96 protein-coding genes (1 of these 96 cut by a window edge) are annotated in these 115,343 nt (G+C 64.5%); 59 read left to right on the top strand and 37 right to left on the bottom strand.

Annotated elements, in window-relative coordinates; genetic code table 11:
• The 4 genes from ACVIYL_RS40285 to ACVIYL_RS40270 form a co-directional block, all read left to right on the top strand.
• Positions 1-185 carry the 3' portion of an ABC transporter ATP-binding protein gene (locus ACVIYL_RS40285; RefSeq protein ID WP_038386390.1) on the top strand. 544 nt of this gene lie to the left of the window's left edge, so only the last 185 of its 729 coding nucleotides appear in the window; its start codon lies beyond the left edge, outside the window; its stop codon occupies positions 183-185.
• Complete coding sequence (locus ACVIYL_RS40280) at positions 175-894, top strand: ABC transporter ATP-binding protein (protein ID WP_057015727.1); 720 nt, start codon at positions 175-177, stop codon at positions 892-894. Before ACVIYL_RS40285 ends, ACVIYL_RS40280 begins: the two co-directional genes overlap by 11 nt.
• Before the next feature lie 92 nt (positions 895-986).
• Positions 987-2,336, top strand: a complete 1,350-nt coding sequence (locus ACVIYL_RS40275; protein WP_456781190.1) for an amidase — start codon at positions 987-989, stop codon at positions 2,334-2,336.
• Entirely contained in the window at positions 2,329-3,015 is a 687-nt protein-coding gene (locus ACVIYL_RS40270) for a DUF2848 domain-containing protein (protein WP_028331749.1), read from the top strand. Before ACVIYL_RS40275 ends, ACVIYL_RS40270 begins: the two co-directional genes overlap by 8 nt.
• A 344-nt stretch (positions 3,016-3,359) precedes the next feature.
• On the opposite strand, the gene ACVIYL_RS40265 is transcribed toward ACVIYL_RS40270, so the two are convergent.
• On the bottom strand, positions 3,360-4,445 hold the full coding sequence (locus tag ACVIYL_RS40265) for an IS4 family transposase (RefSeq protein ID WP_253604643.1): 1,086 nt from the start codon (positions 4,443-4,445) through the stop codon (positions 3,360-3,362).
• 174 nt (positions 4,446-4,619) lie between these two features.
• Between ACVIYL_RS40265 and ACVIYL_RS40260 the strand changes: the two genes are divergently transcribed.
• Genes ACVIYL_RS40260 through ACVIYL_RS40250 form a run of 3 tightly spaced genes read left to right on the top strand, consistent with a single transcriptional unit; the run spans position 4,620 to position 7,271 of the window.
• A complete protein-coding gene (locus tag ACVIYL_RS40260; protein ID WP_092083312.1) occupies positions 4,620-5,363 on the top strand; it encodes a 2OG-Fe(II) oxygenase in 744 nt (247 codons plus the stop codon).
• 13 nt (positions 5,364-5,376) lie between these two features.
• Positions 5,377-6,030: a DNA oxidative demethylase AlkB gene (gene alkB / locus ACVIYL_RS40255; protein WP_057015725.1), complete on the top strand. Its 654-nt coding sequence runs from the start codon at positions 5,377-5,379 to the stop codon at positions 6,028-6,030.
• 26 nt (positions 6,031-6,056) lie between these two features.
• Positions 6,057-7,271, top strand: coding sequence for an MFS transporter (locus ACVIYL_RS40250; RefSeq protein ID WP_456781189.1), 1,215 nt, complete (start codon positions 6,057-6,059; stop codon positions 7,269-7,271).
• A 90-nt stretch (positions 7,272-7,361) separates the two neighbouring features.
• Here ACVIYL_RS40250 and ACVIYL_RS40245 read toward each other — a convergent pair whose 3' ends face one another.
• The 6 genes from ACVIYL_RS40245 to hpaH form a co-directional block, all read right to left on the bottom strand.
• On the bottom strand, positions 7,362-8,990 hold the full coding sequence (locus ACVIYL_RS40245; protein ID WP_456781188.1) for a thiamine pyrophosphate-dependent enzyme: 1,629 nt from the start codon (positions 8,988-8,990) through the stop codon (positions 7,362-7,364).
• Positions 8,991-9,015: 25 nt separating this feature from the next.
• Positions 9,016-9,888, bottom strand: a complete 873-nt coding sequence (locus tag ACVIYL_RS40240; protein WP_310882592.1) for a fumarylacetoacetate hydrolase family protein — start codon at positions 9,886-9,888, stop codon at positions 9,016-9,018.
• Positions 9,889-9,952: 64 nt separating this feature from the next.
• Complete coding sequence (gene hpaD / locus ACVIYL_RS40235) at positions 9,953-10,936, bottom strand: 3,4-dihydroxyphenylacetate 2,3-dioxygenase (RefSeq protein WP_253609604.1); 984 nt, start codon at positions 10,934-10,936, stop codon at positions 9,953-9,955.
• Between the two features lie 107 nt (positions 10,937-11,043).
• The gene (gene hpaE / locus ACVIYL_RS40230) at positions 11,044-12,588 is read right to left on the bottom strand and encodes a 5-carboxymethyl-2-hydroxymuconate semialdehyde dehydrogenase (protein ID WP_456781187.1); all 1,545 of its coding nucleotides are present in this window, start codon (positions 12,586-12,588) and stop codon (positions 11,044-11,046) included.
• Positions 12,581-12,979 carry a 5-carboxymethyl-2-hydroxymuconate Delta-isomerase gene (locus ACVIYL_RS40225; protein ID WP_076832987.1) on the bottom strand — a complete coding sequence of 133 codons (399 nt, stop codon included), beginning with the start codon at positions 12,977-12,979 and terminating at the stop codon, positions 12,581-12,583. The genes hpaE and ACVIYL_RS40225 overlap by 8 nt, the downstream gene beginning before the upstream one ends.
• Before the next feature lie 21 nt (positions 12,980-13,000).
• Positions 13,001-13,807, bottom strand: coding sequence for a 2-oxo-hept-4-ene-1,7-dioate hydratase (hpaH, locus tag ACVIYL_RS40220; protein ID WP_141339477.1), 807 nt, complete (start codon positions 13,805-13,807; stop codon positions 13,001-13,003).
• A 110-nt stretch (positions 13,808-13,917) separates the two neighbouring features.
• Between hpaH and hpaR the strand changes: the two genes are divergently transcribed.
• Positions 13,918-14,445, top strand: coding sequence for a homoprotocatechuate degradation operon regulator HpaR (gene hpaR, locus ACVIYL_RS40215; protein ID WP_456781186.1), 528 nt, complete (start codon positions 13,918-13,920; stop codon positions 14,443-14,445).
• 25 nt (positions 14,446-14,470) lie between these two features.
• On the opposite strand, the gene ACVIYL_RS40210 is transcribed toward hpaR, so the two are convergent.
• A complete protein-coding gene (locus ACVIYL_RS40210) occupies positions 14,471-15,466 on the bottom strand; it encodes a GntR family transcriptional regulator (protein WP_092083321.1) in 996 nt (331 codons plus the stop codon).
• A gap of 289 nt (positions 15,467-15,755) precedes the next feature.
• Between ACVIYL_RS40210 and ACVIYL_RS40205 the strand changes: the two genes are divergently transcribed.
• The 12 genes from ACVIYL_RS40205 (at position 15,756) to ACVIYL_RS40150 (ending at position 33,194) form a co-directional block, all read left to right on the top strand.
• The gene (locus tag ACVIYL_RS40205) at positions 15,756-16,901 is read left to right on the top strand and encodes an ABC transporter substrate-binding protein (protein WP_092083322.1); all 1,146 of its coding nucleotides are present in this window, start codon (positions 15,756-15,758) and stop codon (positions 16,899-16,901) included.
• A 75-nt stretch (positions 16,902-16,976) separates the two neighbouring features.
• Positions 16,977-17,852, top strand: coding sequence for a branched-chain amino acid ABC transporter permease (locus ACVIYL_RS40200; RefSeq protein ID WP_016841141.1), 876 nt, complete (start codon positions 16,977-16,979; stop codon positions 17,850-17,852).
• Entirely contained in the window at positions 17,849-19,621 is a 1,773-nt protein-coding gene (locus tag ACVIYL_RS40195; protein ID WP_253609601.1) for a branched-chain amino acid ABC transporter ATP-binding protein/permease, read from the top strand. Before ACVIYL_RS40200 ends, ACVIYL_RS40195 begins: the two co-directional genes overlap by 4 nt.
• Positions 19,621-20,349: an ABC transporter ATP-binding protein gene (locus tag ACVIYL_RS40190; RefSeq protein ID WP_057015754.1), complete on the top strand. Its 729-nt coding sequence runs from the start codon at positions 19,621-19,623 to the stop codon at positions 20,347-20,349. Before ACVIYL_RS40195 ends, ACVIYL_RS40190 begins: the two co-directional genes overlap by 1 nt.
• Before the next feature lie 36 nt (positions 20,350-20,385).
• Complete coding sequence (locus tag ACVIYL_RS40185) at positions 20,386-21,471, top strand: malate/lactate/ureidoglycolate dehydrogenase (protein WP_456781185.1); 1,086 nt, start codon at positions 20,386-20,388, stop codon at positions 21,469-21,471.
• Between the two features lie 41 nt (positions 21,472-21,512).
• Positions 21,513-22,289, top strand: a complete 777-nt coding sequence (locus ACVIYL_RS40180) for an HpcH/HpaI aldolase family protein (RefSeq protein ID WP_018270573.1) — start codon at positions 21,513-21,515, stop codon at positions 22,287-22,289.
• A gap of 231 nt (positions 22,290-22,520) precedes the next feature.
• Entirely contained in the window at positions 22,521-24,044 is a 1,524-nt protein-coding gene (locus ACVIYL_RS40175) for a UxaA family hydrolase (protein WP_456781184.1), read from the top strand.
• A gap of 247 nt (positions 24,045-24,291) precedes the next feature.
• Positions 24,292-25,581 carry an IS4 family transposase gene (locus tag ACVIYL_RS40170; RefSeq protein ID WP_225642830.1) on the top strand — a complete coding sequence of 430 codons (1,290 nt, stop codon included), beginning with the start codon at positions 24,292-24,294 and terminating at the stop codon, positions 25,579-25,581.
• A 186-nt stretch (positions 25,582-25,767) separates the two neighbouring features.
• On the top strand, positions 25,768-26,271 hold the full coding sequence (locus ACVIYL_RS40165) for a GDSL-type esterase/lipase family protein (RefSeq protein ID WP_253609598.1): 504 nt from the start codon (positions 25,768-25,770) through the stop codon (positions 26,269-26,271).
• 226 nt (positions 26,272-26,497) lie between these two features.
• On the top strand, positions 26,498-29,755 hold the full coding sequence (locus ACVIYL_RS40160; RefSeq protein WP_456781183.1) for a transglutaminase family protein: 3,258 nt from the start codon (positions 26,498-26,500) through the stop codon (positions 29,753-29,755).
• 20 nt (positions 29,756-29,775) lie between these two features.
• On the top strand, positions 29,776-32,319 hold the full coding sequence (locus ACVIYL_RS40155) for a circularly permuted type 2 ATP-grasp protein (RefSeq protein WP_456781182.1): 2,544 nt from the start codon (positions 29,776-29,778) through the stop codon (positions 32,317-32,319).
• A complete protein-coding gene (locus tag ACVIYL_RS40150; protein WP_456781181.1) occupies positions 32,316-33,194 on the top strand; it encodes a transglutaminase family protein in 879 nt (292 codons plus the stop codon). Before ACVIYL_RS40155 ends, ACVIYL_RS40150 begins: the two co-directional genes overlap by 4 nt.
• A gap of 47 nt (positions 33,195-33,241) precedes the next feature.
• On the opposite strand, the gene ACVIYL_RS40145 is transcribed toward ACVIYL_RS40150, so the two are convergent.
• Entirely contained in the window at positions 33,242-34,744 is a 1,503-nt protein-coding gene (locus ACVIYL_RS40145) for a sensor domain-containing diguanylate cyclase (protein ID WP_456781180.1), read from the bottom strand.
• 165 nt (positions 34,745-34,909) lie between these two features.
• The gene (locus ACVIYL_RS40140) at positions 34,910-36,616 is read right to left on the bottom strand and encodes a methyl-accepting chemotaxis protein (RefSeq protein WP_253609593.1); all 1,707 of its coding nucleotides are present in this window, start codon (positions 36,614-36,616) and stop codon (positions 34,910-34,912) included.
• 336 nt (positions 36,617-36,952) lie between these two features.
• Between ACVIYL_RS40140 and ACVIYL_RS40135 the strand changes: the two genes are divergently transcribed.
• The 4 genes from ACVIYL_RS40135 to ACVIYL_RS40120 all read left to right on the top strand — a co-directional run bounded on the left by ACVIYL_RS40135 (position 36,953) and on the right by ACVIYL_RS40120 (position 43,432).
• A complete protein-coding gene (locus ACVIYL_RS40135; RefSeq protein ID WP_456781179.1) occupies positions 36,953-38,335 on the top strand; it encodes an ethanolamine ammonia-lyase subunit EutB in 1,383 nt (460 codons plus the stop codon).
• A gap of 129 nt (positions 38,336-38,464) precedes the next feature.
• A complete protein-coding gene (locus ACVIYL_RS40130) occupies positions 38,465-40,051 on the top strand; it encodes a B12-binding domain-containing radical SAM protein (RefSeq protein WP_456781178.1) in 1,587 nt (528 codons plus the stop codon).
• A gap of 4 nt (positions 40,052-40,055) precedes the next feature.
• Positions 40,056-40,850, top strand: a complete 795-nt coding sequence (gene eutC, locus ACVIYL_RS40125) for an ethanolamine ammonia-lyase subunit EutC (protein WP_456781177.1) — start codon at positions 40,056-40,058, stop codon at positions 40,848-40,850.
• 197 nt (positions 40,851-41,047) lie between these two features.
• Positions 41,048-43,432 carry an efflux RND transporter permease subunit gene (locus ACVIYL_RS40120; protein ID WP_225641687.1) on the top strand — a complete coding sequence of 795 codons (2,385 nt, stop codon included), beginning with the start codon at positions 41,048-41,050 and terminating at the stop codon, positions 43,430-43,432.
• Positions 43,433-43,527: 95 nt separating this feature from the next.
• Here ACVIYL_RS40120 and ACVIYL_RS40115 read toward each other — a convergent pair whose 3' ends face one another.
• Complete coding sequence (locus ACVIYL_RS40115) at positions 43,528-44,031, bottom strand: hypothetical protein (RefSeq protein ID WP_028331723.1); 504 nt, start codon at positions 44,029-44,031, stop codon at positions 43,528-43,530.
• Between the two features lie 405 nt (positions 44,032-44,436).
• Between ACVIYL_RS40115 and ACVIYL_RS40110 the strand changes: the two genes are divergently transcribed.
• From ACVIYL_RS40110 to ACVIYL_RS40065, 10 genes are all read left to right on the top strand, one after another.
• Entirely contained in the window at positions 44,437-44,673 is a 237-nt protein-coding gene (locus ACVIYL_RS40110) for a hypothetical protein (protein WP_092083335.1), read from the top strand.
• A 194-nt stretch (positions 44,674-44,867) separates the two neighbouring features.
• Positions 44,868-45,746 (top strand): squalene synthase HpnC, encoded by an 879-nt coding sequence (gene hpnC, locus ACVIYL_RS40105; protein WP_456781176.1) that lies wholly within the window; start codon positions 44,868-44,870, stop codon positions 45,744-45,746.
• Positions 45,743-46,579: a presqualene diphosphate synthase HpnD gene (gene hpnD, locus ACVIYL_RS40100; protein ID WP_076833035.1), complete on the top strand. Its 837-nt coding sequence runs from the start codon at positions 45,743-45,745 to the stop codon at positions 46,577-46,579. The genes hpnC and hpnD overlap by 4 nt, the downstream gene beginning before the upstream one ends.
• Positions 46,579-47,829: a hydroxysqualene dehydroxylase HpnE gene (gene hpnE / locus ACVIYL_RS40095; protein WP_456781175.1), complete on the top strand. Its 1,251-nt coding sequence runs from the start codon at positions 46,579-46,581 to the stop codon at positions 47,827-47,829. The genes hpnD and hpnE overlap by 1 nt, the downstream gene beginning before the upstream one ends.
• A 164-nt stretch (positions 47,830-47,993) precedes the next feature.
• Entirely contained in the window at positions 47,994-49,955 is a 1,962-nt protein-coding gene (shc, locus tag ACVIYL_RS40090; RefSeq protein WP_456781174.1) for a squalene--hopene cyclase, read from the top strand.
• Positions 49,952-50,710 carry a phosphorylase gene (locus ACVIYL_RS40085; RefSeq protein ID WP_376708411.1) on the top strand — a complete coding sequence of 253 codons (759 nt, stop codon included), beginning with the start codon at positions 49,952-49,954 and terminating at the stop codon, positions 50,708-50,710. The genes shc and ACVIYL_RS40085 overlap by 4 nt, the downstream gene beginning before the upstream one ends.
• Before the next feature lie 349 nt (positions 50,711-51,059).
• Positions 51,060-51,704, top strand: coding sequence for a TetR/AcrR family transcriptional regulator (locus ACVIYL_RS40080; RefSeq protein ID WP_456781173.1), 645 nt, complete (start codon positions 51,060-51,062; stop codon positions 51,702-51,704).
• Entirely contained in the window at positions 51,701-53,401 is a 1,701-nt protein-coding gene (locus ACVIYL_RS40075; RefSeq protein ID WP_456781172.1) for an acyl-CoA dehydrogenase family protein, read from the top strand. The genes ACVIYL_RS40080 and ACVIYL_RS40075 overlap by 4 nt, the downstream gene beginning before the upstream one ends.
• 1 nt (position 53,402) lies before the next feature.
• Complete coding sequence (locus ACVIYL_RS40070; RefSeq protein ID WP_456781171.1) at positions 53,403-54,245, top strand: class II aldolase/adducin family protein; 843 nt, start codon at positions 53,403-53,405, stop codon at positions 54,243-54,245.
• Positions 54,242-55,144: a Rossmann-like and DUF2520 domain-containing protein gene (locus ACVIYL_RS40065; protein ID WP_456781170.1), complete on the top strand. Its 903-nt coding sequence runs from the start codon at positions 54,242-54,244 to the stop codon at positions 55,142-55,144. The genes ACVIYL_RS40070 and ACVIYL_RS40065 overlap by 4 nt, the downstream gene beginning before the upstream one ends.
• 706 nt (positions 55,145-55,850) lie before the next feature.
• On the opposite strand, the gene hpnH is transcribed toward ACVIYL_RS40065, so the two are convergent.
• Together hpnH and ispH are read right to left on the bottom strand one after the other, a co-directional pair.
• Complete coding sequence (hpnH, locus tag ACVIYL_RS40060) at positions 55,851-57,011, bottom strand: adenosyl-hopene transferase HpnH (RefSeq protein WP_456781169.1); 1,161 nt, start codon at positions 57,009-57,011, stop codon at positions 55,851-55,853.
• Between the two features lie 44 nt (positions 57,012-57,055).
• Positions 57,056-57,982, bottom strand: coding sequence for a 4-hydroxy-3-methylbut-2-enyl diphosphate reductase (gene ispH, locus ACVIYL_RS40055; protein WP_076833051.1), 927 nt, complete (start codon positions 57,980-57,982; stop codon positions 57,056-57,058).
• A 449-nt stretch (positions 57,983-58,431) separates the two neighbouring features.
• Between ispH and hpnN the strand changes: the two genes are divergently transcribed.
• Positions 58,432-61,044 (top strand): hopanoid transporter HpnN, encoded by a 2,613-nt coding sequence (gene hpnN, locus ACVIYL_RS40050; RefSeq protein WP_057015691.1) that lies wholly within the window; start codon positions 58,432-58,434, stop codon positions 61,042-61,044.
• 86 nt (positions 61,045-61,130) lie between these two features.
• Here the strand turns inward: hpnN and ACVIYL_RS40045 are convergent, their stop codons facing one another.
• Positions 61,131-61,760, bottom strand: coding sequence for a DUF2147 domain-containing protein (locus tag ACVIYL_RS40045; protein ID WP_456781168.1), 630 nt, complete (start codon positions 61,758-61,760; stop codon positions 61,131-61,133).
• 101 nt (positions 61,761-61,861) lie between these two features.
• On the opposite strand from ACVIYL_RS40045, the gene hpnO reads away from it, so the two are divergent.
• Positions 61,862-63,253 (top strand): aminobacteriohopanetriol synthase HpnO, encoded by a 1,392-nt coding sequence (gene hpnO, locus ACVIYL_RS40040; protein WP_050387129.1) that lies wholly within the window; start codon positions 61,862-61,864, stop codon positions 63,251-63,253.
• Positions 63,254-63,355: 102 nt separating this feature from the next.
• Here hpnO and ACVIYL_RS40035 read toward each other — a convergent pair whose 3' ends face one another.
• From ACVIYL_RS40035 to ACVIYL_RS40020, 4 genes are all read right to left on the bottom strand, one after another.
• Complete coding sequence (locus tag ACVIYL_RS40035) at positions 63,356-64,126, bottom strand: anti-sigma factor family protein (RefSeq protein WP_253609580.1); 771 nt, start codon at positions 64,124-64,126, stop codon at positions 63,356-63,358.
• Complete coding sequence (locus ACVIYL_RS40030; RefSeq protein WP_018270594.1) at positions 64,123-64,680, bottom strand: sigma-70 family RNA polymerase sigma factor; 558 nt, start codon at positions 64,678-64,680, stop codon at positions 64,123-64,125. The genes ACVIYL_RS40035 and ACVIYL_RS40030 overlap by 4 nt, the downstream gene beginning before the upstream one ends.
• A gap of 94 nt (positions 64,681-64,774) precedes the next feature.
• Positions 64,775-65,098, bottom strand: a complete 324-nt coding sequence (locus tag ACVIYL_RS40025; protein ID WP_028338682.1) for a cupredoxin domain-containing protein — start codon at positions 65,096-65,098, stop codon at positions 64,775-64,777.
• 12 nt (positions 65,099-65,110) lie between these two features.
• Positions 65,111-66,064 carry a metallophosphoesterase family protein gene (locus ACVIYL_RS40020; RefSeq protein ID WP_456781167.1) on the bottom strand — a complete coding sequence of 318 codons (954 nt, stop codon included), beginning with the start codon at positions 66,062-66,064 and terminating at the stop codon, positions 65,111-65,113.
• A gap of 249 nt (positions 66,065-66,313) precedes the next feature.
• Between ACVIYL_RS40020 and ACVIYL_RS40015 the strand changes: the two genes are divergently transcribed.
• Positions 66,314-66,721 carry a GFA family protein gene (locus tag ACVIYL_RS40015; protein ID WP_253609577.1) on the top strand — a complete coding sequence of 136 codons (408 nt, stop codon included), beginning with the start codon at positions 66,314-66,316 and terminating at the stop codon, positions 66,719-66,721.
• 98 nt (positions 66,722-66,819) lie between these two features.
• Here ACVIYL_RS40015 and ACVIYL_RS40010 read toward each other — a convergent pair whose 3' ends face one another.
• On the bottom strand, positions 66,820-67,374 hold the full coding sequence (locus tag ACVIYL_RS40010) for a Spy/CpxP family protein refolding chaperone (protein ID WP_233475477.1): 555 nt from the start codon (positions 67,372-67,374) through the stop codon (positions 66,820-66,822).
• Positions 67,375-67,555: 181 nt separating this feature from the next.
• Here ACVIYL_RS40010 and cax point away from each other — a divergent pair, with 181 nt between their 5' ends.
• A complete protein-coding gene (gene cax / locus ACVIYL_RS40005) occupies positions 67,556-68,659 on the top strand; it encodes a calcium/proton exchanger (RefSeq protein ID WP_456781166.1) in 1,104 nt (367 codons plus the stop codon).
• 77 nt (positions 68,660-68,736) lie between these two features.
• On the opposite strand, the gene ACVIYL_RS40000 is transcribed toward cax, so the two are convergent.
• Together ACVIYL_RS40000 and ACVIYL_RS39995 are read right to left on the bottom strand one after the other, a co-directional pair.
• Entirely contained in the window at positions 68,737-68,970 is a 234-nt protein-coding gene (locus tag ACVIYL_RS40000) for a hypothetical protein (RefSeq protein WP_018270599.1), read from the bottom strand.
• 166 nt (positions 68,971-69,136) lie between these two features.
• Complete coding sequence (locus ACVIYL_RS39995) at positions 69,137-69,583, bottom strand: hypothetical protein (protein WP_076833062.1); 447 nt, start codon at positions 69,581-69,583, stop codon at positions 69,137-69,139.
• 14 nt (positions 69,584-69,597) lie between these two features.
• On the opposite strand from ACVIYL_RS39995, the gene ACVIYL_RS39990 reads away from it, so the two are divergent.
• Positions 69,598-70,089 carry a hypothetical protein gene (locus ACVIYL_RS39990; protein ID WP_456781165.1) on the top strand — a complete coding sequence of 164 codons (492 nt, stop codon included), beginning with the start codon at positions 69,598-69,600 and terminating at the stop codon, positions 70,087-70,089.
• A 254-nt stretch (positions 70,090-70,343) separates the two neighbouring features.
• Here the strand turns inward: ACVIYL_RS39990 and ACVIYL_RS39985 are convergent, their stop codons facing one another.
• Both ACVIYL_RS39985 and ACVIYL_RS39980 read right to left on the bottom strand, forming a co-directional pair.
• A complete protein-coding gene (locus ACVIYL_RS39985; RefSeq protein WP_456781942.1) occupies positions 70,344-71,210 on the bottom strand; it encodes a hypothetical protein in 867 nt (288 codons plus the stop codon).
• A gap of 62 nt (positions 71,211-71,272) precedes the next feature.
• A complete protein-coding gene (locus ACVIYL_RS39980) occupies positions 71,273-72,325 on the bottom strand; it encodes a helix-turn-helix domain-containing protein (RefSeq protein ID WP_456781164.1) in 1,053 nt (350 codons plus the stop codon).
• Between the two features lie 205 nt (positions 72,326-72,530).
• Between ACVIYL_RS39980 and ACVIYL_RS39975 the strand changes: the two genes are divergently transcribed.
• The 6 genes from ACVIYL_RS39975 (at position 72,531) to ACVIYL_RS39950 (ending at position 77,522) form a co-directional block, all read left to right on the top strand.
• On the top strand, positions 72,531-72,917 hold the full coding sequence (locus ACVIYL_RS39975; RefSeq protein ID WP_456781163.1) for a helix-turn-helix domain-containing protein: 387 nt from the start codon (positions 72,531-72,533) through the stop codon (positions 72,915-72,917).
• Positions 72,918-73,023: 106 nt separating this feature from the next.
• A complete protein-coding gene (locus ACVIYL_RS39970) occupies positions 73,024-73,692 on the top strand; it encodes a hypothetical protein (RefSeq protein WP_225163358.1) in 669 nt (222 codons plus the stop codon).
• Between the two features lie 106 nt (positions 73,693-73,798).
• Positions 73,799-74,140 (top strand): HdeA/HdeB family chaperone, encoded by a 342-nt coding sequence (locus ACVIYL_RS39965; protein WP_057015680.1) that lies wholly within the window; start codon positions 73,799-73,801, stop codon positions 74,138-74,140.
• Positions 74,141-74,231: 91 nt separating this feature from the next.
• Positions 74,232-75,665, top strand: a complete 1,434-nt coding sequence (locus ACVIYL_RS39960; RefSeq protein ID WP_225163357.1) for a DUF1254 domain-containing protein — start codon at positions 74,232-74,234, stop codon at positions 75,663-75,665.
• 212 nt (positions 75,666-75,877) lie between these two features.
• Positions 75,878-76,879 carry a SphA family protein gene (locus ACVIYL_RS39955; RefSeq protein ID WP_456781162.1) on the top strand — a complete coding sequence of 334 codons (1,002 nt, stop codon included), beginning with the start codon at positions 75,878-75,880 and terminating at the stop codon, positions 76,877-76,879.
• Between the two features lie 133 nt (positions 76,880-77,012).
• Positions 77,013-77,522: a DUF2721 domain-containing protein gene (locus tag ACVIYL_RS39950; RefSeq protein WP_456781161.1), complete on the top strand. Its 510-nt coding sequence runs from the start codon at positions 77,013-77,015 to the stop codon at positions 77,520-77,522.
• A gap of 26 nt (positions 77,523-77,548) precedes the next feature.
• On the opposite strand, the gene ACVIYL_RS39945 is transcribed toward ACVIYL_RS39950, so the two are convergent.
• From ACVIYL_RS39945 to ACVIYL_RS39935, 3 genes are all read right to left on the bottom strand, one after another.
• Positions 77,549-78,451, bottom strand: a complete 903-nt coding sequence (locus tag ACVIYL_RS39945) for an alpha/beta fold hydrolase (protein WP_456781160.1) — start codon at positions 78,449-78,451, stop codon at positions 77,549-77,551.
• A gap of 7 nt (positions 78,452-78,458) precedes the next feature.
• Positions 78,459-80,078, bottom strand: coding sequence for a GMC family oxidoreductase (locus tag ACVIYL_RS39940; RefSeq protein WP_456781159.1), 1,620 nt, complete (start codon positions 80,076-80,078; stop codon positions 78,459-78,461).
• 99 nt (positions 80,079-80,177) lie between these two features.
• Positions 80,178-81,485 (bottom strand): MFS transporter, encoded by a 1,308-nt coding sequence (locus tag ACVIYL_RS39935; protein ID WP_456781158.1) that lies wholly within the window; start codon positions 81,483-81,485, stop codon positions 80,178-80,180.
• A 291-nt stretch (positions 81,486-81,776) separates the two neighbouring features.
• Here ACVIYL_RS39935 and ACVIYL_RS39930 point away from each other — a divergent pair, with 291 nt between their 5' ends.
• A complete protein-coding gene (locus ACVIYL_RS39930; protein WP_057015126.1) occupies positions 81,777-82,940 on the top strand; it encodes an IS4 family transposase in 1,164 nt (387 codons plus the stop codon).
• 72 nt (positions 82,941-83,012) lie between these two features.
• Here ACVIYL_RS39930 and ACVIYL_RS39925 read toward each other — a convergent pair whose 3' ends face one another.
• Together ACVIYL_RS39925 and ACVIYL_RS39920 are read right to left on the bottom strand one after the other, a co-directional pair.
• The gene (locus ACVIYL_RS39925) at positions 83,013-83,465 is read right to left on the bottom strand and encodes a MaoC family dehydratase (protein ID WP_456781157.1); all 453 of its coding nucleotides are present in this window, start codon (positions 83,463-83,465) and stop codon (positions 83,013-83,015) included.
• An 11-nt stretch (positions 83,466-83,476) separates the two neighbouring features.
• Positions 83,477-83,968 (bottom strand): MaoC family dehydratase, encoded by a 492-nt coding sequence (locus ACVIYL_RS39920; RefSeq protein ID WP_028331684.1) that lies wholly within the window; start codon positions 83,966-83,968, stop codon positions 83,477-83,479.
• Between the two features lie 170 nt (positions 83,969-84,138).
• On the opposite strand from ACVIYL_RS39920, the gene ACVIYL_RS39915 reads away from it, so the two are divergent.
• Both ACVIYL_RS39915 and ACVIYL_RS39910 read left to right on the top strand, forming a co-directional pair.
• A complete protein-coding gene (locus ACVIYL_RS39915; RefSeq protein WP_456781156.1) occupies positions 84,139-84,909 on the top strand; it encodes an IclR family transcriptional regulator domain-containing protein in 771 nt (256 codons plus the stop codon).
• A 212-nt stretch (positions 84,910-85,121) separates the two neighbouring features.
• Positions 85,122-85,700, top strand: coding sequence for a pyridoxamine 5'-phosphate oxidase family protein (locus ACVIYL_RS39910; RefSeq protein ID WP_456781155.1), 579 nt, complete (start codon positions 85,122-85,124; stop codon positions 85,698-85,700).
• A gap of 43 nt (positions 85,701-85,743) precedes the next feature.
• Here ACVIYL_RS39910 and ACVIYL_RS39905 read toward each other — a convergent pair whose 3' ends face one another.
• Positions 85,744-86,169 carry a hypothetical protein gene (locus ACVIYL_RS39905; RefSeq protein WP_057015672.1) on the bottom strand — a complete coding sequence of 142 codons (426 nt, stop codon included), beginning with the start codon at positions 86,167-86,169 and terminating at the stop codon, positions 85,744-85,746.
• A gap of 262 nt (positions 86,170-86,431) precedes the next feature.
• On the opposite strand from ACVIYL_RS39905, the gene ACVIYL_RS39900 reads away from it, so the two are divergent.
• Entirely contained in the window at positions 86,432-87,604 is a 1,173-nt protein-coding gene (locus tag ACVIYL_RS39900) for a M20 aminoacylase family protein (RefSeq protein WP_028331680.1), read from the top strand.
• Between the two features lie 147 nt (positions 87,605-87,751).
• On the opposite strand, the gene ACVIYL_RS39895 is transcribed toward ACVIYL_RS39900, so the two are convergent.
• Positions 87,752-88,933, bottom strand: coding sequence for a cytochrome P450 (locus ACVIYL_RS39895; RefSeq protein WP_456781154.1), 1,182 nt, complete (start codon positions 88,931-88,933; stop codon positions 87,752-87,754).
• Between the two features lie 137 nt (positions 88,934-89,070).
• On the opposite strand from ACVIYL_RS39895, the gene ACVIYL_RS39890 reads away from it, so the two are divergent.
• Positions 89,071-89,979 carry a LysR family transcriptional regulator gene (locus tag ACVIYL_RS39890; protein WP_456781153.1) on the top strand — a complete coding sequence of 303 codons (909 nt, stop codon included), beginning with the start codon at positions 89,071-89,073 and terminating at the stop codon, positions 89,977-89,979.
• A gap of 91 nt (positions 89,980-90,070) precedes the next feature.
• Here the strand turns inward: ACVIYL_RS39890 and ACVIYL_RS39885 are convergent, their stop codons facing one another.
• Both ACVIYL_RS39885 and ACVIYL_RS39880 read right to left on the bottom strand, forming a co-directional pair.
• Positions 90,071-91,693: an inorganic phosphate transporter gene (locus tag ACVIYL_RS39885; RefSeq protein ID WP_057015669.1), complete on the bottom strand. Its 1,623-nt coding sequence runs from the start codon at positions 91,691-91,693 to the stop codon at positions 90,071-90,073.
• Between the two features lie 539 nt (positions 91,694-92,232).
• Positions 92,233-93,681 (bottom strand): UdgX family uracil-DNA binding protein, encoded by a 1,449-nt coding sequence (locus tag ACVIYL_RS39880; RefSeq protein WP_456781152.1) that lies wholly within the window; start codon positions 93,679-93,681, stop codon positions 92,233-92,235.
• Between the two features lie 383 nt (positions 93,682-94,064).
• On the opposite strand from ACVIYL_RS39880, the gene ACVIYL_RS39875 reads away from it, so the two are divergent.
• Genes ACVIYL_RS39875 through ACVIYL_RS39865 form a run of 3 tightly spaced genes read left to right on the top strand, consistent with a single transcriptional unit; the run spans position 94,065 to position 99,818 of the window.
• A complete protein-coding gene (locus ACVIYL_RS39875) occupies positions 94,065-94,844 on the top strand; it encodes an ImuA family protein (protein WP_456781151.1) in 780 nt (259 codons plus the stop codon).
• Positions 94,735-96,384, top strand: a complete 1,650-nt coding sequence (locus ACVIYL_RS39870; RefSeq protein WP_456781150.1) for a Y-family DNA polymerase — start codon at positions 94,735-94,737, stop codon at positions 96,382-96,384. The genes ACVIYL_RS39875 and ACVIYL_RS39870 overlap by 110 nt, the downstream gene beginning before the upstream one ends.
• Entirely contained in the window at positions 96,381-99,818 is a 3,438-nt protein-coding gene (locus ACVIYL_RS39865; protein ID WP_456781149.1) for an error-prone DNA polymerase, read from the top strand. Before ACVIYL_RS39870 ends, ACVIYL_RS39865 begins: the two co-directional genes overlap by 4 nt.
• A 1,053-nt stretch (positions 99,819-100,871) precedes the next feature.
• On the opposite strand, the gene ACVIYL_RS39860 is transcribed toward ACVIYL_RS39865, so the two are convergent.
• The gene (locus tag ACVIYL_RS39860; RefSeq protein WP_018270628.1) at positions 100,872-101,159 is read right to left on the bottom strand and encodes a hypothetical protein; all 288 of its coding nucleotides are present in this window, start codon (positions 101,157-101,159) and stop codon (positions 100,872-100,874) included.
• Positions 101,160-101,281: 122 nt separating this feature from the next.
• On the opposite strand from ACVIYL_RS39860, the gene ACVIYL_RS39855 reads away from it, so the two are divergent.
• The 3 genes from ACVIYL_RS39855 (at position 101,282) to ACVIYL_RS39845 (ending at position 107,337) form a co-directional block, all read left to right on the top strand.
• The gene (locus tag ACVIYL_RS39855) at positions 101,282-102,688 is read left to right on the top strand and encodes a CoA transferase (RefSeq protein WP_456781148.1); all 1,407 of its coding nucleotides are present in this window, start codon (positions 101,282-101,284) and stop codon (positions 102,686-102,688) included.
• A 151-nt stretch (positions 102,689-102,839) separates the two neighbouring features.
• The gene (locus ACVIYL_RS39850; protein ID WP_456781147.1) at positions 102,840-104,087 is read left to right on the top strand and encodes an efflux RND transporter periplasmic adaptor subunit; all 1,248 of its coding nucleotides are present in this window, start codon (positions 102,840-102,842) and stop codon (positions 104,085-104,087) included.
• Positions 104,088-104,202: 115 nt separating this feature from the next.
• Entirely contained in the window at positions 104,203-107,337 is a 3,135-nt protein-coding gene (locus ACVIYL_RS39845) for an efflux RND transporter permease subunit (RefSeq protein ID WP_225641774.1), read from the top strand.
• Here ACVIYL_RS39845 and ACVIYL_RS39840 read toward each other — a convergent pair.
• Together ACVIYL_RS39840 and ACVIYL_RS39835 are read right to left on the bottom strand one after the other, a co-directional pair.
• Positions 107,330-108,298, bottom strand: a complete 969-nt coding sequence (locus ACVIYL_RS39840; protein ID WP_456781146.1) for an amidohydrolase family protein — start codon at positions 108,296-108,298, stop codon at positions 107,330-107,332. The genes ACVIYL_RS39845 and ACVIYL_RS39840 overlap by 8 nt on opposite strands.
• 138 nt (positions 108,299-108,436) lie before the next feature.
• Positions 108,437-109,855 carry a TolC family outer membrane protein gene (locus tag ACVIYL_RS39835; protein ID WP_456781145.1) on the bottom strand — a complete coding sequence of 473 codons (1,419 nt, stop codon included), beginning with the start codon at positions 109,853-109,855 and terminating at the stop codon, positions 108,437-108,439.
• Positions 109,856-110,097: 242 nt separating this feature from the next.
• On the opposite strand from ACVIYL_RS39835, the gene ACVIYL_RS39830 reads away from it, so the two are divergent.
• Positions 110,098-111,969: an acetyl-CoA hydrolase/transferase C-terminal domain-containing protein gene (locus ACVIYL_RS39830; protein ID WP_456781144.1), complete on the top strand. Its 1,872-nt coding sequence runs from the start codon at positions 110,098-110,100 to the stop codon at positions 111,967-111,969.
• A 75-nt stretch (positions 111,970-112,044) separates the two neighbouring features.
• Here the strand turns inward: ACVIYL_RS39830 and ACVIYL_RS39825 are convergent, their stop codons facing one another.
• Positions 112,045-112,824: an enoyl-CoA hydratase gene (locus ACVIYL_RS39825; RefSeq protein WP_076833105.1), complete on the bottom strand. Its 780-nt coding sequence runs from the start codon at positions 112,822-112,824 to the stop codon at positions 112,045-112,047.
• 124 nt (positions 112,825-112,948) lie between these two features.
• A complete protein-coding gene (locus ACVIYL_RS39820) occupies positions 112,949-113,632 on the bottom strand; it encodes a hypothetical protein (protein ID WP_456781143.1) in 684 nt (227 codons plus the stop codon).
• Between the two features lie 325 nt (positions 113,633-113,957).
• Here ACVIYL_RS39820 and ACVIYL_RS39815 point away from each other — a divergent pair, with 325 nt between their 5' ends.
• Positions 113,958-114,503 carry a sigma-70 family RNA polymerase sigma factor gene (locus ACVIYL_RS39815; RefSeq protein WP_076833573.1) on the top strand — a complete coding sequence of 182 codons (546 nt, stop codon included), beginning with the start codon at positions 113,958-113,960 and terminating at the stop codon, positions 114,501-114,503.
• A 2-nt stretch (positions 114,504-114,505) separates the two neighbouring features.
• Positions 114,506-115,144, top strand: coding sequence for an NrsF family protein (locus ACVIYL_RS39810; RefSeq protein WP_028331662.1), 639 nt, complete (start codon positions 114,506-114,508; stop codon positions 115,142-115,144).
• Positions 115,145-115,343: the final 199 nt, after the last annotated feature.

The raw sequence follows: 115,343 nt of genomic DNA, 5'->3' as shown, positions 1-115,343 counted from the left end.
AGGCCTTGGCCGCGACCGGCATGGCGATCATCGTGGTCGAGCATCTGATGGGCTTCATCGAACAGATCACCGACCGCGTCATCGTGCTCAATGCGGGCAAGGAGATCTTCGAGGGCACGCTGGCGACCGCGGTACGCGAGCCGCAGGTGATCGAGGTATTTTTGGGAGGCGAGCATGCCCACTGATGCGGTGTCGCTTCTGGACACGAGGGGCGTCGATGCCGGCTACGGCACCATGCAGGTGCTGTGGGGCGTCGATCTCGACGTCCGCCCCGGCGAGACCGTGCTGCTGCTCGGCGCCAACGGCGCGGGCAAGACCACGTTCCTGAAGTCGCTGGTCGGCCTGATCGAGGCCCGCAGCGGCCACATCAAGCTCGGCGGTGAGGACATCACCAGGATGCGCTCGTCGGACCGCATGAAGCGCGGCATGACCTACATGTCGGAGCTTGCGGTGTTTCCCGACCTGTCGATCGAGGAAAATATCCGCGTCGGCGCGCAGGCGCTGGGCCATGCCAATCCGGGGGCGCGGGTCGACGAACTGTACGGCCTGTTCCCGGTGCTGCGCGACAAGCGCCGCGATCCCGCGTCCAGCCTGTCCGGCGGTCAGCGAAAGATGCTCGGCATCGCCAAGGCGCTGTCGGCCGAGCCGAAGCTGCTGGTGATGGACGAGCCCTCGGCCGGGCTGTCGCCGCTGTTCGTCAAGGAGGTGCTGCGCGCCTTGTCGAGCCTGCAGGGCCGCGGACTGGCACTCTTGATCGCGGAGCAAAATATCGGTTTTCTCGAGATTGCCACCCGCGTATTCGTGCTGGAAGGCGGGCGGATCCGCTTCTCCGGCACGGTTGCCGAGATGAGCGGCAATGAAGAGCTGCACCGCGCCTATTTCGGGCTGAAGTGATGCGAGGTGAGGCGCCGGCGGGCTGGAAATCGGCCTCGGTTCGCGCGACAATCAACTGCAAGCCATGAAGTGCAAGCCGTGAAGTGAAAGCCATGCCCAAGAATCCGACACTCGCCTCCCTGGCCGCCGATCTCGCCGGCGGCGCGACCTCTGCCCGCAAGCTCGTCGAGCAGTGCATCGCCAAAATCGCTGATCCCTCAGGCGAGGGCCAACGCACCTTCATCCGTGTCGACCGCGACGCCGCGCTCGAGGCCGCCGACGCCATGGACCGGCTGCGCAAGGCCAATGCCGCGCCGTCGCCATTTGCCGGGATTCCGGTTTCGATCAAGGATCTGTTCGACATCAAGGGGCAGGTGACGCGGGCGGGCTCGCGCGCGCTGGAGGATTCCGCGCCGGCGGATGCCGATGCACCTGTCGTGGCGCGGCTCAAGCGCGCCGGCTTCATCGTGATCGGCCGCACCAACATGACCGAGTTCGCCTATTCCGGCATCGGCATCAATCCGCATTACGGCACGCCGAAGAGCGCCTGGAACCGGAGCGCCGGCCACGTGCCGGGTGGCTCGTCCTCGGGGGCGGCGGTCTCGATCGCCGATGGCATGGCGTTCGGCGCGCTCGGCACCGACACCGGCGGCTCCTGCCGAATCCCCGCCGCCTTCAACGGCATCGTCGGCTACAAGCCGACGCAGCGCCGGATTCCGCTCGATGGTGGCGTGCCGCTGTCGTTCACGCTCGACAGCTACGGCCCGCTGGCCAATTCGGTGGCCTGCTGCGCCGCGCTCGACGCGGTGCTCGCCGACCAGCCGGTCATGCCGGTCGCGCAGCGCCCGGTGAAGGGCATGCGGCTCGCGGTGCCGACCACGGTCGTTCTCGACGACCTCGACGAGGCCGTCGCGAAAACCTTCGAGCGCGCGCTCGCGGCGTTGTCGCGCGCAGGCGCCTTGATCGAGCGGATCGAGGTGCCCGAATTGCTCGATGTCGGCGTCATGAACGCCAAGGGCGGCTTTGCCGCCGCCGAAAGCTATGCTTGGCATCGCTTCCTGCTGGCCAGCAAGGGCGACATCTACGATCCGCGCGTCGCCGTGCGCATCCAGCGCGGCGAGGGCTTTCCGGCCGCCGACTATATCGATCTGCTCAACGCACGCCGCTCCTTCATCGCCCGTACCGAGAAGCGGATCGCGCCCTATGATGCGATGGTGCTGCCGACCACGGCGAACCTGCCGCCTACGATCGCCAGCCTCGCCGACGACAAGGCGTTCGCCACCGAGAATTTGCGCGCGCTGCGCAATTGCACGCTGATCAATGTGCTCGACGGCTGCGCGATCTCGCTGCCCGCGCATCACGAGGGCGAGGCGCCGGTCGGCCTGATGCTCGCCGCCGCGGGCGGTTCGGATCGGCGCATTTTCGAGCTCGCTGCCGGAATGGAGACCGTGATCCGTGTTTGATCTCACCTTCAATGTCGACGACAAAGGCGTCGCCACTCCGCTCACACTGGAAATCAGGCAGGCCGTGATCGCCGGCTGGACCGGCCGCGATCCGGTGGCGCGCGACAAGCACATCGCCGAGCTCGAGGCGCTCGGCATCGCGCGGCCCGCGACCACGCCGATCTACTACCGCTGCTCGGCGCGCCGGCTCACCTTCGCCGATGCCATCGAAGTCTGCGGCGAGGACTCGAGCGGCGAGGTCGAGTTCGTGCTGATCGGCTGGCAGGGCCGCATCTTCGTCGGCTGCGGCTCCGACCACACCGACCGCAAGGTCGAGAGCTACAGCGTCACGGTGTCGAAGCAGATGTGCGACAAGCCGATGGCATCGGAGCTGTGGGAACTCGAGGACGTGATCGGCCACTGGGACCAGCTGGTGCTGCGTTCCTGGGCCGTGATCGGCGGCCAGCGCGTGCTCTACCAGGAAGGCACGCTCGATCACATGCTGCCGGTGAAGGACCTGATCGCGCGCGGCTTCGACCAAGGTGCGCTGCCCGACGGCTGCGCCATGTTCGGCGGCACCTTCGCGGCCAAGGGCGGCATCCGCCCCGCCAGCCGCTTCGAGTTCGAGCTGGAGGATCCGGTGCTGAAGCGGAAGATCAGCCACGGCTACGACGTGGTGACGCTGCCGGTGAGGGGCTGATTGCTCGCCGCGTTGTTGTTGTGAGGGAGATGACCGACGCTTTCTCCACGTGCGTCGTCCCGGCGAAAGCCGGGACCCATAACCACAGAGTGTTGTGGTTGGCACGTTGTGGCCCCAGCGATCTCAACAATTACGACGGTGGCTATGGGTCCCGGCTTTCGCCCATAGGCGCTAAGATAGTTTGATCATAGTCTGATAGTGGCGCTTATGTCTGGGTGGCTCGCGTAGATGTCGCCGGAGAGCGTGACTGGCTCTGCAGAGTAGAGCGATTGCGGGCTGTGGAATGATCGCTTGCCGTAGCGAAGCTACGAGCTGGCGCAGCAGACGCCACGTCACTGGGTGGGTCAGGCGGCGTCGGCCAAGCGGGGAGAGTCTTCGAGTTCGTCGACGAGCGGCTCGAGCAATAGAATGATCAGCAGATGAGCGAGGATATGGGGTCTGGCGGACCGCTCGTCGGTTCCGGGAGGTCCCTTCAGGCCAATCAGGCTTTTCAGCCGCTTGAAGCCGAGCTCAATGCGCCATCGCAGCCGATAGAGGGCGAGGATATCTGCAGTCGTGAAGTCCTCTGGCCTGAGTGAGGTCACCAGGATCACCCAATCTGCGGCGTCAAGTGTTTGCCTGGAGAGCTGATGACCTCCCTTTTGTGCAGTCCGGCGCGCCTTGCGTCGCGCAGCCGCAGCAGCTTGCGCCGGCTTCTTCGCGGCAACCAGACGCACTGCGAGCGGCGGCGCACCTGACTTGCGCTTTATCCAAATCGGCCGATCGATCAGGCCACGCGCCGAGGCGTTGCGCAGTTCGGCAGTGAGGTCAACAAGATTACCTTCGGCATCGAGCCAGCGCGCGCTCTTCCAGCCGGCCCGGATCACGAAGTCCGCATCGGCATCGACGAGATGCGCCATGCGCTCCGGTTGCAGATAGGCGCGATCGGCAAGACGGATCTCACCGGCAACCGCCGGTATCCGATCCAGCGTCTCGCCCGCTCGCTGATCGGTCAGTTCGAAGTGACCAAAGCGCTCCTGCGGAAGATCGAACGCGCTATGGATACGCCACACTGCGTTCTTGTTCCTGCCGCTCGTCCCAGCCTTGGGGACCGTCGTGGCGTCAACAATACGGATCAGACGACCGCGGCTCGCCTTCGGCGCCGCGGCGGCAAGCGCCTGCTCGACCAAGATTGCCAGCCAATCTCCGCACTGACGTAAGCGATACAACAGAGCCACGTTGGAGATATCGACAAGCCCAACCGACGTGGCCCATGCCGCCGTCAACCGCAGCCCTTTCTCACCAAGGCAATAAGCCAAGATCAGGCGCAGCAAGTCGACCGCATTGCTGATCTCCCGCGGACGGACAAACGCCTTCGTCTTGCGCGCGCTAATGTTCAGAGCCTCGGCTCCGCCAAGTCGGGCGACAACGCGCGCCCAATCTTTGTTCACAAGCGATTCGTGTGCCATTCCATCTTGGAATCACAAGCGAATCCAAGGCGCAAATCCTATTTTAGCGCCTATGGGCTTTCGCCGGGACGACAGCGGGATTGGGGCGCTGTTCCCCGACATTTCCTGCCGGAAATCGGGTGGCGCGGGCCGCAATCAGGGGCCAGATTCCGTCCCATGACAGCAACAGCCAAAACCATTACCCGCCCATCCACCGGCATCCCGGCCCGCGTCGACGGGCTCGACTGGGACCAGATCAAGACCGACCTCGACGATCAGGGATGCGCCGTCCTCAACGGCCTGCTGACGCCTGAGGAATGCGATGCCATCGCCGCGCTGTATCCCGACGACAGCCAGTTCCGCAGCCGGATCGTGATGGGCCGTCACGGCTTCGGCCGCGGCGAGTACAAGTATTTCTCCTATCCGCTGCCGGACCTGATCGCGGAGCTGCGGCCGGCGCTCTATACGCGGCTGACCGCGACAGCCAATCGTTGGAACGAGACGATGGGGATCGATATCCGATATCCTGCGTCGCATGCGGCGTTCCTGAAGCGCTGCCATGACGCCGAACAGACGCGGCCGACGCCGCTGCTGCTGCAATATGGCGAGGGCGACTACAACTGCCTGCACCAGGATCTCTATGGCGAGCATGTGTTCCCGATCCAGGTCGCGATCCTGCTGTCGCAGCCCGGGCGCGATTTTACGGGTGGCGAATTCGTGCTGACCGAGCAGCGGCCGCGGATGCAGTCGCGGCCCGAGGTGGTGCCGCTCACCAAGGGCGATGCGGTGGCCTTTGCCGTGCATCATCGCCCGGTGCAGGGGACGCGCGGACCGTATCGTGTCAATCTGCGCCACGGCGTCAGCAGGATTCGCTCCGGCCATCGCCACACCGTTGGTGTGATCTTCCACGACGCGAAGTGAGTGCGAGAGAGGCGTGGCCACCGATCTGTTCGAGACCATTGGCGATGCCCGGCCATCGCGCGAGACGATCGCGGATGGCGCGGTGCTGTTGCGCGGCTTCGTCCGGCCGTTCGAGGCCGAGCTGATCCCGGCCTTGCGTGCCATCGTCAAGCAGGCGCCGTTCCGGCATCTGATCACGCCGGGCGGCCACCGCATGTCGGTCGCGATGACCAATTGCGGCAGCGTCGGCTGGGTCTCCGATCCCAGCGGCTATCGCTATGATCCGATCGATCCCGTCTCGGGACAACCCTGGCCTGAAATGCCGGAGGTGTTGCGCAGGCTCGCCGCCGACGCCGCTGATGAAGCCGGCTTCAACGGCTTCGCGCCTGAGGCCTGCCTGATCAATCGCTACGTCCCCGGCGCAAAACTGTCGCTGCATCAGGACAAGGACGAGCTCGACTACCGCGCACCGATCGTGTCGATCTCGCTCGGGCTGCCGGCGATCTTCCTGTTCGGCGGCCTGCAGCGCAGCGACACGCCGCGCCGCTATCGACTCGAACATGGCGACGTTGCGGTGTGGGGCGGCTCGTCACGGCTATTTTATCACGGCGTGGCACCGCTCGCAGATGGCGAGCACAGCGTGCTCGGCCGCCAGCGCATCAATTTGACCTTCCGCAAGGTGCGCTGAACCGCCGGGTGGTCTAGACTTGGCGGATGACCACCAAGGCCGACCGCGCCGTCAACCGCACCGGCGTCTATCTCGCCGTGCTGCAGCTCGTGTTCACGCTGGGCTGGACCACCTATCTGATCTATCTGCCGAAGCTATGCGCCGATGTCGGCATCGCACCGTCGACCGTGATCCTGATCCTGATGATGGATCAGGGCATCTTCACCGTCACCGACACGGCGATGGGCATGGCCGCCGACAGGATTTCGAGTCTGGTCGGCCGCCTTGGCTTGTTTGTCGGTATCCTTGCCGCGATCTCCTGCGCCGCCTTCGTCGCATTGCCTTACGTCGCCGGCACCGGGCCGGGCGCGAGGGTCTGGCTGATCGTGCTGATCGTGATCTGGGCCGTGACGTCGTCGGCCTTGCGGGCGCCGCCGCTGACGCTGCTCGGCAAGTATCGCGCGCAACCCTCGGTGCCGTTCCTCGCGGCGCTGGCGATGCTGGGTTATGGCATCGCGGGCGCGGTCTCGCCCTATCTTGGCGTCGTGCTGCGCAACCAGGATGCACGGCTGCCGTTCGTGCTGTCAGGCGCGGTGCTGCTGCTGACCGCGCTCGCCTTCTCAGGCGTCGAGCGCCGCATCGCGGCGGAGGCGCAGCCGGCGCGGCCGGCGCCCCCGGCGAAGCGGCTCGGGGCGGTGCCGATGTTCCTGATCGGATCGATGGTGCTGCTGTCGCTCGGCTACCAGCTGCACTTCAACATCAACAGCGCGCCGTTCTATTTGCGCTTTGCCAAGGCGGACGAGCTGCAATGGCTGATGCCGGTATTCTGGATCGGCTTCAACATCGCGATGTTTCCGGCAAGCATCGTCGTCAAGCATCGCGGCGGCCTGATCGTGATGGGCGCGGCGGGACTGCTCGGTGCCTTTGCGATCATCGCCGCCGAGATCGCCGGCAGTCTCAACGTCCTGATCGTGGCGCAATTCATGGCGGGGGCCGCTTGGGGCTGCATGCTGATGAGCGCGGTGTCCGCGGCGCTCGCGATCGGGGAGACCGGCGCGGAAGGCAAGGTCACCGGCCTCGTGTTCTCGGCGCTGGCGCTTGCGACCTTTGCGCGGATGGCGGCCGTCGCGGGTGGCCTGCAGAAGATGCCGGACTATGCGCCGCTGGTGCAATGGGCGCCGGTCGCCTGCTGGTCGGTCGCCGGCGCCGGCCTGCTCGTGATCGCCGCGTCACGGCTGCAACGCGGGGTGAAGAGCGCTTAGCGTCGTCATTCCCGTGGCGCGAAACGAACCCGGAATCTCGAGAGTCCGGGTTCGATGCTGCGCATCGCCCCGGAATGACGAGCGTTTGGCTTAGTTATTCCGCGCCGGATGGATGAATGCCCAGGGCGAGACTTCCGAATCCGTCGGCACTTCCACCGAGATCACGTAAGGCCCGCCGTCGGCCAGCGCCTTCTCCAGCACGGGGCGGAAGTGATCCGGCGAGGTGACCCGCGCGGCGCCGACACCGAAGGATTCTGCAAGCTTCACGAAATCCGGATTCACCAGGTCGGAGGCGACGACGCGGCCGTCGAAGCGCTCGCGCTGGTCGCGGCGGACATTGCCATAGGCGTTGTTGTTGAACACCAGCGTCACCACGCCGATCTTGAACTGCACGGCGGTGGCAAGCTCCTGCACGCCGAACATGAAGCCGCCGTCGCCAGTGATCGCGACCACCGGCTTGTCCGGATTGGCGACCTTGGCGCCGAGCGCGGTCGGGAAACCCGAGCCGAGCGTGCCCTGATAGCCCGAGGTGACGAAGGTCCGCGGCTCGTAGATCGGAAAGCCGTACCAGGAGGCGAAACCGACCTGCGACAGCTCGTCGGTGACGATGGCGCTCGCCGGCAGCACCTCGCGCAGGATCTTCAGATAGGCCATCTGCGGCTGGATGCGCTGGATCTCCTGCTCGGTCGCGGCCGTCGCCTCGCGGATCGCGGCGCGGCGGCCGGAGGTCCTGCGGTAGCCCACCTTGCGCACAGCGGCGGCGAGATCGGCGGTGCCGGCCTTGGCGTCCGCGATCACGCCGGCATCGGCCGGCCAGCGCCGCAGCTCGACCGGATCGATGTCGATGCGCACGCATTTCAGTCCGGCGGGCTGGTAGGGCCAGCGCGACATCGTCGGCAGCTCGAGGCGCGTGCCGATGCCGATCATCAGGTCGGTCTTCGGCCAGAGCTTGTAGGCCGAAGCCATGGTGAGCCCGAGTTCATGCGCGTTGGAGACGATGCCGCGGCCGCTGCGGAAGGCGACGACAGGCGCGTCGATCATCTCGGCCAATTCGAGGATCTCCTCGCGCGCCTCGATGGCGCCGCTGCCGACGAAGATCATCGGCGCCTTGCTGCCGGCGATCAGGTCGGCGGCGGCCTTGATGCGGTCCGCATCGGGCTGCGGCGCCGGCAACGGATCGAACGGCTTGACGGCTGCGACCTGGGTGCGCTGGGTGAACACGTCCCACGGCATCTCCAGCGAGGCCGGGCCGCGCCGGCCCGACAGCATCTCCTGGAACGCGCGCGACACCAGCGCGGGGGCGTTATCAGGGTATTCGATCCGGTCGGCCCATTTCACGAAGGTGCGCAGCGTCGCGAGCTGGTCCGGCATCTCGTGCAGATGGCCGCGGCCCTTGCCGAGGAACTGCGTCGGCACCTGACCGGTCAGGCACAGCACCGGCTCGTTGCAGCCGAATGCGGTGAGCAGCCCCGCCGAGGCGTTGAGCACGCCCGGGCCGGGCACCACGCTGAACACGCCGGGCTTGCCGCTGGAGCGCGCATAGCCGAACGCCATGTAGCCGCAGGCCTGCTCATGCCGGGCGCCGATCACCTTGAGCTGGGCCTGGTGGAAGGCATCGAACAGGCCATAGATCTGCGCGCCGGGCAGGCCGAACACGGTGTCGACGCCGTGGGCGACGAGGCCGTTGACGATCGCTTCGCCGCCGGATGTTGAGGTCATGGCACTGTCCACTTTGCTGGTGAGGTTAGGTGGCTTCGTCGACGACGCTGTTGCGCAGGATGCCGACGCCTTCGGCCTCGACCTCGACGACATCGCCGGGCTTCAGATAGCGCGGCGGATCGAACCGCGCACCTGCACCGGTCGGGGTGCCCGTGACGATGATGTCGCCGGGAACCAGCGTCGTGAAGGTCGAGATGTAGTTGATGAGGTAGCGGAAGCCGAAGATCAAGCGCGAGGTGCGGTCGTCCTGGCGGGTCTCGCCGTTCACCCGCGTGGTCAGGCGGATATCGGCGATCTGCTCTTCACCGGTGTAGGGCACGATCCACGGGCCGAGGCTGCCGGTGGAATCGAAGTTCTTGCCCTGGGTGACGTTGAACTTGGCGTGCCGCACCCAGTCGCGGATGGTGCCTTCGTTGCAGAGCGTGATCGCGGCGATGTGATCGAGCGCGGCGCTCTCCGCAATGTGCCGGCCGGCCTTGCCGATCACCAGCACCAGCTCGCCCTCATAGTCGAGCTGCGGCGAGATGCGCGGCCGCACCACCGGCGTGTTGTGGCCGACGAAGGAGCGCGGCACCCGCAGGAACATGCTCGGGTATTTCGGCGCGTCCGAGCCGTCCTTGTATTCGGCATTGCGGTCCGGGTAGTTGACGCCGATGCAGATGATCTTTTCCGGCGCCGGGATCGGCGGTTGCCACGCGACTGCGTCGAGCGCATGGTCGGGCGCGCGCCTGGCGGCATCCTCCACGAGCCTGCTCAGCGCGCCGGCGGCGATCGCCTCGCGCAGCGTCGGATAGTCCTTGGCGAAGCGCGACGAGAGGTCGACGATGCCGGTGTCGGTGACGACGCCATAGCTGGTGGCGCCGTTGAAGGAATAGGTGGCGAGGCGAGGAGAGGGCATTAGTAGTCCCATAATTGGTGTCGTCCCTGCGAAAGCAGGGACGACGTGAGGAGGAAGGCGCGCACTAGTCCGCGACCAGCACGTCGGCGACGAAGCGCGGCTCGCGCACCGCCTGGCCGGCGAAGGTCGAGCCTTCCTCGAACCAGGAGCGCGGCGCCGGCGCGCCCCACAGCGTCTGGCGGCGCGGATCGCGCAGCGACCAGCGCAGCGGCTCATGGTCGTGATCGCCGGTGAAATAATCGCTGGTGTAGAGCTCGATGCGGTGGCCGTCGGGATCGCGGATGTACAGGAAGAAGGCGTTGGAGATGCCGTGCCGGCCAGGGCCGCGCTCGATGTTCTTGAGGTAGCCGGAGGAGGCCATCACGTCGCAGAGATGCACGATGTTCATCGCGGTCGGTACCCAATAAGCGATGTGGTGCAGGCGCGGGCCGCGGCCGTTGGTGATCGCGAAGTCGTGGACGTTGCCCTTGCGGTGCATCCAGGCGGCTGCGATGCGGCCGTTGTCGCCGTCCTCCTCGGCATATTCGGTGAGGCGGAAGCCGAGCCGGGCGTAGAAATCGACGGTGTCCTGCACTTCGGCGGCGAACACGTTGAAATGGTCGAGCCGCTGCGGATGGCAGCCCTTGTAGAGATCGTAGCGCCGCAAGAGATGCGGGCGCTTCTCCATCGTGGCGTAAAGCTCGATCTGGAAGCCGAACGGATCGGTGAATTGCAGGGTGCGGCCCTGGAACGGCTGGTCGACGAAAGCGTAGGCGATGCCGTTCTCGGAGAAGAAGGCGGCCGCCTTGTCGAGGTCGCCGTCGTTGCCGACCTTGAAGCCAAGCCGGTTGCAGGCCGCCTTCGGCGCCTTGCGCAGCACCACCGAGTGATGCTGGTGCTCCTCGCTGGCGCGCAGATACACCGACTTGTCGTCGCGGTTCTCGATGTGGAGGCCGACCGTCTTCTCGTAGAAGGCGGCGCTCTTGTCGAGATCCGTGACGTCGAGCACGGCATGGCTGCAGCGGATGATGTTGAACGGCGGATCGAAAACGTGTGTCGGAACGGGCATCGGTGTTTCCCCTCAATTTTATTGTCATTCCGGGGCTCGCGAAGCGAGAACCCGGAATCTCGAGGCTCCGGGTTCGATGCTGCGCATCGCCCCGGAACGACGGCTGGCTAAATTCCCAGTTTCTGAATCTTGTGCGTCCCGCGCGCGAGCGAGACGTGCTTGGTTTCCATGTAGAAGTCGAACGAGTAGTCGCCGCCGTCGCGGCCGATGCCTGACGACTTCATGCCGCCGAACGGGGTCGGCAGATGGCGGACGTTCTCCGAATTGAGCCAGATCATGCCGGCTTCCAGCGCATCCGCCACGCGCAGCGCGCGGCCCATGTCTCCGGTCCAGACATAGCCGGTCAGGCCGTACTCCACGCCGTTGGCGATCTCGATCGCCTCTCGCTCGTCCTTGAACGGGATCACGGTCAGGAACGGGCCGAACACCTCCTCCTGCGCGACCCGCATCTTGGCGTTCGCGCCGGTTACCAGCGTCGGCTGCACATAGTGGCCGCCGCCGGGACCGTCATGCGGCTTGCCGCCGACCGCGATCGTGGCGCCGTCGTTCTTGGCGACGTCGAAATAGCTGCACACCTTGGCGAGATGCCGCTCATGGATCAGCGGCCCGATCTCGGTGGCGGGATCGAGGGGGTGGCCAACCTTGAGCGCCTTTACGCGTTGGGTCAGCTTCTCGATGAACTTGCCGGCGACGCTCTCCTGAACCAGCAGCCGGCTCGACGACGTGCAGCGCTCGCCATTGAGCGAGTAGATCATGAACACGACGGCATCGAGCGCGCGATCGAGATCGGCGTCGTCGAATACGATCACCGGGTTCTTGCCGCCGAGCTCGAAATGCACCCGCTTCAAGGTCGGCGCCCCCTGCGCCATGATCGCTGAGCCCGTCGCGCTCTCGCCGACGAAGCCGATCGCCTTGATGGCGGGGTGCTCGGTCAGCGCCTTGCCGGCCTCTTCGCCGAAACCATGCACGGTGTTGAGCACGCCGTCGGGGATGCCGGCCTGTTTTGCGAGTTTGACCAGCAGATCGGCGGTGACGGGCGACCATTCCGCCGGCTTGTGCACCACGGTGCAGCCGGCCGCGAGCGCCGGCGCGATCTTCCAGGTCGAGAGCATGAACGGCGTATTCCACGGCGTGATCACGCCGACCGGGCCGATCGGCACGCGGGTCGAGATGTTCCAGTGCTCGTCCGAAGGCGTGTTGAGACCGTCGCGGGCCTCGCCGCATTTGTCGGCGAAGAAGCGGAAATTCTCCGCGGCGCGGATCGCGGCCTTGGCCATGAAGCGGTGCGCCTGGCCGGTGTCGATGCATTCGAGCACGGCGATGTCGTCGGCGCGCGCCTCGATCGCATCGGCGACGCGATGCAGCAGCTTGCGGCGCTGCGCCGCCGGCATGTCGCGCCAGGCCTTGAAGGCCTTGGACGCCGCGGTTGCGGCACGGTCGATATCCTCGGCATTGCCGCGTGCGACCGTCGCCAGGACCGTGCCGTCAATCGGCGATCTCGTCTCGAAGGTCTGGCCGGAGGCCGCCGGCACGATCTTGCCGTCGATCACATGGCCGATGCCTTCGGCTTTCAAGCTTGCAAGCAGCGGGCCGGCGCGATCGCGGTTGGCCTGGAACACGTCGGCTGGCGATTTCGCTGTCGCTTTATCCATTGACCGTCTCCACCTTCAGTGCGTCGTGGATGTTGTTGCGTTTCCAGCTGGTTTCCTTGTCGTTGATCTGCATGTCGAACGACAACGCGAATTTGCTGTTGGCGAAGACCGGATCGAGATGAGCCGATAGCGCCTTGAAGATGTACTCGCCGGCCTTCTTGCGGGTGGCGAGATCGCGGCCTTCGCCGAGCCGCAGCACCATGTCGAGGAAACCGTAATTCTTGCGGCCGTCGGCGATCGCGTAGTGCTCGCATCTGACGGCACGGACGCGGATGCCGCCGAGCGGGAAGATGCCGGTCTCGACCGCGGCCTTGCGGACCAGTTCGACCGTCGCGCCCATGTCGACCAGATCGTCGAGATTGGCGGAGTATTCAAGCGTGAAATGCGGCATGCAGCGCTCCTGCTGAAGGCGTCAGGCGAAGTAGCAGCTTACGGAACCATACGGTCCGTAGTCGGCCTGGATGGTGTCGCCCTTGCGGGTCTCGATCGGACGGATGAAGGAGCCCGCCAGCACGACCTGGCCGGCTTCCAACGCCAGCCCGTTCGGCGCGATCTTGTTGGCGAGCCACGCCACCGCGGTCGCCGGATGATTCAACACGCCGGCGGCCAGACCGGTTTCCTCGAGCTGGCCATTTCGGAAGCACAGCGCGCCGATCCAGCGCAGGTCGGCGTCCAGCGGGCGGATCGGCCGGCCGCCGAGCACGATGCCGGCATTGGCGGCGTTGTCGGCGATGGTGTCGAAGATCTTGCGGGTCGCCTTGGTCTCGGGATCGACGCGCTCGACCCTGGTATCCAGGATCTCCAGCGCCGGTACCACGAAATCGGTCGCGTTCAGCACATCGAACAGTGTGCAGTTCGGCCCGGTCAGGCGATGCTTCATCACGAAGGCAAGCTCGGCCTCGACGCGGGTGGCGATGAAGCGGTCGGTCGGGACCAGGCCGCCATCGGCGAAGAACATGTCGTCGAGCAGGATTCCGGAATCGGGCTCGTCGATATTGAGCGCGCTCTGCATCGCTTTCGAGGTCAGGCCGATCTTGTGGCCCTTGACGACGCGGCCCTGCGCCACCTTCATCTCGACCCAGGCCTTCTGAATCGCGTAGGCGTCTTCGAGGGTGATGCGGGGGTATTCCAGCGAGAGCTGGCGGATTTGCTTGCGGGTCTTTTCCGCGCCGTCGAGCCGTTCGGCGGCAGCGCGGATATCGTCCTTGGAGAGGGCCATGCGTGCTACACAAAAGTGGATGTCGGGAGATGATTAACATGTTAAGTGAATTCCCGCAAACTGAATCAAGGCATGTTGCACCGCAAAATTTCGTTGCGCAGGATTAGGTAATGGCGCGCAAAAATTCGAACGACATTGGGCAGGGCGAGGACGTGGCGGCGCGACGGACCCCGATGCGCGAGTTCTCGCGCTCGCTGCCGATGTCGCTGCTTCGCGCCCGCGAGGCGGTGATGCGGCAATTCCGTCCGTCGCTGCGCAATCACGGGCTGACCGAGCAGCAATGGCGGATCCTGCGCGCGCTCACCGCGGTCGACGAGATCGAGGTCACCGAACTCGCCCGCATGGCGTTTCTGCTCGGCCCGAGTCTGTCGCGAATCCTTCGCGATCTCGAGGGCCGCGCGTTGATCGAGCGCAAGGCAGCGGAGAACGACGCGCGGCGCGCGGTGGTTTCGATCTCCGCCAAGGGGTTGAAGCTGATCGAGGCGGTGGCGCCGACGTCGGAGACGATCTATGCCGAGATCACCCGGCGCTTCGGGGCGCGCAAGCTTGCCGAATTGCAGGAGATGCTGGGCGCGCTCGAAGCGAGCCTGGCCGGAATGGGCTCGTCCGATGACGCCGAGGTCGAGGCTGACGAGTAGCTTCGATCATGCGCGGCATTCGCGCTCAGGCCATGTAGGGCACGCGCGAAATCACGTTGATGGCGCGGAATTCGGCAATCCAGCCCGCGACCTTCGAGTGGGACCATTCGATATGGCGGCGCAAGATGGCTGCCGCCGCGTCGCCGTCACGCGTGCGCAAGGCCTCGATGATCACCAGATGCTCGTCCATGAAGGAATCGATCTGCGGCGCGGTCAGGGCGACCTGAATGTGCTTGCCGATCACGAAAGCGCAGTGGGTGCGCTTGAGGGCTTCGATCATCTCGCGATTGGCGCCGTAACCCAGGCAGCGGATATGGAGGTCGCCTTCGATCTCATCGAGTTCGCCGACGCCGACGCGGTCGCGGTGCTGGATCCCCTCGCGCAGCCGCTCCGCCATGCGGTCGAGCAGGGCGGCAGGAATTGTCGCCGTCGCGGATTTGAGGAGCAGCGGCTCGAGCGTTGCGCGCACCTCGAAGATGTCGCGGAGGCGGTCCTCGTCCAACGGCACCACGTACCAGTGCGCCTTGGCGCCCTTCTCGAGGATGCCGATCGCCTGCGCGCGCAGCAGCAGGTTGCGCGCCACCGTGCGCCCCACCCGGAAATGCCGCGCCAATGCGAGCTCGCTGACGCGGAAGCGTCCGAACAGCGACCGGTAAATGATCTCACGTTCGAGCTTGTAGTAGAGCGTATCCCAGGCGTCGCTGCGCACGGCATCGACGGGGCCGTCGGTCAGCCCAAACATTTCCGGTGTGATCGGGACGCGCCGAGGGTCGACCTTGCGCTTGCCGGCGATGACGCCGCGACCGTCGAACCGCCGCACCAGGCCGATATGCTCGAGCTGTTCGAAAGCCTGCCGCACCGGAGAGCGGCTGGAGCCGAACAAGGTCGCGATCGCCGATTCGGAAAGAACCGTGCCAGGTGGCACGTCACCAGCGCGAATGTGCTTTGCCAATGCGCTCTTGATCAGCGCGTAGGCCGGCTGTTTTCGTCTGGTTTGCGATTTCGCTCGTGGAATCGACATGGAATGGCTGCCCGCTGGCCACACTATCACGTGATCGCGTCATGGTCGCTCGTAGCAGGCATTTACGCACCTCTGCCAGCGAACTTTTGACTATTGCGTGCAATGTGCAATCATGTTTAGCTGGGTCAAACGCCAGATTGATGGTCGCCGTTGCACGGCTTGCGCGCTGCAGCGGTGCTCACGTTTGCTCGTCGCGCCGTTTGATGGCTGCGGACGGGCCAACAGATCGACGCGTCAGCTCGTCTCAACGCAGCCGACAGCAAGTTCGGCGCATCACAGGGAGGATGGAATGAAACTGACGAGACGTGAGTTTTCCGCCAGCTTGGCGGCAGGTCTCGCTGCACCCGCGCTGATGCGCAGCGCTTGGGCGCAGGGTGCGACGATCAAGATCGGCATGTGCGTGCCGGTGACCGGACCCGCGGCGGAGCAGGGGCTGTGGGCCCAGAACGGCGCCAAGCTGGCGCTGGCCGCGGTCAACAAGGCCGGCGGCGTGCTCGGCAAGCAGGTCGAACTCGTCATCGAGGACGATCAGACCACCAATCCGGGCATCGTGCTGGCATTCTCCAAGCTCGCCGCGCAATCCGACATCGTCGCCTTCCTCGGCTCGATCCGCTCGACCCAGGTGCAGGCGATGGCGCCCGACGTGATCAAGGTCGGCAAGCCGGTGATGATCGGCGGCACCAATCCCGACCTCACCCATTCCGGCAATCCCTGGCTGTTCCGCTTCCGTCCGAACGACAATTATTCCGGCCGCGTGATCGCCGACTTCGGCGTCAATACGCTCGGCAAGAAGAAATGGGCGATCGTGCATTCGACCGACGCCTTCGGCACCGCGGGCGGCAAGGCGCTCTCGGAAGCGCTGACCAAGCTCGGCGCGCCGCCGGTGCTCGACCAGGGCTATGCCAATCAGAGTCAGGACTTCACCCCGGTCGTACTGGCCGTGAAGCAGTCCGGCGCTGACGTGCTCGGCACCTACTTCACCTTCGAGAACGATCTCGGCATCTTTGCCCGGCAGCTGCGCCAGCTCGGCGTCAACATTCCCTGGGTCGGCTCGCCCTCGGTGGTGGCGGTCTCCTCGACCAAGCTCGCCGGCCCCGCGCTGTTCAACACCTACGGCGTCGCCGACTTCGCCGAGGATTCAAGCGATGCGGCGAAGGCGTTCGGCAAGGCCTATCGCGATGCCTACAAGACCGCGCCCGACAACCAGAGCGCTTGGCCCTATGATGCGATCACCATCCTGTCGGCGGCAATCAACAAGGCCGGCTCGACCGATCCGAACAAGATCCGCGACGCCATCCTCGCGACGCAGAAGTTCGCCGGCGCCGAGGGCGAGTACAATTTCGACAAGAACGGCGACGGTCTGCACGGCTACAATGTCGTGAAGAACGACAAGGGCAAGATCGTCTACGACAAGCATATCGACTTCAACGATTGATAGCGGTTCGGCCTCTCCGGGCCACCTCGGAGAGGCCGTTCGCCCGCGACACAATTCTCAGATCGAGCGCTCGTCATGGATCTCGTCCTCCAACTGCTCTTTACCGGCATCGGCATCGGCGCGGTCTACGCGCTGGTCGCGCTCGGTTTCGTGCTGATCTTCCGTGCCACCAACGTGGTGAACTTCGCGCAAGGCGAGTTCTCGATGGTCGCCGCCTATCTGATGGTGGTGTTCTCGGTCGATCTCGGCTGGCCTTACTGGCTGTCGTTCCTGATCGCGCTCGCCGGCATGGCGTTGTTCGGCGTCATCTTCAATCTCGGCGTCTATTATCCGCTGCGCAATCGCACCTATCTGCCCGTGATCATCGCCACCATCGGCGCCTCGATCCTGCTGTCGAACTCGGTGCTTGCGATCTACGGCCCGCAGCCGCAGGTGCTGCAGGGCTGGTTCGATACGCCCGGCATTCAGCTCGGCCCGGTCTATCTCGACAGCCAGTATCTTCTGATCATCGGCGTCACGATCCTCCTGGTGCTGTTCAATTTTTGGTTCTTCGAGAAGACGCTGCTCGGCAAGAAGTTGCAGGCGACCTCGCAGGATAAGGAAATGGCCTCGCTGCTCGGCATTTCCGTTTCCACCATGATCATGATCACCTTCATCTATTCGGCCGTGCTCGGCGGTCTCGCCGGCATCCTGGTGGCGCCGGTGCTGTTCGTCTCGATCCAGATGGGCTCGACGATTGCGCTGAAGGCGTTTGCCGCGACCATCATCGGCGGCTTCGGTGACGTTGCCGGCGCCATCGTCGGTGGCCTCGCGCTCGGTGTCATCGAGACGTTCGGCGCCGCCTATATTTCGGTGCCGTACAAGGACGGCTTTGCCTTCCTGGTGCTGATCGCTTTCCTGGTGTTCCGGCCGCAGGGCATCTTCGGCGAACGTGTCGCGGAGAAAGCATGAGCGTCAGCGACAACATGATCCCCGCGCCGGCCGTGCGCTCGAAGCCGCTGATCATCCGTCATCTGCCGTATTTCATCGGCGCCGCGGTGCTGGTGGCGCTCGCCGCCGGCATGCGGTTCGACGGGTACATCCTCAACATCCTGCTGCAGGCCACGACCTTCTCGATCGCGGTGTTCGGGCTGTCGGTCGTGCTCGGCCTGTGCGGCCAGATCAACCTGGCGCAGGCCGCGTTCTTCGGCTTCGGCGCCTATGTGGTCGGGCTCGGCACCGCGGACCTGCACCTGAACTTCTGGCTCTGCCTGGTTGGCGCCTGCGCGATCACGCTGATCGCCGGCGCGTTCCTCGGCATGTCGACGCTCAGATTGGGGGGGCACTACCTTGCGATGGTGACGATCTCGTTCCAGCAGATCGTGACGCTGGTGATGATCAATGCCATCGGCGTGACCCACGGGCCGGACGGCGTCGCCAACATTCGCCGGCCGGAGCTGTTCCAGTCCTCGCAGAGCTATCTGGCCTTCTGCGTCGCGATGCTCGCGATCGTCGGTTACCTGGTCTGGCATCTACCGGACACCAAGCTTGGCCGCGCCATGCGCGCGGTGCGCGACAACGAGCTTGCGGCAGGCGTCAACGGCATCGACGTATTCCGCACCAAGATCTACGCGTTCGGCCTCTGCGCGTTGCTCGGCGGTCTGGCCGGTGGCCTGTTCGCCGGCGGCTTCGCCTATGTCAGCCCGGACCAGTTCTCGTTCGCGGAATCGATCGTGTTCCTGACCATGTCGCTGCTCGGCGGCGTGGCCTCGCCGATCGGCTCGGTGATCGGCACGGGCCTCTTGATCCTGATCCCGGAATGGCTGCGCTTCCTGAAGAGCGTGCCGGGACTTTATCTGGCGATCTACGGCCTGTTCGTGATCCTGATCATCCGCTTCATGCCCGACGGTATCTGGGGTTTTGTGTCGGACGCGTTCACGCGTTGGCGTGCGCACACCAAGGCGCCGCCGGCCGCGGCGGCCTTGCAGCTCAAGCCGGCGACGTCAGGCGGCGACATCGTGCTCGAAGTGACCGGGCTCTCGAAGCATTTCGGCGGCCTCAAGGCGGTCGACGGCGTCGATATCGCGGTGAAGCGCGGCAGCGTGCATGCGCTGATCGGGCCCAACGGCTCCGGCAAGACTACGACGCTGAACGTGCTGTCCGGTCTCTACAAGGCGACCGCGGGCAGGATCGTGCTCGACGGCACCGACATCACCAATATGGCGCCGCATCAGCGCACGGCGGCCGGCCTCGGACGCACCTTCCAGAACATCCGCCTGTTCCGTTCGATGACCGCGCTGGAGAATGTCGAGATCGGCGCCGAGCGTCCCGGCAACACCATGATCGGGAAGGGCGAGGACGCGCTGACCGAGCGCGCGATGGAGGCGCTGACCTTCGTCGGCCTCGGCAACCGCGCCAACGAATTGATCTCGAGCTTCTCCTACGGCCACCAGCGCCTGATCGAGATCGCGCGGGCGCTGGCGTCGAACCCGACGCTGCTGCTGCTCGACGAGCCGGCGGCCGGTCTCAACTCGACCGAGAAGCTGGAGCTGCACGAGCTGCTCAAGCGCATCGCAGCCCAGGGCCTCACCATCTTGATCATCGATCACGACATGACGCTGGTGTCGGAAGCCGCCCAGCACATCACCGTGCTGAACTTCGGACGCCGCATCGCGGACGGCGAGTCCATGGCGGTGCTGCGCCATCCCGACGTCGTCTCCGCCTATCTCGGGAGCGAATGATGCCGCTGCTCGAAATCCGCAATCTCGTGGTCCGCTACGGCGAGATCGAGGCGCTGCGCGGCGTCACCATCGCCGTGGAGCAGGGCCAGGTGGTCACGCTGCTCGGCGCCAACGGCGCCGGCAAGTCGACCACGCTGCGCGCTATCTCAGGCCTCGCCAAGCCCGCCTCCGGCGATATCATGTTCGACGGCCACTCGATCGCGGGCCTCGGGCCCGAAGCGATCGTCCGGCTCGGCATCTCGCACGTGCCGGAAGGCCGCCGCGTGTTTCCGGGCCTCACCGTGAAAGAGAACATCATGCTCGGCGCGTCGAACCGGAAGGTGCCGGCGTCGCAGATCTCGCGCGAGGCCGACGCGATGTTCGACCTGTTCCCGGACATCCGCGCCTTCTCCAACGCGCTCGGCTGGACGCTGTCCGGCGGCCAGCTGCAGATGGTCGCTGTGGCGCGCGGCCTGATGGCCAAGCCTCGGCTGCTGCTGCTCGACGAACCGTCGCTCGGGCTGGCGCCGGTCATCGTGCAGGCGGTGTTCCGCATCATTTCGCAGATCAGGAAGGACACCACGGTCTTGCTCGTCGAGCAAAATGCGCGCATGGGACTCTCGGTCGCCGATCACGGCTTCGTCCTGGAAACGGGGCGGATCGTGCTGGGCGGCAAGCCCGACGAATTGTGGGGCAATGAAGCCATCGCCGCGGCCTATCTCGGCGGCCACGCCAAGACCCACGCCTGACAACGTCCCCTGCTTTACTGAGCGAGCTGGTTTTTCATGGTCACCATCAAGGTCGATAACCTCATCAACTTCGTCTCCGAGGTGTTTTCCCATTCGGAGTCCTCTCCGGAAGAGGCGAAGCGCATCGCGACCTATCTGACGACAGCGAACCTCACCGGGCATGACAGCCACGGGGTGATCCGTGTGCCCGTCTATGTCAGGTGGAAGAAGATGGGCTCGATCGTGCCGAACCAGACTCCCGAGGTGGTGGTCGACACGCCGTCGCTCGCGGTGGTCGACGGCAAGTTCGGCTATGGCCAGACCGTCACGCCGGTTGCGGTCAAGCTCGGTATCGAGAAGTGCAAGAAGGCGGGGCTCGCCGCGGTCGCGCTGCGCAACTCCGGTCATCTCGGCCGCGTCGGCGACTGGGCCGAGATGGCCGCAGCCGAAGGCCTTGTTTCAATTCATTTCGTGACCGCGGCCGGCTCGCTGCTGGTTGCGCCTTACGGCGGCGTCGAGAAGCGCCTGTCCACGGCGCCGTATTGCGTCGGCATTCCGCGTCAGGGCCAGGATCCGATCGTGCTCGATTTTGCGACCTCGGTTGTCGCCGAGGGCAAGTGCCTGGTGGCAAGCCGCGGCGGCAAGAAGCTGCCGATCGGCGCGCTCGTCGATGCCGACGGCACGCTGAGCGAGGATCCGCATGTGCTGTATGGTCCGTACACGCCGGACGGACCGCGCGACCACACCAAGGGAACTGGCGCGATCCGCGCCTTCGGCGATCACAAGGGCTCGGGTCTCGCCTTCATCTGCGAACTGCTCGGCGGCGCGCTGACCGGCACCGGCGCGACGTCGTCGGACCGGCGCTTCGCCAACGGCATGATGGCGTTCTACATCGACCCCAAGGTGATCGACACCAGCAATTTCTTCGACGACGAAATCACCCGCTACACCGATTTCATCCGCGCCACCAAGCCGATCGCGGGCACGGAGTCCGTGCTGATTCCGGGCGATCCCGAGCGGAAAACCCGTGCCGATCGCACCAGGAACGGCATCCCCTTGCCTGACGACACCTGGGCGGCGATAGTGAATACCGCGCGCGAAGTCGGCGTCAGCGAAGTTTCTATCCAGCGGGCGACCAGCTGAAAGCTCGTCCCCCCAATAAACCGCAAAGGGAAACGCGATCAATGGCAAACAAGGTCAAGCAAGTCTGGGCATCGGGCAAGGCGGTGGTGAACGCGTGGCTCGCGATCCCCTCGGGATTCTCCGCCGAAGTGATCGCGCAATGCGGCTTCGACAGCGTCACCGTCGACATGCAGCACGGTGTGCAGGATTATCAATCGATGGTGCAGTGCTTCCAGTCGATGCATGCCCATCCGGTGACGCCGATGGTCCGCGTGCCCTGGAATGAGCCCGGCATCATCGGCAAGGTGCTGGACGGCGGCGCCTACGGCGTGATCTGCCCGATGGTCAACACACCGCAGGAAGCCAAGAACCTCGTCTCCTACGCCAAATATCCGCCGAAGGGCGTGCGCTCCAACGGCCCGATCCGCGCCGGCATGTACGGCTCGGCCGGCACCTATCAGCAGACCGCCAACGACGAGATCGTGCTGCTGCCGATGATGGAGACCAAGACCGCGGTCGAGAACATGGAAGCGATCCTCGATGTCGAAGGCATCGACGGCGTCTATATCGGCCCGTCCGATCTCGGCTTCTCCTACGGTCTGGTGCCGAAGCTCGATCGCGATGAGCCGGAGATCCTCAAGATCTACGAGAAGATCATCAAGGAATGCGGCAAGCGCGGCCTCAATCCGGGCATCCACTGCTCGGGCGCCGAGGGCGCGGTGCGCGCGATCAACATGGGCTTCAAGCTCGTGACGCTGTCGAACGAGGTCGGCCTGATGCAGGTCTACGCCAAGATGCAGGTCAACGCGACCCGCGAGAAGTCCGGCGGCAAGGCGTAAGTTCTGTCCGCGATTTTAGCTCTGCTCCCTCGCCCCGCTCTCTTGTCCGCCGAAGCCCGGCTTCGGGCGAAGGCGGATGCGGGGAGAGGGTTGGGGTGAGGGGCCTCTATCCGGCGAGCACCATCGTTGTAAGTGACATCGTGCCTCGCCCCTCACCCGGATCGCTGACGCGATCCGACCTCTCCCCGTAAAGGACGGGGAGAGGTGAAGAAGACACCAAGGAGAACTCCCATGGCCTCGGCACAAGTGATCCGCCTGCACGCCGACGACAGCGTCCTGATCGCGCGCGCGAGCCTGCCGCCGGGGCTTGAGGTGACCGAGGGCGTCACCACGGTCGATCGCATTCCAGCGGGCCACAAGGTCGCGATCAAGCCGATCGCGCCAGGCGAGCCGATCCGGCGCTACGGCCAGATCATTGGCTTTGCGACCCAGGCGATCGCGCCCGGCCAGCATGTGCATACGCAGAACTGCGGCATGGGCGATTTCGCCAAGGATTATGCCTATGGCGCCGACGTCAAGCCGGTGCCGAACTTCGATCTGCCGGCGACATTCGAAGGCATCCGCCGCGCCGACGGCCGCGTCGCGACCCGCAACTATATCGGCATCCTCACCTCGGTGAATTGCAGCGCCCATGTCGCCGGCATCGTGGCCGACATGTTCAAGAAGAATCCGTTCACCGGCGACAATCCGCTCGCCGATTACCCGAATGTCGACGGCGTCGTCGCGCTGACCCACAAGACCGGCTGCGGCATGACCCAGGACGAGCCCTTGGCGCTGCTCCGCCGCACGCTCGGCGGCTATGCGCGCCACGTCAATTTCTCCAACGTCATTGTGCTCGGCCTCGGCTGCGAGGTGAACCAGATCGGCGGCCTGATGCAGGAGCAGAAGCTCGCCGGTCGCCTGCGCGCGATGGACATCCAGGAGGTCGGCGGCACCCGCAAGACAGTGGAAGCCGGCGTTGCCTTCGTCAAGGAGGCGCTCGCCGATGCCAACAAGGTCAAGCGCGAGGCGGTGCCGGCGAGCGAGCTCACCGTGGCGCTGCAATGCGGCGGCTCGGATGGTTACTCCGGCGTATCCGCCAATCCGGCGCTCGGCGCGGCGAGCGATCTGCTGGTCCGTCACGGCGGCACCGTGATCCTCTCGGAGACGCCCGAGACCTATGGCGCGGAGCATCTGCTGACTCGCCGCGCCGTCAGCCGCGAGGTCGGCGAGAAGCTGGTCGGCCTGATGCGCTGGTGGGAGGAGTACACCCAGCGTGAGGGCGCCGAAATGAACGCCAATCCGAGCCCGGGCAACAAGGCCGGCGGTCTCACCACCATCCTCGAGAAGTCGCTGGGCGCGATGGCCAAGGCCGGCAGCACCAACCTCGTCGACGTCCTCAACTACGCCGAGCCCGTCACCAAGAAGGGCTTTGTGTTCATGGACACGCCCGGCTACGACCCGGTCGCCGCGACCGGGCAGGTCGCGGGCGGCGCCAACCTCGTCTGCTTCACCACCGGCCGCGGCAGCGTGTTCGGCTGCAAGCCGGCGCCGTCGATCAAGCTCGCCACCAACACGCCGATGTACAAGCGGATGGAAGACGACATGGACGTCAATTGCGGCACCATCCTCGACGGCGAGGAGAGCGTGCAGGAATGCGGCCAGCGCATCTTCGACCTCATCCTCAAGACCGCCTCGGGCCAGCCGACCAAGAGCGAGAGCTTTGACTTCGGCGGCGCTGAATTCGCGCCGTGGGTGCTGGGCGCGACGATGTAGTTTAGAGCCACGATCTAGCCTTTCACTCCGCCGTCGTCCCTGCGAAAGCTCTAGGGGATGCACACATCTGGTGCGACGGATTGACTCGGGTCAGAGATTGGGGATTCCAGAATCGGGGGTCTCGGTGACTTCTATTACGGCACTTCGGCTTGGGCGGAGGTGCCAGCATGTTGTCGCGGATTGACTGGACGTTGGGCCGGTTCGAGGATGGTCGTCTCGATAAAGGGGGGCGGCGCTCATCGGACGCATGGTCGCGGGCAAGGATGTATGCCTTCGGCGGCTTTCCAAGGGAGACCGCGCGCTGGAGGTGCGGTTCAACCGCTTTCTCGGTAACTCCAAGGTGACGAAGGAGCGCATCATCGAAAGCTGGAGCGAAAGCACGGCTGCGGCGGTTACAGGCCGCCATGTTTTGGCGATCCAGGACACCAGCGAGATCCACTTCAACACCACGCCGCAACGCCGGCGCGGGCTCGGGGAGATCGGCAAGGGCAATCACCACGGCGTGCTGCTGCACCCGATGCTGGCGGTGGATGCGGACAATGGCACCTGCCTGGGACTTTTGAGCGGCGAGGTGTGGACGCGTGAAGGCCCTCGGAGCGTCTCGCATGACAGCCGCGACCTGTCGGACAAGGAATCGCAGCGCTGGATTGCCACCGCCCTTGCGGCCAAGCCGCTGCTTACCGGTGCTGCAATGGTGACCCTGCTTGGTGACCGCGAGAGCGACATCTTTGCTCTTTATGCCAGCGCAGCCGAGCAAGACTACCGCGTGATCGCCCGCAGCATGCATGATCGCAAGCTGGCCGACACGACGGGTTTGTATGCGGCGATCGACGCCATGACGGCGGTAGAGCGTCGCATCATCGAGTTGCCTGCGCGTGCGGGGCGGCCTGCACGTCCGATGGACCTCGAACTTCGCTTCGGCGCAATCGAGCTGGCCCGGCCGCAAAGCAAGTTCCTGCGCCATTTGCCGAAAAGCCTGCATCTGGCCATCGTTGACGTCCGCGAGATCAATGCCGATCCCAACGTCGAGCCGTTGCACTGGCGTCTTCTCACCTCTCACGAGGTCACCAGTTCAGACGATGCCTGGCGCATCGTCGCCTGGTACAAGCAGCGCTGGATCATCGAGCAGTTCTTCCGCGTCCTCAAGACGCAGGGCTTCAAGCTCGAGGATAGCCAGATCGGCACCGCCGGCCGGCTTCTCAAATTGGTTGCCATCGCTGCCAAGGCCGCGATCATCACCATCCAGCTCCTGCAAGCGCGCAACGGGAGCCAGCAGTCGCTTCACGTTGCCTTCAATCCCAGCGAGATCGATGCGTTGACCGCCCTCAATCAGCAGCTTGAAGCCAGGAACAGACGACTGAAGAACCCGCATCCGTCCGATCGTCTTGCCTGGGCGGCCTGGATTATCGGCCGCATTGGAGGATGGGACGGCTATCCGTCCTCCAAGCCACCAGGCCCCATCACCTTCAAAAACGGTCTCGATTACTTCCGCGCCGTCGCTCTCGGATGGAGCCTCAGAAATGTGTGCATGCCCTAGTGCGAAAGCTGGGACCCATAACCACCGGCCGTAGTGATGTGCGAGGCGTCTGCCATCGTCTTTCATCATTAGGACCACGCGGTCTGGGTCCCTGCTTTCGCAGGGACGACAAGGAAGTACGTTGGCGAATGAAGCTTCCCGGACTACGCTGCGCTCCATCCGGGCTACGGATGGGACGGAGGAAGCATGCGCGCGCGTTGGTTGGGAATTGTTGGATGCATCACATTTCTCGCCGCTTTGAGCCTCGGCGCCGGTTCGGCTGACGCCGCAACCATAGTCGCGCTTGGCGCGAGCAATACCTACGGCAAGGGCGTGGCGCGCAACCAGGCCTATCCCGCGCAGCTCGAAGCGATCTTGCGGGCGAAGGGATTGAGCGTCCGCATCGTGAACGCCGGCATCAACGGCGACACCACGGAAGGGATGCTGCAACGCCTGGACCGCGCCGTCCCGAACGGGACCCGTGCGGTTATTTTGCAGCCAGGCGGCAATGACCGGCGCAAGGGCAGGCCTGACCGGACCGCGGATATCCAAAGTCGTCTCAGCGCCCGTGGCATCGCGGTGATCATGCTCCCTAACGGGATGCTGGGTGGACTCCCCCATCAGCCCGATGGTGTGCATTTGACCCCCGAGGGCTATCATATGCTCGCCGAGCAGCTTGCTTCGCAGGTATCCGGCGCAATCGGCCGCTAGCAATCGCGTAGCCCGGATGAAGCCAACGGGTCGCGCGAATGCGCGCCCGATGACAGGCTCCGCGCAATCCGGGACTCTTCCTGCGGATGAAGGCCCCGGATTTCGCTTTCGCTCCATCAGGGCTACGGATCGCGCCCTTACCTTGGGCACCCCGTGCCCGTTGTTAGTGCTTGATGTCGACCGGCAGCAGTGTTCTGCTCAAAAAAGCTGCTGGAGCCTTCGGTCCGTGTCGATATCAGTCGCACTGCATCACGTCACGCACTACAAATACGACCGGCCGATCGATCTCGGGCCTCAGACCATTCGGCTTCGGCCCGCGCCGCATACGCGCATGCCGATCACGAGCTATTCGCTCAAGGTCACGCCCGCCAATCACTTCGTGAACTGGCAGCAAGACCCGCAGGGCAACTGGCTGGCGCGCTACGTCTTTCCAGAGAAGACCACCGAGCTCAAGGTCGAGGTCGATTTCACCGCTGACATGACGGTGGTCAATCCGTTCGACTTCTTCGTCGAGCCCTTTGCCAACAGCTTTCCGTTCGAATATCCCGGCGATCTCAAGACCGAGCTCGCGCCCTATCTCGAGACCGATGAGGCCGAGCCGCTGCTCGCGGCTTACCTGAAGGAGATTCCGCGCCAGGCTGACAGCACCGTCAACTTCCTGGTCGAGCTGAACGCGCAGCTGCAGAAGAAGATCAGCTACGTCATCCGCATGGAGGCCGGCATCCAGACGCCGGAGGAGACGCTTGCCGCGGGCTCCGGCTCCTGCCGTGACTCGGCGTGGCTCTTGATCCAGACGCTGCGCCACCTTGGGCTCGCCGCGCGTTTCGTCTCCGGATATCTCATTCAGCTGCGGCCGGACATCGATCCGCTCGAGGGGCCGCGCGAGGTCGAGAGCGATTTCACCGATCTGCACGCCTGGGCCGAGGTCTATCTGCCGGGGGCGGGCTGGATCGGTTTCGACGTCACCTCCGGCATGCTGACGGGCGAGGGCCACATCCCGGTCTGCGCCACGCCACATTATCGTTCGGCCGCGCCGGTGACCGGCACCGCGGGCGTTGCCAATGTCGAGTTCGGCTTCGAGATGAGCGTCGAGCGCATCGGCGAGGCGCCGCGCATCACCAAACCATTCTCCGATGAATCCTGGGCGCGGCTCGACCGGCTCGGCGAGCAGGTCGATGCCGACCTGAGGAAAGACGATGTGCGCCTGACCATGGGCGGCGAGCCGACCTTCGTTTCGGTCGACGATCTGGAATCGCCGGAGTGGAACGTCGCCGCGGTCGGTCCGACCAAGCGGACGCTTGCCGATGAACTGATCCGCAAGCTGCGCACGCGGTTCGCCCCCGGCGGCCTGCTGCATTACGGCCAGGGCAAATGGTATCCCGGCGAGAGCCTGCCGCGCTGGGCGTTCGGTCTCTACTGGCGCAAGGACGGCAAGCCGATCTGGAAGAATGCCGAGCTGATCGCCGGCATCGAGAATTCGCGCAGGGCCGAGATCGCGGAGGCCCAGCGTTTCGTCGAAGTGGCAGCAACCAAGCTTGGTCTCGGCGCCGACTATGCCATGCCGGCTTATGAAGACCCCGCCTTCTGGCTGCAGCGTGAAGCCGGCCTGCCGGCCAATGTCAGCCCAGCGAATTCCAAGCTGACCGATCCGGAAGAGCGCGCCCGGATGGCGCGGGTGTTCGATGAGGGGCTGACCACGCCGAAAGGTTACGTGCTGCCGATCCAGCGCTGGAGCCCGCTCGGCGATCGCGTGCCGGCACGCTGGCGCAGCGAGCGCTGGAAGATCCGACGCAGCCATCTGTTCCTGTCGCCCGGCGACTCGCCGCTGGGCTTGCGGCTTCCGATCGCCTCGCTCGAATATGTCCCGCCGGACGATTATCCCTACGTCGTCGAACGCGATCCGATGGCGCCGCGCGATGCGCTTTCCGACGAGCTGCAGCAAGCCTTGAAGGAGATTCCCGAGCCGCTGCCGGTGCGCACCGCGATGTCGATCGAGGTTCGCGACGGCGTGCTGTGCGCCTTCATGCCGCCGGTCGAGAAGGTCGAGGATTATCTCGACCTGATCGCGGCGATCGAAGCCGCCGCCGAGGAGCTGCAGCTGCAGGTGCACGTCGAGGGTTACCCGCCGCCTTTCGATCCGCGCATCGAGGTGATCAAGGTGACGCCGGATCCCGGCGTGATCGAGATCAACGTGCAGCCGGCGCAAAGCTGGCGCGAAGCCGTCGACATCACGCTCGGCCTCTATGAGGACTCCGCCAAGACGCGGTTAGGGGCCAACCGTTTCCTGATCGACGGCCGCCACACGGGCACCGGCGGCGGCAACCACATCGTGGTCGGCGGCAGCAGGCCGGAGGATTCACCGTTCCTGCGCCGGCCCGATCTGTTGAAGAGCCTCGTGCTGTACTGGCAGCGGCATCCGTCGCTGTCCTATCTGTTTTCCGGCATGTTCATCGGCCCGACCAGCCAGGCGCCGCGCATCGACGAGGCGCGGCATGACGGGCTCTATGAGCTGGAGATTGCGCTGTCGCACGTGCCGCCGCCGGGCATGGATGGGCCGCTGTGGCTGGTCGATCGCCTGTTTCGGCATATCCTGGTCGACATCACCGGCAACACCCATCGCGCCGAGATCTGCATTGACAAGCTCTATTCGCCCGACGGCCCGACCGGCCGGCTTGGCCTCGTCGAATTCCGCGCGCTCGAAATGCCGCCCGACCCGCGGATGTCGCTGGCGCAGCAACTGTTGATCCGCGCGCTGATCGCAAAGCTGTGGCGTGAGCCGCAGCAGGGCCGGTTCGTGCGCTGGGGCACCGCGCTGCATGACCGCTTCATGCTGCCGCATTTCCTCTGGGAGGATTTCCTCGGCGTGCTCGCCGAGCTCAAGCAATCCGGCTACGACGTCGAGCCGGAATGGTACCAGGCGCAACTTGAATTCCGTTTCCCCGCCTTCGGGCGCGTTCATCATGGTGGCGTGGGTCTCGAACTGCGGCAGGCGCTCGAGCCCTGGCACGTGCTGGGCGAGGAGGGCACCTCCGGCGGCACCGTGCGCTATGTCGATTCGTCGGTCGAGCGGCTGCAGGTAAAGGCGACCGGATTCGTCGAGGGACGCCATGTCATCACCTGCAACGGCAGACGGATGCCGATGACCGAGACCGGCCGTGCCGGCGAGGCGGTCGCCGGTGTTCGTTTCAAGGCCTGGCAGCCGGCCTCCGGCCTGCATCCGACCATTCCCGTGCATGCGCCGCTGACGTTTGACCTGATCGACACCTGGAACGGCCGCTCGCTCGGCGGCTGCGTCTATCATGTCGCCCATCCCGGCGGCCGCAACTACGAGACCAAGCCGGTCAATTCCTACGAGGCCGAGGCGCGGCGGCTGGCGCGCTTCCAGGAGCACGGCCACACCCCCGGCAAGATCGAGATGCCGCCCGAGGAACGCACAATTGAGTTTCCCTTGACCCTCGACTTGCGGACGCCGCTCCTGCACTAATTGTGTCAAGGGGAAGTGGAATGTCCGCATCGGGTGGCCAAGGCAATAGTCAAGGCAGCAGTCAGGAGAGCAGGGCCCGTCCCGGTCAGCGCCGGATGGCGCAGTGGACCCGCGACTATGTCCGGCTGCCCGGCATTCCCGACGAGTATATTGCAGACAACGGCGCGTCGCGGCCGGTCTGGGCTCGCTTCTTCGACGCCTTTGCCGCGCTGTCGCCGGCCGATATCGAGCGTCGCTTCGCCTCCGCCGACCGCCATCTGCATGAGGCCGGCGTCACCTATCGCGCGCCGGGCGACACTTCCGACCGGATCTGGCCACTCAGCCATCTGCCGCTGATCATCGACGCGGCGGACTGGCGCCAACTCGCCGCCGGTGTCGCGCAACGCGCGCAGCTTTTGGAGATGGTGCTGGCCGACCTCTACGGCGAAGGCCGCCTCGTCGCCGACGGCGCCATCCCCGCGGCGGCGATTGCCGGCAGCAGCGAGTATCTGCGCGCGGTCAGCGGCATCAAGCCGCCGGGGGGCCGCTATCTGCATCTCTATGCCGCCGACATCGGCCGCGGGCCCGACGGCCGCTGGTGGGTGCTCGGCGATCGCACGCAGGCACCGTCGGGCGCGGGCTACGCGCTGGAAAACCGCCTGGTGCTGTCGCGCGCCTTTTCCAATCTCTACAAGTCGATGAATGTCGAGCGCGTCGCGCCGTTCTTCGAGGCGTTCCGCGATTCGCTGCGCGCCAGCGCCGATCGCGACGAGCCGCGGATCGGCCTGCTGACGCCCGGCGCGTTCAGTGAGACCTACTTCGAGCACGCCACGCTGGCGCGCTATCTCGGTTTCCTGCTGGTCGAGGGCGACGATCTCGCGGTCTCCGGCGACCGCGTCCACATCCGCACCGTCGCCGGGCTGAAGCGGCTCGACGTGCTGCTGCGCCGGGTCGATTCCAACATGCTCGATCCGCTCGAGCTCGACGCGTCCTCCTATCTCGGCGTGCCCGGGCTTGTCGAGGTTCTGCGCAAGGGCGGCGTCGTGGTCACCAACATGCCGGGCTCCGGCGTGATGGAGGCGAGGGCGCTGCTCGGTTTCCTGCCCAATCTGTGCCGGCGCCTGCTCTCTGAAGACCTGATGATGCCGCACATCGCGACCTGGTGGTGCGGCCAGAAATCCGCCCGCGAAGAGGTGCTGTCGCGGCTCGACGAGTTCGCGATCGAAGGCGCCTATGGCCGCGGCGTTGCGGATTTTCCCGGCAACGGACCGGTGCTGCCGGGCGAATTGTCGGCAGCGGACCGCGACCGCCTGAAGGATGCCATCAGCCATCGCGGCATCGATTATGTCGGTCAGGAGCTCGTGCGGCTGTCGACCACGCCGGTATGGGAGAACGGTCGCATCGCGCCGCGTCCGTTCGTGTTGCGGGTGTTCGCGGCGGCGACGCCGAGCGGCTGGACTGTGCTGCCCGGCGGCTTCTGCCGGATTGCCGATCGGGCCGATGCGCGCGCGGTGTCGATGGGCGATGGCGCGGTGTCCGCCGATGTCTGGGTGGTTTCCGACAAGGCGGTTGAGACCTCGACCCTGCTGCCAGCAGTCGACACCGTCCGCATCCGCCGCATCGCCGGCGTGCTGCCGAGCCGCGCCGCCGACAATCTGTTCTGGCTCGGCCGCTATCTGGAGCGCGCCGAGGCCACCATCCGCCTGATCCGCGCGCTGTGCACGCCGCTGCGCGATCCCGCGCGCGCGAATTCAAACGGCTCGGCGCCGGCGATGCATTCGGCCGAGCGCATCCAGCGCATGCTGGTCGCCTGGGGCGCGGCCTCGCAGACCGCGCGCGCCAATCTCGCCAAGGTCGCGCTCGAAGCGCTGCAGAGCGAGGAGAAATTCGGCTCGGCGCTGTCGCTGGTGCGATCCGCGCAGCGCACGGCGACCTCGCTCCGCGAGCGGCTGTCGCCGGACGCTTGGCAGGTCATCACCGAGATGGCTGATCGGCTGGCCATCGAGGTTCATGACGATGACGGCGTCGTCAGCGCCGCCGAATTGACCTTGCAGGAGCTCGCAAGCTTCGCCGGCCTCGCGCAGGAAAACATGAACCGCGCCGCCGGCTGGCGTTTCCTCGAGATGGGCCGCCGCGCCGAGCGCGCCGTCAACACCACGCGCTTTGCCCGTCAGTTCGCCTATGACGAAGCCGGTGACGAGGACCTCGACGTTCTGCTCACGCTGGTCGACTGCCAGATCACTTATCGCTCGCGCTATCTGGTGCAGCCGCTGCTCGCACCGGTGCGCGATCTGGCGGTGCTCGACCCCTACAATCCGCGCTCGGTCGCATTCCAGGTCGCGGCGCTGAACGAGCATATTGCCGCGCTGCCGAGCCTGAAGGAGCATGGCCTGATCGAGCGGCCGCAGCGTCTTGCCGTCGCGGTCGAGGCAATGCTCACAACGGCTGAAGCCTCGAGCCTCGACGTCAAGACGCTGTTCGCGCTGGAGCAGGATCTGCTCAACCTCGCCGACGCGATCGGGCTGCATTATTTCCCGCACGGACCGAATGCCAGCCGGCCGGAGAAGCTCACGGGGCTGGCGTGATCTACGACATCCGTCACGTCACGACCTACAGCTACGAGACCCAGGTCAGCTTCGCGCGCTGCTCGCTGCGGCTGGAGCCGGTCACTGGCGACGGGCAGCAGTTGATCTCGCATTCGGTCGAGATCCGTCCGAGGCCCGCGGAACGCACCGCAAGGCGCGACTTCTTCGGCACGCTCACTGAAAGCGTCCTGATCGAGACCGCGCATCGCAGTCTGCGCATCGATGCCCGCTCGCGGGTCTCGGTGGCGCGACAGCCGCCGGCGCGCGACGCCGCCAGTCCGCCCTGGGAGGACGTGCGTGACAACGCGTTCGAGGCGTTGAGCCTCGATGCGGCCTCGCCGGTCGGCTACGTCTTTGCCAGCGCACTGGTGCCGGTGCTACGGCCCGTGACGGCCTACGCTTCCGCGAGCTTTTTGCCCGGCGGCGGCATCCTCACCGGGGCGGCCGACCTGATGCGCCGCATCCGCAACGACTTCAAATACGATCCCAAGGCGACCGTGATCTCGACACCGCTTCGCGACGTGTTCGAGAAGCGCCACGGCGTGTGCCAGGACTTTGCCCATGTGATGATCGCGGGGCTGCGCGGCCTCGGCCTGCCCGCGGCCTATGTCAGCGGCTATTTGCGCACCATTCCGCCGCCGGGCCAGCCGCGGCTGCAGGGCGCCGACGCCACCCATGCCTGGGTCTCGGTCTGGTGCGGCAGCGCGCTCGGCTGGGTCGGGTTCGACCCGACCAACGATCTGATGGTCGGGAGCGACCACATCATTCTCGCCATTGGCCGCGACTTTGCCGACGTCTCGCCGGTCGATGGCGTCATCGTCGGCGCGCGCAAGCAGAAGCTCGCCGTTGCGGTCGACGTGCTGCCGGTGGGGTGAGCCGGGATGGGCGCGCGGCGCGCTCGACCGCGCCAATGCGGTCGCGATCAGGCGACGTGCCGCTTGCCCGATTTGTCCCACCCGATCGTGCTGACGATGACGCGGTCGCGGCCTTCACGCTTGGCTTGATAGAGCGCGAGGTCCGCGGCCTTGAGCAGATCGCGCGACGTGCGCTCGTGGTCCGGGACGAGGCAGGACAATCCGATGCTGACGGTCGGCAATTCAAGCTCGGATTCCCGCGCAGCCGCCAGCTTGGTGCGAATCCGTTCGGCAATTTCCAGGGCGCCCGTCTTGCCGATGCCCGGCAGCAACACCGAAAACTCCTCGCCGCCATAGCGGGCACCGAGATCAGTTGCACGCTTGGCGCTGCCTGCGATGCACCGTCCCACGGTGGTGAGCACGGCGTCGCCGGCCTGATGCCCGTACGTGTCGTTGTAGATTTTGAAATGATCGACGTCGATCATCAGAAGCGAGACCGGCGCCTTTGCGCGCATGCCACGGCGCCATTCGACGTCAAGGGTATCGTCAAGGCGGCGGCGGTTGGCGAGGCCTGTCAGTGCATCCGTGTTCGCGAGGTGCGCGAGCCGGTCTTCCGCGGCGGCCCGCCGTTTGAGAGCGGCCACCAGGTAGAACATCAGCACGATCGAGAAGCCGCAGAGCGCTGCCACCACGCTGCCGATCAGCCAGAGCTGCTGCCACCAGTCGGCATAGATGCCGTCGAGCGCAAGACCCTCGGCGATGAGCAGGCGATTGTGTCCGACCGCCTGGAAAACATAGAGCCGGCTGACATGATCGACGATCGATTTCGTGATGTAGGAGCCGGATTGTCGTGCCGGAAATTGCTTGAAGACCAGAGAGTCCTTGATGCTTTGCCCGATCTTGCTGATGTCGAACGGGGCGCGCATCAGTATGACGCCATCGCTGTTGAACAGCGCCATGCTGTCGCCGAAGCCGAAATTCAGCTTGCGAAACAGATTGTGGAAATAGCTGAGCCGCATGCTGCCCGCGACCACGCCGGCAAAGGAACCGTCGTCATTGTTGATGCGGCGGCTGAGGCTGATCAGATATTCGCCGTCAGAGGTAATCCACGGAGCGCTGATGAACAGCCCGCCGTCCGCTCGCGTCTGATGTGCCCGGAAGAAGTCTCGATCGGCGAAATTTGCGGCCCGCGGCGTCAACGTCCTGGAATCGAGCGTGACGTCCCCCGCCGCATTCAGCACAAGGATCGAGCCGAGATCCTTGGCCGTGGCGGCGCGGTCGAACAGCACGACCTGGCGAAGCTCCGGGCTGATCTTGCCGAGCTCCTGCAGCTTGACGCCGTCGGCGACCGCCTGGAGCGAGAGGTCGTAGAGGTCGATGTTGCGGTCGATCTCGCTGGCGATGGAGGCGACGAGGTTGGTCGCACCTTGCTTCGCATGCTGATAGTCCTTGCCCGCCATCTCCCAGAGGATGGATGCGCAGATCGCCGAAAAGCAGAGAACGAGGCCGATCCCGAGCGCAAGGAGCCGTTTGGTCGGCACTGCCTTCGGCTTTGGCAAAAGCCCGTTCATTGCTCGGTTCCACTTCCCCGCGCCCTCGCGCAGCGACGCTTTTCTATGGAGGCATCAAATTGAGAAATGCGACCCGAAGCGGAGGCAATTTGTGTCCGTGCGTTGGGAGAGTCTTAACCATCCGGATTGCCGGGGCCCTGTCGCAGGGCCCCGCCAGATCGCCGCTCAGGTTCCGGTCCGCTGCAGGCCGTCGGCCGCGTCGCTGCGCAGGTTGCGGAAGAACTGCTCGACCTCGCGCGACAGCGTCTCGGCAGTTGTGGTCAGATCGTTCGAGGCCGCGAGCACCGATTCCGCCGCCTTGCTGGTTTGGTCCATGTCATCGCGGAGCGAGCCGACATTAGTGACCAGGGTCTCGTTGCCCTGGGCGGCCATCTGGGCATTGGCGGAGATTTCGCGCGTCGCCGCGTCCTGCTGGCCGACCGCGCTCGCGATGTTCGCGGTGACGTTGCTGATCTCGCGCACCGCCTGACCGATCTCGCGCACGGCGGCCACCGAGTTGCGGGTCGAGGCCTGGATCAGGCCCACATTCTCGCTGATCTCGGCGGTTGCCTTCGCGGTCTGGCCGGCCAGCGCCTTGACCTCATGCGCGACGACGGCGAAGCCACGGCCGGCATCGCCGGCGCGGGCGGCTTCGATGGTGGCGTTGAGGGCGAGCAGGTTAGTCTGCTCGGCGATCGCCTGGATCAGGCTCAGCACCCCGTCGATGCGCTGGGTGGTGGCGGCAAGGCCCTCGATCTCGGTGATCGAGCGGTCGGTGCGCGCACCGGCCTGATCGACTGCGCCGGACGACTGCTTGACCTGGCGGCCGATCTCCTCGACCGAGGCGGAGAGTTCTTCGGCTGCGCCCGCCACCGCGGAGACGTTGCTCGAGGCCTGTTCGGTGGCGCCTGCCGCCGCCACCGCGCGGCCGCTGGCGTCCGACGCGACGGTTGCGATGGTCTGCGCGGTTTGACGCATCGTCGCGGCGTTGTCGTGCACCGCGCGGAGCACCTCGCCGATCGTGCCACGGAACGCTTCGACGAAGGTCTCGATATGCCGGCCGCGCGCGTCGCGCGCCTCGGAATCCTGTACGACCTGCGCGTTGAGGCTGCGATTGCGGTCCATCGCCTCCTGGAAGACCTTGATGGCGCGTGCCAGTGCGCCGATCTCGTCGCTGCGCCCGACATGCGGTACTTCGACATGGTCGGTGCCCTCGGCGACGCGCTTGATCGTCATGGTGATCTGCGACAGCGGCCGGGCCACCGAGCGGGCGATGATCAGCACGCCGAGTACCACCACAATCAAGGCCAGGGCGCCGAGGCCGGTCAGCACCAGCGCCATCGTGCGGTTGGTGTCGGTCTCGCGCGCCAGCTTCTTGCTGCGCTCGGCATAGACCTTGGAGAGCGCCTCGAGATCCTTGTTCAGCGCGGTGCGCACGTCGCGGTTGGCGTCGTTGTCGCCCCACTCCCGCCCGGCTGCGGCGCCGATCTCGATGCCGCGGCGTACCAACTCCTTGCGGAAATCGATGAACTGCTCGATGCGCTTCTTAAACACCGCGAACTGGGCGGCGTCGTCGGCCTGCACCAGGGTTTCCCAGTTCTTGACCACGCCGAGAATACGTTCGTTGAACGCCAGCAGTCCGGCGCCGTATTTCTTCACCGCTGCCGGATCGGTCGACATGTAGATGCCGCGGGATTCCATCACCACGGCGTAGACCAGTGAATTGACCCGCTCGACATTGAGTGCGGCACGGCTTGCGAGGTCGACGGCCTCGGTCAGCTCGGCATTACGCCGCGCATTGTATTCGGACAGGAAGGTGATGGCCGCGGTCAGCGCCGCAATCAGCGCAAACGTCGAGTACAGCCTGGCAGCAAGCGAGAATCGGGATGCCATTGGAGGCCGGGACATGGAGATGGAGAATGTGACGGGGGCGGGCATTGCGGGGCACTCCAAGAGGCCGGGGAGTACCTTCGGCCGATTAAAGCTTATGCAAAATTTTCATGGACAATTTCTTAACGGGCGAGTTTTGTGTCGCCGCAACCGTTAAAATCCGTAAATAATCTCAATACTTTATGGGCTGCATTGAGTCTGGCGGGTGCTCGTGGCTCGCTTCCGTGCCGGTGATGCGCCGCGATCACCGCCAACGGCGCCGGCACGCGGGGCGAAGCCGATGGCACGCCTTTCGCAAAGAGGTGCTAGATTGCGCTGCCCAGCCCGCGACGAACCCCCATGCTCTATCGTCACACCATCGACGCCACCAATTACGCATTCGACGATCTGCGCATCCTGCTTGCCAAGGCCTCGCCGCCGCGTTCAGGCGACCGCTTGGCCGGCATCGCCGCCGACAGCGCGGAGGAGATGATCGCAGCGCGGCTTGCGCTGGCCAATGTTCCGCTCAAGCAATTCCTCGATGAGCCTGTCATCCCCTATGAGGCTGACGAAGTCACCCGCCTGATCCTCGACAGCCACGACGTTGCCGGCTTTCTGCCGGTGTCGTCGCTCACCGTCGGCGGATTCCGCGACTGGCTGCTGTCGGATGCCGCCAGCGGGGAAGCGATCAAGAAGATCTCGCGCGGCATTACGCCAGAGATGGTTGCGGCGGTGTCGAAGCTGATGCGCAACCAGGATCTGATCCTGGTCGCGAAGAAATGCGAGGTCACGACCCGCTTCCGCAACACCATCGGTTTGCGCGGGCGAATGAGCACGCGGCTGCAGCCGAACCATCCTTTCGACGACCCCAAGGGCATCACCGCCTCGATTCTCGACGGGCTGCTGCTGGGAGCGGGCGATGCCTGCATCGGCATCAATCCGGCGAGCGACGACCCGAACGTCATCGGCACCCTGCTGCGGCTCCTGGACGACATCATCACGCGATTCGAGATTCCGACGCAGGGCTGCGTGCTGACCCATGTCACGACCACGCTCGGACTGATCGGGCAGGGGCTGCCGGTCGATCTCGTGTTCCAGTCGATCGCCGGCACCGAGGCGGCCAATCGCAGTTTCGGCGTCGACCTCTCGCTGCTGCGGGAAGCCCGGGAAGCGGGGCTGTCGCTGCGCCGCGGCACGGTCGGTGACAATGTGATGTATTTCGAGACCGGGCAGGGCTCGGCGCTGTCCGCCAATGCCCATCACCAGGTCGACCAGCAGACGTGCGAGGCGCGGGCCTATGCGGTGGCGCGCGCGTTCGATCCACTGCTCGTCAACAGCGTGGTCGGCTTCATCGGTCCTGAGTACCTCTATGACGGCAAGGAAATCATCCGCGCCGGGCTCGAGGACCACTTCTGCGGCAAGCTGCTCGGCCTGCCGCTCGGGATCGACGTCTGCTACACCAACCACGCCGAGGCGGATCAGGACGACATGGACAATCTCCTGACGCTGCTCGCGGCCGCCGGCGTGAACTTCATCATGGGCGTGCCGGGCGCGGATGACGTCATGCTGAACTATCAGTCGACATCGTTTCACGATGCGCTCTATGTCCGCGACCTTTTCGGCCTGAGGCGGGCCCCCGAATTCGACGACTGGCTCGCGCGCGTCGGCCTTGCCGGGCAGGACTTCCGCCTCGTGGCCGATGCGGAGCGGCTGCCCGACCTCGCTGCCAGGCTCTTGACCTGAGGAGGATAGCGAAATTCTGCAGAGCAACTATCTCGTCGTTATGACGTTAAGTAGTGCCACAATGTTGAAGAATTTCTGGCCCAGCGTTCCGCGCCGTGGTTAGATTTGCCGGTGCTTCGGGGTCGCTTGATGAGAGCTGAGGGCATAGAGACAGTACGACGTATCCTCTGCGTTTTTCCGCGCTATACGTCGTCGTTTGGGACCTTCGAGCACGCCTACCCCCTCACTGACGGCGTCAAGGCGTTCATGCCGCCGCAGGGCCTGCTGCTGATCGCCGCATACCTTCCCGAGAACTGGCCGGTCCGTTTCGTCGACGAGAATCTGCGTCCGGCGACGGCGGAGGATTTCGAGTGGGCGGATGCCGTGTTCGTCAGCGGTATGCATATCCAGCGCCAGCAGATGAACGACATCTGCCATCGCGCGCATGACCATGACCTGGTGGTCGCGATCGGCGGCCCGTCGGTCAGTGCTTGCCCGGACTACTATCCCTCATTCGACTACCTCCACGTCGGCGAGCTCGGCGATGCGACCAATGAGCTGATCAAGCGTCTGGCTGATGATACCAGCCGTCCCGACGAGCAGGTGGTGCTTAAAACCATCGACCGGCTGCCGATGACGGAATTCCCGCTGCCGGCCTATGAGCTCGCCGAAACCAAGAAGTATTTCCTCGGCAGCATCCAGTTCTCCTCGGGCTGCCCCTATCAGTGCGAGTTCTGCGACATCCCCGGGCTCTATGGCCGCAATCCGCGCCTGAAGTCGCCGCAGCAGATCATCGCCGAGCTCGACAAGCTGCGCGCCTGCGGTGCCACCGACACCGTGTATTTCGTCGACGACAATTTCATCGGTAACCGTAAGGCCGCGAGCGAGCTGTTGCCGCACCTGATCGAGTGGCAGAAGCGGACCGGATATATCACGCGCCTCGCTTGCGAGGCGACGCTCAACATCGCCAAGCGTCCCGAGATCCTGGAGAAGATGCGCGAAGCCTACTTCGTGACGATCTTCGTCGGCATCGAGACGCCCGATCCCGACGCGCTGAAGGCCATGCACAAGGATCAGAACATGATGGTTCCGATCCTCGAGGGCGTGCGCACCATCAATTCGTTCGGCATGGAGGTCGTCTCCGGCATCATCATGGGGCTCGATACCGACAAGCCCCAGACCGGCGACGCGTTGCTCTCCTTCGTCGAGGAGTCGCGGATTCCGCTGCTCACCATCAACCTGCTGCAGGCGCTGCCGAAGACGCCATTGTGGGATCGGCTCGAAAAAGCCGGGCGGCTGATCGATGACGAGGGCCGCGACTCCAATGTCGAGTTCCTGCTGCCCTATGAGGACGTGGTCAGTTCCTGGCGCAAATGCATGGAAGTTGCCTACGAGCCGAACAAGCTGTTCGCGCGCTATTTGCATCAATGCAACTACACCTATGCCAATCGCATCAAGGTGCCGGTCAGCCCAGAAATGAAGAGTTGGGCCAACATCCGGCGCGGCCTGATCATGCTCCGCAACATCTTCTGGAAGGTCGGCGTGCTCGGCGACTACAAGCGCGTGTTCTGGAGGTTTGCGCTCGGCCGGCTCAAGCGCGGCGACATCGAGGGGTTGATCTCGGCGACGCTGGTTGCGCATCATTTGATCACCTTTGCGCGTGCAGCCTCCAGCGGCCGGCAGAACGCCTCGAACTACTCGATCCGGCTGCGCGAGGCTTCCGTCCCCGCCGAATAACAGCATGACGACACCGCCGGCGCCCATGTCCCCTTCGCTTGCCGATCTGCGCGAGCTCACGCCGGCGCGCGTCGGCCTTGGCCGGTCCGGGGCCAGCCTGCCGACCGATGCGCTGCTGTCATTCACGCTCGACCATGCCCGCGCCCGCGACGCCGTCCACGCCGCCTTCGATGTCAGCGGGATCGCGGCCGGTCTTGCCGGCCTCGGCATCACGCCGCTTGAGGTGTCGAGCCAAGCGCACAGCCGGCGCGACTATCTGCGGCGGCCCGATCTCGGGCGCATGCTGGATTCTGCGTCGCGGCGGTCGCTCGAGACCTGCGGCATCACCGCATGCCCCTGCGCCATCGTGATCGGTGACGGCCTGTCGCCGACGGCGGTCAATGTGCATGCCGTCGAATTGATCCGGCATCTCGTGCCGCGCCTTGCGGCCGACAAGATCGAGGCCGGCGCGGTGATCGCAGCGTCCGGGGCGCGGGTCGCGCTCGGTGACGAGATCGGCGCCATCGTCGGCGCGCGCATGCTGGTGATGCTGATCGGCGAACGGCCGGGCCTGTCCGCTCCCGACAGCCTCGGCGCCTATCTCACCTTCGCGCCGCGAATCGGTCTCACCGACGCCGACCGCAACTGCATCTCCAACATCCACCATGCCGGGCTGAGCTATGCGGAGGCCGCATTCAGGATTTCGTGGCTTGTGCGCGAGGGCCTGGCACGCCAGATCACAGGGGTCGCCTTGAAAGATGAAAGCGGCGGTGGATCGTCGAGGAATGCGCTACCAGGGTGTGACAAATCAGATACTTAATGGCGGGGATCGGCGGTTCCCTGTCGATTTGCCTCGCCCCTCGCGCTTGCGAGCAAAGGGTCGGGCAGGTAAAACCGGCGCCGGTCAATATTCGCGTGTTTTCAAGGACTAGCGCCGATCAGTTGCGCTCACCCGCCTCATTCGCGCCCCTAGACCCAAGCTAGACAGATTGAGCCGTTTTCAGAACTGGACAGGGCATGCTCGAAAAGAATTCCGAAAGTCAGGTCCACGTCGAGAAGATCGAAGAGCCGCGGTCGGGCCTCAGCATCGCGTTCGGGATCGAGCGTCTCGGCCTGATCCCGATGCGGGCGCCGATCCTGTCCTGCATCGTCCTCGTTCTGTTGCTGATCGGCGCCGTGTTCGGCGTGCAACGGATCAAGATCGACGACTCGCTGTCGCAGCTGTTCCGCTCCGACTCCAAGGACTACAAGCAGTATGAGGCGGTGACCAAGCGCTTCCCGGCGACCGAGTTCGACGTGCTCGTCGTGGTCGAAGGCAAGACGCTGCTCGAGCGCGACAATCTCGGCAAGCTGCGTGACATGGTCACGGATCTGCAACTCGTCGAGGGCGTGCGCGGCCTGGTGTCGCTGTTCTCTGCGCGCCAGGCGCCGGAGCGAGGCAAGCTGCCGGCGGCGTTGTTCCCGAACGAGCTGCCCGAGGGCGCGGCCTACGACAAATTCGTCGAGACCGTCAAAAGCAACGAGATCATCCGCGGCAAGCTGCTGTCGGAGGACGGAACGCTCGCGCTGATCGTGCTATCGCTCGAGCCCGAGGTGGTCGGCAGCAACAAGCTCAGCAAGGTGGTCGGCGACATCAGGAAGATTATGGCCGACGACCTCGGCGGCAGCGGGCTCAATGCGCAATTGTCCGGCGTGCCGGTCATGCAGCTCGAGATCCGCAACGCGGTCGAGCGCGACGGCCTGACCTACAACATCCTCGGCATCCTCGCCGGCTGCATCATCGCCATCATCTTCTTCCGCAAGATATCCTTCATGGTGGCGGCGGCGTTCCCGCCGATGATCGCGATCCTGCTCGCGCTCGGCGGCCTCGGCTGGGCCAATTTCAACCTTAACATGTTCCTCAACGTGATGACGCCGCTCATCATGGTGATCAGCTTCTCCGACTCGATGCAGCTGACATTCGCGGCGCGCGACCGGCTGATCGCGGGGCAGGACAAGTTCACCGCGTTCAAGAATGCGGTGCTGGTGGTCGGACCGGCCTGCGTGCTGACGCACGGCACGGCCGGAATTTCCTTCATCGCGCTGCAGTTCTCGGATTCCGACCTGATCCGCAAGTTCGGCGAGGCCGGGCTGGCGGCGACCATCATCGCGCTGATCGCGGTGCTGTCGCTGGTGCCGGTGTTCGGCGTCCTGTTCGTGCGCAACGAGAAGATCTTTGCGGTCAAGTTCCAGAGCGCGGATGCCGGCGTACAGGCGCTGCGCAATTTCTGCTACTGGATCGCGGTGCGCATGGTCGGCCGTCCCGGGCTGTTCAGCCTGCTTGCGCTGATCGTGGTCGGCGGCCTCGGCATCATCTACGCCAATCTCGAGCCGCGCTACCGGCTCGCCGATCAGGTGCCGGACAAGCGGCAGGCGGTGGCGGCGTCGAGCCGGCTCGACGCCAAGCTGACCGGCGCCAATCCGGTCGATGTGCTGATCGAATTCCCCAAGGGGCAATCGCTGTACTCGCCGGAGACCTTGAAGACGATTGCCGATGTCCATGCAATGGTCGAGGACTCTGCCGGCGTCGGCAACGTCTGGTCGCTGGAGACCTTGCGGCGCTGGCTCGCCGAAAAGGCCGGCAGCAATGATGTCGCGACGCTGAAGGAATATGTCGACCTGATCCCCGAACACCTGGTGCGCCGGTTCATCGACAAGAATCAGGATGCTGTCGTGGTGTCGGGCCGCGTCCCGGATGTGGACTCGAGCCAGTTGCTTCCGGTGGTGAACAAACTCGATCATTCGCTGGACAAGGTGCGCGCCGAGCATCCCGGCTACGAGATCGCGGTCACGGGTCTGTCGGTGATTGCCGCACGCAACAGCGCCAGCATGATCGAAAAGCTCAACCACGGCCTCACCATCGAATTCCTGCTGGTCGCGATCTTCATCGGGCTCGCATTCCGCTCGATCGTGGTGATGTTCTCCTGCATCCTTCCGGGCATCTTCCCGGTGGTGCTGTCGGGCACGGTGCTGTGGCTGCTCGGGGAGGGGCTGCAATTCGCCAGCGTCGTGGCACTTACCGTCTCGTTCGGCCTCGGCCTCAGCGCCACCATCCACTTCCTCAATCGCCTGCGGCTCGAGACCAAGCCGGGTGTCACGCCGGAACTTGCGGTGGAGCGCGCCACCGTCCTGGTCGGTCCTGCGCTGATCCTGACCACGGTGGTGCTGGCCTGCGGTCTCGTCGTCACCGTGTTCTCCGACCTGCCGTCGCTGCGCCTGTTCGGCTGGCTCAGCGCGTTCTCGATGGTAGCAGCCCTGGTCGCGGACCTCTTCATCCTGCGGCCGACCTCGATGTTCCTGATCAACCTGTCGCAAAAGCTCCGCGGCAGGGGCGGCCAGCCCGCGCCGATCGAAAAGGCCTGATCGACGAGCGATCAAAAAGCTGCAGCAAAAAGGCCCGGTTCCGAAGCGTTCGGAACCGGGCCTTTGTGTCTTGTGGGCGCAATCGGCTGGGAGCGTCAGCTCTTCGTCATCGTGATCGAGACGCCGCGGATCTCGCCCTTGGAGTCGATCTGCACGACCTGCTTGGAGCCGTTGGTCTGCAGGTTCAGGTTCGCGGCAAAGCCGGACGCCTCGACGAACACGTCGATCCGCCCGCCGCCCGCGGTGCCCTGCAGATTGCCGAAGATGTTGCGGCTCGCCTCGCTCCAGTTGCCAGAGATCCGGTCGCCCTGGCTGGTGACGTCGCTGGAGAGGTCGAACTTGTAGCTGTCGCTGGCGCAATGCAGGGACTGTTTCAGGCTCATGCCCGAGGGCGCGACCTTGTAATCCGCCTTGCAACGAATCCGTTCAGTCGTGCCGTTGGACAGCGCCACCGTGCCCGTTCCGGTCCACGAGCCGGCAAAACCGGCAAACGGCCCGCTGGCCTGGGCGTGGACGGCGGAGGCAGAGAGCATCAGTGCGGCGCCGACGCCCACAGCCCTGAGAGCCTGACCATAAAGGCTGGAACCAAACCGTTTCATCGTGAATTTTCCCATCAAAATCAACGCTTCCTACGCAAGAAAGCGTCTCGCCGCATCGAAAGTTTAGTGTCACCGAAGAATGTTAGGTTCAAACGACAGAACAGCGCGCGGCCCCCATATTGTCATCGAACAGAATCAGAAACCGTCGGCTTCGTGATGGCATGTAGCTTTGCGCAACTGCTATCCGCAATAGCCGAACGCGACAAAGTGATGGCACGAATCGTCATTGCGAATCAATAACTTATGTGGGGGTTTACAGCGCCGCAAATTTAGCCGCATTTAGCGGTGCTTGTCGTCAATCCGTTGCCGCGTTACGTGGCGTCTGCAAATCCCCAAAATCCGTCCCGGCCATGCCGAAGCGCTTTTCGGGAACAGATTTTCTGCTGTCGGAAATGAAGGAATACGATGCGTAAATTTCTCTTGGCTCTTGCCCTGTTGTCGATCCCGCTCTCGTCCAGCGCCTTCGCCCAGCAGCAGACGCGCGGGACACCCGATGAGCAGAAGGCCTGCACGCGCGACGTGCAGCGTCACTGCCGCGCCGTGATCGATCAGGGCGATTTCACCATTCTCGCCTGCCTGCAGCAGAACCGTAGCAAGATCAGCACCGCCTGCGACCAGGTGCTGAAGACCCACGGCCAGTAAGGCCGCTTCGGGCCCCATGGATCGCCGCAAGGCCCGTGCTCGGCATGTGTGCCGGCCACGGGCTTGGTATGCTGGCGGTCACGGACAGCATTGGTTTTGGTGGCGTATTCCCCTATATGGGGCTCGCAAATCCCCCGCATGCGCTGACCTTTCGCGCCTGCGTCGTGCCATGACCAGTGTAGCCCAAATTTCCCATGACCACCGCGAGCGACCTGCGATCCGGAAAGACCTACCGCGACGAGAATTTCCCGGTCGCGTCGTGGATCATTCATCCGCGGCATCGTGCCCTGATCCTGGCCTTCTATAATTTCGTCCGCACCGCCGACGATATCGCCGATCACGCCACGCTGCCCGCCGAGGAGAAGCTGCGCTACCTCGACCTCATGGAGGCCGAGCTGCTTGGCAATGGCGACACCCAGAAGGAAGCGGTCAATCTGCGCCGCGCGTTCGCCGAGCGCAGCATGCCGCCGCGGCACGCGCTCGACGTGCTGGTGGCGTTCCGCCTCGACGTCACCAAGCTGCGTTACGAGAACTGGGACGATGTGATCGATTATTGCCGGTACTCGGCAATGCCGGTCGGGCGGTTCATGCTCGACGTGCACGGCGAGGATACCTCGACCTGGGCGGCGTCGGACGCGCTCTGCGCCGGGCTGCAGATCAACAACCATCTGCAGGACTGCGGCAAGGACTACCGCAACCTGAACCGTGTCTATTTGCCGCGCGATGCCCTGGCCGCCGCGGGCGCGACCGTCGAGATGCTCGGCGAGGCGAAATCGCAGCCGGCCCTGCTCAAATGCCTGCAGGCGCTCGCCGTGCGCACCGAGGCGCTGCTCGACGAGAGCAAGTCGCTCGCCGCCGAGGTGAAGGATTTCAGGCTGGGGCTCGAGATCTCCGTGATCCAGGCGTTCGCCGACAAGATCGTCAACATGCTGAAGGTGCGCGATCCGCTTAGCGAGCGCGTGCATCTGAGCTCGCTCGAACTGCTGCTGCAGAGCCTTGGCGGCGTGGCCGGCGAGACGGCGCGGCGTGCGACCGGACGGCGTGCGGTCTCCAAATCGGCGGCTGGCGCATGAGCGTGGAGGCGGCGGCCAACGCAAATTACGGAAGCACCGCGTCGGGCAGCTCGTTCTACGCCGCGATGCGCATTCTGCCGCGCGCGCAGCGCGAGGCGATGTTCCAGATCTACAGCTTCTGCCGGCAGGTCGACGACATCGCCGATTCCGACGGCCCGCGGCCGGAGCGGCTGGCCGCGCTGCAGCAGTGGCGCGACGATATCGACGCGCTCTATGCGGGGCATCCGCCGGAGCGGCTGAAGGACTATGTCGCCTCGGTGAAGACCTTCGGCCTGAAGCGCGAGGATTTTGTCGCGATCGTCGACGGCATGGAGATGGACGTGCCGCAGGACATCCGCGCGCCGGATCTCGCGACGCTCGATTTGTATTGCGATCGCGTCGCGAGCGCGGTCGGCCGGCTGTCGGTGCGCGTGTTCGGCCTGCCCGAGGACGACGGCATCCAGCTCGCCTATCACCTCGGCCGCGCGCTGCAGCTCACCAACATCCTGCGCGACATCGACGAGGATGCCGGCCTCGGCCGGCTCTATCTGCCGCGCGAATGGCTCTGGCACGCCGGCATCACCAATAACGATCCGGCCCGCGTCACCGCCGACCGCGCGCTGCCGAAGGTGTGCGCGCCGCTGGCCGAGCGGGCCAAGATGCATTTCCAGAAATCCGACGAGATCATGAAGCGCAATTCGCGCCGCGCCGTGCGCGCGCCGCGGATCATGTCGAAATACTACCGCGCGATTCTCGATCTTCTGATCGCGCGCGGCTTCACCGCGCCGCGCGCGCCGGTACGTGTGTCCAAGGCCGCCAAGATCGGCATCCTTCTTCGTTACGCGATCATCTGATGCAAAAGACCGTTCATATCATCGGTGCCGGCATTTCCGGCCTCTCCGCGGCCGTGCGCCTCGCTAATGGCGGCTACAAGTTGTTCGTCCATGAGGCAACGCAGCAGGCCGGCGGCCGCTGCCGCTCCTATTTCGACGCGGCCACCAATCTCACCATCGACAATGGCAACCATCTGTTGCTGTCGGGCAATCGCCATGCGCTGAGCTACGCGCGCGCGATCGGCACCGAGGCCGGTCTCGTCGGGCCTGCGCGCGCGCAGTTTCCGTTCGTCGATCTTGCCAGCGGCCGGCGCTGGCAGCTCGACCTCGGCGATTCCCGCCTGCCGCTGTGGGTGTTCGACGAGGCGCGCCGCGTCCCGGACACTAGCCTGCGCGACTATCTCGCCTTGGCGCCGCTGGCTTGGGCCGGCACCGGTGCGCTGGTCGGCAACACTATTCCCTGCAAGGGCACGCTGTATGACCGCCTGGTGCAGCCGCTGCTGCTCGCCGCATTGAACGTCGATCCGCCGGAGGGCTCGGCCGGGCTCGCGGGCGCCATCGTGCGCGAGACGCTGCTCGCGGGCGGGCAGGCCTGCCGTCCGCTGATCGCGCGCGACGGCCTGAGCTCGGTCCTGATCGAGCCGGCCGTGAAGCTGCTGCAGGAGAGGGGCCACAGCGTCCAGTTCAGTCACGAATTGCGTGCGCTCGGCATGTCGGGTGATCGCATCAGTGAGCTCGATTTTGGCAATGGCGACAAGGTCGCGCTGGGAGCCGACGACGCCGTCGTGCTTGCGGTGCCGCCGCGCGCTGCGGCATCCCTGCTGCCCGGCCTGAAAACTCCGACCAAATTCCGCGCCATCGTGAACGCGCATTTCCGCGTCGACCCGCCGCGCGATGCCGTGCCCATTCTCGGCGTGGTCGGCGGCCTCGTGGAGTGGCTGTTCGCGTTCCCGCAACGGCTGTCGGTGACGATCAGCAACGGCGACCGCCTGGTCGATATGCCGCGCGAGGAGCTCGCGCTGGCGATCTGGCAGGACATCTGCGAGGCCTCGGGGGTTTCCGGCGACCTGCCGCCCTGGCAGATCGTGCGCGAGCGCCGTGCCACATTTGAGGCGACGCCGGAGCAGAATGCCCTGCGTCCGGGGCCCGCGACGGCGCAAAAAAACCTGTTCCTTGCCGGCGACTGGACTGCTACCGGGTTGCCGGCAACCATCGAGGGATCGGTGCGATCCGGTGATCGCGCCGCAGATCTGGTTCTGGCCAGACGTTAGATTCGACCCGTTGGCGCGTTTTCGAGCGAAGTGGCTACCGGTTCGCGTTAAGCAAACGCGACTGAACAAAAGGACAAGAACGTGATCCGAAGCAATCGGATCATGCTCTGGAGCGGCTGCGGCTTTCGATCAGCCGGCCCGCGATGAAGAGGATATCGAGCGAAATGCTTGCGAGAGATCACAGCGTTGCAGTCGACCCGGTCGCGCTGGAGAAGAGCATCTCCAAGGCAACCGAAGCGCTGCTCGGCTATCGCCAGTCCGACGGACATTGGGTGTTCGAGCTCGAGGCCGACAGCACCATTCCGGCCGAATATGTCCTGCTGCGTCACTACCTGGCCGAGCCGATCGATGCCGGGCTCGAGGCCAAGATCGGCAACTATCTGCGCCGCGTCCAGGGCGCCCATGGCGGCTGGCCGCTGGTGCATGACGGCCCGTTCGACATGAGCGCCAGCGTGAAGTCGTACTTCGCGCTGAAGATGATCGGTGATTCCGTCGACGCGCCGCACATGGTGCGGGCGCGCGAGGCGATCCGTTCGCGCGGCGGCGCTTCCGGCAGCAACGTGTTCACGCGATTCCTGCTCGCGCTCTATGGCGTCGTGACCTGGCGCGCGACGCCGGTGCTGCCGATCGAGATCATGCTGCTGCCGATGTGGTCGCCGTTCCACATCAACAAGATCTCCTACTGGGCGCGCACCACCATGGTGCCGCTGATGGTGCTTGCCGCGCTGAAGCCGCGTGCGAAGAATCCGAAAGGCGTCGGCATCGACGAGCTGTTCCTGGAGGATCCGAAATCGGTCCGCATGGCGCCGAAGGCGCCGCATCAGAGCGCGAGCTGGTTCTATCTGTTCCGCTCGCTCGACGCCGTGCTGCGGGTAATCGAGCCGATGTTTCCGAAGAGCCTGCGCCAGCGCGCGATCGATGCCGCGCTCGCCTTCACCGAAGAGCGGCTGAACGGCGAAGACGGCATGGGCGCGATTTATCCGCCGATGGCCAACATCGTCATGATGTACGAGGCGCTCGGCAAGGACGAGAATTTCCCGCCGCGCGCCATCACCCGGCGCGGCATCGACAAGCTGCTCGTGATTAGCGAACACGAGGCCTATTGCCAGCCCTGCGTCTCGCCGGTGTGGGACACGGCGCTGGCCTGTCATGCGCTGCAGGAAGCGGGCGGCGACGATACCCTGGCCAAGGCCAGGCAGGGCCTCGACTGGCTGAAGCCGCGCCAGGTGCTGGAGCTGAAGGGCGATTGGGCGGTCAAGGCGCCGGACGTCCGCCCGGGCGGCTGGGCGTTCCAGTACAACAACGACCATTATCCCGATCTCGACGACACCGCGGTGGTCGTGATGGCGATGGATCGCGTGCGGCGTCATACCGGAACCAGGGAATATGATGAGTCCATCGCGCGCGGTCGCGAGTGGATCGAGGGGCTGCAGAGCCGCGATGGCGGCTGGGCCGCATTCGACGTCAACAACCTCGAATATTACCTCAACAACATCCCGTTCTCCGATCATGGCGCATTGCTGGATCCGCCGACCGAGGATGTCACCGCGCGCTGCATCTCGATGCTGGGCCAGCTCGGCGAGACCGTCGAGAGCAACAAGGCGATGGCTGACGGCGTCGCTTATTTGCGCCGCACCCAGCTTGCCGAGGGCTCCTGGTACGGCCGCTGGGGCCTGAATTACATCTACGGCACCTGGTCGGTGCTCTCGGCGCTAAATGTCGCAGGGGTCGATCGCAACGACCCGATGATTCGGAAGGCGGTCGACTGGCTGGCGTCAGTCCAGAATCAGGACGGCGGCTGGGGCGAGGACGCCGTCAGTTACCGGCTGGATTACAAGGGTTATGAAGTTGCGCCTTCGACCTCCTCGCAAACGGCATGGGCTTTGCTTGGATTGATGGCGGCCGGAGAGGTCGAAAATCCCGCTGTTACGCGCGGGGTGGAGTACCTAAAGGCAACACAGACGGAAAAAGGGCTGTGGGACGAGCAGCGATACACAGCTACGGGGTTTCCGCGGGTATTTTACTTGCGATATCATGGCTACTCGAAGTTCTTTCCGCTCTGGGCGCTGGCGCGGTATCGAAATTTGAGAAGCACCAATAGCAGGGTGGTAGGGGTCGGGATGTGATTGTTGAGGCGGGGGCCGCCGAGACCGTGGGCAGTAGAATTGATCCTCGGCCGGTATTGATTGTGACTGGATTGGTGCAGGAGGCTCGCATCGCGGCAGGCCCCGGCATGATCGTAATCTGCAGTTCGAGCGATCCGCAGCAGCTGCGTGAGTTGCTCGCGACGCTGGATCCGACCACCTTCCGTGGCGTGATTTCGTTCGGCGTGGCCGGCGGGCTCGATCCGTCGCTCAAGTCGGGCGACGTCGTGGTTGCGACCGAGGTGATGTCGGGCGATACCCGTTTCCTGGCCGCATCCGCGCTGAACGAAGAGATGATCGCCAGCGCCGCGCTGAAGCGCCGCAGGATCGTCCGCGGCAGTCTCGCCGGCGTGGAAGAGGTGATCGCGGCAAAGGCCTGCAAGGCCGCTCTGCGCTCGATGACGGGCGCAGCCGCAGTCGATATGGAGAGCCATATCGCGGCGGCCTATGCCGCCAAGGCCCGCATTCCGTTTGCCGCATTGCGCGTAATCAGCGATCCCGCGCACCGGGCGCTACCGGAACTTGCGAAATCCGCGGTGAAGCCGAACGGCGACATCGACCTGCGCAAGGTGCTGCGCGGCATCGCGCGCAATCCACGGACGCTGCGCGCGCTGGTGTCGACCGGAATTGACTTCAACCGCGCGCTGCGCTCGCTGCGCAGCTGCCGCGGCTTCCTGCTCGGCAACGACGTGCTGATGCCGGTGGAAGACGTTCTGATCACGGCGAAGGCGGCCTGATCGGCTGCACCGGGTCGGGACCGGGTTTCTCGTCGTATCAAGCGCAAAACAAAGGTCCGGTCGCATCGCGATCGGGCCTTTTGCTTTGATGCCCAAAGGTTTCGTTCGATGCCACGCTGTTTCGGTTCCGCGATCAGCGGGGAGTTGCGGTCGGCTGTGCGGTGAGAGACCACGCATATCCGTGTCCCTCGCGCCGGTGGTCGCGCGGCCAGCCTCTGACGACTTGCCAGCAGCGCGCCGGCGCTCAGGGAAGGGGCCCTGCACGGGCCGCGCTGGGTCGATGCTTGACAGCGACGGTTATCCGTCCGAGAATGAACTGTGATCCTCTATTCATGAATTAAGGTTCACTATGGCAATCGCAGCCGTTCGTCTCAACCAACTGGTCGAAACCAAAGCGCGCATTCTCGATGCCGCCAGGGAGGCCGTGGCGTTGAGTGGCTGGAAGGACGCCCAGATCGCCCTGATCGCCTCACGGGCCGGCGTGGCCACGGGCAGCGTGTATCGCTACTTCGATTCCAAGGCGGACCTGTACGCGCAGGTGCTCGCCCTGGTGTCCGAGCGCGAGGTGGCCGTCGTCGCCGCGATCGTCGAGGCGGAAGGCTTGGCGTCCCAATGTCTGGTGGATGCGATCTACACCTTCTCGGTCCGGGCGATGCGCGGCCGCCGCCTGGCCTACGCGTTGATCGCCGAACCCTGTGAACCCGAGATCGACGCGGCGCGCCTGAAATACCGGGCGGCCCTGGCCGATCAGATCGCAAGGCTGGTCCGGCGCGGCATCGCCGGCGGTGAGTTCGTCGAGATCGACGCGAACGTCGCGGCATCCTGCGTGACCGGCGCCTTCATGGAGGCGCTGGTTGGTCCCCTCGCGCCCGACGCGGCCCCTGATTCCGACGCGGCGAGGGCGATAGCACAATCGATCGCAGGGCTTTCCGCGCGCATGCTGTTTCGCCACGCCAACCCTGAACTCACCCCCGTATCGCGAGTCTCCGCATGAATGCGCGTGTCCAGCCGGTTGCCGTCGCTGAAGCGAAAGCCGCTCCGTTTGCGACCCATGACGTACGCAATCAGGCGCGGCCGGCGCTCGGCTTCAATGCGTTCGATGACGACCGCGCGTTGAGTGGCCTGATCGCAACGATCGCGCCGTGGGCGAAAGACAAGCTCTCAGCGCTCGGCGCCCATGCCGGCAGCGAATCCGTGCAGGAGGCGGCACAGCTGGCCAACGAGCACGAACCGAGGCTCCTGACCCATGACCGGTATGGCAACCGCAATGATTGGGTCGAATTTCATCCGGCCTGGCATCAATTGATGGCGCTGGCGTTCCGGAGCGAGGTGCATAGCCTCGCCTGGTCGACGCGCGAACCACACGGCCATCTGGCGCGTGCGGCGCTGAGCTATCTCTGGAACCAGATCGAGAACGGCGTCGGTTGCCCCACCGGGATGGCGTACGCCGCGATCGCCGGGTTCTCCGGCAAGCCGCAATTCAATTTGTGGCGGGAGCGAACGCTGGCGGCGGACTACGATCCGCGGCGGCTTCCGATCGAGGCCAAGCGCGCCGCGATCATCGGTTACGCCATGACCGAAAAGCAGGGCGGCTCCGACCTGCGCGAGACCCAGACCACCGCGCGCTTCGTCGAGCGCGGCGCGCACGGCGAGATCTATGCGATTACCGGCCACAAATGGTTCTTCTCGGTGCCGGTGGCCGACGGATTCTACACGCTGGCGCGCACCCAGTCCGGCGTCAGCTGCCTGTTCGTGCCGCGCCTGCTGCCCGATGGCAGTGCCAACCGCATCCACATTCAGCGTCTGAAGGACAAGTGCGGCAACCGCTCGAACGCATCGAGCGAGATCGAGTACCACGATACGTGGTCGATCCTGGTCGGCGAAGAGGGCCGTGGCATCGCGGAAATCCTCTCGCATGCCCATCTGACGCGGCTGGATTTCGCGGTCGGCTCCGCCGGGCTGATGCGCCAGGCGCTGAGCCTCGCCCTCAACCACGCGCAAACGCGAACGGCGTTCGGCAAGCCGATGTCCGAGCTTCCGATGCAGCGCAACGTGCTCGCCGACCTCGCGCTCGAGAGCGAGGCGGCGATGCTCGGCGCGTTTCGCATCGCGCGCGCGACCGATGGCCTGCAGACAAGCGAACACGAGCGATTGCTGGCGCGGGTCGCGACACCCGTGATGAAGTTCTGGAACTGCCAGCGCGCGCCGGCCTTCACCTATGAATGCCTGCAGGTGCATGGCGGCAACGGCTTCATCATGGAGAATCCGATGGCCCGGCTCTATCGCGAGGCGCCATTGAATTCGATCTGGGAAGGCACCTCGAACATGATGTGCATGGACGTTTTGCGCGCCATGCAACGCGATGCGAATTGCCGGGACGCATTCGTCAACGAGTTGCGTGCGAGCAGGGGCCTCAATCCGGTCTATGACCGAAGCACGGACGATCTCGCCGATCGCTTGCGTGCTCGATATCCGGACGACGGGCACGCGAGAGCGCTCGTCACCCGCATGGCCCATGCGCTGCAGGCCGCCGAGATGCTGAGGCATGGCGACGCCGCTGCCGCCGATCTGTTCGTGAAATCCAGGCTTGGCGCGGACGGGATGCATGTCTTTGGCACACTTCCATCGTCGGAAGACCTCAGCGGTATCGTCGAGCGCGCCTCCGTCATCCGACACCAAGGGCCCCAATAACATGCGTCAGATCGAAGTTTGTGCCGTCAACGATATCAGGGTCGTCGTGGGAGAACAGGAGTGGGCAACCCGCGTCGATCTTGCGGCGTGCTACCGCCTGGTGGCGCTCTATGGAATGACCGACCTGATCTACAACCACATCAGTGCACAGGTCCCGGGGCATCACGATCAGTATCTGATCAATCCCTATGGCATGCTGTACGAGGAAATCACCGCCTCGAGCCTCGTCAAGATCGACATCGAGGGCCGCCCCCTGCTGCAGCCCGACCATGGCTACAACGTCAACGTGGCCGGCTTCTATCTGCATGCCCCGATCCATCGCGCGCGACCCGACGTGAAGTGCGTCCTGCATACCCACACCAGGGCAGGCACCGCGGTCAGCACGCTTGCCGAGGGGTTGCTGCCGCTGTCGCAGACGGCGATGCGGTTTCATGGTCGGATCGGCTATCACGATTTCGAGGGGCCGGCGATCGATCGGGACGAATGCGACCGGGTCGTCGCCGATCTCGGCCGCAACAACGTGCTGGTGTTGCGTAATCATGGCCTGCTGGTTTGTGGCGACACGATTCCGCAGGCGTTCAATGCGATCTACTGGCTGGAGCAGGCCTGCCGGATCCAGGTCGACGCGCTCGGCTGTGGCCGGCCGCTGCATGCGCCGACCGAGATGGCGATCGGCAACACGGTGACCTGTTTTGCCGGCACCGAGATCACGCTGGACAATGAGCGCGACACCAATCCGGTGCTGAATGAAGCGGCGCAAAATCTGCAGGCCGGGTACGGCCTGCTGGAATGGCCGGCGCTGCGGCGCAGGCTCGACCGCATCGACGGGAGCTACGCGCAATGAGCACGGCGCTGGCGGCGTTGCGGATCGGCTTCATCGGCGCCGGCCGCGTGGCGCAAACGCTCGCGCCCGCCTTCGCCCGCGCGGGGCTGAACGTCGCGGCGTTCTACAACCGCGGTGCCGATGCCGCGCGGCGGCTCGGATCCCGCACCCCGTCGGCGCGGCCGATGACGGACGCGCAGCAGGTCGTCGACCGCTGCGACATGGTGTTCCTCACCGTGAGCGACGACGCGATCCTGCCGGTCTGCCGCGATTTGCGCTGGGAGCCGCGTCACCGCGTGGTTCATTGCAGCGGTGCGACCGAACTGGCCGCGCTCGATCACGCGAAATCCGCAGGCGCCGCGACCGGCGGATTTCATCCGATGCAGATGTTCGCCAATCCCGACGTCGCGCTCGAGGGGTTGCGCGGATGCACCGTCGGCATCGAGGCAGAGGGTGACTTCAGGCGTGACCTGGAATTGCTTGCGACCCGCATCGGGTGTGAACCGCTGGCGCTGCCGGCCGGTGCGCGGGCGCTCTATCATGCGTCGGCCTATTACGTCGGTCCGTTCCTGATCGCGCTGCTCAAGGAGGGCGTCGAGCTCTGGAAGAGCTTTGGCGCCAGCGAGGCCGACGCGTTGCGCGCGATGATGCCGCTGCTGCGGGGGACGGTCGCGGCTGTTCTCGACGGTGGCCTCGCCAACGGCATGGGCGGCTGCGTGGCGCGCGGCGACGTCGGAACGATCCTCAAGCACCTCCGGGCGCTGGATGAGCGATTTCCTCCATCCGGCGCGCTGTATCGCGAGCTCGCTTTGCGCAATGTCCCGCTCGGGATCGAGCGCGGTACACTTAGCGCTCCGCGCGCGGCGGAGATCGAGAAATTGCTTCTGCGCACGAGACTGGAAGAGCAGGCGGCATCCTGAACGAAAAAAAGCCCCGGTTCGCTGAACCGGGGCTTTCATGTGTGTGCCGAGCATGACCGGCAGCTTGGAGGTGGAAGTCCTCTATCCAGCCTGATGACGGTGAAGGATTAGCGAAGCGCAAGGGCGTCATCGCGAGGTGGGGTCTGAAGGAAGCGTGGAGCAAAGCCGCGGCCCGATGGACAAAAACCGGATAACGAGGCCTACCCGGCCGGACGAGCGAGCACGTGATCGCGAAGTCCACGGTCATCAAGGGCCGGGGTGGTAAATCCGGCGGGCGTGCGGCGAAGGCGGTCGATCTTACCTCGGGAGATCTGCGCTGCGTCTCGGCAACGAGACTGAGGTCGTCGTAAGGCGATCTGACCGCAGTGCAGAAGTCAGCAGAGGGCATAGTAGGCGGAACGAGTTTCGCCGAAGGCCTGAACGCTGGAAGTGACGAGTAGATGCAGCGATATCGCATCGGCCATGCGACTGAATTCCGGGCAACTGGCCTCGGAACGGCGGGAAGGGGTGAAACCCTGACTGACGCTGATCAGAGGAGTCGAAGCTGGCGCGACGATTGCTGACACCCAAACTACGGCGGCAACAGAACAACTCTTGCCGCTTAATCCAGCGAACCGCCGTATACGGACCCGTATGTACGGTGGTGTGGGAGGGGAGGGGCTGCGAGGCTCCCCCCTATCCCGATTGCTTTCGCTCACATCGCGCGTCAGGCGGCGGTCGAGGCCTTCGCCTGCTGCTTGGCGGCGGCGGCCGCAGCCTCGTCGCGGCGGATCTCCGAGAGCTTCTTCTGCACCTGCTCGGCGAAGATGTATTGCGCCGGACGCTGCTTCGACATGTCGATCTCTGGCGCCATCGGGCCTGATGTCCTGATGCCGCGCAGCGCGACCCACATCGCCTTCAGCGGATTGTTGATCGCAGCGGTCGCCGCGGTCGGCTCGTAGCCGCAATGGGCCATACAGTCGGCGCACTTCTCGTACTTGCCGGTCCCGTAGGTGTCCCAGTCGGTGGTGTCCATCAGCTCCTTGAAGGTCTTGGCGTAGCCCTCACCGAGCAGATAGCAGGGCTTCTGCCAGCCGAAGATGTTGCGCGCCGGCATGCCCCAGGGCGTGCACTCGTATTCCTGGTTGCCGGCGAGGAAGTCGAGGAACAGGCCGGAATGCATGAAATTCCACTTCTTGCCCTTGCCGAGCGCAAAGACGTCGCGGAACAGCTTCTTGGTCTTGGTGCGGTTGAGGAAGTGCTCCTGGTCGGGCGCACGCTCATAGGCGTAGCCCGGCGACATCGAGACGCCGACGCCGAGCTCGGTGGTGAAATCGAGGAACTTGGCGATCTCCTCGGCCGGGTGACCGTCGAAGATGGTGGCATTGACGTTGACCGTGAAGCCGCGCGCCTTCGCCGCCTTGATCGCCGAGACGGCGCGATCGAACACGCCCTTCTGCGACACCGCCTTGTCGTGATGATCCTTCAGGCCGTCGAGATGCACCGAGAAGAACAAATAGGGCGACGGCTCGAACAGATCGAGCTTCTTCTCGAGCAGCAGCGCATTGGTGCACAGCGAGACGAACTTCTTGCGGGCCACGAGGCCGCGCACGATCTCGCCGATCTCCTTGTGGATCAGCGGCTCGCCGCCGGGGATCGCCACCATCGGCGCGCCGCACTCATCGGCCGCATCCCAGCATTCCTGCGCCGTCATGCGGCGATTGAGGATCGCATCGGGATAGTCGATCTTACCGCAGCCGACGCAGGCGAGGTTGCAACGGAACAAAGGTTCCAGCATCAGCACGAGCGGATAGCGTTTGCGGCCAAACAGCTTCTGCTTGATCAGATAACCGCCGATCCGCATTTCCTTGAAGAACGGTATAGCCATTAGACGATTTCTTTCTGCACTTATCAAAGGGATGTGGGTTCAGATCAGCCCGCAGTCAGTTCGGCTGGCAGCCGGAATTCGATATTCTCTTCTCGGCCCGGAACGACCGAGACCGACACCGGTCCGATCCGCCGCAGAGCCTCGATCACATCGTCGACCAAAACTTCGGGCGCAGAAGCGCCCGCGGTAATGCCGACGGCCTTCGCATCCTTGAGCCAATCCGGATTGAGTTCGCTCCCATCGGCAATGAGATAACTCGCGACGCCGACCTCGGTGCCGATTTCACGAAGCCTGTTCGAGTTGGAACTGTTGGCGGCCCCCACCACCAAAATGACGTCAACCAGTTTGCTGAGGTCCCTTACCGCAGATTGGCGGTTCTGTGTCGCATAGCAGATATCCCTGATATCCGGGCCTTGAATATCTGTAAATTTTGCCTGAAGGGCCGCGATAATGTCCCTGGTGTCGTCCACGGACAGGGTGGTCTGGGTGATGTAGGCGACCGGCGTATCGCTCGGCAGCCTCAGTTCCGCCACGTCCTGGACGCTCTGGACCAGCAGGACCGGCCCCGGAACTTGGCCCATGGTTCCCTCGACCTCGGGATGGCCGGCGTGCCCGATCAGGATCAGCGCGCGGCCCTTCGAGATATAGCGCTTGCCCTGGTTGTGGACCTTGGTGACGAGCGGGCAGGTGGCATTGAGCACCGGCAGATCGCGGGCTTCCGCCTCCTCCTCGACGCTCCTAGCAACGCCATGGGCACTGAAGACGGTCACCGCCTTGGCCGGCACTTCCGAGAGGTCCTCGACGAAGATCGCGCCCTTCTTCTTCAGGCTCTCGACGACGTGTTTGTTATGCACGATCTCGTGGCGGACATAGACCGGCGGCCCATACTTCTCGAGCGCGCGTTCGACGATCTCGATCGCGCGCACAACGCCCGCGCAAAAGCCGCGCGGCTGAGCAAGAAACACTTCCATCTGACGTCCGTTACGCAAATTGCACCAATCTCGTTCAATGCCCTGCGGCCTTTTCGGCAACGCACTCCACAGGTCGGACGTCGCAACGTCAGTTGCAATGTCCGAGCCATCACAGTTCCTGGACGGGATCTGCGCCCCAAGCGCATGGAAATACAGCGATTTGTGGCAAAAAGGTAGCGGTTCGATGGGGGCGTGGTCACGGACGAGGGGCGTTAGGGGTAATATGGTGTGGATTTCGACCCCTGCGACCGTCCGTCTCCCTCACTTGTTCGTCACTTTATCGCCCACTGATGCGGTTTATACCGGCCATTCGTGGCCGTTCCTGTGGTTTGGAACCTCCTCGCCGTCCCGTCGAGGAAGATAACCAAAACAACATTAGATCGGTCCCGGGAACTCCGCTACAGAGCGGGCGTTTTCGGCCATGCTTCCCCGAGATAGAAAGAAACGAAGTGCTGACAAATATTGTCGTCTCCGTTGTTAGAACCTGTACGCGTTTTGCCCTTCCGGTTGTGATTATCTCTGTCCTGTTGTCGATCGGCGCCGGCTTCTACACGGCCCGCAACTTCTCGATCAACACCGACATCAACAAGCTGATCTCGCCGGATCTCGATTGGCGCAAGCGCGACAACCAGTTCGAGGAAGCATTTGATCGCGAGCGGCTGATCCTGGCGGTGGTCGAGGCAGCGACGCCGGAGCTGACCAGCTCGGCCGCGAAGGCGCTCACCGCGAAGCTGCAGGCCGACAAGAAGAACTTCGAAGCGATCACCGCGCTCGGCTCCGGCGAATTCTTCGAGAAGAATGGCCTCTTGTTCCTGCCGACCGAAGAGGTCGGCAAGGTCGCGGGCCAGCTCGAATCGGCTGCACCGTTGATCGAGATCATGGCCGGCGATCCCTCGATACGCGGCCTGACCGGCGCGCTCGAGACCGGCCTTGCCGGCGTCAAGCGCGGGCAGGTCAAGCTCGACAATGCCGCGCCGCCCTTCAACCTGATCTCCGAGACGGTCGAGACCGTCCTCGCCAAGGGCAACGCGACCTTCTCGTGGCGCGAGCTCACCAGCGACAAGCCGCTGACCGATTCGGACAAGCGCGCCTTCATCGAGATCAAGCCGATCATCGACTATTCGGCGCTGGAGCCGGGCAAGGCCGCGACCGATGCGATCCGCCAGGCGGCGGCCGATCTGAAATTCCCGACTGAATATCACGCGCGCGTTCGCCTGACCGGACCGGTGCCGATCGCCAACGAGGAATACGCCACCGTGCAGGACGGCGCGATCACCAACGGCATCGGCACCGTGGTGATCGTGCTGGTCATCCTCTGGATGGCGCTGCATTCCGGCAAGATCATCTTCGCCGTGTTCGTGAACCTGTTCATCGGGCTTGCCATCACCACGGCGGTCGGCCTGATGATGGTCGGCTCGTTGAACCTGCTCTCGATCGCCTTCGCCGTGCTGTTCATCGGCCTCGGGGTCGACTTCGGCATCCAGTTCAGCGTCCGCTACCGCTCCGAGCGCTTCAAGAACGACAATCTGACGCTGGCGCTGGAAAACGCGGCGCGCCGCTCCGCGGTGCCGTTGTCGCTCGCCGCGATGGCGACCGCTGCCGGTTTCCTCTGCTTCCTGCCGACCGACTACAAGGGCATCTCGGAGCTCGGCAAGATCGCCGGCGCCGGCATGCTGGTGGCGTTCGTCACCAGCATCACGGTGCTGCCGGCGCTGCTCGATCTGCTCAATCCGCCCGGCGAGAAGGAGCCGGTCGGCTACGCCTTCCTGGCGCCGCTCGATAACTTCCTGGAGAAGCATCGCGTTCCGATCATCGTCGGCACGCTGCTGGTCACGGTCGCGGGCTTGCCGCTGCTCCATTACATGAAGTTCGACTTCAACCCGATCAATCTGCGCAATTCCAAGGTGGAATCGATCGCGACCTTCCTCGACCTGAGGAAGGATCCGAACACCGGCGCCAATGCCATCAATGTGATGACGCGCTCGGAAGCCGACGCCAAGAAGATCGAGGCCAAGCTCGAGAAGCTGCCGGAAGTGTCGCGCGTGATGTCGCTCGACAGCTTCGTGCCCGACGACCAGCCGGCCAAGCTGAAGCTAATCGCGCAGGCGGCCAAGACGCTCGGCCCCGCGCTCAACCCGGATTCGGTCGATCCGGCGCCGTCGGATCAGGAGAATGTCGAGTCGCTGAAGAGCTCGGTCGACGGCCTGCGCAAGACCGCGGGCGACGGCAAGGGGCCGGGTGCGCTGGCCGCGCGCCGGCTCGCCGACGCGCTGCAGAAGCTCGCCGATGCGAATGAGGCGACCCGCGACAAGGCGCAGGACGTATTCGTCGCGCCGATGAAGATCGTGTTCGATCAGCTCCGCAATACGCTGCAGGCCCAGACCGTCACGCTGCAGAACCTGCCGCCGGAACTCGTCGCCAGCTGGAAGACCAAGGACGGCCTGATGCGTGTCGAGGTGGAGCCGAAGGGCGATCCGAACGACAACGACAATCTGCGCCGCTTTGCCGACGCCGTGCTCGCCGCCGAGCCGACCGCGATCGGCGGACCGGTCTCGATCCTGAAGTCGGGCGACGTCATCGTGAAGGCGTTCATCCACGCCGGCATTCTGGCGCTGGTCACGATCAGCCTGCTGCTGTGGCTCACGCTGCGCCGCGTCGTCGACGTGCTGATGACGCTGGTGCCGCTCCTCGTCGCCGGCATCGTCACGCTGGAGATTTGCGTCTTGATCGGGCTGCCGCTCAACTTCGCCAACATCGTCGCGCTGCCGCTGCTGCTCGGCGTCGGCGTGGCGTTCAAGATCTACTATGTCACGGCGTGGCGCCAGGGCAGGACGAATCTGCTGCAGTCGAGCCTGACACGCGCGATCTTTTTCAGCGCGCTGACCACGGCGACCGCGTTCGGCAGCCTGTGGCTGTCGAGCCATCCCGGCACCGCCAGCATGGGCAAGCTGCTGGCGCTCTCGCTGGTCACCACGCTCGCGGCGGTGTTGCTGTTCCAGCCGGCGCTGATGGGCAAGCCGCGCGAGGTCAAGGAGGAGGACATCGCCAACGACGTCACCTGACGCGTTGGCGATTCGCTGTCGAACCGGCTTGGCGGCAGGCGCCGCCGAGCCGCGATGTCAGCGGACGGTGTTCCCGCAGGTTTCCGCTAATGCGTCGGTCGCGCGATGTCGGGGAGCAGGCAGATATCGCCCACGGCGTCAGCCTGCGCATTGGCATTGCCCGGGGCCTGCTTTTGCCCCGGCTTGGTGGCCGGCGCCACGGCACCGGTGGTTTTCTGCGGTGCTGTTGACTTGGGCTGGGTGCCCTTCGCCGCCGGGTTGCCGGCGGCGCTCGCCGGAATCGGCGGACCGACGCGGGTCCAGGTCTCGCCGCCGCACAGGAAGCCGAGCACGCAGCCCTGGATCTCGAGCTGATCGGTGCCGACGGGCTTGATGGTCGAGCTGTAGAGCTGGCCGTCCTTGGCGTTGTAGACCTGACCTTCCCACGCATCGGCGCCGGCCTTCTTCTTCATGTCGATCAGGATCGGCATGCCGAGCGTCGGCCTGCTCTGCTTCGCAGGATCAGGATTGTTCTTATCCTTGCCGCCCGGGGTTTTTTCCCAGGATACCGCACCCCACATGTTGCCATTACACTGGGCGACGCGGATGGTGGCGACACCGTCAGCGACCTTCCAGTCGCCGGTCGGGTCCGCTGCAAGTGCCGGTGATAATACGGTGGCCAAAAATAAACCTGAAAAGGCTATTGTACGCGCGAAAGTTCTTGGGCAGTGCAACATGGTCCAAACCTGTGCTTAACTGGACGATCCGAGCGGGGGCAAAACGCCGCTAGCGAGCGTTTTAAGTTGACGAGATGGCCATCAACCGACGTATGTGACGAATGGTAAGTTCCAATTTAGACGTTTCCGAGATTTTTGTGGAGCGCGAGGGGCAGCGCGGTGCCATGCACACGCGTCACCTCAACGAGCAGCTCGTTCGCGTTCTCAAAACCATCGGCTACGACGTCGGCTTCCAGAAGGGGCAAGGCCAATACCTCTTCGATCGTCAGGGGGCTCGTTACCTTGATCTATTGAGCGGATTTGGCGTTTTTGCGATTGGCCGCAATCATCCGGCCCTGCGCCAGGCGCTGAAGAGCGTGCTCGACGCCGATCTGCCCAATCTCGTGCAGCTCGATGTCTCGACGCTCGCCGGCGTGCTCGCGGAACGTCTTCTGGAACATGTTCCATATCTGGACAAGGTCTTTTTCGCCAATTCCGGCGCCGAAACCGTCGAAGCCGCGATCAAGTTCGCGCGCGGCGCGACCGGCCGCCCCGGTATCGTCTATTGCGGGCATTCGTTCCACGGCCTGTCCTACGGCGCGCTGTCGCTGACGGATGATTCGAATTTCCGCGGCGGATTCGAGCCGCTGCTGCCGGGCTGCACCCCGATTCCCTTCAACGATCTCGAGGCGCTGGAGAAGGCGCTGTCGTCGCGCCAGGTCGGCGCGTTCATCGTCGAGCCGATCCAGGGCAAGGGCGTCAACATGCCCACCGACGAGTTCCTGCCCGGCGCGCTGGCGCTGTGCCGCAAGTACGGCACGCTGTTCATCGCCGACGAGATCCAGACCGGCATCGGCCGCACCGGAAAATTCCTCGCGATCGAGCATTGGGGCATCGAGCCCGACATGGTGCTGCTGGCGAAGGCGCTGTCCGGCGGTCACGTGCCGATCGGCGCGCTGCTGACGCGCAAGAACATCTTCGACAAGATCTTCAACCAGATGGATCGTGCGGTGGTGCACGGCTCGACCTTCGCCAAGAACGATCTCGCGATGGCCGCCGGCATTGCCACGCTCGACGTCATCAAGGCCGAGAAGCTTGTCGAGAACGCCGCCAAACGCGGCGCCGAGCTCCGTCTTGCGCTGACGCGCATGGTGCCCGGCTATGAGCTGATGAAGGAAGTCCGCGGCAAGGGCCTGATGATCGGCGTCGAGTTCGGTCCGCCGAAATCGCTGCGGCTCAAGGCGTCGTGGAATCTGCTGGAGACCGCCAACAAGGGCCTGTTCTGCCAGCTGATCACGGTGCCGCTGTTCAAGGATCACAAGATCCTGACCCAGGTCGCCGGCCACGGCCTCCACACCATCAAGCTGCTGCCGCCGCTCATGATCACCGAAGCGGACTGCACCTGGATCGAGAAGTCGTTCGACGACGTGATCGCCGGCAGCCACAAGGTGCCCGGCGCGATCTGGTCGCTCGGCAAGACGCTGGTCGACAACGCGGTGCGCAAGTCGGCGTAGGCCTCACGATGTAGCCCGGATGAAGCGAAGCGAAATCCGGGATTCTCACAACTGGCAAGACCGTTCCCGGATTGCGCTGCGCTGCATCCGGGCTACAAGATTTCACCCCTCCTTGTTGGCGCGCATCGCGCCCTCGAACTTGTCGCCGAACTCGCTCAGCTCGTCGGCGCCGAGATCACTGACCGCCCAGTAGTTCAGGCCGCGGTCGCTCCAGCGGCGGATATTGAAGCCCTGCAGTGTCGAGATCTTCGCCGCCTTGCGTTCGGTGTTCGCGGTCTGCGCCACGAACAGGTTGATGACGTGCTGGCGCCGCTTGTAGACCACGGCGCCGATCTCGCGGGCGTTGACGTAGTCGAGCCGGCCGCCGATCAGCGTGAAGCCCTGCGCGGTGAGATCGATCACCGGCGGCGAGACGTCGAGCTTGCCGTTGAACCAGGGCTTGACCGTGTGCTGATCCGTCGAGATCACGTCGGTGAGGTGGCCGGCCTGCAGCGAACGCAGATGCGCCGACACCACCTCGTTCTCGATGCGCTGCTCGTCATCGTTGCGCAGCACGATCGCGACAAGGCCGGTCGCTGCCATGGCCGACACCGCGGAGCCCAGCGCGAAGCCGCGCAGCACCGAGCGCCGGCTCGGCGCCGCCTGCACTTGTGGTTGCGGCAGCGACTTCTCGATCCTGCGACGCAGCTCGAGCGGCGCCTTGTAGCGCAAATCGCTCTCGGCGATCGCCTGGCGGATCTCCTGATACTCCTTCATGAGCGCGGCACAATGCGCGCATCCCTCGACATGGGCTTCCACTTCGCGCGCATGGCCGGCGTCGAGTTCGCCGTCGATCAGCGCGTGGATCAGCACTTCGGCTTCCTCGCAGGTCATTTCGCTTGCTCCTGTTCCGCAAGCCAGGCCGATCGCAGCATGGCGCGGGCGCGCGCGAGGCGCGACATCACGGTGCCGACCGGCACGGCGGCGACATCGGCGATCTCGCGGTATGAAAGATTCTGGATTTCCCTGAGCACGAAGGTCTCGCGGAACGGCTCGGCAAGCGCCGCGACCAGCTTGCGCACGGTTTCGCCGTCGAAGCGGCGCAGCAGCTGCTTTTCCGGGGTCTCCGGGGCTTCATTCCACAGCGGGGTCTGCTCGCCGCCTTCGGGCAACTCCTCGACCGCGGTCGGGGCGGTCTTGCGCCTTGCATATTCGGCACGGCAGACATTGCGCAGGATCGCGAACAGCCACGGCTTCATCGCAGGTCCGCGGTAGCTGTCGAAATGCTTGTAGGCGCGCAGATAGCATTCCTGCACCGCATCCTCGGCGTCAGCGGCATCGCGCAGCAGATAGCGGGCCAGCGTATAGGCGTCGTCAAGGTACGGCAGCGCGGCCTCGCGGAAGCGCCGCGCCTTTTCGGGATCGTCTTGCGACGCGTTGACAACCATCGTGTCCTGCCCGGCATGTCGAGAGACGGCTCGTGCCCGGCCGGGGGCGGAGGGCCACCGGCCGGGCATGGTTGTGATTGTATGGGTTGTCACGTTACCCAACCTTGACACTGCCTGTCATGTGCGGATGCAGCGAGCAAAAATACTTGTACTCGCCGGGCTCCGTGAAGGTGAAGGAGAAGGTGCCGTCGGTATCCATGGTCTTGGAGCGGAATTTGCCCGCGCACACCACGGTGTGCGGGATGTCGTCGCGGTTGGTCCAGGTCACGGTCGTGCCGACCTTCACGTCAAGCTGGGGCGGGGTGAACGAGAAGTTGTCGATGTGAACCGCGGTATCTTCGGCGCGGGCCGCCGTGACCGGCAGCAGCATGGTCGCGACCACGGCGATCCCGAAGTCGCGTCGATTGATCGAACTCATCGGTCTTGTCCCTCAGCCTTGCAGCGGCGTGTCGATGATCGCCAGCGGCTGGCTGTTCTGCTTGAAGTTGATGCTGGCGACGCCGAGCATGCTGCGCAGCTTGGCATCCTCCACCTTCATCGGGCCGGGCGAGGGGGCGGAGCCCGGCGCCGGCTGCGGGAAGGCGGTCGAACGCGCGGTGTGGAAGGTGACGTTGCCCTCGACCTTCTGCATTACCTGGTGGATGTGGCCGTTGAGCACCGTGACCGAGCCGAAGCCCTTGACGTATTCCAGCGCGCGGGCGCCGTCCTCGGTGCCCCAGCCCCATTGCGGATAGACCGTCCACAGCGGGATGTGGGCGAACAGCACGATCGGCGTCGACTTCGAGCGGCCCTTGAGGTCGTTCTCCAGCCATTCGAGCTGCTCGTTGCCGAGATTGCCGAGGCCGCCGCCCTTGAGGTCGACGACGTTGACGAGGCCGATGAAATGCACGCCGCCGGCATCGAACGAATAGTAGCCCGGACCCTTGGTGCCGCGGCCGTAGCGCTCCTTGTAGAGCTTGACCTCCTCGTCGATGAAGTCGTGCTCGCCCGGCACGTAGTGCACGTCGAGCTTGGCCTGCGAGATGATGCGATCGGCGTCATCGAATTCGGACGCCTTCGACAGATGCGTGATGTCGCCGGTGTGGATCATGAAGGACGGCTTGACCGGCATCGCCCGGACCTTGTTGATGGCCTCTTCCAGCGTGCCGATGGCGTTCGGGTTGGCCGGCTTGTCGAAGCCGACATGGCTGTCGCTGATCTGCATGAAGGTCATGCCGGGCGCAGCTTCCGCAGCCGCGGCCGATCCGATGATGCCGAGCGAATGCGGCACGCCGCCGGTGACGGTCCACAGCACGCCGGTGCCGGCCCAGGTCATGCATTCCAGCACCTTGCGTCGGCTAACGCCTTTTTCCTCATCGCGATGGTCGTGATCGTGTCCGCTCATGGCAAGTCTCCCGTGGGCCCAGGGATTGGGTTTCCGGGGAGATGATCGGCGGGGCCGGGGCTTTATTCCCGACGCTTTGGCGGGGCCGAGGGCAGGGATGACGATTTCGTGAGGTACGACGCCGGTCTGCATGATCGGTGGGCGCAGGGGACCGCGCGACAGCTCGACGCAAGGGCAAGATGCGCAATTGAAGCGTTGCTGCTTGCGGCGTTATCGACCCGGCAAACCACTGATCGAGCGGAGGAAAACATGGCTGACGTCACCGGCGGCTGTCACTGCGGCGAGATCCGTTACGAGGTGACCGGCGAACCGGTCGTCCATGCTTTGTGTCACTGCACCGATTGCCGGCGCCACGCTGGCGCGCCGATGGTTGGCTGGGTCATGGTGGCCGAGGACATGGTCAAGGTGACCAAGGGGCAGCCCAGGATCTACCGATCCTCGGAGCACGGCCGGCGGCACTTCTGCGCGAACTGCGGTAGCGGACTTTTCTATACCAACGGCAACATGCTGCCCGGGTTCATCGACATCCAGAGCGGCACCTATGACGATCCCGACGCGGTGCCGGCCACGATGCATATCCAGGTCGCGGAGCGGCTGCGCTGGATGGAGGATGCACACGAGCTGCCGACCTTCGATCGCTTTCCGCCGCCGGAATGACCGCCGGTTGATGAACGCGGCGCTGCCTCTGGCGAAGCGGCGATGCGCGCCGCGACATGGAATCGCCCCGCAACGTAGACGCCTGCGCCCGTTTGGCTTTACTCGTCCTCGTCTTCCGGACCGCCGCGCTGCTCGATCGCATTTCGCACGCTACGCATGACAGCGAACGACACGAACGCCATCCTTCTCTTCTGATCATCGCTCAATGTCTTGTAGAGCGGCTCCCAGGCATCGGCGAGCTTCTTGAGGTCGGTCCCGCGCTGAATCAGCCGATCCGCCCTGCGCTGCATGAATTCGACCGGATTGCCTTCATGCATTCCGTCCATCGGTCCGTTTTCGTGCAATTCGGCAATGCGCTCCAACCGAGCCTGCCGATTTTTCGCTCTGGTGCGGATCGCATCCTCGATGGCCGGCCAGTACTTCTCCTGATCCGGAGTCAGCTGCAAGGCGGCCTTGACGATGCCGACGCGCATGTCGGTCAGGCTCTTCAGGTCGGCGGCGCTGGGTGGCGCAACGCCGACAGTCGGGGATGTCTCTGCTGCGATGGCGAGAGACGAGGTTGTCATCAAAAGTGCAATCGCTGCGGCGGCTGCGTTCCTCGTCATTGCAAACTCCTGAGCTGCTTTTCTTGGACGTCCCGAGAAGGAAAACATAGCCGGATCGGCTGCCGGTTGATCTAGGTCAAAGGGGCAGGGAGCCGGAGGCAGGAACGCTCTTCTGACCGTTCGCAAAATACCGAGCGACGTCGGCTGTTTGCGGGTTGAGCTAGATCAAGCGCGGGCGGTCCATGGTGTTCAGAAATTGCTGTCCAACTCCCACCGACCGGGCGGTCCCATGCACCTTCTGCTCAAGGAAATTCGTCACAATCCATTATTCTGGATGCTTGTCTTCGTGCCGATTGTGCTGGTGGTCGAGACGGCAGCTCCGTCCGCCCACACAGCACTGTTTGTGCTCGCCGTGCTGGCCATCGTGCCGTTGGCTGCCCTTCTCAGCCACGCGACGGAAAGCGTCGCGGAGAAAACGGGCGACGCAATCGGAGGCTTGCTCAACGCAACCCTGGGCAATCTGACCGAGCTGATTATCGCGATCGCTGCGCTGCATGCCGGCGAATACATGCTGGTGAAGGCATCGATCGCTGGTGCCATCGTCACCAATTCACTCTTCATGCTCGGCGCATCGTTCCTGCTCGGGGGGCTCCGCCATCACGTTCAGGAATATAACCGGGCCGGCGGGAGGATGTATGCAGCGCTGCTGCTGATGGCGACGATTGCGCTGCTTGCGCCCTCGGCTGTCGCCGACCTCGATCCGGCGCGCGGCGAGGCCATGGCGCTGGCTCTCAGTACGGGCCTCGCAGTGCTGCTGATATGTGCCTATGGGCTCGGCTTGCTGTTCTCGCTCAAGACACACAAGGAGCTGTTCGCAAGCGAGGAGCACAGCGAAGCCGGCGGTGCCGGCTGGCCGATCGGACTTGCGTTAGGCACCCTTCTCGTCGTCACGGTGCTGGTTGCACTGGTCAGCGAAATATTCGTCAGCTCGGTGCAAAAGGCGGGCGCGACGCTGGGATTGAGCCCGGCGTTCGTCGGTTTCATCATCGTCGCGCTGGTCGGCGCCGCGGCAGAAATGGCGGTCGCGTTTTCCGCGGCGCGCAAGAACCGTCTCGATATGAGCGTCAGCATCGCGCTCGGCAGCGCTTCGCAAATCGCGCTGTTTGTCGCGCCGGCGCTGGTGCTTCTGAGCTACGTCGTCGGTCCGAAGCCGATGGATTTGCAGTTCTGGCCGGGTGCCGTAACGATGGTCATGATCGCTTCCGTGACATCCTGCTTCATCACCAACAGCGGGCGGTCGGCATGGTTTATCGGCGCCTTGCTCGTGCTCATCTACGTGATTTTCGCCATGACCCTGTACATGGTGCCACCTGGATCGCACGGCCCGGTTTGACCAACGGCGAGCTTGCCGGCACCGATCCGGACGAGGGCGCGTGTTCCTCGTCGTGTTCACGCGGATGCCTGATGGCTTTACAGCGGTAGCTCGCTCTGACCGCGCGTCCAGTCGATGATGTCGATCTGGAGCCCCCGTTTCAGAATCTCGGCCTCAAGATTGCTGGCATGCCGCTTCCATTCGGCCGTCGACCGGACCCGGAATTTTGGCTCTTCACCGTTTGCCTCGAACTCATCGTCGGCTTCGAGCGCGCCGCGAACAGCCTCGTACATCATCTTAAGGCTCGCGTCGGTGAAGGCGTCGTACTCCATCGAGCCGTCTCCTTGGAAAAGCAAAATTCAAGGGACCGCCACGATAGCGATCATGGCGTCTCTTTGCGATCGATCCATTCAAAATGGACATGCCGATGCCTGACCGAAGCTCGACAGCGAGCCGGTGCGGTGCAACCGCATGTCCATCCATTGCAGCTCAGCCGGATCAATACTGCGGGCAGACCATTTGCCCGTATTCATTGTAGTAGCAGCTTTGGTTGCCGTAGTAGCCATAGGCGCCATACGCGCCGGCTGCGGCTGCAGCGCCGACGGCGGCAGCACCATAACCCCAGCCCGGCCGATAGTAGCCTCTGCCGTAGCCGGGATAGCCGGCGACCGGGCGGCCAGGGCGCCCTGCAATCGGTCGACCGGGATAGCCCGGACGCCCTGCAATCGGTCGGCCACCTGGACGGCCGGCAACGCGATATCCTCCACCGTGAACTCTTCCGCCGCCTACATGCATGCCACCGCCACGCATCCCGCCGCCGTGAAAGCCGCCTCCGCCGCCGCGGAAGCCGCCGCCTCCTCCGCGACGGGCATAGGCGTCATCAGGAATCAGGCAGACAGCGACGAGAACCAGAGCCGCCAGAGCGGCGAGGATGCAACGAAGCATGGCGTGTCCTCCCTATGGGACAATTTGCGAACGGCGACACTGCGACAATTTCGCCTCGCGAGATTGACGTAGATCAACGGAATGCAGCAGGGCGCGCATTCCAAAAGGGTCAGGCAGCTGTCATCAACCCCAGGCACAATCTGTACTTTGCTGCCGAAGCATCTTGCCTGGAATGCGAACGTGAGTTCCACGGCATTTGCTTTTCGCCTCAGTCAGGCGACAGCCATCGTTTCATTGCCGAGTTCACCTGGTGTTTTTACGTCCTGCGGAACGCAGCCAAGAGGATCAACGTGCGCAAAGCGGATGTGACGTGCGCGTGCTGTGGCGCAGGTTTCCGGCGGTTGGAGCTATGGTCCGAACCTGGCACCAAAGGTGAGTATCGCTGTCCCGTTTGCGACTACTTGCTCGAGGCCTTCGATGGCACCAACCTGATCGCCTATCGGCTGACGATCCAGCCGGTGCGCGCGCCGGTCTCCTCGGCGAAGCTGTTCGACGATCAACAATAGCCGGACGATTGGTTGCCGCGAGCGCGCTTCGGTTTCTGAGGTAACGGCTGACGCCATGACTGTTTGGCCGTGTCACTGCACCGATTGGCGCAGCATCCCGGCGCGCCGATGGCCGACCCGGTGATGGCCGCAGAGGACGCAGTCAAAGTGACCGGAGCAGAACTACCTGTCGTAGGAGCACGGTCGGGGGCGGGTCGCTCGCGCCCTCGTCGGATGGTCTCGGTGCTTGCTTGCTCGGGCGGCCGGGGCGCCGGCTAGTTCTTGACGGCATACAGAGGCGTTCTGAACGTCAGTTGATAGGCCGGTTTCGGCACCCACATGATTTCGGCTGTGACGCCAAACAGTCGGTTGTCATTATCGTCCACGCGGTCGAGATCGAACCGCACGATCGGTTGCGCAAAGGGCTGAATCGATGCGAGGTTCAGAAGCTGCGCGCCCTCGAAGGATTGCACGCCCACGCGGCCGGTAGATTTCCAATTGTTCGGCCATTGATAGTAGCCGCCGACATAGGCAATCGTGTTGGGGTTGATCCTTCCCAGCGCACCGTCGACGTCGGTTCGCGTGTATTGGAAACCGCTGAGGAAGCCTCTGGTCTCATCGGAATCGAGCGCATAGTCAAATTCGAGAATGTGGTTGAAGGAGGTTGTGCTCAGTGGACCATCGGGAATCGACTTTGTGATAGTCGACTGCAGCGTCACGGTAGGAAAGGTTCCACCGTTCTGCTCGTAAAGGTCGGCCTGGAAGCCGATGTTCCAGCTTGTGATTTGAAGGGACGAAAAGCCGGAGCTTCCAAAGCTCGTCGAACTGCCGGAGACGCCGGCATAGAGCGAGGCGCTCTCGGTGACATCGACCGTCAGCGGAAAATCCATATTGAGGGATTTCGCTGCTGGCAGGCCGACCGGAGATGCCGCGCCGCCTGATGTCGCAAGCGTCTGCGTATTGAACAGCGTCGGATGGCCAAAGCCGAACGCGAGCGATCCTGCCGGAACCTGTGCGTAGATCGTCCTGAGGTCGAGATAGATCGTCGGCACCGAAGCATTGGCAAGGCCATCATCGTTTGCGGCAAAGGCCTGCGCAACCGGGACGGCGATGAGCAACGCGCACAATGCCGCGCTCAAGATCGATCCGGGAGCCAGGAGCCCCGCGTTGTTACGTGGCGGCGCGTTCAAGGCGAGAACCTTCCCTAGGCGCGGCGATTGCCATTGGATCGGGAGGCAGGCCGATCGATCGTGGCTTGTCCGTTCCTCGACCTCTGCCGAAACTCCCGTGGGGTGCAGCCGGAAATCCGGCGGAAAGCCCGCGTGAAGTGGGCAGGGTCGGCATAGCCCGACGAGAATGCAACGTCGATGATCTTGATTTCTGTGCGGCCCAGAAGCTTGGCCGCATTGTTGAAGCGAGCCTGCTCAAGCAGACCCGAATATGTCAGACCAGCGAGCGAAAGCCTCCGCTGCAGACTCCTGGTGCTCACGCCCATCATCTCGGCGGCCTGCATGATCGTGAGGCCTCCTTGATCAAGGTAGGAGGGCAAGCTTAGCTTCAGTGCGCTGACGACGTCCTTTCCGAATGACTGCGGCTCGTGATCGGCGGGCGTCGGCCGAACGTCGCTTGCGGGATTTGCAAGACTGAGGAGTTCTACCGGCACTTCGATCCATGACGCCTTTTGACCCGACATGAAGCGCGTGTTCGGCCAATGCGACTGGACCTCCGGGCTCGGCGTGTAGAGTGCTTCAAACGCAATCACTCTCGGAGACCAACTGATCCCGGCGAACTGACGGACGATGTGCAGGACGAATATGTTCTGAAGCCACTGGGATATCTCAAGATGGGAAATGCCCTCCGTTCCAATAAGCTTGCTGCAAATCTTCAAACTCTCGCCGCTTGGCTCGAGCCATAGTTGGAGGATCGTATCTTCGCACGGCGCCCACCGGCATATTTGCTGCAGGGCAACCAGAAGCGTTGGCGCATGGCGCACCCGCGCCCGCATGGCTTCGCTCAAATGTTCGAACGAGAGTCGTTGGGCTGCGCGAAAGGCAATTTCCGATAGGCCCTGCTTTTGCTGAGCGGCCGTCGCGAACCGAACCGCCGGCAGCAAAGGCACGTAATGATCCGCTTTTTCTTCAAAGGACGTCGGGAGTTGAAATCTGGCGAGAAGTGCTGCCGTCGGGCCGCCTATTTCAGAATGGAGCTCAGCGAACGGGATCAGAAATTGACAACGGGTCAATGGAATGACGGTCATTACTACCTACCCAAGAAGTTTTGCCGCGATCGCAGCTTAGCAGGCCGGAACTCGTCTTGCGTTGTCTTTATCGCGAAACCTGCTGCGACGAATTCCGATTGGCGAAAGTTTTGGCGGCTGATGGCCAGATCGGTGGACGAAGCTGCTTTATCTTGAAGCGTCGTTTCTCTTGCAGGAGCACGGGCTTCACGCCTCAAACCAACCGATGAGAGCTGTCCGATTGCCTTCAGCCCAGGCGGTCCGCGCAGTCATTGTCGCGTCGCTGCGACACGGTGACGCAACTCTTGATAGCACCGCTCACGCCCTCAAGATCAGCTCGCGCACGTTGCAGCGACACCTTGGTCGCCTGGGCACCAGCCACAGCGAAATGCTTGCGGAAGTTCGCTTGAACATCGCATGCTGCTTGCTCGCAGACTCAAGCAAGCGGCTGTCGGAAATCGCGAAATTCGTCGGCTACAGCAACGCCAGCAGCTTCAGCCGCAGGTTCGTGCGTTTGATGAAAATCCAACCTATCGTTTACAGGCAGCGGCAACTTGCCGATCGGCAGGGCCAAGCGGGCCATCGCAAGAGATCCCACGCCGCTGGGCCATGACAATTCCGATCATTGGCGCGAAATGGCAAGACGCGCGATTTGAATTGGCGCGAAATGCTTAGCGAAGCTGATTGCCGAGATTGCGCTCCCCAAAGGAATAACAAACATGACCCTTCGCTCAGCTCTGTTGGTATTTTGCGTCGCCGGATTGATTGCCGCTCCCCATAAGGTGCTTTCCCAAACTGCACCCGAGAACAAACCGCACGTACCGCTCGAGAAGTCGATAGGTCAGGCAAAGCCGGAAGTCGTGCCATCGCTCTTCGTCCTCAACTCGCGCGGTGCGAGCTTGAAGGACGGGAAGCTTGTGCTGACGGGGGTTTCACCGAATGCGATCGTGTTCGCCGATCGGCCCGTGAGGGCAGCCGGTCATGATCTCACATCGCGCATTGTCGAGGATTGGGGCAATGGCAGTGACAATTTCGCAAAGGACCCTCCAAACGCCACGGTGTCCGGGTTCAGGAAAGACGGATCATCGGTAGCGGACGCCGTCGTCGTCTTGAAATCGCCCAAGCTCGAAGGCGACAGGCTGACTTTCGATGTCGATATGCTCGAAGGCGACCTTGCGGGGGCTGATGGACCGGCGTCGATCTTTATCGACATCATCGGTCGTCCATTCACGCCGCTGTCTTTTGCCGGCGTTGCCCGCCGCACCGCCTGGCGAGGTGCTTACTACCGCGGCGCTGCAGTCGCGGGTGCGGCCGCACTTGGAGCTGCGGCAGCCTATCCGTACTACGCCCCCCGATGCGGATACTATCCTTATCCGCCTTGTTACTGAGCAACGCGACCGTCGCGTCGAAGCCGCTGGGCCGACAGGTGGAAGATCGGCCGCGATCTAAGCCGGGCACGCGAGCTCACAGGAGAGCATCATGAGACGAACCGCTATGATCGCAGCATCGCTGATCGTCGCCGGCATTCAGTCGGCGCACGCGCAGACAGACCTCAGCGCCTACGCCAACGCCGAAGGCTATCTGGACGTTCAGAAGCTGACCTGCGCGCAACTCGCCGGAACATGGCAGGGAGACGCCGATCTTCTCACTGCCTGGTACAGCGGTTGGTACAACGGGCTTGCGCGCAAGCACTACCTCGACATCAAGAAGTCCCGCGAGGCCGAGCACGAAGTGATTCAACATTGCAAGGCTCATCCTGATCAACTCATCATCGAGGCGATCGCGGCGGTCTTCAAGGATATGAGAGCGGCGCTCGGGATCAGGATGCAGCCCTGACCCGCGGGATCGGACACCTTTTACGGCAGGCCGACAGTCGGAGCAGCCTGACGATTGTTTGAAGACCATTCGATTTGCAAAGGAGAGAACAATGGAGATCACGCGTCGCAATCTTGCGCTCGGCGGAATGGGTCTGCTCACCGGAGCGGCGATAGGTCGACCAGCCGTCGCCGAGGAGGGAGCTTTCGCGGGTGTCGGTCAGGGCTTGGAGGACTTCTGGCTCGCGAGCGACGCCTACATATTCGGCTATCCGTTGGTGACGATGGAGATGACGCGGAGGATCATCACCAACGTCGCGGAGCCCGTGGGCACGCGGGGGCCGATGGGCCATATCATCAAGCTGCGTCAATATCCGGACGCGTCGTTCCGTGACGTCACTGCGCCCAACGCGGACACGCTCTACACCACGTCCTTCTTCGACGTCGGCAAAGAGCCGTGGGTCCTCAGCATCCCGGACATGAAGGGGCGCTATTTCCTGATGCCCATGCTTGATGGCTGGACGACGGTGTTCCAGGTGCCGGGGAAGCGCACCACCGGCACCGGTGCCCAAACCTATGCCATCACCGGGCCCGGCTGGAAGGGCACGCTGCCGGACGGCGTGAAGGAGTACAAATCGCCCACCAATATCGTGTGGCTGCTCGGCCGCATCTATTGCACCGGAACGCCGGAGGACTACGCCGCCGTCCACAAGCTGCAGGATGAGTGCAAGCTCGTTCCGCTCAGTGCTTACGGTAAGCCGTACACACCGCCTCCAGGAAAGGTCGATCCTTCGATCGACATGAAGACGGCCGTCCGCGAACAGGTCAATCGCATGGACGCGGTGTCGTATTTCAAGCTGCTATGCGAGCTCATGAAAAGCAACCCGCCGAACGCGGCAGACGCGGCCCAGCTCGCCAAATTTGCCCGCATCGGCATCGTACCCGGGCGGGACTTTGACGAGACCAAGCTGAAGGCGGACTTCCTGAAGCGTGTCCCCGAGGTGTCATTCGACAGGATCATGCTTCAGTTCAAGGTCAACAAGGCCATCACGGATGAGAATGGCTTTGCGTTCACGACGAAAACCGGCATCTACGGGACGGACTACCTGATGCGGGCCCTAGTAACCGCGATCGGACTCGGCGCCAACCGCCCGCAGGATGCGGTCTATCCGACCTCGCAAAAGGATGCGGATGACCGCAAGTACAATGGTGCGAACAAGTACGTTATGCGGTTTCCCAAAGGCCACTTGCCTCCGGTCGAGGGATTCTGGTCGCTCACGATGTACGACAGCAGCTACTTCTTCGTGAACAATCCGCTCAACCGATATTCGATCAGTGCGCGGGAAAATCTGAAGGAAAATCCGGACGGCTCGACCGATCTCTATATTCAGAAAGACTCGCCCGGCAAAGACAAGGAATCGAACTGGCTTCCTGCGCCCGAGGGAGATTTCATACTCATGCTGCGGATGTATTGGCCGCAGGAAACCGACCCCTCGATCATCAACGGCACTTGGACGATTCCGGCCGCCAAGAAGATCGGGGCCTGAGAAACTGGATTCATGCCGGCTCCAACCGGGCCGGCATGAATCAATGTGCTACGATTTGCGGAGGCGAATCGTGCGCCTGAGCGAGCCGTACAGGTCGTTCCGCACCGCACCAAAGGGGGCGTGACATGCGGCTTCGCGGTCTTTCGATGAGGCGGCGACCAAACGGGCGAGGCAAGACACTCAGGGATGTCGGCATCGCCATGATACTGGTCATGGCGTCAGTTTCGTCTGAATCCGCGCGTGCCGACGAAAGCGGCGTCTCATATTGGCTTCCCGGCCGCTTCGGCAGCCTCGCTGCGACCCCGCAGGTCCCTGGCTGGTCGATGGCGGAGGTCTACTATCACACCAGCGTAAGTGCATTCGGCAATGCTGCGGCCGCCAGGGAGATCCAGGTCGGCAGAATCCCCGCCGCGGCTAACGTCAACCTAAACCTGCATCTCAACGCGCAGGCGGATCTCATCCTTCTCAATCCCACTTATACGTTCGCAACGCCGGTGCTGGGTGGCCAACTTGCCATCGGCGTGACCGGGCTGTTCGGACGGTCGAGCGCGGATCTTGCGGGGACGCTGACGGCGGCCGTCGGTCCGCTGGCGACAACCCGCACCGGCAGCTTCGGCGATTCGATCACATCGGTCGGCGACCTCTACCCGCAGGCGACGCTGAAGTGGAACGCCGGGGTGCACAATTTCATGAGCTATGTAACGGGAGACATCCCGGTCGGAGCATACAGCCCGAGCAGCCTTGCCAATCTCGGCATCGGTCACGCGGCCATCGATGCCGGCGGCGGCTACACCTACTTCAACCAGCAGGCGGGCCACGAATTTTCCGCGGTCGCGGGCTTCACCTACAATTTCAAGAATCCGGATACCCAGTACCAGAGCGGGGTCGACTTCCATCTGGATTGGGGCGCCTCCCAATTCCTGTCAAAGCAGGTTTTCGTTGGCCTGGTTGGATATGCCTATCAGCAGGTCACCGACGATTTCGGCCAGCACCCTGTCCTGGGAGGCTTCCGGTCCCGCGTGCTTGGCGTTGGTCCGCAGATCGGCTTCCTGTTTCCCGTAGGCGACATGCAGGGTTATCTGAATCTCAAAGGGTATGGAGAATTTGCAGCAGAGAATCGCCCGGCCGGCTGGAATACCTGGTTGACGTTCTCGATCTCTCCGATGGCGCAGACCAGCACCGTGACGCCGACCCGACGGGTCGTGACAAAATAGCAGCGCTGCTGGCGCCTTCGATTGTGCCGAGATCACGCCACTATAGGCCGCAACCGTGCCGGTGGCGACGCCCGCCGTTCGGACGCCGCCCGGCAATTTTCGCCGACGCCGGTTCGATACGCGGGCGTCGTGATTGTCAGGCCGCAGGGCCCAAGTTGCCAATGCTCGGCCGGTTGATTTCGGCCGCGTTAACCCGAAAGTGGAGTCGATGTTACCGGATACGCCGTCGGTCAGTCAGCTCTCTCAAGTGATTTCTCAAGCGGCTGCGCCCGCATTTCTGCTTGGCGCATTGGCGGCCTTTATCGCGCTGCTGATTTCCCGCCTGAACCGGATCATCGACAGATCGATTTACCTGAACCAAATTTCGGATCAGGATCAGGCGAGATGCCGGCTCAAGGCAGACCTGCCGCGTCTTGCTCGGCGCGCCACCATGATCAATCGCGCGATCTTCTGGTCCATCATGGGAAGCATTTCGATCAGCGTTGTCATCGTCGTCGGCTTTGTGAGTGCGTTCCTTCACATCCAGCACGAGCGGGGCGTTGCCATTCTCTTCATTGTTGCCGTTGTGGCTTTCATCGTGTCGTTGGTCGATTTCGCGCGAGAGGTCCGAATTGCCCTGAGCGAGTTCGATCACTACGGCTAGACGCAACGCATTGATACGTGCACGCCTTAACGCGCACGCGCGGCAAATGTCGCGAGCGCTGCCACCAGCAGCTCCGGCGCTTCCTGCGCGACGCAATGGCCGACGCCGTCGAAGGTCCAGCGGCTCGCATGCGGGATCAGCGCCGCGGCGCGGTCGGCCATTTCCTTGTAGATCGGCCATGACTGCTCGGTGGTCGCGATGCAGACCGGGCAGGCAATGTCGGAGAACCAGGGGAACGGATTACCGCGGGCGTCGCCGGTGTAGATTTGCTCCATGGCCTGGAAGATCGGCCCGAGCAGGGCCGACTCGATTTCCGGCGTACAAAGCAGCCGCATGCGGCCGTCGTCGAGCCGCGCAAAGCCGTGATGGACATAGGCCCACAGCGACCGTTCGGTCCATGGTGCGAAGGCCGGCGCGGCGCGCAGCCGCTGGAACAGATCGTCGGCGCTGTCGAACTCGGCCCGGCGGCGCAGCACGCCCTGCACCGAGCCGTTCGCGATGTCGCTGAGGCCTCCGGCGCGCGGCGCGCGCGGATCCATCGCGGTCGGCTCCGTGACATGCAGGCGCGCGAAGCGACCGGGCATCAGTCTGGCTGTGAGCAGCAGGTCGGTTGCGCCGGCACTGTGACCGATGCCGTAGATGTCATGGAGGTCGAGGCGCTCCACCACCATGCGGACGTCTTCGGCAAAATCCTGGAAGTGATAGCGATCGGCCGGCGGCTTGTGGCTCAAGCCATGGCCGCGGCGGTCGAGCGCGTAGACCGTGTAATCGGCCGCCAGCGCCTCTGCGACTTCGGTCCACACCTCCGCGACAAAGCCTGTACCGTGCAGCAGCAGCGTCGGCGGCTTGTCCGCGGCCGGCTCGCCCCATTGCGCCACCGCAACCTGTGCACCGGCATCGCCAACCAGGAAGCGCTTCGGGGCGTTCATCGTCGCTCTATCGCGCATCCTGCAGGATCATCGCCGCCGCCTTCTCGGCGATCATCGCCGTCGGCGTATTGGTGTTGCCCGAGGTGATGGTCGGCATCACGGAGGCATCCGCGATACGCAGGCCGTGCAGGCCGTAGAAGCGCAGCCGCTCGTCGACCACGGCCATCGGATCATTGGCCGTTCCCATCTTCGCGGTGCCGACGGGGTGGAAGATCGTGGTGCCGATGTCGCCGGCAGCCTTGGCGAGCGAAGCATCGTCGTCGCCGACCGAGGGGCCGGGCAGGAATTCCTCGGGATGATATTTCTCCAGCGCCTTCTGCTTCATCAGCCTGCGCGTGGTGCGGATTGCGTCGGCCGCGACCTGGCGGTCGTCGTCGGTCGACAGATAATTCGGCGCGATCGACGGCTTGTCGTCGGGAACGGACGATTTGATGCGCACGGTGCCGCGCGAGCTCGGCTGCAGATTACAGGCGCTCACCGTGATCGCGGGGAAACGGTGCAGCGGATCGCCGAACTTGTCGAGCGACAGCGGCTGCACGTGGAACTGGATATTGGCGCGCGAGCGCGTCGCGTCCGAGCGCGTGAAGATGCCGAGCTGCGACGGCGCCATGGTCAGGGGACCACGGCGGCGGAATGCGTAGTCGAGGCCCATCAGGCCGCGGCGCACGAGATTGTAGTAAGTTTCGTTCAGCGTACGCACGCCGGAGACCTTGTAGATCGCGCGCTGCTGCAGATGGTCCTGCAGATTATGGCCGATGCCCTGCACGTCGAGCACGATGTCGATGCCGAGCGGCGACAGCCATTCGGACGGACCGATGCCGGAGCGCTGCAGCACCTGCGTGGTTCCGATCGAGCCGGCGCAAAGGATCACTTCACCCCTGGCGCGCGCCTCCACGGTCTCATTGCCCTGGCGGAACAGCACGCCGGCGGCGCGGCCGCTCTCGATGACCAGGCGGTCAACCAGCACGTCGGTCTCGAGCCTGAGATTGCTGCGGTTGAGCACCGGCTTGAGGAAGCCGCGCGCCGACGACCAGCGCCGGCCACGCTTCTGGTTGACGTGGAAGTAGCTGGTGCCCTCGTTGTCGCCGGTGTTGAAATCCGGGATGCGCTTGATGCCCATCTCCTCGGCGGCATCGCCGACCGCATCGAGGATCTGCCAGGACAGCCGCGGCGCCTCGATGCGCCAGCCGCCGCCGACACCATGATGCTCGCTTTCGCCGAGGAAGTGATCCTCGAGCCGCTTGAACGCCGGCAGCACGTCGCTGTAGCTCCAGCCGGTGAGGCCGAGCTGCCGCCAGTGGTCGTAATCCTCGGCCTGGCCACGCATCGAGATCATGGCGTTGATGGCGGAGGAGCCGCCTATCACCTTGCCGCGCGGGTAGGCGAGCGCGCGGCCGTTGAGGCCGGGCTCGGCCTCGGTCTTGAACATCCAGTCCGATCGCGGATTGCCGATCGCGAATAGATAGCCGACCGGGATATGAAACCAGATCCAGTTGTCCTTGCCGCCGGCTTCCAGCAGCAGCACGCGCTTCTTCGGATCGGCCGACAGGCGGTTGGCCATGATGCAGCCGGCCGTGCCTGCGCCGACGATAATGTAGTCGAAATCACCCTCGAGCCTTCGCGGCATGTCCTCGTTCCCGGCAAGCGTCTTTTGTTGGGTTCTTATTAGTCAGACGCAGCGGGCCGACACAAGCCCGGCAGTGGATGCCGGGCGTGCGCTGGATGATCAGGGGCGGCTCGGTTCGGCCAGGGTGACCTCATGTCTCGCGCGGGGAACACAGACGATCAGCGTCAGCATGCCGATGCCGAGCATGGCGCCGACGAGGGCGAGCGGTGCGTAGATGCTCCCGGTTGCGGCAGTCATCCAGCCAATCAGGGCAGGGCAGACCGCGCCGCCGAACGAGCCGATCGCTGAGATCAGCGCGATGCCGCCGGCCGCGGCGCTGCCCTCCAGCATCGCGTTCGGAATCGTCCAGAACAGCGACAGGATCGCGAAGATGCCGATCGAGGCGACGGCGAGCAGCGTCACGGTCAGGAGCACGCTGTCTTGCGCGGCTTGCAAGGCGATGAAGCAGGCCGCCGCGACGAGGCCGCAGCAGACCACGTGCCAGCGCCGTTCCCGTGTGCGGTCGGAACTGTAGCCGATCGCCACCATGCCGATCGCGGATGCAACCGAGATCGCGCCGCTCAGCCAGCCGATCTCGGTGGTGGTCGCCACGCCGACGCGTTTCAGCAGCGTCGGCGTCCACAACAGGATGGTGTTGAGCGAGCAGAAGAACGCGAAGTAGATGAAGGAGAGCAGATAGACGCGCGGCTCGCGCAGCGCCGCCGCGAAGCTCCGCGTGGTGCCGGGAACAGCGGCGCGGTCGCGGGCGAGGTCGCTTGCGACCTGCCGCCGCTCGTCGGCGCTCAGCCAGCTCGCGACCTGCGGTCCGTCGGCGAGGTAGAAATAGGCGGCGATGCCGAGCAGCACGGCCGGGCCGCCTTCGAGGATGAACAGCCACTGCCAGCCATGCAGGCCATGGACGCCCTGCATGTGATCCATGATCAGGCCCGACAAGGGACCCGCGATGACGCCGCCGAGCGGCACCGCCATCACGAACAGGCTCGTCATGCGGCCGCGCACGCGATCCGGGAACCACAGCGTCAGATAATACAGGATGCCGGGGAAGAAGCCGCCCTCGGCGGCGCCTAGCAGGAAGCGTAGCAGATAGAGGTGATACTGGTTCTGCACCAGCGCGAGCAGCACGGTGACTGCGCCCCACAGTACCATGATCCGCAGCAGCGTCTTGCGGACACCGACCTTGACCAGCAGGAGATTGCTCGGCACTTCGAGCGCGACATAGCCGACCGAGAAGATGCCGGCGGCAAGCCCGAACACCGCGTCGTCGATCTGCAGATCGTGCAGGAACTGCAGCTTGGCAAAGCCGATGTTGAAGCGGTCGATAATCGCAACCGTGTAGCACGCCAGCAGGAACGGGATCAGGCGCCAGGCGATCCGTCCATAGAGCCGCGAATGGGCCGCATCCTGCATGAAAGTCTCCTCGAAATGATTATTTGATTGTTTGTTGGTGCCGCGACGGCGGTAGGCTCCCTCGCCCCGTTCTTACGGGGAGAGGGTTGGGGTGAGGGGCCGTCTCCCATAGACGGTGACAGCAACCCTCGCGGAGGCTCCCCCTCACCCGGAATGCATCCAGCGATGCATTCCGACCTCTCCCCGCAGGCGCAGGGGTGTCCGGGGAATGATTCACTGTGTCGCGGTGCATGCTCGGCAGGACCGAGGCAAATCGGTCTTTTCTGGTTGTCGAGACACAGAGGGCCGAGCATGCGATATCGCGGTAGCATTTTTGGAAGGCTGCTTGAACCGATCAATCGACGGCAGTTTCAGACGGTTGTGGATCGTCTGGACGGGGATGCCTACGACAAGTCGTTCAGGAGCTGGGATCATCTGGTGGCGCTGATCTATGCCCAGCTTAGCGGCAACAGCAGTCTGCGCGGGGTGGTGACTGGCTTCAACGCCAATTCGCAGCATCACTATCACTTGGGAACCGGCAAGCTGTCGCGCTCGACGTTGTCCGATGCCAATGCCCGCCGTCCGATCGGCATTTTCGCGCAAACCTTTGCGGCGCTGTCGGCGATGGCGCGTCGCCAGCTGCGGAGTGAAGGCATGGAGATGGTGCGTCTGATCGACGCCAGTCCGATCCCGCTCGGCAAGGTCTGCAGTTGGGCGACGTGGAACGGCCGCATCCGCGGCATGAAGCTGCATGTCGTCTACGACCCAAGGAGCGATGTCCCGACCTGCGTCGAGATGACGGCCGCGAACGTCAATGACATCGAGATCGGCCGACAGACCCCAATCCAGCCCGCCACCACCTATGTGTTTGACAAGGGCTATTGCCGTTTCGACTGGTGGCAGAAGATCAATGATAGCAAGGCTTTCTTCGTTACCCGGGCGAAGACGAGCATCCGTCTTCGCTCGCTCAGGCATCGCGCCATCCGCAAGCGTAACGGGGATGGCTTCGAAATCCTTGCCGATGACGAGGTGAAGCTCACCAGCAAGGGCGATTCGCGCCTTCCAATCCCGCTCCGCCGCATCAAGATCAGACGCGAGAAAGGCGGCAAGATCACACTCCTGACCAACGACCTTGCCCGTAGCGCCGTCGAGATCGCCGCCCTCTACAAGAGCCGATGGCAAATCGAGCTGCTGTTCCGCTGGATCAAGCAGCATCTCGATATTCGCAAGTTCCTCGGCGCCAACGACAACGCGATCCGCCTTCAGGTGCTCGCTGCGATGATTGCCTACCTGCTGCTGCGCATCGCCGCTCACACCAACTGCATCAAAATGCTCCCGCTCAGGTTCGCCGAACTCGTCGGCCAGCTCCTGCTCACGCGTCGATCCCTCGCTGCCATCGACAAACCTCCGCCCATCAACCCCAGCCGTCGGAAATCAACCATCTCACCTGACCAGATGGAGCTCCGCTATGCCTGAATTTCCCCGGACACCCCTGCCGCAGGCGGGGCGGGGTAAGTCGAGCCCGTTGCTCCGATCGAGTGCGCGCGGCTAGCCCGCCTTCGCGTTCGGCGGAAACTCCAGCATCGCTTCGCCGGCCGCGACCGTCTCGCCGCGCTGGTTCTGTACGGCGACGTCGACCAGCACCCAGCGTGACTTCGCGGTCGTTTGCTTGGCTTTGATGGTGCCGGCCGGGCGGATGGTGTCGCCGGGCTTCACCGGCTTCAGCCAGCGCATTTCGAGCCTGCGATGGATCGCGCCGGCCGGAAGCGCCCAGTCGGTCAACATGCGCGAGATCAGGCCGAAATTGTTCATGCCGTGCATGATGATGCCGCCGAAATTGGTCTTGCCGAAATCGCCCTTCATGTAGTTGTCGTCGAGATGCAGCGGGTTGTAGTCGAGCGACGCATCGCAGAACAGGCGGATCGATTCGCGCGAAACCGCGAATGCCGGGCCGTCGATGGTGTCGCCGGCCTTGAGAGATTCGAAATTCGCCGGGGTCATGGTGATCCTCCTTACATCGGACGGATGGTCTGGCCGCGACCCGAGCAGATCACGTCGCCATGCTGGTTGAAGAAGACGTTGTCGTGCACCACGAACAGCCGCTCGCGCTTGATGAACTTGTCGAGTGCGCGAGCCTGCAGGGTGATGGTGTCGCCGGGGCGGGCCGGGATGTTGTAGCTCCACGACTGTCCGGCATTGACGGTGCCCGGTGAGCGCATCCAGTCGTCGGCCGGCGTGCAGGCGAACATCAGCAGGATATGGATCGCGGGCGGCGCGATCAGCCCGCCATAGGGCCCGGCCTTCGCAGCTGCTTCGTCAAGATAGAGCGGATTGGTCTCGCCGACTGCGCGGCAGTAAAGCGCGATCGCTTCCTGCGTGAGCTTGTAGGGCAGCGTCTTGCGCGGCTCGCCGGGGACGATGTCGTCCCACACCTTGCGCAGCTTCGCGTCTTTCCAGAAATCGGTTTCGAACGGGGTGGCCGCAGAACTTTCTGCTTGCGCCATCGTGCATCCTCCTGCTAGTGAGCTCGCCAGGCGAACAATTCATTCGCTGTATGAATTGACGCTAGCGCGGTCGGAAGCCCCTGACAAGCGCGCAGGGCCGCGTCATGTGCAGGCAGCCATGCGGGCTGCGATGTCGTGAGCGCGATGACGGAACCAGCTGGGCGCCCGCCATGAGCAAAGAGAGTGACGGCTTCGTGCGCGCGATTGCGCGCGGCTTCTCGATCATCGAGGCACTCGGCAAGCCGCCCGGGCGGCACACGCTGGCGGAGGCCGCCGATACTGCCGGCCTCAACCGCGCCACCGCGCGGCGTATCCTCGCGACCCTGGTCGCGCTGAAATATTGCGCGTCCGACGGACGCTATTTCAGCCTGCGGCCGCGCGCGCTCGGGCTCGGCCTGTCCTATCTCAACGCGCTGCCATACTGGGGTCATGCGCAGCGTGCGCTGGAAAACCTGCGCAACGAAATCGGCGAGTCCTGCGCGATGGCGGTGCTCGACGAGGATGAGATCGTCTATGCGCTAAGGCTGCCGGCGCGACGGATTCTTTCCGCCAATCTCGGCGTCGGCAGCCGGCTGCCCGCGCATCTGGTCTCGCTCGGCCGCGTCATGCTCGCGGCGCTGCCGCCCGGCACCCGCGAAGCCTATCTCGCGACCGGGGGCTTCAAGCAGGTCACGCCGCGCACGGTCACCGATCCGGAGCGTCTCGGCGAGTTGCTCGCGCGCGTCGAGAGCGACGGCTATGCCTGGGTCGATGGCGAGCTCGATCCGGCGATCTGCGGCATCGCGGTGCCGTTGCGCGATCCCGCGGGCGCGGTGGTCGCCGCGCTCAGCGTCAACACGATCTCGGGAACGGTGACCGAAGCCGGCGCGCGCAAGAAGTTCCTGCTGCCGCTGCGCCGCACCGCGCAGGAGATCCGCAGCCAGATGCTGACATCAGGGTAGGGGACGGCCGTTATCGACGCCTTTTCACCCGCTCCGGACCTGGATGGCTTTCCACGCCCATGCCGAATGAATAGTCTTTCGCCTTGCTGGCCGGGTGAACTGCCAAGGAAAATCGCGGCCACGTCAAAGTGCAGATCGATTGCTCAACTTGCCGGAGAATTGCCGTGGCCGACCCAGTCCGCGCCCCTTTCTATCACGACGGAATGCGTGAGTTGCAGGACCGCTTCGACGGTCGGCGTGTCGCCGACGGCCTCGAGAAGCATCGCCTCCACTTCGAGTTCTGGGAACAGGACCGCAAGCTCATCGAGGAGACGCGCTTCTTTTTCATCGCGACCAGCTATCAGGACAACGTCGATTGCTCGATGCGTTCCGGCGATCCCGGCTTCGTGAAGATCACCGGGCCTGATACGCTTGAATTCCCTGAGTACGACGGCAACAACATGTACCGCACGCTCGGCAATATTCACCGCAACCCGAACGTCGGATTGTTGTTTGTACGGCTCGACGGCAAGACGTTTCGCACGCGCATCCGAGGCAAGGCAACGATCCACGACAGCGCCGAAGTGCTTGCCGTGCATCACGGCGCGAAGGTCGTCGTGCGCGTCAAATGCGAGATCTTTCCAAATTGCCCGCGCTACGTTCCGGACCTGATGGGCGCCTCAGCGGACGTACCGGCGAATCTGTACGTGCCTCGGCCCGGGTACGAGCCGCCCGCCCCGGAATGGAAAAGCCGGGATTATCTCAAGGACGTGCTTTCGAAGTACGATCCGCATCGGAAACGTGACGCATAGCGGACAGCCGGGAACCGCATCCGGACGAGCGAGCAAACCGCGATCAGGGCAGCGGCGCCATGTAGGGAATGCTGCCGACCAGAGCGAACACCTGCACCGCGTTGCACAGCATGCCGCCCCAATGCAGCTGGCGCAGCCGCCGCACCGCGGTGGGATCACCCGAGTCTCGCGCGTCCGCCTCAGCATCGAGCCGCCGCAAGAACCATCGGCGCGCCAGCACCGCGAACGCCGCGATCAAGGCGATGCCAAGCGCAACGGCGAACCGGCCGGCCGTGGCAAAGGCGAGCGTGCCGATCACGCCCGAAACAGTGAGCACCAGGAAGTAGGCATTGAACATGCCACGCAGCAGCCGTGTGACCGGCGGGACGTCGAGCTTCACGAGCAGGAACGCCGGCGCCGCCAGCAGGAAGTATCCCATCGGCACCAGCAGGATGATGGTGGAAAACAGGACCGCTTGATCCGGCGTCATGCAGCCGCTCCGTGTTGGAAGGCGAGAGGATTTCGGTGCGGGAAACCTGGGGTAGTATCCGTGCGGGATATGTGCCGCACTATTAGGCTTTGGTCGGATGCGATGATATCAGACCTGAGGTCTGCGCAAAGTCCAGCGAGGGACGGCCCGCATCCCGATTGCGAATGCAGGCTCCAGCCGCGAGCATGCCACATCTGTTTGGGTGGACCGGCTCTTGCATGCTAGAGATGACTTACGTCCAACCTCTGAGGCCAGAATTCTCATGCCCATCGTGAACCGCGTCGCCGATCTGCAACCCGATATCCAGGCCTGGCGCCGCGACATCCATGAAAACCCCGAGCTGCTCTACGATGTGCACCGCACTGCATCATTCGTCGCCGACCGGTTGCGCGAGTTCGGTTGCGACGAGGTCGCGACCGGGCTCGGCAAGACCGGCGTGGTCGGGGTCATCAAGGGCAAGAAGGGGCCGGCGAAGGGCGACGTCAAGGTGATCGGCCTGCGCGCCGACATGGATGCGCTGCCGATTCACGAACAGACCAATTTGCCCTACGCCTCGAAGACGCCGGGCAAGATGCACGCCTGCGGCCATGACGGCCACACCGCGATGCTGCTGGGGGCGGCGCGCTATCTCGCCGAGACGCGCAATTTCGCCGGCGATGCGGTCGTGATCTTCCAGCCGGCCGAGGAGGGCGGCGCGGGTGCCGCCGCGATGATCAAGGACGGCCTGATGGATCGCTTCGGCATCGAGCAGGTCTACGGCATGCACAACGGTCCGGGGATTCCGATCGGCTCGTTCGCGATCCGCACCGGCCCGATCATGGCCGCAACTGATGCGATCGACATCAAGATCGAAGGGCTCGGCGGCCATGCCGCGCGTCCGCACAAATGCATCGATTCTGTGCTGGTCGGCGCGCAGCTCGTCACCGCCTTGCAGCAGATCGTCGCGCGCACCGTCGATCCGCTCGACTCCGCCGTGATCTCGATGTGCGAATTCCACGCCGGCAACGCCCGCAACGTGATCCCGCAGACCGCGGAGCTGCGCGGCACCGTGCGCACGCTGACTCGCGAGGTGCGCGATCTCATCGAGAAGCGCGTGCGCGAGGTGGTGGATGGCGTTGCCAAGATGACCGGCGCCAAGATCGATCTGACCTATGAGCGCGGCTACCCGGTGACCGTCAACCATGAGGCGCAGACCGAATTCGCGAGCCGCATCGCGCGCGAGGTCGCGGGCGCATCCAACGTGCACGAGATGCCGCCGCTGATGGGCGCCGAGGATTTTTCCTACATGCTGGAGGCGCGACCCGGCGCCTTCATCTTCTGCGGCAATGGCGACAGCGCCGGCCTGCATCACCCCGCCTACAATTTCAACGACGAGGCGATCGTCTTCGGCACGTCGTATTTCGTGAAGATCGTCGAGAACGCATTGGCGGCGTGAGGCTCGCTGTCAGTCGCTGGGCTACTTCTCGACCGTCATTGCGAGCGAAGCGAAGCAATCCATGCCTCAACTCGGTGATAGATGGATTGCTTCGTCGCTTCGCTCCTCGCAATGACGGTGAGTGTGGTTGTCTTTAGGACGTCGTCATCAAGCGTCCCAGCGCACCGGCAGCGTCACCGGACCGCGGAACACCCAGCCGCGCACGACCGGCGGAGCCTCCGCGCGGAGGCGCAGATTGCGCAGGCGCGCGAACAGCATCGGCGCCACGATCTTGCCGACGGTCAGCCGCGACACCCAGGTGCCGGCGCAGAAATGCGGTCCGGCGCCGAACGCCAGATGCGATTGCTTGGGCCGCGTCACGTCGAAACGATCCGGCTCGGCGAAGCGGCTGCCGTCGCGGTTCGCGGCGCCGACGCAAAGGCCGATCTGAAGGTCTTGCGGCAGCGTGATGCCGGAAAGATCGACATCGCGGGTGACGCGGCGCGGATACATGCCGATCGGCGAGATCCAGCGCACCGCTTCCTCGACCGCGGCCGACCACAGCTCCGGCTTTGCCAGCACGCTGTTCTTCTGCGCCGGGTTTTCCAGGAGGCCGAGCACGAGCGTCAGGATCGCGTCGCGCGGCTCGTTCAGGCCGCCGCCGATGATCACCTTGATGTTGGCGCGGATGGCCTCGATCGGCATCGGCGGATCGGCATTGACCATCGAGGACAGGATCGAGGGATTGGGCTGGCCGCGATGCTCCTCGAGCACCACGTCGATCGCGGCATCGACCTCGGCGCTCGCCCGCATCGCCTTACGCTCGATCTCGGCATCGGCGGCATAGTTGCCGGCGCCGTCGATCAGCGCCTGCGACCACTCGGCGAGGGTCTGCCAGGGCATCGCGCGAAAGCCGATCATCGCCATCAGGCTGAGCGAGGCCATCGGCGCGGCAAGGGCGGAGAACAGATCGGCCTCTTCAGTCGCCAACAAATCATCGATCAGCTTTTCTGCGATCGCGGTGAATTGCGGCGCCCAATGCTCCTTGATCGTCGCCGGGCGGAACGAGGGCTCGATCGCCTTGCGGCCGATCGCGTGCTCGGCGCCGTCCTTGCGCATGAAGGTCGGCCCCATCACCTTGTTGACCAGCGAGGCCGGATTGTCGGCCGAGTAGGTCGCAGGATCGCGCTCGATCCGCGTGATGTCGTCGAAGTGCGTCACCAGCGTCAGCTTCGCGGGCGCGACGAAGACCGCGGGCGCCATCTCGCGCAGGCGGCGGAAGATCGGATACGGGTCGTCGAGCAGATCCTGATACGCGATATCGGTGACGACAGGCACGGCGCTGGTCATTGGTCCTCCCGGAAGCGCTTTTTCGCCAAAGCTAGCCCAGGCGCGCGATCGCTCAATTCGATGGGATCGATCTGGCTCATCGAGATATTCTATGACCTTGTGCTAGGCTGGCCGCCAGTAATGCAGGGAGGTGCAGCGTGGTGGCCAATTCCTCGATCGATCCGATCGACATCGGGACTCTGCGGACCCTCGTGCTGGTCTATGACCTGCAGTCGTTCTCCGCGGCGGCCAAGCGGCTCGACGTCAACCAGTCCACCATCAGCTATGCGATCGAGCGGCTGCGCGGCGCGCTGCATGACCCACTGTTCGTCCGCAGCGGCAACTGCGTGACGGCGACCGAACGGTGCGTGGCGCTGGTCGCCTGGGCGCGAGAGATGATCGGCGAGATCGACGGGCTTGCCTCACCGGCGGAGTTCGATCCGGCGACGGCGCAGGGCAGCGTGACGATCTCCTGCAACTATCACGAACGCCAGACCCTGATCCCGCAATTCAGCGCGCGGCTGCGTGCCGGCGCGCCGCGGGTCCGTCTCGTCCTGCTCGATGCCGCGGGCCACGGCGACGTCCATCTCAAGCAGAACCAGTGCGACATCGTGCTCGGTCCGGTCGGGATCGTCGGCGAGAGCTTCTTCCGGCGCCATATCCTCACCGACCACTATGTCTGCGTGATGGATCGGGCCAATCCGCTGGCGCGCGGCCGGATCGCGCTGTCGGCCTATGCCAGGGCCGAGCATGTCTTCATCACCCACAGCGGCGAGTGGCAGCCGCTCTATCTCGAGGCGCTGAAGGTGAGGGAAATCGAGATCGAGCCGGTGGTCAGCCTTCCGAACCACGACAGTCTGGAGCGCATCATCACCGGCACCAGGCTCGTCGCGACCATCCCGCATCATCTGGCGCGGGCGATGCGCGGCGGGTGGCATGTCGCTGCGCTGCCGTTCCGCGTGCCGATCTCGATCGACATGTACTGGGGCGCCCGGACGGCCAAATCCGGCTTGCACAAATGGGCGCGCGGCCTGCTGGCCGAGGTTGCGAAGGCCTGCGCCGCCTGAGCGAGGAGCCGGGCTGCAGGTCCAAAGCAAAAGGCCCGCACCGGAGTGCGGGCCTTTGTCCGGCGCGTTGCTGCGCCGAAAGCGTGGGGCGTCAGAACAGGTGGTAGAACACGTAGTAGAGAACGCCCGAGATGATCATCGCGGCCGGCAGCGTCAGCACCCAGGCCATCGCGATGTTGCGGATCGTGGCCCATTGCAGGCCGGAGCCGTTGGCGGCCATGGTGCCGGCGATGCCTGACGACAGCACGTGCGTGGTCGAGACCGGCAGGCCGTAGCCGTCGGCCGCCGCGATCGTCGCGGCCGCCGTGATCTCGGCGCAGGCGCCCTGCGCGTAGGTCAGGTGGGTCTTGCCGATCTTCTCGCCGACGGTGACGACGATACGCTTCCAGCCGACCATGGTGCCGAGGCCGAGCGCGATGGCGACGGCGAACTTCACCCAGCTCGGGATGAACTTCGTCGCGGCATCGAGCGAGCCCTTGTACTGGTTCAGCGTGGCGATGTCGGCAGCGGTCAGCTCGGCTTCCTTGTCCTTCATCAGGAAACGGATCGCCTCGGACGCCAGGTACATGTCGTTACGGGTGTTGCCGACCGCGTCAGCCGGGAACTTGGCCAGCGATCCATACTGGGCAACCTGCTGGCCGATGTCGCGCACCAGCACCGCAAGCGACGGAAAGGTGCCTTCGTTGATCTGGTGCTGCGCGACATAGTTGGTCACGGCCGGGCGCGGGTTGCCGATCACGTTGTAACCGGCGGCCTTGCCTTCGATGACCTTGCTGGCCGCGGTCGAGTGCGCCGTGAACAGCTCGATCTGGCTCGAGGGCATTGCGCGGTTCAGCGCATAGGCGGTCGGCACGGTGCCGATCAGGATCAGCATGATCAGGCCCATGCCCTTCTGACCGTCATTGGAGCCGTGGAAGAAGCTGACCAGTGTGCAGGTCAGGATCAGGATGCCGCGGATCCACCACGGCGGCGGCTGGTCGCCGACCGGTTCGCCGAACAGCGCCGGCGTCGCGCGCTGCAGCGCGATCTTGAGGAGGTAGAGCAGGCCGGCGGCGAGCGCGAAGCCGAACAGCGGCGACAGCAGCAGCGCCTTCGCGATGTTGGTCGCCTGCGACCAGTCGACGCCCGAGGTGCCGTCACGGCCGCGCAGCAGCGCGTTGGTGATGCCGACGCCCATGATCGAACCGATCAGGGTGTGCGAGCTCGAGGCCGGCAGGCCGAGCCACCAGGTGCCGAGATTCCAGATGATGGCGGCGATCAAGAGCGCGAACACCATGGCAAAGCCGGCACTGCTGCCGACCTGCAGGATCAGTTCGACCGGAAGCAGCGAGACGATGCCGAACGCGACGGCGCCGCTGGAGAGCAGCACGCCGATCAGGTTGAACATGCCCGACCACACCACGGCGACATGCGCCGGCAGCGAGCGGGTGTAGATCACGGTGGCGACCGCGTTCGCGGTGTCATGGAAGCCGTTGACGAATTCGAAGCCGAGCGCGATCAGCAGCGCGACGAACAGCAGGATGTACGGCAGGAACGAGGTGATGCGCGTGCCGGTGGCGTCGACATCGGCATAGATGCTGTAGGCAACGAACAGCAGCGCGGCCGCAACCACGCCCAAATAGATAACCCCGGTGAGAGGATGAAAGCCCTTGTCGAGGTCCGGACCCTTTTTCAGGGCGGGCTCGATCGAGCCGGGTAACGCCATATCGCTCATGGTAAACTCCTGTCCCAATGCTCCCGATTTTGATCGATGCATATGACAAGCAATTGAAATCCGGCCCCGCGAGATGCACCGGTTTGCGGTGACGGTGGACATCGAGCCGAATTTTTGTGCAACGCATTGAGCGCGCACGTGGCTTCGCGGCCTCGTGGCAATCGTCAGCAAAAAGGGATCGCGGATCGCGACGGAAAGCTGTGGCCTGCGTTTCGCAGGGCGAGACAATGTGCGGAGGACGTCACACCGGCATCCGGCCGGCCGGGCAGCCGGAGAATTCGGCGGGCGCCTGCGAGTGGGAGGATCGCGAATGAGGGAGGCGGATTGATGAGAGATGAGGTGGCGCGCCGCACGATCGGGGCTAGCAAACCGCGCAGCGCGCCCGCCTCAGGGTACGTCATGGCGTGAACATGACGCCCGATACCTGCGGAACATGCTACCCTACCACGGATCAATTAAAGGTTGTAGGTATTTGTCCGCAGCTTAGAACAATTTCTCGTTGCGATGTGGTTCCTCAGGTTCCGCTGGTTTTACGGAACTCAAGCTGCATCGACTGATCTGCGCAACTGATGTGCGGCGATTTTCAGGTCGTCGATAAAGCGCTGATATTCCAGCGCCTTGGCTTTTTCATCCGGCAGCCGCAACAGATAGGACGGGTGCACAGTGACGAGCACCTTGGTTCCGTCGTGGTCGATCAGATGGCCGCGGTTCTTGTTGATCGGCGTGATCTTGCCGAGCACGCTCTGCGCCGCGGTGGCGCCGAGCGCCATCACGAGGTCCGGCTTGATGGTGGCGAGCTCGCGCTCGTACCATTGGCGGCAGGCGCGGATCTCCGGTGTGCTCGGCTTCTGGTGCAGCCGGATCTTGCCGTGCGGCACGAATTTGAAGTGCTTCACCGCGTTGGTGACATAGACCTTGCGGCGATCGATGCCGGCTTCCTGCAGCGCGCGATCGAGCATCTGGCCGGCCGGTCCGACGAAGGGGTGGCCTGCGAGATCTTCCTTGTCGCCGGGCTGCTCGCCGACCAGCATCAGCGTTGCGCTTTGCGGTCCCTCGCCGAACACGGTCTGGGTTGCGTCTTTCCACAGCGGGCAGGCGCGGCAATCGGCGGCCTCCTCGCGCAAGGCCGCGATGGTGTCGTGAGCTTGCCTGTCTTGAACTTGCTTGCCTTGAACTTGCTTGCGGGGCATCGGCGTATCCTGCCGCTTCTGCGGCTCGGCCGCCTTGCGTGCGATGAAGGGGCCGCTGGTCATGCGCATTGCGTCTTCGATCAGGGGTTTAATGATCGAGTCCTCGGGCAGGTTCCTCCAATAGGCTTGCGGCATCTCCATCACTTTCAGCCGTGCGGGATTGAAGCGGCCGTTGTCGTGACGCCGCCAGGCCTCCTCGAGCCGGTCCTCGGTCGGCACTTCGGATTTGGCGACGCCCGGCGTGATCGAGATCGCGTGCCCGTCCCAATGTGCGCAGACGTCGGGGGTCAGGATCGACCACGGCATGTCGGCGAAGCGGCCGGCGAAGAACGGCGCGGCAAGTTCGACGATGCGATGCTCCGGCTCGAACCAGGCGACGTAATGCGCCGTCCGTTCGCGGCCGATCTCGCGGAAGCGCAGATGCGCATGCATCCTGTCGATATCGACATAGACCGCGCGCGCCATCGCGTGGACCTCGGCGACATCGGGATCATCGGTCGCACTGAGCAGATCGTGATGGCTGCGCAGCCGCCACAGCAGGCGATAGAGCAGGGCGAAGCGTTCGTCACTGCGATGCAGGATCGCGGCCTTTGCGAGCTCGACGAATTTGGCCGACACATTGAACCGCGCCTGCGGCGTATCCGGCAATTCATTCACGCAGGATGCCGACGACAATTCGTCGTCGCTGCGTACGGTCCATGTGATCTCTGCGGGCTTCACATCGTTCAGCGCCAATCGCCGCGCGGCCTTGCGCCAGCCCTCGAAATCGGTGTCGTTGTCGAGCACGATGATGCGCATGCGATTGCTCCGTTTCCGTCACGCGCCATTTTCGGGGCCTGCGTGGCTAACACTGCGGAAGATCAGGGCCCGTCCGGTTCGGCGGCTGCTGAATCCCATTGATTCCACTCATGAATCAATGAGCTCACCAATCCGATTGACTCTGCGGGCCCTGTTAGCTTTATATTAGAACATATCATGAACAAATGAGCCAGTCCCTGGTTCTCTGTTCAGACCAGTGACGGCCTCAAATTTTGGTTGGAAGGAGCGGCGCATATGCCGGAGCGCGATCAGCAAAAGTGGTCGCCGGTTTTGCGTCCGATCGCGCTCCTCTTTTTTAAGAAAGGCGCATGATCTTGTCGCCAAACCGCTCACACTTTGGCGGATCATGCGCCGCCGCACGCATGGGTACGCTTGCGTCTCTGCGCGGCAGCATCGCGCGCATCGAGGCGCCATCGGATGCGGCGATGCCGAACCGCGTCGCGCTCGGACACGCCGGCGCGGATGCGATGCTGCGCGGCGGACTTGCGCCGGCGGCATTGCACGAGGTGTTTGCGGCCGGCCATCAAGGCGGCGCGGCGAGCGGTTTCATCGCGGGGCTCGCCGGACGGCTGTCGGCACGCAAGCCGCTGGTCTGGGTGCGGCAGGATTTTTCCGATCGCGAAAACGGCGCGCTATCGATACGCGGGCTTGCCGAGCTCGGCCTCGATCCGCGCCTCTTGGTCACGGTGCGCGCCGCCGATGTCGACAGCGGCCTGCGCACCGCGGCCGACGCGCTCGCCTGCGATGCGCTCGGCGCGGTCGTGCTCGAGGTCTGGGGCCAGGCGCGCCAGCTCGATCTCGTCGCCAGCCGCAAATTGACCCTGGCCGCGCAGGCCTCCGGCGTCACCGCGCTGGTGCTGCGGATCGCGGCAACCCCGATCCCCTCGACCGCGGAGACGCGCTGGATCGTGCGCGCGGCGCATTCGCCGCCGGGCAATGCCGCGAGCGTGTGGGGCGCGCCGTGCTTCGAGGCCGAACTCGTGCGCAATCGTCATGGCCCGGTCGGGCGATGGATCATGGAATGGAAATGTGATGAGTGCCAATTCAGTGAACCGTCGGCGTATTCTCAGCCTGTGGCTGCCACGCCTGCCCATCGACCGCATCAAGCGCAAGCTCGCGCAGGACATCGCCTCGCAAGCTGATGCACGGGAGGTGGCAGGGCTCCCTCTCCCGCAAGCGGGAGAGGCGAAGAAAGCAGAACTCCCCAGCGTCGTCGTCGCAAAAGACCACAACGCCATCCTGCTGCACGCGATCGACGAGGCCGCGGTGCGCGCCGGGCTGTCGATCGGGCTGCCGCTCGCCAATGCGCGGGCGATCTGTCCGGAGCTCACGGTCTATGATGCCGATCCCGCCGCCGATCTGAAGACGCTGAACGACATCGCCGACTGGTGCGACCGCTTCACGCCGCTGGTCGCGCTCGATCTGCCTTACGGTCTGTTTCTCGACATCACCGGCTGCGCGCATCTGTTCGGCGGCGAGCGAGCGCTGCTACAGACCGTGACGGGGGCGCTGAGCCGGCGCGGCTTTGCCGTCAGCGCGGCCATTGCCGGCACCTCGATCGCGGCGCGTACGCTGACGCGCACCGCCTCGGGCAAGATTGTCGCCGATGGCGAGGAGGCGGCGGCGGTCGGCCCGCTGCCGGTGTCGGCGCTCGGCGCCGATGCCGCTGTCACCACCGGCCTGCGCCGCGCCGGCTTGAAGACCATCGGCGATGTCGCCTCGCGCGCGCCGCATGAAATCTCGGCGCGGTTCGGTGCGGCCTTCACCACCTTGCTCAACCACGCGCTCGGGCAGGGCGATGCTCCGATCAGCCCGCGCAAGCCGCTGCCCGATTACATCGTCGAGAAGCGTTTCCCCGAGCCGATCGCGACCGACACCGTGATCGCGCTGACGCTCTCAAGCCTTGCCAAGATGCTGGTTGCGGCGATGGACAAGCAGGGCAAAGGTGCGCGGCAGCTGGAAGCGAGCTTCTTCCGCACCGACGGTGCGGTGCGCGCGATCATGGTCGAGACCGGGCGTCCGGTGACGCGGCCCGAGATGATCGATCGCCTGTTCCGCGAGCGGCTCGATGCGCTGAATGATCCGCTCGATCCCGGCTTCGGCTTCGATCTCATTCGCCTCGCCGCAGGGCGTACCGAGATCGTGGTACAGCAGCAGCGCGATCTCGACGCCACCATACACGACAATGACGAGCTCTCGGCGCTGATCGACCGCATCGCCGCCCGCATCGGCGGAAAACGCGTCGTCGTGCATCTGCCGCTGGAGAGCCACATCCCCGAACGATCGGCGCTCGCGCTGCCGGCGCAGCATCATCTGGCCGCGGCCAGCGCCGCCGCCTGGCCGGAGCACGTTGCGAGCGAACCACCGCTGCGTCCCTTGCGGCTATTCGAGCAGCCCGAACCGATCAAGGTGCCGTTCGCGACCGTGCCCGACGGTCCGCCGCATCAATTCACCTGGCGGCGCGCGCAGCACGAGGTGGTGCGGGTCGAGGGCCCCGAGCGCATCGCGATGGAATGGTGGAAGCAGGACGGCGCGTCGCTGACGCGCGATTATTTCCGCGTCGAGGATGCCGAAGGCCAGCGCTTCTGGATCTTTCGCGACGGTCTCTACGAGAGCGAGCTGCGCGACGAGGAGGGCAAGCCCGTTCCGGCCAACTGGTATGTGCATGGGCTGTTCGCATGAGCGCACCTCCACCTGATTATGCCGAGATCGGCATCACCAGCAATTTCTCCTTCCTGCGCGGCGGTTCCGATCCGCGCGCCTATGTGCATCAGGCGAGCGAACTCGGGATTCCCGTGATCGGGCTCGCCGATCACAACACGCTGGCCGGCGTGGTGCGCGCCTGGAAGGAGCTCGACAGCGAGAAGGTTGCCCATCCGCCAAAGCTTTTGATAGGCGCCCGCATCGTCTTCATCGACTCTACGCCCGACATCCTGGTCTATCCGCGCGATCGCGCCGCCTATGGCCGGCTGTGCCAGCTCCTGACCCGCGGCAAGCGCGGCGACGACATCGTGCGGATCGAGAAAGGCGAGTGCCATCTGAAGCTCGCCGACCTCCTCGACTTCGTCGAGGGGCAGCTCCTGGTGCTGGCGCTGCCGCATCGCTTTGAGGAGGCAGGCACGCTCGATCTGCTTGCAAAGCTGAAGGCAAGCGCCGCCGACGGCGTCTGGCTCGCCGCAAGCCTGCTCTATCGCGGCGACGACAGGCGCCGCCTCGCGCGGCTGCATGGCCTCGCCACCGACGCCGGTGTGCCGCTCATCGCCACCAACGAGGTGCTCTATCACCATCCGGCGCGCCGCCCGCTGCAGGACGTGCTGACCTGCATCCGCGAAAAGACCACGATCGAGGCGGTCGGCCGCAGGCTCGAGGCCAATGCCGAGCGGCATCTCAAGCCGGCGCATGAAATGATCAGGCTGTTTCGCGATCTGCCGGACGCGATCGCGGAAACCATGCGCTTTGCTGCACGCATCTCTTTCTCGCTCGACCAGCTCAAATATCAGTATCCCGACGAGCCGGTGCCGCCGGGCAAGACCGCGCAGCAGCATCTGGAAGATTTGACCTGGGCCGGTGTCGACAAATATTTCGGCGGCGAGATCGACGAAAAGCTTCGCACCACCCTGAACAAGGAGCTCGCGCTGATCGCCGAGCTGAAATACGCGCATTACTTCCTCACCGTGCACGACATCGTGCACTATGCGCGCAGCCAGAACATCCTGTGCCAAGGACGCGGCTCGGCAGCCAATTCCGCGGTCTGCTTCGTGCTTGGCGTCACCTCGGTCGATCCGACCAAGGTCGATCTGTTGTTCGAGCGCTTCATCTCCAAGGAGCGGCTGGAGCCGCCCGACATCGACGTCGATTTCGAGCATTCGCGGCGCGAGGAGGTGATGCAATATGTCTACCGCCGCTACGGCCGCCACCGCGCCGCGATCATCGCCACCGTGATCCATTATCGCCCGCGCAGCGCGATCCGTGACGTCGGCAAGGCGCTCGGGCTGACCGAGGACGTCACCGCGGCGCTCGCCGACACCGTGTGGGGCAGCTGGGGCAAGGGCCTCAACGACATGCAGGTGCGACAGGCCGGGCTCGATCCCAAAAATGCGATGATCAACCTCGCGGTCGAGCTCGCCACCGAGCTGATCGAGTTTCCGCGTCATCTCTCGCAGCATGTCGGCGGCTATGTACTGACCCAGGACCGGCTCGACACCTATGTGCCAATCGGCAACGCCGCGATGGACGACCGCACTTTCATCGAATGGGACAAGGACGACGTCGACGCCCTTAGCATGATGAAGGTCGACGTGCTGGCGCTGGGCATGCTGACCTGCATCCGCAAATGTTTTGACCTGATCGCCGACCACAAGGGCGAGCACTGGGAGCTAGCTTCGGTCCCGCAGGACGACAAGAAAGTTTACGACATGCTGTGCCGCGGTGAATCGCTCGGCGTGTTCCAGGTCGAGAGCCGGGCGCAAATGAACATGCTGCCGCGGCTGAAGCCGCGTACCTTCTACGATCTCGTCATCGAGGTCGCGATCGTGCGCCCGGGGCCGATCCAGGGCGACATGGTGCATCCTTATCTGCGCCGGCGGAACGGCCAGGAAAAGGTCAGCTATCCATCGCCAGCGCCCGACCAGGGCGACAAGGACGAGCTCTACAACGTGCTGCACAAGACGCTCGGCGTGCCGCTGTTCCAGGAGCAGGCGATGCGGATCGCGATCGAGGCGGCCCATTTCACGTCGGAGGAAGCCAACGGCCTGCGCCGCTCGATGGCGACCTTCCGCAATCTCGGTACCATCGGCAGCTACGAGGAGAAGCTGGTCGGCAACATGGTGGCGCGCGGATATTCACCCGACTTCGCCCGCAGCTGCTTCGACCAGATCAAGGGTTTCGGCTCCTACGGCTTCCCGGAAAGCCACGCCGCGAGTTTTGCGCAGCTCGTCTACATCTCCTCATGGCTGAAGCACCATCATCCCGATGCGTTCTGCTGCAGCCTGCTCAACTCGCAGCCGATGGGCTTCTATGCACCGGCCCAGATCATCGGCGACGCCCGCAAGAACGGCGTCACGGTGCGCGAAGTCGATGTCTCCTTCAGCTTTGCGCAGAACACGCTGGAGGAGAAGGTCGGCGATCATTGCGCGGTGCGGCTCGGCTTTCGCCAGATCGACGGATTTCACTGGCTGGATGAGGACGAGGAGAGGCTGAAACAGCTTCAACTGTCATTCCGGGATGGTGCGCTAGCACCAGACCCGGAATCTCGAGATTCCGGGTTCTCGCTTCGCGATCCCCGGAATGACGGTGTTGAGACAGACTGGGCCGACCGCATCGTTGCCGCGCGCAACCGCCGGCCGTTCACCTCGCTGGAAGACTTCGCCCGCGACACCGGCCTGCCCAAGCGCGCGCTGATCCTGCTCGCCGACGCCGATGCGTTCCGCTCGCTCGGGCTCGACCGCCGCGAGGCGCTGTGGGCGGTGCGCCGGCTGCCCGACGACGTGCCGCTGCCGCTGTTCGAGGCCGCCACCGCACGCGAGCAGCCGGATGAGGGCGCCAAGCCGCTGCCGGAGATGCCGCGTCCGGAGCAGGTGGTCGCCGACTATCAGACCATTCGCCTGTCGCTGAAGGGCCATCCGATGGAGTTTTTGCGCGACACCTTCACGAAGGAGCGCGTCGTCGCCTGTCACACCATCAACCAGAGCAACGACCGCCGCCGTGTCCGCTGTGCCGGCGTCGTGCTGGTGCGGCAGCGGCCGGGCAGCGCCAAGGGCGTCGTGTTCATGACGCTGGAGGACGAGACCGGCATCGCCAACATCGTGGTGTGGCCGAAGGTGATGGAGCAGTACCGCAAGGAGGTGATGGGCGCGCGCCTGATCCTGGTCGAGGGCTATATCCAGAGCAGCCCGGAGGGCGTGACGCATCTGGTGGCGCAGCGCATGACCGATCGCTCCCACGATCTGATCGGCCTCGCAAATGAATCCTTGAGCCGCAAGCATCCGGTGCCGGCGGGCCCCGCGCTGATCGAGCCGCTCAACGACGACCGCCGCGATCACGGCGACAACTCGCCGCAAAAGATCCGCCACCCGCGCAACGTCCGCATCCTGCCGCCGTCCCGCGATTTCCATTGAACCACGTGCGACGGCTCTCTCACCGTCACCCTGAGGAGGCCGCGGAGCGGTCGTCTCGAAGGGCGACGGTCCGGCTTTCTCCGCGCGACTGCCAGCGGGGCCGTGCATCCTGAGGCGCGCAAGCGCGCGCACCTCAGGATGACGGTATCCTCTATCCACGTTATCGCGAGCGAAACGAAACAATCCCATCCTCTGCCGTCGATCCCCGAATATTTTCTTCGGCTTTTCGGAATTTGACTTGACGGCAGACCCAACTCAGATGTTCAATATGCCCGTCTCACCCGATCGAGGGGCGCTTCGCGGTCGTCACGAACGTGGGTCGAGATGCGGTGGACGCTGATTGCGCAACTGACGAGTGCGCATGAGGCGGACGGCGAAATCGTGCAGGCCTGACGCCCTAGCGGTAGGTGTCTTTTCGCATTGCGCGATGCGCGTTGAAGATGGTGACAACAAAGCCCAGTCTCGCCGGGGAGAGCACGTATAAGCCGTAAGCCATCGCGCAGGGAAAGCCGGGTTGTTTCCGGTTACACCTGTGGTCCTACCCCCGAGCTTTCTACCCATTGCTCGGGGCCCATGGGTGCGATCGGCACCCGGCTTTCCCTGCGCCCTCTGTTTCCAGAGTGGCGAAACGAAATGCAAAGCTCGGACAGATCATGTCGCGAGAACGCGGGTGCATGCCACCGATGCCGTAACAAATTCAGTGTCGTCCGGGACCCATAACCACAAATGGGAATTGTCTTGCGCGACGCCGGAACGACGAGTCCCATTCACAACACCCGCTGCGGAGTATGGGTCCCGGCCTTCGCCGGGACGACGGCGGAGGACGTGTCCTCTCGGTTCAAAACCCGCATGCGCGGGTGCCGCGGCGTATGGGTTCTCCGAGTTCATGCGGTGCGAACGCGCCATTGTCCATCCAACCAGTTCATCGACTGATGTCGCGTGAATGCGAACGCGTAGCCTACACGCCAATGCTGACACGTAGCTTACAACCGGTCCCTGTCGGACGGGCCCCACGTCGCATCGACGACGGATGACTTCCTCAGCCGCTGCATGCTACTCCACCGCGGCGCCGACCGGCGGTCCGCCCGGCGGGCGGTGCAGGAAGGTGATCGATGCATAGGCGCCGACCCACGAGCCGAGGGCGGCGAAGGCGACGTAGAGCCAGTTTTCGGTGTAGCTGATCACCGCATAGGAGGAGAGCACATACCAGACGCTGCTCCAGGTCGCCGCCGGCACGCGCTTGCGCGCCACGACCGCCGAGGTGAACATGACATAGACCGCGTCGGTCGCTGCGGTCGCGAGGAAGACAGCGCCGGCGGTGAGAGGATCGATGGCAGCCATTGCAACTCCTGTGTGGGTCGGGCAGAGCTGGATATAAGCAGGGCCGGAAATGATTGTTGGGATCGGGCACCGCCTTTTTGTCATCATGCTCGGGCATAGGATAATCGCAAACGGGTATGCGCATGCAGGACATTCGTGAAATCCTTTCCGATGTCTGGACCGGCGCCGGCGGCGCGCCGGCCGCGCTCGATGCGGTCACATTGACCGGCAGCGAGCCGCAGCTGCCGTCGTCGTTTCGGGTCGCAGCCGCAGCGCAGGCGCCGATCGCAGCAGCCGGCCTCGCCGCGGCCGAGATCTGGAAGGCCCGCAGCGGCGAGCAGCAGGACGTCGCGGTCGACATCCGCCATGCCGTCGTCGAATGCCGCAGCGAGCGCTATTTGCGCGTCGACGACAAGCCGCCGCCGCCGGCCTGGGACAAGATCGCCGGCGTCTATCGTGTCAAAGACAACCGCTTTGTCCGCCTGCACACCAATTTCCCGCATCATCGCGACGCCGTCTGCAAGGTGCTCGGCTGCAACGCCGAGCGTGACGAGGTCCAGGCCGCGCTGCTGCAATGGGACGGCGAGGCGTTCGAGACCGCGGCCTACGCCGCCGGCGGCGTCGTCGCCTTGATGCGCTCGCACGACGAGTGGTCGGCGACGACGCATGCCAAAGAACTGGCAAAACTGCCGCTGATCTCGATCGAGAAGATCGGCGAGGCCGCACCGAAGCCGTGGCCCGCGGGCAACCGGCCGCTGGCCGGCATCCGTGTGCTCGATCTGTCGCGCGTAATCGCCGGTCCCGTCGCGGGCCGTACGCTCGCGGCGCATGGCGCCGACGTACTCCTGATCTCCGGTCCCGATCTGCCGGCGATCCCCTGGCTCACCATCGACACCGGCCGCGGCAAGCTCACGAGCTTCCTCGAACTGCGGAGCGAGGAGGGGCGGGGTGTGATGCAGGGGCTGTTGGCGCAGGCCGATATTCTCTCGCAGGGATATCGGCCGCAGGCGATCGCGCGGCTCGGCTTCTCGCCGGAGGAAGCGGCGCGGATCAATCCCGGGATCGTCTATGTGACACTGTCGGCCTACGGCCATGCCGGCCCGTGGGCCGGGCGCCGCGGCTTCGACTCGCTGGTGCAGACCACGACCGGCTTCAATCATGCCGAAGGACAGGCGGCCGGCACAGATGGGCCGAAGGAATTGCCGGCCCAGATGCTCGACCACGCCACCGGATATTTCATGGCGTTCGGTGCCATGATGGCGAAGGCCCGCCAGGCCCGCGAAGGCGGCAGCTGGCACGTCCGGGTATCGCTGGCGCAGACCGGACGCTGGCTGTGGAATCTCGGCCGCCTCGAAGGAGGCCTTGCGACCGAGGACCTGAAGGCGGATGCGGTGCAGCCCTTCATCGAACGGCTGCCGTCAGGCTTTGGCACGCTGAGCTCGGTCCGGCATGCCGCCGTGCTGTCCAGGACCCCGGCCCATTGGTCCCGTCCGGCCATGCCGCTCGGCAGCCACCCTCCGGAGTTTCCTGCCCCGGAGTTTCCCGGATGAGACATTCAGCTGCCGTTCAGGCTATGCAAACTTTAACGACAGGCATCGCCGAAGGGCGATTTTTAGGTTGTTTGAGACGCCAATTCAGCACTATTAGCGCACCGCTGGGGCCGTCCCGCCGGATGCTGCAACGATTGACCCCGCGGACCGCATGGTGAAAGAGTTTACCAAGAGAATGCAGAGCTTTAGCCGCCCGCGCCTGGTCGTGGCCGCGGCGCTGCTGGCGGTTGCCTGCGCGGGTGCCTATGGCTACACGCGTTTCGGCTCGGAAAAGCAGACATCTTCGGAAGTCTCCAGCCAGTCCCGCAAGGGCGGCGCGCGCTATGCGCCGTCGGCGGCCGAGTGGGCCAGCCTGACCTTCCAGACCGTGAGCGAGCACACCTTCCGCTCCGAGCTGGTGACCGAGGGCAAGATCGGCATCGATGAGGACCGCTCCACCCCGGTCTACTCGCCCTATACCGGGCGCGTCACCCGCCTCATGGTGCGGCCGGGCGATGCCGTGGTGAAGGGCCAGCCGCTGTTCGTGATCGAGGCGGCCGACACCGTGCAGGCACAGAACGACTACATCGCGGCGATGACCGGTCTCAACAAGGCGCAGTCGGCGCTCGACCTGGCGCAGATCCAGGAGAAGCGCGCCAAGGATCTGTCCGAGGGCAAGGCGATCCCGCTGAAGGATTATCAGCAGGCCCAGACCGCGCTGGTGCAAGCGCAGAACGATGCGCGCTCGGCGCAGACGCTTTTGGAAGCGGCGCAGAACAAGCTGCACATTCTCGGCTTCGGCGACGACGACATCACGACGCTGCGGCAGAAGGGCCGCATCAATCCGGAGACGACGGTGTTCGCGCCGATCGGCGGCACCGTGGTCCAGCGCAAGGCCGGTCCCGGCCAGTATGTCTCGACCGGCGCCAGCGACCCGGTCTACGTGATCGGCGATCTGTCGACGGTCTGGCTGATCGCCTTTGTCCGCGAATCCGACGCAGACAATGTCGCGGTCGGCCAGGACCTCACCTTCAGCGTGATGGCGCTGCCGGGCAAGACGCTGAACGCCCGGGTCAACTATGTCGCCGCGGCGATCGACGCGACCTCGCGCCGGCTCCTGGTTCGCGCCACCATCGACAACGCCGACAAGCGGCTGAAGCCCGAGATGTTCGCCAATGTGACGCTGTATTCGAAGGGCGATCACCCGGCAGTCGGCGTGCCGAAGCAGGCGCTGATCTACGAGGGCGACCAGGTTCGGCTCTGGGTCGCGAGGGCCGAGGACAAGACCATCGAGCTGCGTCAGATCAAGCCCGGCCTCATCAATGGCGACCTCGTCGAGGTGGCCGGCAACCTCAAGCCGGGCGAGCAGATCGTGACGAAGGGAAGCCTCTTCATCGACCGCGCCGCATCAGGCACCTAAGCGCATGATCCGGAAAAGTGGGAAGCGGTTTTCCCTCGCGACAAACGCGCAACGCGTTTGCGCGGAGATCACGCTCAACAAGAAAATTCCCTTCCAGTTGAAAGCGCCGATCTGAATGGATCGCCTCGTCGCCCTTGCCGTCAATCGCCGCTACTTGATGGTGGCCATGTTCGTGGCCGTCTTGATCGGCGGCCTGCTCGCGTTCAAGCAGCTCAACATCGAGGCCTATCCCGATCCGACCCCGCCGATGGTCGATATCGTGACGCAGAGCCCGGGCCTCTCGGCCGAGGAGATCGAACGCTACATCACGATCCCGATCGAGACCCAGGTCGCCGGCATCAAGAACCTCAAGACCATCCGTACCATCTCGCTGTACGGCCTTTCCGACGTCAAGCTGCAGTTCTCCTTCGACTACACCTATGACGAGGCGCTGCAACAGGTGCTCAACCGCCTGTCGCAGCTCGCGCCGCTGCCGGGCAACGTGCTGCCCGGCATCTCGCCGCTCAGCCCGATTGGCGAAATCTTCCGCTACCGCCTGAAGGGACCGCCGAACTACAGCGTGCTCGACCTCAAGACGCTGCAGGACTGGGTGCTGCAGCGCCGCTTCCGCGCGGTGCCCGGCGTGATCGACGTCACCGGCTGGGGCGGCAAGACCAAGACCTACGAGATCCAGGTCGACTTCAACAAGCTGGTCGCCAACGGACTGACGCTGCCGCAGGTGCTGCAGGCGGTGTCCAACGCCAACATCAATGTCGGCGGCAACACCGTGAACATCGGCTCGCAATCGGCCGTGGTGCGCGGCGTCGGCCTGATCCGCTCGATCGACGACCTCGCCAACACTATGGTCTCGCAGTCCGGCGGCAATCCGGTGCTGGTGCGCGACATCGCCCATGTCACGATCGGCGAGAAGCCGCGGCTCGGCATCGCCGGCCTCGACAATGACGACGACATCGTGCAGGGCATCGTCCTGATGCGCCGCGGCGAGCAGAGCTCGCCGACGATCTCCCGCGTCGAGCAGCTGGTCCACGACATCAACCATTCCTCGATCCTGCCGCCCGGCGTGAAGATCGAGCGGATCTACGATCGCAAGGACCTGATCGAGCTCACCACCCACACCGTGCTGCACAACATGGTGGTCGGCATCCTCCTGATCGTGCTGTTGCAGTGGATCTTCCTCGGCGACCTCCGCAGCGCGCTGATCGTCGGCGCGACGATCCCGTTCGCGCTGTTCTTCGCCGTGATCATCCTGGTGCTGCGCGGCGAATCCGCCAATCTGCTGTCGGTCGGCGCGATCGATTTCGGCCTGATCGTCGATGCCACCGTGATCATGGTGGAGGCGATCTTCCGCCGGCTGTCGCAGACCACCGCGCTGTCGGAAGACGAGCGAAGCCACATCTCCGAGGACACGGTGATGGGAATGAAGAGCCACGCGATCCTGTCGGCGGCCGCCGACGTGTCGCGCTCGATCTTCTTTGCCGCGGCGATCATCATCGCGGCGTTCCTTCCGCTGTTCACGCTGTCCGGCGTCGAGGGCAACATCTTCGGCCCGATGGCGCGCACCTATGCTTACGCGCTGGCCGGCGGGCTGCTGGCGACGTTCACGGTCACTCCGGCGTTCAGCGCGATCATCCTGCCGGCGCATATCCACGAGACCGAGACCTGGATCGTCAAGAAGCTCGACGCGATCTACCTGCCGGTGCTGAACTGGGCGATCGCCAACCGCAAGCTGGTGATGGCCGGCGCGGCCGGCCTCGTGGTCATGACCATCATCTTCGCGCGCTTCCTCGGCCTCGAATTCCTGCCCAAGCTGGAAGAGGGCAATCTGTGGATCCGCGCCACGCTGCCGCCGACGATCTCGCTGCAGGAGGGCAATGCCTATGTCAACGAGATGCGGAAGCTGATCCGCAGCCGTCCCGAGGTGGTATCGGTGGTGTCGCAGCACGGCCGTCCCGACGACGGCACCGATGCGGCCGGCCTGTTCAACGCCGAATTCTTCGCGCCGCTGAAGCCGGCCAGCGAATGGCCAAATACTCACGACAAGGACGTGCTGACCGCGCAATTGCTGGCGCAGTTGCAGGAGAAATTCCCGGGCGTCGAATTCAATTTCTCGCAGTATCTGCAGGACAACGTGTCGGAAGCGGTGTCCGGCGTGAAGGGCGAGAACTCGATCAAGCTCTACGGCAATGATCTGCAGGCGCTGACCGACACCGCCAACAAGATCAAGTCGGTGCTGTCGACGGTGCAGGGCGTCACCGATCTTGCGGTGTTCACCTCGCTCGGCCAGCCGACCATCCAGATCGACGTCGATCGCGCGCGCGCCGCGCGCTATGGCCTGTCGCCGGGCGACATCAACGCCACGATCCGGGTTGCGGTCGGCGGCGACAGCGCCGGCGACCTCTATGAGCCCGGCAGCGACCGGCACTTTCCGATTATCGTCCGCCTTGCGCCGGAATATCGCAAGAGCGCGGAGGCGATCCAGAACTTGCGGATCGGGGTGGCCAACGCCAACGGCGGCATCACGCAGATACCGCTCTCCGAAGTGGCCTCGATCAACCTGATCTCCGGCGCGGCCTATATCTACCGCGAGCAGCAGGAGCGCTATTTGCCGATCAAGTTCTCGGTCCGCGAGCGTGACCTCGGCAGCGCGATCCGGGAGGCGCAGCAGAAGATCGACGAGCAGGTGCAGCTGCCGCCGGGATCTCGCGTCGAGTGGGTCGGCGAGTTCGGCAATCTGCAGGATGCGATCAGGCGGCTGTCGATCGTGGTGCCGATCAGCCTCGCGCTGATCGCGGTGCTGCTGTTCTTCAATTTCGGCTCGATGGTCGACACCATGCTCGCGATGAGCGTGATCCCGATGGCGATCTTCGGCGGCGTGCTCGGGCTTCTGATCTCGGGGATTCCGTTCAGCGTCTCGGCGGCGATCGGCTTCATCGCGCTGTTCGGCATCGCGGTGATGGACGGCATCATCATCCTGTCGCAGTTCAACCAGCTGATCGACGAGGGCTACGACCGGATGCGCGCGGTGATCCGCACCGGCGAGCTGCAGCTGCGTCCGGTGCTGATGACCTGCGTGGTGGCGGGCGTCGGCCTGTTGCCGGCGGCGGTGTCGGAGGGCATCGGCTCGCAGGTGCAGAAGCCGCTCGCCATCGTCGTTGTCACCGGCATGATGCTGGCGCCGCTGGTGATCCTGATCACGCTGCCGGTGTTGATCTCCTACTTCTCGCGCCGGCCGAAGGACAGCCTCAGGTGAAGCCGTAGAGCCGCGCCGGGTTGTCGACCAGGATCGCCTTGCGGATCGCGGCATCCGGCGCCCAGACCGGAAGCTGGTTGAGGAGGCGGCCGTCGTCGATCTGAAACAGCGGCGTCACGTCGGTGACCTTCCTGCCTTGCGGCGTCACCGAATCCGGGTGCGGCCAGTCGGTGCCCCAGACGATGCGCTCGGCATTGGCTGCGATCAGTGCCTGCGCCAGCGGCGTGGCGTCGGCATAATCGGGCGCAAGCTTGGAGGCGCGGTAGGCGCCGGAAATCTTGACATAGGCCTTGCCGGACTTGACCAGCGCGAGCAGGTCGGCAAATCCCGGCTGGTCCGTGCCGAGGGCGGCCTCGGCGCCGCCGAAATGGTCGAACACGACCGGCACCGGCGCTGTAGCGACGAGGTCCTTGATCGCGGAGATCATGGCGAGGCTGGTGAACAGCTGCACATGCCAGCCGCGCGCCTTCATCCGCTCGATCGCGGCCGAGAAGCGCTGTCGGCCGACATTCGGATCGTTGACGCCGCCGGTCGCGAGGTTGAGGCGGATGCCGCGGAAGCCGGCCTTGTTCATGGCATCGAGATCGCTCTCGCTGGTCTTGTCGTCGATCACGGCGACGCCGCGCGCGGTCGGCCCGCGGGCCGTGATGCCGAACAGGGTCGACGAATTGTCGGGGCCATAGACGCTCGGTGTCACGATCACCACGCGCTCGACATGGAGCGTCTTGTGCAGCGCGCTCATCTCCTCCGGCGAGGCCGGTTCCGGCGTGTAGACGCGGCCGGCGAAGAACGGGAATTTCTCGGGGTCGCCATGGATATGGGTGTGGCAGTCGCACGCCCCGGCGGGCATGTCGAAATTCACCGCGGTCGATGGCTGCGCTGCCTTGGAAAATGCGTTGCTGCTGGTCATGGTCACTCCGGCTGCGATGGAAGCCACCATCATATCGCGTCGCGTCAGCATTGGACGTCTCCCTGCGTGCTCGGCTGTTATGCGCGTCATACGCGCGCCGGCATTATGGGTTGCCGGCGGGGGCGGAGGTTATCGGCGGAGAGAGCGGGCGGGAAGGGCCCGTTCGCGGTGCGAACGGTTCCACGATGCCTATTGTCCCGACGGCGTGCGCAGGCCGTGCCAGGCGTCGCGCACCTGATGGTAGTGCACCTCGGGCAGGTAGTCTGGCGTCTTCAGGTTCAGCGTCTTGACGTCAAGGCGCCCGGTTGCGCTGAGCAGCGTGTAGGAGGCGATCACGCGGTCGCGCTGCGCACCGATCAGCCGTGCTCGCGCGGTGATCAGATCCTGCTGCGCGTTGAGCACGTCGACCGTGGTGCGCTGGCCGCCCGCGGCTTCTTTCTGCACGCCGGCCAGCGCAACCTCCGCGGCCTTCATCTCGGACTCCGAGGCAGATACCGCGATCTTGGCGCCCTCATTGGCGACCCACGCGCTGACCACGGCGGTCTTGGCCTGATTGCGGACCTGATCCAGCACCAGCCGGCTCTGCGCCGCGACCTCCTTGGCCTGCCGGGTCTGCGATGCGGCGGTGCCGCCGTCATAGATCGGCTGCGTCACCTGACCGATCACCGAGGCTTGATCGGTGCCGAAGCTGCCGAGCGTGGTGTCGGTGTCGCGGCTGCGGCTGACGCTGCCCTGCACGGAGACATTCGGCATCAGGCTGCTCTCGGCGACGCGGATCGTGGTCGAGGCAACGTCGACGTCAAAGCCTGCCGCGGTGACGGCGGGATGCTCGCGGAGCGAGAGCGCGATCGCATCCTCGCGGCTGCGCGGCAGCAGCCGGTCGATGGTCTCGGCCGGACGCAACTGGGATGGCGCGCTGCCAACCACCTGCGCATAGGTGGCCTGACTGATCGCATAATTGACCTCGGCGGCGTTGAGGTCGGCGAGGCCGCGGTTGAGCCGTGCCTCGGCCTGTGCGGTATCGGTCGGCGTCACGTCGCCGGCATTGAGGCGCCGTTCGGTGATTGCCCGGGTCTCCTTCAGGAAGGCGACGTTGGCGCGCTGCGCCTCGACCAGGGTCTGGTTGGCGAGCACATTGGTGTAGGCGGTGACGGCGTCGAGCAGCACACCCTGGCCGACATTGCGCAACGCCTCGCGGCCGGACTGCACCTGCAACTCGGCGACGCGGACGCTGTTGGCGGTCTTGAAGCCGTTGAACAGGGTCTGCGTCACCGTGACGCCGATCTGCCACGGCTTCAGCGTTGCGGTCTGGATCACATTGCCGGGCAGCTGGTCGCGCACCGCCTGCAGGCCGACCGACAGGCCGGCAATGATCTGGGGACGGTAGCCGGCCAGCGCCTGCGGCACGTTCTCGTCGGTCGCACGCTGGCGCGCCCGCTCGGCGTTGAGTTGCGGATTGGTCTGATACGCCTTGACCAGGGCTTCCGGCAGGCTCTCGGCGCGGGCCGCGGTCTCCGTCAGCAGCGCACATGCCAGCACGCCAAGGCCGATGCCCGACAAAAGCACGCGCCTCGCTACGTCGCCGACCCTCGCGGCACGCTCAACCATGTGATCCCGCAAACCAAAACTCCGGCAGTGCGCCCCCGCCGACGCCGCCGACACATCTACCTGTTTACGGGGCGGTGCCGCCACAGACAAACCGCCGCGCGACATCTGCACATCATTTCAGTTCTTGTCTGTTGCCGGTTCGTCACAGGCGCACGTATCGGTCATATGAAGTATAAGTTTGAACCGCCGGCCGTCGATTCAACGATGCCGGTTATCCACCGTCTCGTCCGGGTCCATTGCTGATGCCGATATTCTTCTCCGACCCCGAGGCGATCGCGGAGCACATCATTCGTGACGTCGGAACCGAACTGGTGGTCGGGCTGCCGCTCGGCCTCGGCAAGGCCAACCACATCGTCAACGCGCTGTATGCGCGAGCAGTGGCCGACCGCTCCATCAACCTGACGCTGTTCTCCGCGCTGACGCTGGAAAAGCCGAAACCGAAGAGCCTGCTCGAACGGCGTTTCATCGGTCCGGTGATCGATCGCCTGTTCGGCGGCTATCCGGATCTCGCCTATGCGGATGCGCTGCATCTTGGCGCACTTCCGCCCAACATCAAGGTGATCGAGTTCTTCTTCCTCGCGGGGCAGTGGCTGCACCAGCCATTCGCGCAACAGCACTACATTTCCGCCAACTACACCCATGCGGCGTCATATTTGTTGTCGCGCGGACTGAATGTCGTGCCTCAGCTAGTTGCCAAGCGCATGGTCGACGGCGCGCCGCGCTACAGCCTGAGCTGCAACACCGACACCACGCTCGACGTGCTGCGCGCCCGTGCGCAGGGGCGGGCGTCGTTCAAGCTGATCGGCCAGGTCAATTCCGAGCTGCCGTTCATGCCCGGCGCCGGCGACCTGCCGGCGGATGAATTCGCCGCGGTGCTCGACAGTCCAGAGACCGATTTCCCGCTGTTCGCGCCGCCGTCCGAGCCGATCAGCGACACCAAATATGCGATCGGCTTGCATGCCGCCGGTCTGGTCCGCGACGGCGGCACGTTGCAGATCGGCATCGGGCAGGTCGGCGACGCGCTGGCGCAGGGGCTCGTGGTCCGCCATCGCGACAACGCCGAATTCCACGGCATCATGCAGCGCCTTGCGCCCGGTACCGGGCAACTCGCCGCGGCCGAGACTGGGTCGTTCGAAAAGGGGCTCTACGGCGTCAGCGAGATGCTGTTCGAGGCGTTCCTCGGGCTGATCGACGCCGGAATCCTCAAGCGCGAGGTCGGCGGCGTGATCCTGCACGGCGCATTCTTCCTGGGCCCGCCATCATTCTACCGGGTGCTGCGCGAGATGGCACCGGAGCGGCTGGCGCGAATCCAGATGATGCCGGTTTCCTTCACCAACGAGATCTTCGGCGACGAGGACGGCAAGCGTCGCGCCCGGGTCGATGCGCGCTTCGTCAACAATGCGATGATGGCGACGCTGCTCGGCGCTGCGATCTCGGACGGCCTCGAGGACGGCCAGGTCGTAAGCGGGGTCGGCGGCCAGTATAATTTTGTGGCGCAGGCATTCGCGCTCGAGGGCGCACGTTCTGTGCTGGCGCTGGAGGCGACCCGTCAGTCCGGCAAGCAAGCGCAGTCGAACATCCGCTGGTCCTATGGACATGAGACCATCCCGCGGCATCTGCGCGATGTCTTTGTCACGGAGTATGGCGTTGCCGACGTCAGGGGGAAATCCGATGCCGACGTGATCGCCGCGATGCTGCAGGTCTCGGACTCCCGTTTCCAGGACGAATTGATGCGGCAGGCCAAGGATGCCGGCAAGCTGCAACGCAGCTACGAGATTCCTGCGGCGCATCGCGAAAATTATCCCGAGCGCATCGGCGATGCGCTGAGGCCCGCGCGCGATGCCGGGCTGCTGCCGTCATTCCCGTTCGGCAGCGACTTCACCGATGTCGAGCAGCGGTTGATTCCGGCCTTGCAGATCTTGCAGCAGGCGCAGCACACGCCGCTGCAACTCGCCGGCCTGCTGTGGCAGGGCATGCGGCATCCGCCCGATGCCCCCGACCGCGAATGCCTGGCGCGGCTCGGTCTCGACAAGCCGACGCATTTCGCCGAGCGCGCCTATCGCGCGCTCGTCACCGCGGCTTTGCAACGGAGCCGAATGGCTAAAGCGCGATGAGATCGTCGCGCCTTAGCCTGCTGTTTGAGCATGATCTTGTCCGGAAAACCGCTTCGCACTTTTCCGGATCATGCTTTAGCGGTTCTTGTTGACCGGCTTGCGCTTCTCGATGAACGCCGCCATGCCCTCGGAGCGATCCTCGAGCGCGAAGGTCGAGTGGAACAGATTGCGCTCGACATTCATGCCCTCTGCGAGCGGCGTCTCGAACGCGCGGTTGACGGCTTCCTTGGCCATCGCGGCGGCCGGACGCGACATCGAGGCGATCTTCTCGGCTGCCGCGAGCGCCTCCTCGAGCAGCTTGTCGGCCGGCACGATCCGCGACACGAGGCCCGAGCGCTCGGCTTCCGCCGCATCCATCATCCGTCCGGTCAGGCAGAGGTCCATCGCCTTCGACTTGCCGATCGCGCGGGTCAGGCGCTGCGTGCCGCCGATGCCGGGAATGGTGCCGAGGGTGATTTCCGGCTGGCCGAACTTGGCGGTGTCGGCGGCGATGATGATGTCGCACATCATCGCGAGCTCGCAGCCGCCGCCGAGCGCATAGCCCGCGACCGCGGCAATGGTCGGCTTGCGGCAACGGGCGACGCGATCGCCGCCGATGGCGGTGAAATCGCTGTTGAACATGTCGATGAAGCCCTTTGGCTGCATCTCCTTGATGTCGGCGCCGGCCGCGAAGGCCTTCTCGCTGCCGGTGATCAGGATACAGCCGATCTTGTCGTCGGCCTCGAGATCATCGACCGCCGCGGCGATCTCGCGGAACACGCCGAACGAGAGCGCATTCAGCATTTTCGGCCGGTTCAGCGTGATGACGCCGACCGGTCCCTTGCTTTCGACAATGATGAATTCGAACGTAGCCATGGACGCAAACCCCGTGCCTGATTTGCCGGGCAATGTGCCCGCTGACGGGATGCGCTTCAAGTGGCTGAAACGAGGCTTTGGGCTGCGGTGCGGCGCCCCCCGCGCCGCACCGCAGGTGCCTCCGCTAGGCCATGAACATGCGCGCGGCGGAGGCCACCGTGAGCAAAGCGCCGAACCCGATGAAGATCTTCCCGATCAGCGAGGTCTGGTCCCAGCTCGCGCTGTCGCTGCTCGCCAGAACCGGGGCCGGCTTGGGTGCAGCCACGGCAACCGTCGGCGGCGGCGCCGGCGATGCCTCCTGTTGAGCGGTCTGCGGCTGGGCCGGCCGCGGCTGTTCCGCCGGCTGCTCCTGCTGCAGGGCGCGGTCGACCTCGTTGAGCTGGTCGGATGCGACCACATTACCGTCGGACTGATCTGCGGGCTTGTCGGCCGCGGCAATCAACACATTGGCTTTCACCGGCGTCGCCGCTGCATTGTCGTCGCCGGAGGTCAGCTCCGCATTGGCGTTGGCGACGGTAGCGGGAATGCCTGCCGAGGTGACCCTGCCGGCGTCGTTATTGGTGGCGTTCTTGCTGTCGGATTTGTCGGCGGTCTTGTCAGTGGTCCTGGAGGACCGGTGGCGTGCCGAGCGCCGGCCATGCCGCGAACTCTGCCCGGCGGACTTGTCGGTCGTTGCGCTGTCGGATTTCGATGCCGATGCGTCCGATCCGGCCGCATGCGCCGGCAACGGAGCCGCGAGACACACAAGAAGCCCTGTCAGTCCTGTCGCAACCATCAATGCCAAGCGCCCGCTGGCTTTGATCTTCATTTTGATGATCTCCCCATGTCGCCCGCCCAAGGGCGAAAAGAGACCCCGCTGCGTGTCCACACCGGGGCAGAAAAAGGGAATCTTCGGGCATCCGGGGGCAAAAGCTGGGCAATTTCTTCCCAGTGGCCCATCGACGGCAGCAGCACCGATGTTTGTCGGACCGATCGGTGTTATGAGCCGTGACGTCTGGAAACCCGCTGGAGCGATTCTTTGAGGCCGATCCTCGGCGCGGTCTTGCCGGAGAATAGAGATCACGAATTCGTGATCGTCTGGCGTGCCGCGTAACGAACTGAAAGATCGGCCGAATTGCAATTCAGGAGCCTGCGTGCGCGAACGTGAGGATGAATGGACCGGCCTGATGCGGTCGGCCATTTCAGGCGATGATGCGGCGTACCATCGCCTGCTCAAGGCCATCACGCCGGTACTCCGTGCTGCGGCGCGCCGCGGCCTGGCGCGCGCGGGACAACCGGTCGATCAGTCCGAGGACATCGTGCAGGACATCTTGCTGGCGGTACATTTGAAGCGACAGACCTGGGACACCAGCGCGGCGTTCGCGCCCTGGCTGTTCGCGATCGCGCGCAACAAGCTGATCGACGCGCTGCGCCGCCGCGGCAAGCGGATCTTCGTCAACATCGATGATTTCGCCGAGACGCTGCCCGGGGAAACACCGGAACCGACGGCCTCGCCGGGCGAGGTGAGCGCCCAGCTGCAGGCTTTGCCCGCGCGGCAGCGCGAGGTGCTGCAATCGATCGCGGTCGACAGCGCCTCGATCAAGGACACCGCGGCGAAATTCTCGATGACCGAGGGCGCGGTGCGGGTCGCGCTGCATCGCGGGCTTGCGAGCCTCACTGCGAAATTACGGGATCGATGAGCATGGACACCGATCAACTCATTCGAACCCTTGCTGCCGACAATGCCTATCGCGCGCGTCCGATCGGTCTTGCGCTGATGCTGGCACTGCTGGCGGCGGCGCCGGTCTCGCTCCTGATCTTCTTCGCCGAACTCGGCGTGCGGCCCGACGTGATGAGCGCGATGCACAATCCGTTCTTCGACCTAAAATTCGCCGTGACGCTGGCGCTGGCCGCCTCGGCGATCGCGGTCAGCCTGCATCTGTCGCGCCCGGAGGCTTCGCTGCGCGGCTTCGGCTGGTGGTTGCTGATTCCCGCCGGCATCCTCGTCGCCGCCATCAGCGGCGAGATGATGATGCCGCAGCGTACGCCGATGATGACGCGGCTGATCGGCAAGAATTCGATGGCCTGCATGACCGCGATCCCCGCGATGTCGCTGCCGCTGCTGGTCGGCGCGCTGTATGGGCTGCGGCAGGGCGCGCCGGCGCGGCCGGCGGTCGCCGGTGCGATAGCCGGCCTGCTCTCGGCAGGGCTCGCGGCAACCGTCTACGCGTCGCACTGCACGGATGACTCGCCGCTGTTCGTCGCCACCTGGTACACGCTGGCGACCGCGATCGTCGCGAGCGTCGGCGCGCTGATGGGAAACCGGGCGCTACGATATTGAGCAATCGTAGCCCGGATGGAGCAAACGGGTCGCGCGAACGCGCGCCCGATAACAACTCCGCGAAATCCGGCTGCGCCCTAACCTCCCCTTGAAAAGGGGAGGTCGCTTTGCTCGTTAGAGCAAGGCGGGTGGGGATCGGCTGTCTCCAAGAGCAGCGTCGCCTGCGGCTGACCCCCATCCCGACCTTCCCCCTTTCAGG

This window comes from Bradyrhizobium sp. USDA 3315 (assembly GCF_054056795.1).
This window is presented reverse-complemented; position numbering and strand designations above follow the sequence as displayed.

What these genes read in the sequence shown, in the direction of transcription:
- ACVIYL_RS40280 (WP_057015727.1), top strand. Translation starts at nt 175, where the DNA reads ATGCCCACTGATGCGGTGTCGCTTCTGGACACGAGGGGCGTCGATGCC.
- ACVIYL_RS40275 (WP_456781190.1), top strand. Translation starts at nt 987, where the DNA reads ATGCCCAAGAATCCGACACTCGCCTCCCTGGCCGCCGATCTCGCCGGC.
- ACVIYL_RS40260 (WP_092083312.1), top strand. Translation starts at nt 4,620, where the DNA reads ATGACAGCAACAGCCAAAACCATTACCCGCCCATCCACCGGCATCCCG.
- ACVIYL_RS40250 (WP_456781189.1), top strand. Translation starts at nt 6,057, where the DNA reads ATGACCACCAAGGCCGACCGCGCCGTCAACCGCACCGGCGTCTATCTC.
- ACVIYL_RS40245 (WP_456781188.1), bottom strand. Translation starts at nt 8,990, where the DNA reads ATGACCTCAACATCCGGCGGCGAAGCGATCGTCAACGGCCTCGTCGCC.
- ACVIYL_RS40240 (WP_310882592.1), bottom strand. Translation starts at nt 9,888, where the DNA reads ATGCCCTCTCCTCGCCTCGCCACCTATTCCTTCAACGGCGCCACCAGC.
- hpaD (WP_253609604.1), bottom strand. Translation starts at nt 10,936, where the DNA reads ATGCCCGTTCCGACACACGTTTTCGATCCGCCGTTCAACATCATCCGC.
- hpaE (WP_456781187.1), bottom strand. Translation starts at nt 12,588, where the DNA reads ATGGATAAAGCGACAGCGAAATCGCCAGCCGACGTGTTCCAGGCCAAC.
- ACVIYL_RS40225 (WP_076832987.1), bottom strand. Translation starts at nt 12,979, where the DNA reads ATGCCGCATTTCACGCTTGAATACTCCGCCAATCTCGACGATCTGGTC.
- hpaH (WP_141339477.1), bottom strand. Translation starts at nt 13,807, where the DNA reads ATGGCCCTCTCCAAGGACGATATCCGCGCTGCCGCCGAACGGCTCGAC.
- hpaR (WP_456781186.1), top strand. Translation starts at nt 13,918, where the DNA reads ATGGCGCGCAAAAATTCGAACGACATTGGGCAGGGCGAGGACGTGGCG.
- ACVIYL_RS40210 (WP_092083321.1), bottom strand. Translation starts at nt 15,466, where the DNA reads ATGTCGATTCCACGAGCGAAATCGCAAACCAGACGAAAACAGCCGGCC.
- ACVIYL_RS40205 (WP_092083322.1), top strand. Translation starts at nt 15,756, where the DNA reads ATGAAACTGACGAGACGTGAGTTTTCCGCCAGCTTGGCGGCAGGTCTC.
- ACVIYL_RS40200 (WP_016841141.1), top strand. Translation starts at nt 16,977, where the DNA reads ATGGATCTCGTCCTCCAACTGCTCTTTACCGGCATCGGCATCGGCGCG.
- ACVIYL_RS40195 (WP_253609601.1), top strand. Translation starts at nt 17,849, where the DNA reads ATGAGCGTCAGCGACAACATGATCCCCGCGCCGGCCGTGCGCTCGAAG.
- ACVIYL_RS40190 (WP_057015754.1), top strand. Translation starts at nt 19,621, where the DNA reads ATGCCGCTGCTCGAAATCCGCAATCTCGTGGTCCGCTACGGCGAGATC.
- ACVIYL_RS40185 (WP_456781185.1), top strand. Translation starts at nt 20,386, where the DNA reads ATGGTCACCATCAAGGTCGATAACCTCATCAACTTCGTCTCCGAGGTG.
- ACVIYL_RS40180 (WP_018270573.1), top strand. Translation starts at nt 21,513, where the DNA reads ATGGCAAACAAGGTCAAGCAAGTCTGGGCATCGGGCAAGGCGGTGGTG.
- ACVIYL_RS40175 (WP_456781184.1), top strand. Translation starts at nt 22,521, where the DNA reads ATGGCCTCGGCACAAGTGATCCGCCTGCACGCCGACGACAGCGTCCTG.
- ACVIYL_RS40170 (WP_225642830.1), top strand. Translation starts at nt 24,292, where the DNA reads ATGGTCGCGGGCAAGGATGTATGCCTTCGGCGGCTTTCCAAGGGAGAC.
- ACVIYL_RS40165 (WP_253609598.1), top strand. Translation starts at nt 25,768, where the DNA reads ATGCGCGCGCGTTGGTTGGGAATTGTTGGATGCATCACATTTCTCGCC.
- ACVIYL_RS40155 (WP_456781182.1), top strand. Translation starts at nt 29,776, where the DNA reads ATGTCCGCATCGGGTGGCCAAGGCAATAGTCAAGGCAGCAGTCAGGAG.
- ACVIYL_RS40145 (WP_456781180.1), bottom strand. Translation starts at nt 34,744, where the DNA reads ATGAACGGGCTTTTGCCAAAGCCGAAGGCAGTGCCGACCAAACGGCTC.
- ACVIYL_RS40140 (WP_253609593.1), bottom strand. Translation starts at nt 36,616, where the DNA reads ATGGCATCCCGATTCTCGCTTGCTGCCAGGCTGTACTCGACGTTTGCG.
- ACVIYL_RS40135 (WP_456781179.1), top strand. Translation starts at nt 36,953, where the DNA reads ATGCTCTATCGTCACACCATCGACGCCACCAATTACGCATTCGACGAT.
- ACVIYL_RS40130 (WP_456781178.1), top strand. Translation starts at nt 38,465, where the DNA reads ATGAGAGCTGAGGGCATAGAGACAGTACGACGTATCCTCTGCGTTTTT.
- eutC (WP_456781177.1), top strand. Translation starts at nt 40,056, where the DNA reads ATGACGACACCGCCGGCGCCCATGTCCCCTTCGCTTGCCGATCTGCGC.
- ACVIYL_RS40120 (WP_225641687.1), top strand. Translation starts at nt 41,048, where the DNA reads ATGCTCGAAAAGAATTCCGAAAGTCAGGTCCACGTCGAGAAGATCGAA.
- ACVIYL_RS40115 (WP_028331723.1), bottom strand. Translation starts at nt 44,031, where the DNA reads ATGAAACGGTTTGGTTCCAGCCTTTATGGTCAGGCTCTCAGGGCTGTG.
- ACVIYL_RS40110 (WP_092083335.1), top strand. Translation starts at nt 44,437, where the DNA reads ATGCGTAAATTTCTCTTGGCTCTTGCCCTGTTGTCGATCCCGCTCTCG.
- hpnC (WP_456781176.1), top strand. Translation starts at nt 44,868, where the DNA reads ATGACCACCGCGAGCGACCTGCGATCCGGAAAGACCTACCGCGACGAG.
- hpnD (WP_076833035.1), top strand. Translation starts at nt 45,743, where the DNA reads ATGAGCGTGGAGGCGGCGGCCAACGCAAATTACGGAAGCACCGCGTCG.
- hpnE (WP_456781175.1), top strand. Translation starts at nt 46,579, where the DNA reads ATGCAAAAGACCGTTCATATCATCGGTGCCGGCATTTCCGGCCTCTCC.
- shc (WP_456781174.1), top strand. Translation starts at nt 47,994, where the DNA reads ATGCTTGCGAGAGATCACAGCGTTGCAGTCGACCCGGTCGCGCTGGAG.
- ACVIYL_RS40080 (WP_456781173.1), top strand. Translation starts at nt 51,060, where the DNA reads ATGGCAATCGCAGCCGTTCGTCTCAACCAACTGGTCGAAACCAAAGCG.
- ACVIYL_RS40075 (WP_456781172.1), top strand. Translation starts at nt 51,701, where the DNA reads ATGAATGCGCGTGTCCAGCCGGTTGCCGTCGCTGAAGCGAAAGCCGCT.
- ACVIYL_RS40070 (WP_456781171.1), top strand. Translation starts at nt 53,403, where the DNA reads ATGCGTCAGATCGAAGTTTGTGCCGTCAACGATATCAGGGTCGTCGTG.
- ACVIYL_RS40065 (WP_456781170.1), top strand. Translation starts at nt 54,242, where the DNA reads ATGAGCACGGCGCTGGCGGCGTTGCGGATCGGCTTCATCGGCGCCGGC.
- hpnH (WP_456781169.1), bottom strand. Translation starts at nt 57,011, where the DNA reads ATGGCTATACCGTTCTTCAAGGAAATGCGGATCGGCGGTTATCTGATC.
- ispH (WP_076833051.1), bottom strand. Translation starts at nt 57,982, where the DNA reads ATGGAAGTGTTTCTTGCTCAGCCGCGCGGCTTTTGCGCGGGCGTTGTG.
- ACVIYL_RS40045 (WP_456781168.1), bottom strand. Translation starts at nt 61,760, where the DNA reads ATGTTGCACTGCCCAAGAACTTTCGCGCGTACAATAGCCTTTTCAGGT.
- hpnO (WP_050387129.1), top strand. Translation starts at nt 61,862, where the DNA reads ATGGTAAGTTCCAATTTAGACGTTTCCGAGATTTTTGTGGAGCGCGAG.
- ACVIYL_RS40035 (WP_253609580.1), bottom strand. Translation starts at nt 64,126, where the DNA reads ATGACCTGCGAGGAAGCCGAAGTGCTGATCCACGCGCTGATCGACGGC.
- ACVIYL_RS40030 (WP_018270594.1), bottom strand. Translation starts at nt 64,680, where the DNA reads ATGGTTGTCAACGCGTCGCAAGACGATCCCGAAAAGGCGCGGCGCTTC.
- ACVIYL_RS40025 (WP_028338682.1), bottom strand. Translation starts at nt 65,098, where the DNA reads ATGAGTTCGATCAATCGACGCGACTTCGGGATCGCCGTGGTCGCGACC.
- ACVIYL_RS40020 (WP_456781167.1), bottom strand. Translation starts at nt 66,064, where the DNA reads ATGAGCGGACACGATCACGACCATCGCGATGAGGAAAAAGGCGTTAGC.
- ACVIYL_RS40015 (WP_253609577.1), top strand. Translation starts at nt 66,314, where the DNA reads ATGGCTGACGTCACCGGCGGCTGTCACTGCGGCGAGATCCGTTACGAG.
- ACVIYL_RS40010 (WP_233475477.1), bottom strand. Translation starts at nt 67,374, where the DNA reads ATGTTTTCCTTCTCGGGACGTCCAAGAAAAGCAGCTCAGGAGTTTGCA.
- cax (WP_456781166.1), top strand. Translation starts at nt 67,556, where the DNA reads ATGCACCTTCTGCTCAAGGAAATTCGTCACAATCCATTATTCTGGATG.
- ACVIYL_RS40000 (WP_018270599.1), bottom strand. Translation starts at nt 68,970, where the DNA reads ATGGAGTACGACGCCTTCACCGACGCGAGCCTTAAGATGATGTACGAG.
- ACVIYL_RS39995 (WP_076833062.1), bottom strand. Translation starts at nt 69,583, where the DNA reads ATGCTTCGTTGCATCCTCGCCGCTCTGGCGGCTCTGGTTCTCGTCGCT.
- ACVIYL_RS39990 (WP_456781165.1), top strand. Translation starts at nt 69,598, where the DNA reads ATGGGACAATTTGCGAACGGCGACACTGCGACAATTTCGCCTCGCGAG.
- ACVIYL_RS39980 (WP_456781164.1), bottom strand. Translation starts at nt 72,325, where the DNA reads ATGACCGTCATTCCATTGACCCGTTGTCAATTTCTGATCCCGTTCGCT.
- ACVIYL_RS39975 (WP_456781163.1), top strand. Translation starts at nt 72,531, where the DNA reads ATGAGAGCTGTCCGATTGCCTTCAGCCCAGGCGGTCCGCGCAGTCATT.
- ACVIYL_RS39970 (WP_225163358.1), top strand. Translation starts at nt 73,024, where the DNA reads ATGACCCTTCGCTCAGCTCTGTTGGTATTTTGCGTCGCCGGATTGATT.
- ACVIYL_RS39965 (WP_057015680.1), top strand. Translation starts at nt 73,799, where the DNA reads ATGATCGCAGCATCGCTGATCGTCGCCGGCATTCAGTCGGCGCACGCG.
- ACVIYL_RS39960 (WP_225163357.1), top strand. Translation starts at nt 74,232, where the DNA reads ATGGAGATCACGCGTCGCAATCTTGCGCTCGGCGGAATGGGTCTGCTC.
- ACVIYL_RS39955 (WP_456781162.1), top strand. Translation starts at nt 75,878, where the DNA reads ATGGCGTCAGTTTCGTCTGAATCCGCGCGTGCCGACGAAAGCGGCGTC.
- ACVIYL_RS39945 (WP_456781160.1), bottom strand. Translation starts at nt 78,451, where the DNA reads ATGAACGCCCCGAAGCGCTTCCTGGTTGGCGATGCCGGTGCACAGGTT.
- ACVIYL_RS39940 (WP_456781159.1), bottom strand. Translation starts at nt 80,078, where the DNA reads ATGCCGCGAAGGCTCGAGGGTGATTTCGACTACATTATCGTCGGCGCA.
- ACVIYL_RS39935 (WP_456781158.1), bottom strand. Translation starts at nt 81,485, where the DNA reads ATGCAGGATGCGGCCCATTCGCGGCTCTATGGACGGATCGCCTGGCGC.
- ACVIYL_RS39930 (WP_057015126.1), top strand. Translation starts at nt 81,777, where the DNA reads ATGCGATATCGCGGTAGCATTTTTGGAAGGCTGCTTGAACCGATCAAT.
- ACVIYL_RS39925 (WP_456781157.1), bottom strand. Translation starts at nt 83,465, where the DNA reads ATGACCCCGGCGAATTTCGAATCTCTCAAGGCCGGCGACACCATCGAC.
- ACVIYL_RS39920 (WP_028331684.1), bottom strand. Translation starts at nt 83,968, where the DNA reads ATGGCGCAAGCAGAAAGTTCTGCGGCCACCCCGTTCGAAACCGATTTC.
- ACVIYL_RS39915 (WP_456781156.1), top strand. Translation starts at nt 84,139, where the DNA reads ATGAGCAAAGAGAGTGACGGCTTCGTGCGCGCGATTGCGCGCGGCTTC.
- ACVIYL_RS39905 (WP_057015672.1), bottom strand. Translation starts at nt 86,169, where the DNA reads ATGACGCCGGATCAAGCGGTCCTGTTTTCCACCATCATCCTGCTGGTG.
- ACVIYL_RS39900 (WP_028331680.1), top strand. Translation starts at nt 86,432, where the DNA reads ATGCCCATCGTGAACCGCGTCGCCGATCTGCAACCCGATATCCAGGCC.
- ACVIYL_RS39895 (WP_456781154.1), bottom strand. Translation starts at nt 88,933, where the DNA reads ATGACCAGCGCCGTGCCTGTCGTCACCGATATCGCGTATCAGGATCTG.
- ACVIYL_RS39885 (WP_057015669.1), bottom strand. Translation starts at nt 91,693, where the DNA reads ATGAGCGATATGGCGTTACCCGGCTCGATCGAGCCCGCCCTGAAAAAG.
- ACVIYL_RS39880 (WP_456781152.1), bottom strand. Translation starts at nt 93,681, where the DNA reads ATGCGCATCATCGTGCTCGACAACGACACCGATTTCGAGGGCTGGCGC.
- ACVIYL_RS39875 (WP_456781151.1), top strand. Translation starts at nt 94,065, where the DNA reads ATGGGTACGCTTGCGTCTCTGCGCGGCAGCATCGCGCGCATCGAGGCG.
- ACVIYL_RS39870 (WP_456781150.1), top strand. Translation starts at nt 94,735, where the DNA reads ATGAGTGCCAATTCAGTGAACCGTCGGCGTATTCTCAGCCTGTGGCTG.
- ACVIYL_RS39865 (WP_456781149.1), top strand. Translation starts at nt 96,381, where the DNA reads ATGAGCGCACCTCCACCTGATTATGCCGAGATCGGCATCACCAGCAAT.
- ACVIYL_RS39860 (WP_018270628.1), bottom strand. Translation starts at nt 101,159, where the DNA reads ATGGCTGCCATCGATCCTCTCACCGCCGGCGCTGTCTTCCTCGCGACC.
- ACVIYL_RS39855 (WP_456781148.1), top strand. Translation starts at nt 101,282, where the DNA reads ATGCAGGACATTCGTGAAATCCTTTCCGATGTCTGGACCGGCGCCGGC.
- ACVIYL_RS39850 (WP_456781147.1), top strand. Translation starts at nt 102,840, where the DNA reads ATGGTGAAAGAGTTTACCAAGAGAATGCAGAGCTTTAGCCGCCCGCGC.
- ACVIYL_RS39845 (WP_225641774.1), top strand. Translation starts at nt 104,203, where the DNA reads ATGGATCGCCTCGTCGCCCTTGCCGTCAATCGCCGCTACTTGATGGTG.
- ACVIYL_RS39840 (WP_456781146.1), bottom strand. Translation starts at nt 108,298, where the DNA reads ATGCTGACGCGACGCGATATGATGGTGGCTTCCATCGCAGCCGGAGTG.
- ACVIYL_RS39835 (WP_456781145.1), bottom strand. Translation starts at nt 109,855, where the DNA reads ATGGTTGAGCGTGCCGCGAGGGTCGGCGACGTAGCGAGGCGCGTGCTT.
- ACVIYL_RS39830 (WP_456781144.1), top strand. Translation starts at nt 110,098, where the DNA reads ATGCCGATATTCTTCTCCGACCCCGAGGCGATCGCGGAGCACATCATT.
- ACVIYL_RS39825 (WP_076833105.1), bottom strand. Translation starts at nt 112,824, where the DNA reads ATGGCTACGTTCGAATTCATCATTGTCGAAAGCAAGGGACCGGTCGGC.
- ACVIYL_RS39820 (WP_456781143.1), bottom strand. Translation starts at nt 113,632, where the DNA reads ATGAAGATCAAAGCCAGCGGGCGCTTGGCATTGATGGTTGCGACAGGA.
- ACVIYL_RS39810 (WP_028331662.1), top strand. Translation starts at nt 114,506, where the DNA reads ATGGACACCGATCAACTCATTCGAACCCTTGCTGCCGACAATGCCTAT.